The organism is Cryobacterium sp. TMT1-66-1, from assembly GCF_004403435.1.
Classification (GTDB): domain Bacteria; phylum Actinomycetota; class Actinomycetes; order Actinomycetales; family Microbacteriaceae; genus Cryobacterium; species Cryobacterium flavum.
In genome coordinates this window covers 1-113,590 of record NZ_SOGP01000016.1, presented here as the reverse complement: position 1 = coordinate 113,590, position 113,590 = coordinate 1, and the positions used below count along the sequence as shown (strand labels likewise).

105 protein-coding genes and 8 pseudogenes are annotated in these 113,590 nt (G+C 64.2%); 55 read left to right on the top strand and 58 right to left on the bottom strand.

All coding sequences use genetic code 11. From position 1 onward, the window contains the following. Positions 1-90: 90 nt before the first annotated feature. Positions 91-1,539: pseudogene (locus tag E3T29_RS11565) on the bottom strand (IS3 family transposase). Between the two features lie 800 nt (positions 1,540-2,339). After that, positions 2,340-2,744 carry a heavy metal-responsive transcriptional regulator gene (locus E3T29_RS11555; protein ID WP_134345546.1) on the bottom strand — a complete coding sequence of 135 codons (405 nt, stop codon included), beginning with the start codon at positions 2,742-2,744 and terminating at the stop codon, positions 2,340-2,342. 54 nt (positions 2,745-2,798) lie between these two features. Here E3T29_RS11555 and E3T29_RS11550 point away from each other — a divergent pair, with 54 nt between their 5' ends. Next, positions 2,799-3,098, top strand: coding sequence for a thioredoxin family protein (locus tag E3T29_RS11550; RefSeq protein WP_134345545.1), 300 nt, complete (start codon positions 2,799-2,801; stop codon positions 3,096-3,098). Beyond that, on the top strand, positions 3,095-4,456 hold the full coding sequence (locus E3T29_RS11545; RefSeq protein WP_241987780.1) for an NAD(P)/FAD-dependent oxidoreductase: 1,362 nt from the start codon (positions 3,095-3,097) through the stop codon (positions 4,454-4,456). The genes E3T29_RS11550 and E3T29_RS11545 overlap by 4 nt, the downstream gene beginning before the upstream one ends. 120 nt (positions 4,457-4,576) lie before the next feature. On the opposite strand, the gene E3T29_RS11540 is transcribed toward E3T29_RS11545, so the two are convergent. From E3T29_RS11540 to E3T29_RS11530, 3 genes are read right to left on the bottom strand one after another with little or no spacing between them, the layout of a single operon-like run. Beyond that, positions 4,577-5,788, bottom strand: coding sequence for an MFS transporter (locus E3T29_RS11540; protein WP_134345544.1), 1,212 nt, complete (start codon positions 5,786-5,788; stop codon positions 4,577-4,579). After that, a complete protein-coding gene (locus E3T29_RS11535; RefSeq protein WP_134345543.1) occupies positions 5,788-6,417 on the bottom strand; it encodes a phosphatase PAP2 family protein in 630 nt (209 codons plus the stop codon). The genes E3T29_RS11540 and E3T29_RS11535 overlap by 1 nt, the downstream gene beginning before the upstream one ends. Further along, positions 6,414-7,007 carry a Chromate resistance protein ChrB gene (locus E3T29_RS11530; protein WP_198417753.1) on the bottom strand — a complete coding sequence of 198 codons (594 nt, stop codon included), beginning with the start codon at positions 7,005-7,007 and terminating at the stop codon, positions 6,414-6,416. Before E3T29_RS11530 ends, E3T29_RS11535 begins: the two co-directional genes overlap by 4 nt. 38 nt (positions 7,008-7,045) lie before the next feature. Between E3T29_RS11530 and E3T29_RS11525 the strand changes: the two genes are divergently transcribed. Continuing rightward, positions 7,046-7,483, top strand: coding sequence for a DUF2127 domain-containing protein (locus tag E3T29_RS11525; protein ID WP_166789956.1), 438 nt, complete (start codon positions 7,046-7,048; stop codon positions 7,481-7,483). On the opposite strand, the gene E3T29_RS11520 is transcribed toward E3T29_RS11525, so the two are convergent. Next, positions 7,417-8,814 carry a glycosyltransferase gene (locus E3T29_RS11520; protein ID WP_166792389.1) on the bottom strand — a complete coding sequence of 466 codons (1,398 nt, stop codon included), beginning with the start codon at positions 8,812-8,814 and terminating at the stop codon, positions 7,417-7,419. The genes E3T29_RS11525 and E3T29_RS11520 overlap by 67 nt on opposite strands. A 127-nt stretch (positions 8,815-8,941) precedes the next feature. Between E3T29_RS11520 and E3T29_RS11515 the strand changes: the two genes are divergently transcribed. The 5 genes from E3T29_RS11515 to E3T29_RS20280 all read left to right on the top strand — a co-directional run bounded on the left by E3T29_RS11515 (position 8,942) and on the right by E3T29_RS20280 (position 13,681). Continuing rightward, complete coding sequence (locus E3T29_RS11515; protein ID WP_241987779.1) at positions 8,942-9,679, top strand: response regulator transcription factor; 738 nt, start codon at positions 8,942-8,944, stop codon at positions 9,677-9,679. 62 nt (positions 9,680-9,741) lie between these two features. After that, positions 9,742-9,909, top strand: coding sequence for a hypothetical protein (locus E3T29_RS19675; protein ID WP_166789954.1), 168 nt, complete (start codon positions 9,742-9,744; stop codon positions 9,907-9,909). Next, positions 9,906-11,087 (top strand): cell wall metabolism sensor histidine kinase WalK, encoded by a 1,182-nt coding sequence (locus E3T29_RS11510; RefSeq protein ID WP_134345540.1) that lies wholly within the window; start codon positions 9,906-9,908, stop codon positions 11,085-11,087. Before E3T29_RS19675 ends, E3T29_RS11510 begins: the two co-directional genes overlap by 4 nt. A gap of 85 nt (positions 11,088-11,172) precedes the next feature. After that, positions 11,173-12,378, top strand: a complete 1,206-nt coding sequence (locus E3T29_RS20285; RefSeq protein WP_241987778.1) for a hypothetical protein — start codon at positions 11,173-11,175, stop codon at positions 12,376-12,378. 76 nt (positions 12,379-12,454) lie between these two features. Further along, positions 12,455-13,681 (top strand): HAD-IC family P-type ATPase, encoded by a 1,227-nt coding sequence (locus E3T29_RS20280; protein WP_241987777.1) that lies wholly within the window; start codon positions 12,455-12,457, stop codon positions 13,679-13,681. Positions 13,682-14,809: 1,128 nt separating this feature from the next. Here the strand turns inward: E3T29_RS20280 and E3T29_RS11500 are convergent. Then, complete coding sequence (locus E3T29_RS11500) at positions 14,810-15,289, bottom strand: FAD-dependent oxidoreductase (protein ID WP_134345539.1); 480 nt, start codon at positions 15,287-15,289, stop codon at positions 14,810-14,812. Next, positions 15,286-16,203, bottom strand: a complete 918-nt coding sequence (locus tag E3T29_RS11495) for a trans-aconitate 2-methyltransferase (RefSeq protein ID WP_134345538.1) — start codon at positions 16,201-16,203, stop codon at positions 15,286-15,288. The genes E3T29_RS11500 and E3T29_RS11495 overlap by 4 nt, the downstream gene beginning before the upstream one ends. 42 nt (positions 16,204-16,245) lie before the next feature. Here E3T29_RS11495 and E3T29_RS11490 point away from each other — a divergent pair, with 42 nt between their 5' ends. Next, positions 16,246-16,566, top strand: a complete 321-nt coding sequence (locus E3T29_RS11490; protein WP_370449158.1) for a cupin domain-containing protein — start codon at positions 16,246-16,248, stop codon at positions 16,564-16,566. Positions 16,567-16,596: 30 nt separating this feature from the next. Here E3T29_RS11490 and E3T29_RS11485 read toward each other — a convergent pair whose 3' ends face one another. The 4 genes from E3T29_RS11485 to E3T29_RS11470 form a co-directional block, all read right to left on the bottom strand. Continuing rightward, positions 16,597-17,403, bottom strand: coding sequence for a thioesterase family protein (locus E3T29_RS11485; protein ID WP_134345537.1), 807 nt, complete (start codon positions 17,401-17,403; stop codon positions 16,597-16,599). A 110-nt stretch (positions 17,404-17,513) separates the two neighbouring features. Further along, positions 17,514-18,023 carry an ABC transporter substrate-binding protein gene (locus tag E3T29_RS11480; protein WP_134345536.1) on the bottom strand — a complete coding sequence of 170 codons (510 nt, stop codon included), beginning with the start codon at positions 18,021-18,023 and terminating at the stop codon, positions 17,514-17,516. 30 nt (positions 18,024-18,053) lie between these two features. After that, positions 18,054-18,797, bottom strand: a complete 744-nt coding sequence (locus tag E3T29_RS11475; protein WP_134345535.1) for a DUF429 domain-containing protein — start codon at positions 18,795-18,797, stop codon at positions 18,054-18,056. Positions 18,798-18,861: 64 nt separating this feature from the next. Then, positions 18,862-19,080: a hypothetical protein gene (locus tag E3T29_RS11470; protein WP_134345534.1), complete on the bottom strand. Its 219-nt coding sequence runs from the start codon at positions 19,078-19,080 to the stop codon at positions 18,862-18,864. 122 nt (positions 19,081-19,202) lie between these two features. On the opposite strand from E3T29_RS11470, the gene E3T29_RS11465 reads away from it, so the two are divergent. After that, the gene (locus E3T29_RS11465) at positions 19,203-19,973 is read left to right on the top strand and encodes a hypothetical protein (RefSeq protein WP_134345533.1); all 771 of its coding nucleotides are present in this window, start codon (positions 19,203-19,205) and stop codon (positions 19,971-19,973) included. Between the two features lie 340 nt (positions 19,974-20,313). Beyond that, positions 20,314-20,658, top strand: coding sequence for an HPF/RaiA family ribosome-associated protein (locus tag E3T29_RS11460; protein ID WP_134345532.1), 345 nt, complete (start codon positions 20,314-20,316; stop codon positions 20,656-20,658). A gap of 132 nt (positions 20,659-20,790) precedes the next feature. Here the strand turns inward: E3T29_RS11460 and E3T29_RS11455 are convergent. From E3T29_RS11455 to E3T29_RS11440, 4 genes and pseudogenes are all read right to left on the bottom strand, one after another. Then, positions 20,791-21,324: pseudogene (locus E3T29_RS11455) on the bottom strand (Dyp-type peroxidase); the annotation flags it as partial. Positions 21,325-21,338: 14 nt separating this feature from the next. Further along, on the bottom strand, positions 21,339-21,854 hold the full coding sequence (locus tag E3T29_RS11450; protein WP_134345530.1) for a copper chaperone PCu(A)C: 516 nt from the start codon (positions 21,852-21,854) through the stop codon (positions 21,339-21,341). Then, entirely contained in the window at positions 21,851-22,486 is a 636-nt protein-coding gene (locus E3T29_RS11445) for a copper resistance CopC family protein (protein ID WP_166789953.1), read from the bottom strand. The genes E3T29_RS11450 and E3T29_RS11445 overlap by 4 nt, the downstream gene beginning before the upstream one ends. A 153-nt stretch (positions 22,487-22,639) precedes the next feature. Continuing rightward, the gene (locus E3T29_RS11440) at positions 22,640-23,239 is read right to left on the bottom strand and encodes a hypothetical protein (protein WP_134345528.1); all 600 of its coding nucleotides are present in this window, start codon (positions 23,237-23,239) and stop codon (positions 22,640-22,642) included. A 194-nt stretch (positions 23,240-23,433) separates the two neighbouring features. Here E3T29_RS11440 and E3T29_RS11435 point away from each other — a divergent pair, with 194 nt between their 5' ends. The 3 genes from E3T29_RS11435 (at position 23,434) to E3T29_RS11425 (ending at position 27,089) form a co-directional block, all read left to right on the top strand. Beyond that, positions 23,434-25,791: a trehalase-like domain-containing protein gene (locus E3T29_RS11435; protein ID WP_134345527.1), complete on the top strand. Its 2,358-nt coding sequence runs from the start codon at positions 23,434-23,436 to the stop codon at positions 25,789-25,791. 90 nt (positions 25,792-25,881) lie between these two features. After that, positions 25,882-26,559: a TetR/AcrR family transcriptional regulator gene (locus E3T29_RS11430; protein ID WP_134345526.1), complete on the top strand. Its 678-nt coding sequence runs from the start codon at positions 25,882-25,884 to the stop codon at positions 26,557-26,559. Between the two features lie 11 nt (positions 26,560-26,570). Then, positions 26,571-27,089, top strand: coding sequence for a CarD family transcriptional regulator (locus E3T29_RS11425; RefSeq protein ID WP_092107039.1), 519 nt, complete (start codon positions 26,571-26,573; stop codon positions 27,087-27,089). A 98-nt stretch (positions 27,090-27,187) separates the two neighbouring features. Here the strand turns inward: E3T29_RS11425 and E3T29_RS11420 are convergent, their stop codons facing one another. Further along, positions 27,188-28,465: a hypothetical protein gene (locus tag E3T29_RS11420; protein WP_134345525.1), complete on the bottom strand. Its 1,278-nt coding sequence runs from the start codon at positions 28,463-28,465 to the stop codon at positions 27,188-27,190. 418 nt (positions 28,466-28,883) lie between these two features. On the opposite strand from E3T29_RS11420, the gene E3T29_RS11415 reads away from it, so the two are divergent. Next, on the top strand, positions 28,884-35,330 hold the full coding sequence (locus tag E3T29_RS11415) for an Ig-like domain-containing protein (protein WP_134345524.1): 6,447 nt from the start codon (positions 28,884-28,886) through the stop codon (positions 35,328-35,330). Positions 35,331-35,379: 49 nt separating this feature from the next. Here E3T29_RS11415 and E3T29_RS11410 read toward each other — a convergent pair whose 3' ends face one another. The 8 genes and pseudogenes from E3T29_RS11410 to E3T29_RS11375 form a co-directional block, all read right to left on the bottom strand. Then, positions 35,380-36,438: a YihY/virulence factor BrkB family protein gene (locus E3T29_RS11410; protein ID WP_134345656.1), complete on the bottom strand. Its 1,059-nt coding sequence runs from the start codon at positions 36,436-36,438 to the stop codon at positions 35,380-35,382. 180 nt (positions 36,439-36,618) lie between these two features. Continuing rightward, positions 36,619-36,765, bottom strand: a pseudogene (locus E3T29_RS11405) (DUF3618 domain-containing protein); the annotation flags it as partial. Beyond that, the gene (locus E3T29_RS11400) at positions 36,762-37,178 is read right to left on the bottom strand and encodes a phage holin family protein (RefSeq protein WP_134345522.1); all 417 of its coding nucleotides are present in this window, start codon (positions 37,176-37,178) and stop codon (positions 36,762-36,764) included. The pseudogene E3T29_RS11405 and the gene E3T29_RS11400, both read right to left, overlap by 4 nt. Positions 37,179-37,504: 326 nt before the next feature. Next, on the bottom strand, positions 37,505-37,678 hold the full coding sequence (locus E3T29_RS11395) for a CsbD family protein (protein ID WP_134345655.1): 174 nt from the start codon (positions 37,676-37,678) through the stop codon (positions 37,505-37,507). Positions 37,679-38,358: 680 nt separating this feature from the next. After that, a complete protein-coding gene (locus E3T29_RS11390; protein ID WP_134345521.1) occupies positions 38,359-38,943 on the bottom strand; it encodes a DUF6286 domain-containing protein in 585 nt (194 codons plus the stop codon). Then, entirely contained in the window at positions 38,940-39,377 is a 438-nt protein-coding gene (locus E3T29_RS11385; RefSeq protein WP_134345520.1) for a hypothetical protein, read from the bottom strand. The genes E3T29_RS11390 and E3T29_RS11385 overlap by 4 nt, the downstream gene beginning before the upstream one ends. Positions 39,378-39,379: 2 nt before the next feature. After that, on the bottom strand, positions 39,380-39,574 hold the full coding sequence (locus E3T29_RS11380) for a DUF2273 domain-containing protein (protein WP_241987776.1): 195 nt from the start codon (positions 39,572-39,574) through the stop codon (positions 39,380-39,382). After that, positions 39,571-40,050: an Asp23/Gls24 family envelope stress response protein gene (locus E3T29_RS11375; protein ID WP_134345519.1), complete on the bottom strand. Its 480-nt coding sequence runs from the start codon at positions 40,048-40,050 to the stop codon at positions 39,571-39,573. Before E3T29_RS11375 ends, E3T29_RS11380 begins: the two co-directional genes overlap by 4 nt. A gap of 122 nt (positions 40,051-40,172) precedes the next feature. On the opposite strand from E3T29_RS11375, the gene E3T29_RS11370 reads away from it, so the two are divergent. Genes E3T29_RS11370 through E3T29_RS11355 form a run of 4 tightly spaced genes read left to right on the top strand, consistent with a single transcriptional unit; the run spans position 40,173 to position 42,343 of the window. Then, positions 40,173-40,748, top strand: a complete 576-nt coding sequence (locus E3T29_RS11370) for an RNA polymerase sigma factor (RefSeq protein WP_134345518.1) — start codon at positions 40,173-40,175, stop codon at positions 40,746-40,748. After that, positions 40,745-41,392, top strand: coding sequence for an Asp23/Gls24 family envelope stress response protein (locus E3T29_RS11365; RefSeq protein WP_134345517.1), 648 nt, complete (start codon positions 40,745-40,747; stop codon positions 41,390-41,392). The genes E3T29_RS11370 and E3T29_RS11365 overlap by 4 nt, the downstream gene beginning before the upstream one ends. Next, positions 41,392-41,721, top strand: coding sequence for a hypothetical protein (locus E3T29_RS11360; protein WP_134345516.1), 330 nt, complete (start codon positions 41,392-41,394; stop codon positions 41,719-41,721). The genes E3T29_RS11365 and E3T29_RS11360 overlap by 1 nt, the downstream gene beginning before the upstream one ends. A gap of 40 nt (positions 41,722-41,761) precedes the next feature. Further along, the gene (locus E3T29_RS11355; RefSeq protein ID WP_134345515.1) at positions 41,762-42,343 is read left to right on the top strand and encodes a hypothetical protein; all 582 of its coding nucleotides are present in this window, start codon (positions 41,762-41,764) and stop codon (positions 42,341-42,343) included. 1 nt (position 42,344) lies between these two features. Here the strand turns inward: E3T29_RS11355 and E3T29_RS11350 are convergent, their stop codons facing one another. Then, positions 42,345-42,830 carry an Lrp/AsnC family transcriptional regulator gene (locus E3T29_RS11350; protein WP_134345514.1) on the bottom strand — a complete coding sequence of 162 codons (486 nt, stop codon included), beginning with the start codon at positions 42,828-42,830 and terminating at the stop codon, positions 42,345-42,347. A 148-nt stretch (positions 42,831-42,978) separates the two neighbouring features. On the opposite strand from E3T29_RS11350, the gene ald reads away from it, so the two are divergent. After that, a complete protein-coding gene (ald, locus tag E3T29_RS11345) occupies positions 42,979-44,094 on the top strand; it encodes an alanine dehydrogenase (protein WP_092341688.1) in 1,116 nt (371 codons plus the stop codon). Positions 44,095-44,203: 109 nt separating this feature from the next. Here the strand turns inward: ald and E3T29_RS11340 are convergent, their stop codons facing one another. Next, positions 44,204-44,644, bottom strand: a complete 441-nt coding sequence (locus E3T29_RS11340; RefSeq protein ID WP_092341687.1) for a MarR family winged helix-turn-helix transcriptional regulator — start codon at positions 44,642-44,644, stop codon at positions 44,204-44,206. 58 nt (positions 44,645-44,702) lie between these two features. Here E3T29_RS11340 and E3T29_RS11335 point away from each other — a divergent pair, with 58 nt between their 5' ends. The 4 genes from E3T29_RS11335 (at position 44,703) to E3T29_RS11325 (ending at position 48,006) form a co-directional block, all read left to right on the top strand. Beyond that, complete coding sequence (locus E3T29_RS11335; RefSeq protein WP_134345513.1) at positions 44,703-44,945, top strand: hypothetical protein; 243 nt, start codon at positions 44,703-44,705, stop codon at positions 44,943-44,945. 65 nt (positions 44,946-45,010) lie between these two features. After that, positions 45,011-45,553 carry a hypothetical protein gene (locus tag E3T29_RS20275; protein ID WP_241987775.1) on the top strand — a complete coding sequence of 181 codons (543 nt, stop codon included), beginning with the start codon at positions 45,011-45,013 and terminating at the stop codon, positions 45,551-45,553. Between the two features lie 127 nt (positions 45,554-45,680). Next, positions 45,681-46,673 (top strand): aldehyde dehydrogenase family protein, encoded by a 993-nt coding sequence (locus E3T29_RS20270; RefSeq protein ID WP_241987774.1) that lies wholly within the window; start codon positions 45,681-45,683, stop codon positions 46,671-46,673. A 46-nt stretch (positions 46,674-46,719) separates the two neighbouring features. After that, positions 46,720-48,006, top strand: coding sequence for an ATP-binding protein (locus E3T29_RS11325; RefSeq protein ID WP_134345512.1), 1,287 nt, complete (start codon positions 46,720-46,722; stop codon positions 48,004-48,006). An 83-nt stretch (positions 48,007-48,089) separates the two neighbouring features. Here the strand turns inward: E3T29_RS11325 and E3T29_RS11320 are convergent, their stop codons facing one another. Continuing rightward, positions 48,090-48,554 (bottom strand): hypothetical protein, encoded by a 465-nt coding sequence (locus E3T29_RS11320; RefSeq protein ID WP_134345511.1) that lies wholly within the window; start codon positions 48,552-48,554, stop codon positions 48,090-48,092. A gap of 281 nt (positions 48,555-48,835) precedes the next feature. Here E3T29_RS11320 and E3T29_RS11315 point away from each other — a divergent pair, with 281 nt between their 5' ends. The 3 genes from E3T29_RS11315 to E3T29_RS11305 are packed head-to-tail and all read left to right on the top strand — an operon-like array spanning position 48,836 to position 51,261. Further along, positions 48,836-49,942, top strand: coding sequence for an ATP-binding cassette domain-containing protein (locus tag E3T29_RS11315; RefSeq protein ID WP_134345510.1), 1,107 nt, complete (start codon positions 48,836-48,838; stop codon positions 49,940-49,942). Beyond that, positions 49,939-50,838 carry an ABC transporter permease gene (locus tag E3T29_RS11310; protein WP_370449155.1) on the top strand — a complete coding sequence of 300 codons (900 nt, stop codon included), beginning with the start codon at positions 49,939-49,941 and terminating at the stop codon, positions 50,836-50,838. The genes E3T29_RS11315 and E3T29_RS11310 overlap by 4 nt, the downstream gene beginning before the upstream one ends. A gap of 30 nt (positions 50,839-50,868) precedes the next feature. Further along, positions 50,869-51,261: a VOC family protein gene (locus E3T29_RS11305; RefSeq protein WP_134345509.1), complete on the top strand. Its 393-nt coding sequence runs from the start codon at positions 50,869-50,871 to the stop codon at positions 51,259-51,261. Positions 51,262-51,266: 5 nt separating this feature from the next. On the opposite strand, the gene E3T29_RS11300 is transcribed toward E3T29_RS11305, so the two are convergent. Continuing rightward, positions 51,267-52,106: a LysR family substrate-binding domain-containing protein gene (locus tag E3T29_RS11300; protein WP_166792388.1), complete on the bottom strand. Its 840-nt coding sequence runs from the start codon at positions 52,104-52,106 to the stop codon at positions 51,267-51,269. An 82-nt stretch (positions 52,107-52,188) separates the two neighbouring features. On the opposite strand from E3T29_RS11300, the gene E3T29_RS11295 reads away from it, so the two are divergent. Then, a complete protein-coding gene (locus E3T29_RS11295) occupies positions 52,189-52,629 on the top strand; it encodes a DUF5997 family protein (protein WP_134345507.1) in 441 nt (146 codons plus the stop codon). 46 nt (positions 52,630-52,675) lie between these two features. Here E3T29_RS11295 and E3T29_RS11290 read toward each other — a convergent pair whose 3' ends face one another. Further along, the gene (locus E3T29_RS11290) at positions 52,676-53,350 is read right to left on the bottom strand and encodes an alpha/beta hydrolase (protein WP_134345506.1); all 675 of its coding nucleotides are present in this window, start codon (positions 53,348-53,350) and stop codon (positions 52,676-52,678) included. 117 nt (positions 53,351-53,467) lie between these two features. Here E3T29_RS11290 and E3T29_RS11285 point away from each other — a divergent pair, with 117 nt between their 5' ends. Further along, positions 53,468-54,052 carry an NUDIX hydrolase family protein gene (locus E3T29_RS11285; RefSeq protein ID WP_134345505.1) on the top strand — a complete coding sequence of 195 codons (585 nt, stop codon included), beginning with the start codon at positions 53,468-53,470 and terminating at the stop codon, positions 54,050-54,052. Positions 54,053-54,088: 36 nt separating this feature from the next. Here the strand turns inward: E3T29_RS11285 and E3T29_RS11280 are convergent, their stop codons facing one another. From E3T29_RS11280 to E3T29_RS11260, 5 genes are all read right to left on the bottom strand, one after another. Next, the gene (locus tag E3T29_RS11280) at positions 54,089-55,078 is read right to left on the bottom strand and encodes a nucleoside hydrolase (protein WP_134345504.1); all 990 of its coding nucleotides are present in this window, start codon (positions 55,076-55,078) and stop codon (positions 54,089-54,091) included. Positions 55,079-55,178: 100 nt separating this feature from the next. After that, positions 55,179-55,670 carry a GNAT family N-acetyltransferase gene (locus E3T29_RS11275; RefSeq protein ID WP_134345503.1) on the bottom strand — a complete coding sequence of 164 codons (492 nt, stop codon included), beginning with the start codon at positions 55,668-55,670 and terminating at the stop codon, positions 55,179-55,181. 106 nt (positions 55,671-55,776) lie between these two features. Next, entirely contained in the window at positions 55,777-57,348 is a 1,572-nt protein-coding gene (locus tag E3T29_RS11270; RefSeq protein ID WP_174776420.1) for a DEAD/DEAH box helicase, read from the bottom strand. 420 nt (positions 57,349-57,768) lie between these two features. Then, a complete protein-coding gene (locus E3T29_RS11265; RefSeq protein ID WP_134345501.1) occupies positions 57,769-58,407 on the bottom strand; it encodes a DUF1684 domain-containing protein in 639 nt (212 codons plus the stop codon). A gap of 46 nt (positions 58,408-58,453) precedes the next feature. Continuing rightward, positions 58,454-59,014: a hypothetical protein gene (locus E3T29_RS11260; RefSeq protein ID WP_174776419.1), complete on the bottom strand. Its 561-nt coding sequence runs from the start codon at positions 59,012-59,014 to the stop codon at positions 58,454-58,456. A gap of 44 nt (positions 59,015-59,058) precedes the next feature. On the opposite strand from E3T29_RS11260, the gene E3T29_RS11255 reads away from it, so the two are divergent. Together E3T29_RS11255 and E3T29_RS11250 are read left to right on the top strand one after the other, a co-directional pair. Beyond that, positions 59,059-59,499, top strand: coding sequence for an EVE domain-containing protein (locus E3T29_RS11255; protein WP_134345500.1), 441 nt, complete (start codon positions 59,059-59,061; stop codon positions 59,497-59,499). A gap of 37 nt (positions 59,500-59,536) precedes the next feature. Continuing rightward, positions 59,537-60,796 carry a hypothetical protein gene (locus E3T29_RS11250; RefSeq protein WP_134345499.1) on the top strand — a complete coding sequence of 420 codons (1,260 nt, stop codon included), beginning with the start codon at positions 59,537-59,539 and terminating at the stop codon, positions 60,794-60,796. A 17-nt stretch (positions 60,797-60,813) separates the two neighbouring features. Here E3T29_RS11250 and E3T29_RS11245 read toward each other — a convergent pair whose 3' ends face one another. From E3T29_RS11245 to E3T29_RS20265, 3 genes are all read right to left on the bottom strand, one after another. Further along, the gene (locus tag E3T29_RS11245; protein WP_092341671.1) at positions 60,814-61,308 is read right to left on the bottom strand and encodes a SprT-like domain-containing protein; all 495 of its coding nucleotides are present in this window, start codon (positions 61,306-61,308) and stop codon (positions 60,814-60,816) included. Next, positions 61,308-62,471 (bottom strand): sorbosone dehydrogenase family protein, encoded by a 1,164-nt coding sequence (locus tag E3T29_RS11240; protein WP_134345498.1) that lies wholly within the window; start codon positions 62,469-62,471, stop codon positions 61,308-61,310. The genes E3T29_RS11245 and E3T29_RS11240 overlap by 1 nt, the downstream gene beginning before the upstream one ends. Before the next feature lie 191 nt (positions 62,472-62,662). After that, positions 62,663-62,875: a hypothetical protein gene (locus E3T29_RS20265; protein ID WP_233197172.1), complete on the bottom strand. Its 213-nt coding sequence runs from the start codon at positions 62,873-62,875 to the stop codon at positions 62,663-62,665. Here E3T29_RS20265 and E3T29_RS20260 point away from each other — a divergent pair. Continuing rightward, the gene (locus E3T29_RS20260; RefSeq protein WP_241987772.1) at positions 62,870-63,208 is read left to right on the top strand and encodes a hypothetical protein; all 339 of its coding nucleotides are present in this window, start codon (positions 62,870-62,872) and stop codon (positions 63,206-63,208) included. The genes E3T29_RS20265 and E3T29_RS20260 overlap by 6 nt on opposite strands. A 74-nt stretch (positions 63,209-63,282) precedes the next feature. Here the strand turns inward: E3T29_RS20260 and E3T29_RS11230 are convergent, their stop codons facing one another. Beyond that, positions 63,283-64,170 (bottom strand): spermidine synthase, encoded by an 888-nt coding sequence (locus tag E3T29_RS11230; protein ID WP_134345497.1) that lies wholly within the window; start codon positions 64,168-64,170, stop codon positions 63,283-63,285. A gap of 285 nt (positions 64,171-64,455) precedes the next feature. On the opposite strand from E3T29_RS11230, the gene rpoB reads away from it, so the two are divergent. The 12 genes from rpoB to pilO all read left to right on the top strand — a co-directional run bounded on the left by rpoB (position 64,456) and on the right by pilO (position 81,845). Beyond that, entirely contained in the window at positions 64,456-67,947 is a 3,492-nt protein-coding gene (rpoB, locus tag E3T29_RS11225) for a DNA-directed RNA polymerase subunit beta (protein WP_092341667.1), read from the top strand. A 55-nt stretch (positions 67,948-68,002) separates the two neighbouring features. Further along, positions 68,003-71,926 carry a DNA-directed RNA polymerase subunit beta' gene (locus E3T29_RS11220; protein WP_134345496.1) on the top strand — a complete coding sequence of 1,308 codons (3,924 nt, stop codon included), beginning with the start codon at positions 68,003-68,005 and terminating at the stop codon, positions 71,924-71,926. A gap of 281 nt (positions 71,927-72,207) precedes the next feature. Then, entirely contained in the window at positions 72,208-73,878 is a 1,671-nt protein-coding gene (locus E3T29_RS11215) for a GspE/PulE family protein (RefSeq protein WP_134345495.1), read from the top strand. Between the two features lie 18 nt (positions 73,879-73,896). Beyond that, the gene (locus E3T29_RS11210; RefSeq protein ID WP_134345494.1) at positions 73,897-75,129 is read left to right on the top strand and encodes a type IV pilus twitching motility protein PilT; all 1,233 of its coding nucleotides are present in this window, start codon (positions 73,897-73,899) and stop codon (positions 75,127-75,129) included. After that, positions 75,126-76,355, top strand: coding sequence for a type II secretion system F family protein (locus E3T29_RS11205; protein ID WP_161498961.1), 1,230 nt, complete (start codon positions 75,126-75,128; stop codon positions 76,353-76,355). The genes E3T29_RS11210 and E3T29_RS11205 overlap by 4 nt, the downstream gene beginning before the upstream one ends. 144 nt (positions 76,356-76,499) lie before the next feature. Continuing rightward, positions 76,500-76,928, top strand: a complete 429-nt coding sequence (locus E3T29_RS20555) for a type IV pilin protein (protein ID WP_304997029.1) — start codon at positions 76,500-76,502, stop codon at positions 76,926-76,928. A gap of 109 nt (positions 76,929-77,037) precedes the next feature. Then, positions 77,038-77,469: a type II secretion system protein gene (locus E3T29_RS11195; protein WP_134345493.1), complete on the top strand. Its 432-nt coding sequence runs from the start codon at positions 77,038-77,040 to the stop codon at positions 77,467-77,469. 20 nt (positions 77,470-77,489) lie between these two features. Continuing rightward, a complete protein-coding gene (locus tag E3T29_RS11190; protein ID WP_134345492.1) occupies positions 77,490-78,044 on the top strand; it encodes a hypothetical protein in 555 nt (184 codons plus the stop codon). Continuing rightward, on the top strand, positions 78,035-79,441 hold the full coding sequence (locus tag E3T29_RS11185) for a hypothetical protein (protein ID WP_134345491.1): 1,407 nt from the start codon (positions 78,035-78,037) through the stop codon (positions 79,439-79,441). The genes E3T29_RS11190 and E3T29_RS11185 overlap by 10 nt, the downstream gene beginning before the upstream one ends. A gap of 6 nt (positions 79,442-79,447) precedes the next feature. Further along, positions 79,448-80,536, top strand: coding sequence for a type IV pilus assembly protein PilM (pilM, locus tag E3T29_RS11180; protein ID WP_134345490.1), 1,089 nt, complete (start codon positions 79,448-79,450; stop codon positions 80,534-80,536). Next, entirely contained in the window at positions 80,533-81,201 is a 669-nt protein-coding gene (locus E3T29_RS11175) for a hypothetical protein (RefSeq protein WP_134345489.1), read from the top strand. Before pilM ends, E3T29_RS11175 begins: the two co-directional genes overlap by 4 nt. Continuing rightward, entirely contained in the window at positions 81,198-81,845 is a 648-nt protein-coding gene (gene pilO, locus E3T29_RS11170; RefSeq protein ID WP_134345488.1) for a type 4a pilus biogenesis protein PilO, read from the top strand. Before E3T29_RS11175 ends, pilO begins: the two co-directional genes overlap by 4 nt. On the opposite strand, the gene E3T29_RS11165 is transcribed toward pilO, so the two are convergent. From E3T29_RS11165 to istA, 10 genes and pseudogenes are all read right to left on the bottom strand, one after another. Then, the gene (locus tag E3T29_RS11165) at positions 81,821-82,231 is read right to left on the bottom strand and encodes a PAS domain-containing protein (RefSeq protein WP_134345487.1); all 411 of its coding nucleotides are present in this window, start codon (positions 82,229-82,231) and stop codon (positions 81,821-81,823) included. The genes pilO and E3T29_RS11165 overlap by 25 nt on opposite strands. A gap of 205 nt (positions 82,232-82,436) precedes the next feature. Continuing rightward, positions 82,437-82,874 (bottom strand): hypothetical protein, encoded by a 438-nt coding sequence (locus tag E3T29_RS11160; RefSeq protein ID WP_134345486.1) that lies wholly within the window; start codon positions 82,872-82,874, stop codon positions 82,437-82,439. Between the two features lie 116 nt (positions 82,875-82,990). Then, entirely contained in the window at positions 82,991-83,494 is a 504-nt protein-coding gene (locus tag E3T29_RS11155) for a hypothetical protein (RefSeq protein ID WP_134345485.1), read from the bottom strand. Positions 83,495-83,732: 238 nt separating this feature from the next. Then, a pseudogene (locus E3T29_RS11150) lies at positions 83,733-83,936 on the bottom strand (integrase core domain-containing protein); the annotation flags it as partial. A 7-nt stretch (positions 83,937-83,943) separates the two neighbouring features. Continuing rightward, positions 83,944-84,258, bottom strand: a complete 315-nt coding sequence (locus E3T29_RS20250) for a transposase (protein WP_241987771.1) — start codon at positions 84,256-84,258, stop codon at positions 83,944-83,946. 289 nt (positions 84,259-84,547) lie between these two features. Then, positions 84,548-84,793: pseudogene (locus E3T29_RS20725) on the bottom strand (transposase); the annotation flags it as partial. Then, entirely contained in the window at positions 84,699-84,986 is a 288-nt protein-coding gene (locus E3T29_RS20720; RefSeq protein ID WP_370449153.1) for a transposase, read from the bottom strand. The gene E3T29_RS20720 and the pseudogene E3T29_RS20725, both read right to left, overlap by 95 nt. Positions 84,987-85,607: 621 nt before the next feature. Beyond that, positions 85,608-85,926, bottom strand: a pseudogene (locus tag E3T29_RS11140) (transposase); the annotation flags it as partial. Positions 85,927-86,355: 429 nt separating this feature from the next. After that, positions 86,356-87,105, bottom strand: a complete 750-nt coding sequence (locus E3T29_RS11135; protein ID WP_134345483.1) for an ATP-binding protein — start codon at positions 87,103-87,105, stop codon at positions 86,356-86,358. After that, positions 87,102-88,658, bottom strand: a complete 1,557-nt coding sequence (gene istA / locus E3T29_RS11130) for an IS21 family transposase (RefSeq protein ID WP_134345482.1) — start codon at positions 88,656-88,658, stop codon at positions 87,102-87,104. Before istA ends, E3T29_RS11135 begins: the two co-directional genes overlap by 4 nt. Before the next feature lie 332 nt (positions 88,659-88,990). Between istA and msrA the strand changes: the two genes are divergently transcribed. Further along, complete coding sequence (msrA, locus tag E3T29_RS11125) at positions 88,991-89,509, top strand: peptide-methionine (S)-S-oxide reductase MsrA (protein WP_104129609.1); 519 nt, start codon at positions 88,991-88,993, stop codon at positions 89,507-89,509. 296 nt (positions 89,510-89,805) lie between these two features. Here msrA and E3T29_RS11120 read toward each other — a convergent pair whose 3' ends face one another. From E3T29_RS11120 to E3T29_RS11105, 4 genes are read right to left on the bottom strand one after another with little or no spacing between them, the layout of a single operon-like run. Continuing rightward, a complete protein-coding gene (locus tag E3T29_RS11120; protein ID WP_241987770.1) occupies positions 89,806-91,383 on the bottom strand; it encodes a gamma-glutamyltransferase family protein in 1,578 nt (525 codons plus the stop codon). Positions 91,384-91,429: 46 nt separating this feature from the next. After that, positions 91,430-92,239, bottom strand: a complete 810-nt coding sequence (locus tag E3T29_RS11115) for an amino acid ABC transporter ATP-binding protein (protein WP_304997028.1) — start codon at positions 92,237-92,239, stop codon at positions 91,430-91,432. Beyond that, the gene (locus E3T29_RS11110) at positions 92,226-93,029 is read right to left on the bottom strand and encodes an amino acid ABC transporter permease (RefSeq protein WP_134345481.1); all 804 of its coding nucleotides are present in this window, start codon (positions 93,027-93,029) and stop codon (positions 92,226-92,228) included. Before E3T29_RS11110 ends, E3T29_RS11115 begins: the two co-directional genes overlap by 14 nt. A 29-nt stretch (positions 93,030-93,058) precedes the next feature. Continuing rightward, on the bottom strand, positions 93,059-93,898 hold the full coding sequence (locus tag E3T29_RS11105) for an ABC transporter substrate-binding protein (RefSeq protein ID WP_134345480.1): 840 nt from the start codon (positions 93,896-93,898) through the stop codon (positions 93,059-93,061). A 104-nt stretch (positions 93,899-94,002) separates the two neighbouring features. On the opposite strand from E3T29_RS11105, the gene E3T29_RS11100 reads away from it, so the two are divergent. The 4 genes from E3T29_RS11100 to E3T29_RS11085 all read left to right on the top strand — a co-directional run bounded on the left by E3T29_RS11100 (position 94,003) and on the right by E3T29_RS11085 (position 96,728). Further along, a complete protein-coding gene (locus tag E3T29_RS11100; RefSeq protein WP_134345479.1) occupies positions 94,003-94,743 on the top strand; it encodes a FadR/GntR family transcriptional regulator in 741 nt (246 codons plus the stop codon). Between the two features lie 77 nt (positions 94,744-94,820). Then, complete coding sequence (locus E3T29_RS11095) at positions 94,821-95,585, top strand: sulfite exporter TauE/SafE family protein (RefSeq protein WP_134345478.1); 765 nt, start codon at positions 94,821-94,823, stop codon at positions 95,583-95,585. 362 nt (positions 95,586-95,947) lie between these two features. Then, on the top strand, positions 95,948-96,202 hold the full coding sequence (locus E3T29_RS20245; protein WP_198421029.1) for a hypothetical protein: 255 nt from the start codon (positions 95,948-95,950) through the stop codon (positions 96,200-96,202). 22 nt (positions 96,203-96,224) lie between these two features. Continuing rightward, on the top strand, positions 96,225-96,728 hold the full coding sequence (locus E3T29_RS11085) for an SRPBCC family protein (protein ID WP_134345477.1): 504 nt from the start codon (positions 96,225-96,227) through the stop codon (positions 96,726-96,728). A 308-nt stretch (positions 96,729-97,036) separates the two neighbouring features. On the opposite strand, the gene E3T29_RS11080 is transcribed toward E3T29_RS11085, so the two are convergent. The 5 genes and pseudogenes from E3T29_RS11080 to E3T29_RS11060 all read right to left on the bottom strand — a co-directional run. Next, entirely contained in the window at positions 97,037-97,471 is a 435-nt protein-coding gene (locus E3T29_RS11080) for a hypothetical protein (protein ID WP_134345476.1), read from the bottom strand. A 9-nt stretch (positions 97,472-97,480) separates the two neighbouring features. Then, positions 97,481-97,930 carry a hypothetical protein gene (locus tag E3T29_RS11075; protein ID WP_134345475.1) on the bottom strand — a complete coding sequence of 150 codons (450 nt, stop codon included), beginning with the start codon at positions 97,928-97,930 and terminating at the stop codon, positions 97,481-97,483. Between the two features lie 109 nt (positions 97,931-98,039). Beyond that, positions 98,040-98,243, bottom strand: a pseudogene (locus tag E3T29_RS11070) (integrase core domain-containing protein); the annotation flags it as partial. A 7-nt stretch (positions 98,244-98,250) separates the two neighbouring features. After that, positions 98,251-99,345 carry an IS110 family transposase gene (locus E3T29_RS11065; RefSeq protein WP_134345474.1) on the bottom strand — a complete coding sequence of 365 codons (1,095 nt, stop codon included), beginning with the start codon at positions 99,343-99,345 and terminating at the stop codon, positions 98,251-98,253. A gap of 250 nt (positions 99,346-99,595) precedes the next feature. Beyond that, positions 99,596-100,587: pseudogene (locus E3T29_RS11060) on the bottom strand (IS3 family transposase); the annotation flags it as partial. A gap of 241 nt (positions 100,588-100,828) precedes the next feature. Here E3T29_RS11060 and E3T29_RS11055 point away from each other — a divergent pair. The 6 genes from E3T29_RS11055 to E3T29_RS11030 all read left to right on the top strand — a co-directional run. Beyond that, a complete protein-coding gene (locus E3T29_RS11055; protein ID WP_241987768.1) occupies positions 100,829-101,992 on the top strand; it encodes a serine/threonine-protein kinase in 1,164 nt (387 codons plus the stop codon). Continuing rightward, the gene (locus E3T29_RS11050) at positions 101,992-107,982 is read left to right on the top strand and encodes an Ig-like domain-containing protein (protein WP_134345473.1); all 5,991 of its coding nucleotides are present in this window, start codon (positions 101,992-101,994) and stop codon (positions 107,980-107,982) included. The genes E3T29_RS11055 and E3T29_RS11050 overlap by 1 nt, the downstream gene beginning before the upstream one ends. Positions 107,983-108,010: 28 nt before the next feature. Next, positions 108,011-108,976, top strand: coding sequence for a MoxR family ATPase (locus E3T29_RS11045; RefSeq protein ID WP_134345472.1), 966 nt, complete (start codon positions 108,011-108,013; stop codon positions 108,974-108,976). Further along, positions 108,973-110,361, top strand: a complete 1,389-nt coding sequence (locus tag E3T29_RS11040; RefSeq protein WP_134345471.1) for a DUF58 domain-containing protein — start codon at positions 108,973-108,975, stop codon at positions 110,359-110,361. The genes E3T29_RS11045 and E3T29_RS11040 overlap by 4 nt, the downstream gene beginning before the upstream one ends. Then, positions 110,358-112,967, top strand: a complete 2,610-nt coding sequence (locus E3T29_RS11035; RefSeq protein ID WP_134345470.1) for a transglutaminase domain-containing protein — start codon at positions 110,358-110,360, stop codon at positions 112,965-112,967. The genes E3T29_RS11040 and E3T29_RS11035 overlap by 4 nt, the downstream gene beginning before the upstream one ends. Then, positions 112,968-113,590 (top strand): DUF5684 domain-containing protein (locus E3T29_RS11030; protein ID WP_241987767.1); only part of this gene is annotated, 623 nt, incomplete at its 3' end.

Below are 113,590 nucleotides of genomic sequence, written 5' to 3'. Positions count from 1 at the left end.
CCGAACCAACCGTCGTCGTGGAACGCGTGCTTCGTCGAGCGCGGTGCCAACGCGATCCCGGAAGATGTCAACCTTTATGAGTCAGTTTCTTTAGCCGGTCATTGCGTTCGTTTCTTCCTTCTTTGGTTCGTTGATCCAGGTCGTCGTCGGGAACGTTGGTGGCTGCGGGTGCTGCCGCACAAAGCGTTCAGGATGCTCGGCATAGGCCGTTGTGAGGACGCGGGCGCGGGCGTGCTGGATAGCGGGTGCGCGGCCGTGGTGAACGTTGAACGGGGTATGCATACCAATGCCCGAATTACGATGTTCGCCGTTGTACCAGTCGTAGAATTCGGTGCAGAATGAGCGTGCCTCGGCGAGGCTATAGAACCGGTCGGGGAACTCGGGCTGGTACTTCAAAATCTTGAAATGCGACTCCGAAAATGGATTGTCGTTACTCGTATGTGGGCGGGAGTGCGACTTGGTCACGCCCAGGTCGGCGAGCAGGAACGCGACGGGTTTCGACGCCATCGAGGACCCGTTGTCGGAGTGGATTGTCAGCTGGTCTCGACGAATTTTTTGCTTCTCGATGGTGTCGAACAGGAGCGGCTCGGCGAGTTGGTGAGATTCCCGGGTCGCGACCATCCAGCCGACGACGTACCACGAGTAAATGTCGATGATCGTATACAGATGGAAGTACGACCATTTGGCCGGCCCCTTGAGCCTGGATATATCCCACGACCAGGTCGTGTTGGGTCCGGTGGCGATGAGTTCGGGCGTGACGCGTGTCGGGTGCTCGGCCTGAGCGCGACGTTCCCCGGTCTCGCCGTGAGCGCGGAGGAGGCGATACATCGTCGCCACCGAGCACAGGTAGGTGCCCTCGTCGAGGAGGATCGCTTGGATCTCCGCCGGCGCTTTGTCCACGAACCGGCTCGACCGCAGGACCTCCAGAACGACGTTGCGCTCCGGCTCGGTCAGCGCCCGAGGCTGCTTCATCGGCTCCGGCCGGGGCCGCGGGGATGAGGGCTGCCGCGGTGCGCGGGGGTGCTGCCGGTAGTGCGTAGCCCGGGATCGTCGCACGGCTCGGCATGCGTGCCTGGTGCCGACGAGCGGGACGAGTTTGGTGATGGTGGCGTCGATTACTTCTCGGTTTTCGTCGCGCTGCTGTTGGTCGAGAGTTGATCCAACAGAGCCGAGAGTTTTCCCTGGATCGCGATCACCTGTCTCGCCGTATCCAACTCACCCGACAGTCGGAGATTCTGCTTTCAGCAGCCGGGCCGCGTCCTTCTCCGCGATACTGGCAGGTGGCGCTCCTGCCGGCCGTGTCAGCGCGACCAGCACTCCTTTATCTCGCTGGTCACGCCACGAGCTGACCAAGGAGGTATACAGCTTTTCTCGTCGGAGCAGCGCACCGCGGCCCTGCCGATCGAGGCGGTCATACTCGGTCAGAATGTCGCGTTTGTACTTGGCTGTGTACGTCCGCCGCCGTGCACGCTCGGGAACTTGGGGATCGGGAACATCTTCCATCCCTACAGCCTGCCCGCTCGAGCTGGGTCCTGTCATTAAAGCGTTCGTCAAGGGAACTCCTTCCCGCCTTCTACGACACTATTCGGGACGATCCCGGTGCCTCAAACAAGGTTGACAGAGAGGGAACCGCGCAGCGGGAACACGGAATGCCAAGGCCAGATTATTGTCGCGATTGAATCGACCTATCCCCAGTAGAGCGTGTGGGCGGTCCCGTCCTAAGCTCATAATGATTTGTTTCGTCGGTCGGGTGATCATGAATCCTGCAGAGAAACTGCATTCTCACCGGGTCAGCGTTCCTTCCGGCGCCGTTCTCTCAAACAGGAATGGACTAGTCATGCATCCTTGGCTCTACTATTTTTTCGCCAGACTTGCGGTGACGTTTATCGTCGCATATCAAGGCTTCAAGTACTTGAAGGATCATCCGCGGCAGCTCGGAACTCCCCTCGGGGCACCCCGAGTGGCTTTGTGCATCGCCGGCGTACTCATGCTTGCGAACTTCATTTTGATCCTGGTTCTGATCTTTACTACGCCGTAGGTTCCGCTCTTGGCGGTGCTGCAGACGGAATGAGCATGTGTGCTGCGCCAGCGCTTGCCAGCCACCGCTGGGTCGCTAATTGAGTAGCGAACTAGCGAACTAGCGAACTCCTCCGTCGGTCCCTGCGAGCGCGAGGGTCCCATAGGGGGTTCGGCTAACGGGCGCTCAACCCATGCTCGACACGTGTCATTTATACGTTCGATTACGTGACAATGCGATCGTACGCTCAGGCTATAAATGTGAGTTGCATCGTTATTTGGCGGTGAATACGGATCGATTAGTGGCGGGAAGGTGTTGCGCGCTACTGATGAGCTTGGGCGATTACGTGGCAGACGCTGCCAGCTTCGCAGTCTCCTGGATCAAGAGATTCGCTCGTTTCGATGAGGTGGTGCAACTCTGATTCAAGAAGTGCAAGCTCCTGCTGGCGGCGGTGCACATCCGCCAGTTTCGCCGAGAGAAGGTCTAAGACGTGCCCGCACGGCAACTCGCCTGCTTCTCTAACCGTGATGATGCTGCCAATTTCGGACAAGGTCAGACCAGCCGTCTGGGCAGACCGAATGAACTGCAGGCGCGAGAGGGCCGCGTCGTTGTACCGCCGATAACCGTTCCCCGCACGTTCGGCGGGATCCAACAGGCCGCGCCGCTCATAGAACCGTATGGTCTGTGCGGTTGCGCCGCTCGCGATGGCCAGGTCTCTAATCTGCATAGTCCCATTCCACCACTTGACCTTGCACCATGGTGCAACGTTTACGGTAAGGGCATGGATATTACCTTGCAGTACTTCGATGGGTGCCCGAACTGGAAAATTGCCGCTGAGCGGCTGGATCTGATCGCAGTCGAACACCCGGGCACCGTCGTGACCCGGCGGTTGGTCGAGAATCTGGAAGACGCAGAGGCAATCCACTTTCGGGGATCTCCGAGCATTCTGGTGGGGGGAACAGACCTTTTTCCTGACCCGGCAGCACCGGTGGGGATGGCCTGCCGCATCTACACGACCCCGACAGGATTGGCCGGTGCCCCAACGCTGGAGCAACTGCGCGATGCGATCACCGCAGCATGAGCGACATGTTTGAGGAATACGACCTATTTGTGATCGGTGCCGGAATGGCCGGCACCACAGCAGCCAACAGGTGCGCTGCACGGGGATGGCGCGTGGGCATCGTTGATGCCCTGCCCTATGGCGGCACGTGTGCCCTGCGCGGGTGTGACCCGAAAAAGATTCTCCGACGTGGAGCGGAAATAATCGACGCCGCCCATCTGATGCAGGGCAAGGGCATCAACGAGAATGAGCTCACGCTGGACTGGGCGGCGCTGATGCGTCACAAGCGCGGCTTCACCGACGGTGTGCCCCAGAGCATGGAAGACGAACTTCTCCGCAACGGTGTGAGCACTTTTCACGGTGCCGCTCACTTCACCGGGCCCCATCACCTCGAGATCAACGGCGTGCAGCACCAGGCGACGCGGTTTCTCATCGCGACCGGTGCCCGCCCGCGCCCCCTCGAGTTCCCCGGACACGAGCACCTCATCGACAGCACTGACTTTCTCAACCTCAAGGAGCTTCCCGGCCGGATCGTATTTATCGGGGGCGGGTTTGTCTCCTTCGAGTTCGCCCACATCGCAGCCCGCGCTGGTGTGGACTGCGTGGTCGTCGATCACGGCACGCGCCCGTTACGCGCGTTCGACCCCGATCTCGTCGACCAGCTCGTGCAGCGCAGTGAGCAAACCGGCATCCGCGTGAATCGCAGCACCTCGGTCAGTGCAGTGGCGCGCACCGCCACGGGGCTTCAGGTGAGCGTGGAGCAGCACGGCGTCACGGCCGTCCTCGATACGGATCTGGTGGTGCACGGCGCTGGCCGGGTGCCCAACATCGACGGTTTAAATCTGGCGGCGGCAAACATTGCCTGGGGCCCGAAGGGGATCGATGTGTTTGGACACTTGCAAAGCCGCAGCAATCCGTCGGTCTTCGCCGCCGGCGACGCCGCCGACACTCCCGGTGAACGCCTCACGCCCGTCGCCGTTTTCGAGGGCAAGGTGGCAGCATCCAACATGCTCAAAGGCACCATGACCGTGCCGGACTATGCCGGCGTCCCCACGACAGTGTTCACGATCCCGGAGCTGAACCGCGTCGGCATGCTCGAGCACGAAGCCGTGCGTGATGGCCGTGATATCGCTGTGCGCTACAACGACACCAGCAGTTGGTACGCCAATTACCGAGTCGGCGAGACCGTCGCGGCGACGAAGGTCATCATTGATACAGCAACCGATCAGATCCTCGGCGCACATTTGCTCGGCCCCGGCTACTCGGAAGTGATCAACATCTTCGGCCTCGCAATCAAGCTGGGCCTAACCACCCGACAACTAAAATCGGCGACCGCGACCTATCCGTCCGTCGGTTCCGACCTTGGCTCCATGCTCTGACCCAGGTCTCCGCAGACGACCGTCCATGGAGCACCCACGCCCATCGATGCGTGTATGTGGTCTTTGGCGCTATTTGGCGGCGTTCTGAGGTCGCTAGCTGGCGCTGTCGCCGTTACTGACTTACACAGGTTGACGTCTTGCGTGGGTGGTGTTGGTGCGCAGGGTGATGCCGCTGAGGGTGGCAACTCCGACCGTGAGGATAGCGAGCAGACCTAGCCCCGCACCCAGGGTTATGGTGCTCGCTACCGCGCCGACGAGGAGGGGGCCTCCGGCGTCGCCGACTTCGCGACCGAGTTCGGCGTTGCCCATCGTGCGTCCCATCCGCTCGGCTGGTGTGGTGGCGGCTAGGTGTGCGAATGCTAGCGGGGTAGCCACACCGATCCCCGTGCCGATGGTTAGTGCGGCGAGGTAGAGGGTGGCCGGCGTGGGGATAACAGCGAGTGCACCGATTCCAATAGCGATCAGCAGGAGGCCGGCCGTGGTACCTGTTCGTGTGCTGATGCGGCCGTTGTCGCGGAGCCGGCCCACGGAAGGCTGAGTGAGCGTGGAGGCGATGGCGAGCACGGTCACCGCAGCCATACTGCCAAATAGCCCGAGGTGGAGCGTGGTTCCAAGCAGAGGGAGGAATCCGACCGCGACACCGAGAGCGCCGGTGCTGGCCGCGAGTACGAGTGTCGGGATGAGGAAGGACCGGTCGACGGTCTGCTTGACCAGATCCTTTAGCGTGTATCGGGGGCGGGGCAGGATGGGGAGGCGTGGGACAGCGACGATGACCCATATTGCGGTCGCGGCGGCGAGGATCGTCAGTGCGATGAACAGTGCGCGGAGGCCATCTAGCCCGATCAATGCGGCACCGATCAGGGGGCCCAGGGCATAGCCGAGACCTTTCCATGAGCCGTACTTGCCGAAGTATCGTCCCACGGCACCGGGGCCGGCTAGTCGGGCGACGGCGGCCGATGATGCCGGCGAGAATGCTGCTGCTGCCGCTCCTTGGCCGAGGCGAGCAATGCCCAGCAGAATTGGGGTGCCCGCGAAGATTCCGAAGAACGACGCGGCGGCGAAAGCGATCAGGCCGCCGACGATCACGGGTTTGGCGCCGATCCGGTCGCTGAGGGAGCCGAAGACGGGCTTCAGGACCACTTCGGCCAGATCGTAGACGGCCAGGAGAATCCCGAAGGTGAGGATGCTCAGTCCGATGTCGCCGGTTTCGACGCCGAGCGCGGCGGCGATTCCGTGCGCGCCGAACGCGGTCGTGAAACCAGCCAGGTATAAGGGAGCAACGACCCCGCGGGTCGGCGATGGGCCGACAGTGGTGGGTGTACCGCCGGTCATCAGCGCGTTTCCGGCGCCGAGGGCCGTGTTGCAGGACGGCCGCGTGGCTGCGGCGTTGGCGGGATCGGACCGATGCGATCCAAAAATGGTATCCAGTTCAGTATGCGCATCCCGTATTGGGTCCACAATCCGGTGTAGATGCAGATAGCGGCGGGCGCAACGAGGAAGGATCCGAGAACGTCGCTGGGGTAGTGCACGCCCAGATAGAGGCGAGAGCCTGCGACGAGGAGCGCGAAGCCGAGCCCGATGATCGCCGCCGGAGTAGCCCCGCGAGTACCGCGGGCAATGAAATAGATCGCAATAGCGAACGTGACGGCGAACGCGTTCACCGGCGAGCGACGCACGATTAGGAGGAAAGCGAACAGCACGAGCAGGATGAGGATGATCCCCGGCGGGGACAACACTGCGTTGATCGTCAAGGCGATCGTATTTCCAACAGCGAGGTGATCCCGGCTCAGCAGCTCGTTGATGCGAAATTCTGCTCCGGACAGGCGGGGATTCAGTTTGACCGCGAAACCCAGGATCAGAGTGACCAGCACCAGGAGTAACGACAGGCTGATCCACCGTCGCAGCTGGGGCAGACGTGCTAGGCGAGCGCGGGGATCGGAGGAAGCCGGGAACGCGCTCATCGGGCAGTTCCGGTTTTCGCAGATTCGGGGGGCGTGTCGATTGCCGGGGTGCTCCCGCGCATGACTTGATACACCCGTTCGGCGTACCCGTCGAGCACGCTCTCGCAGGTTCGAAGGTGCTCTTCGGCGGACGTGGCCTCGGGCAGTGCGAGGACATCGCGCTTCTTCAAGTCGCGAAACCAGCGCCTCAGCCGGTCGAGGCTCTGTTCTTCCTCTTCCAGCTCTCCGAAGGTGAATTTTGCCTTGGCGATCTCGCGTGCGATCTCGGCGTCAAACTTCCCGCAATCGGCCACGAATTCGGTCCACTCGTCAACCCGGGCGGCGGCGAAGGCATCACGGATCAGGTTGGTGGAGGCGTCGTCCCGCGGAGAAGCGTCGATCACGGCGAAGGTGCCGGCCCCTTTGCGGGCCAACTCACCCGCCCGATCCAGTGCGGGTTGAAAGGTGGGTCCGGCCGGGAGCGCCCAGGTGCCCGGCGATACAGGCACCGCGCCGGCTTTTCGCAGTTCCCGCCAGACAGCGACCCGGTGCCGGGAAGGCTCCGATGGCAACTGAATAAGTATCAACACCCAACTAATATTCTTCGTCACAAAAGCTACTGTAACAAGAGTTACTTGAAGGGATGATTGTGAACACACCAGAGACAGCGCTAACCCTGCTTGATCGAACATTTTTCATCAGCCTCATCCTCAAAGGCTTAGATGGTGTCCTCGAACTCATCGGGGGCATCCTGCCGCTGGTCATCTCTCCCGCTCAGATCGGCGCCATTGCGCGCTTTCTGACCCAACACGAAATCGCCGAAGATCCACACGACCTGATCGCGAACTCATTGATAGATCTGACGAGCAGCCTCAACCTGTCAGCAGCATTATTCGGTGCGATCTACCTCCTCTTGCACGGCTTAGTGAAGGTGGTCCTGGTCTGGGCTGTTCTTCGCGATCAGCTCTGGGCTTACCCGTGGATGATCGCTTTCTTGCTGATCTTTATCGTCTATCAGGGTTACCAAATTGCCGGGTCATTCTCCTGGGGCTTGACCTTGTTGACCGCGTTCGACTCACCAGCGTGACGGTGACCGAACACGAATGGTTCCTCGATGACGGTGATGGTGTTGTGGGCGAGGATTCCGAGGAGAATTTTGAACCCGCGGGGTCTGAGCGAATCGAGGTCGACAGCGCACCGTCTGATGGCGAAGAATCCGGTCATCGGATCGGTGCAATTACGAAGCCTCGTCGGGAACATAGCTCGAACGAGCACGGTCGCCGAAGCGGACACCAGATGTCGCAGCCGCCCACTCAGCCCCTCAGACGATCCGCCGTTGACGTGACGAGATGCGACCACGATGTCCGGATCCTGGTCAATGCCCGAGCTCAGAAGCACCGGGATCACTTCCGGTGGATGCTGCAAGTCGCCGTCCATCACGATGCACCAGTCGCTGGTGGACTCCGCCAGACCGACAAGAACTGCTCCGGACGGCCCGCCAACGGGTTGATCACGGCGGATGAGGCGGACAGGAATCTCTGCCTCGGCAGCAACTTGCCCAATGACAGTAGGCGTGTCATCGTTCGAGTCATCGACGAAAACGATTTCCGCCACCCGTCCACGTAACGCGGTCTGGATACGTTGGACGAGTTCGCGCACATTCGGGGCATGAGCCAGAAATGCTATTTGACCTCGTTGCGAGTAACCGATTGCAAGGATCGGGATAGCAAGGGTCACGGCGAGGGCGGCGGCCCCTAACCAATACTTCTGGTGGTGGCGATATGACCGCGCCGTGTCGAGGAAGACTCCGTGCACGAATAGAAGCAGTCCGAGATACAGGAATAGATAGATTCCGATGGTGACAGCCACCGCGTAACCGAGCCACGCCAGCCTCCGTGACACTGTCGAGCTGAACTTGTTCCGCAGGAGCATCAGGAATAGGACCGTGATCCAGACCGCGATCGCGGTTGAGAATGCGTAAGAGCGGGCATCCGCTCCCATGTAGCTGGTCCGCGGGAGCACAGCGCAGATCCGGGCGGCGGCAATGCCCACATTTCGGGTGAACAACATCCGTCCCAGGACAAACGTCCCGGCCACGACGAAGCCCACGGCGATCGCACTGGGCAGCCGTACCGAAAGCTCGGACGGGCCAAACGCCTGAATCCAAAAGTGCAGGAAGAGGTAGTAGAAGCCGTGCACGGCGTCGACGTTTTTCAGCATTCCGAACAGGGACGGCAGCGTGCGCTCAGCCGACATCACGCTCGCCGCTTCGTCCCCCCAGAAGGACGGGATCCACGAGCCCGCAAACGAGGCCAGGAACCCGAAGAGTCCCAGGCCGATCGGCAGACGCCACCGAGCACCCCGTCGGGTCGAGACTGGCTCGACTGCAGCGGGCATCCGAGTGAGCGTGACTGTCATAGATCCATCCTTAGCGGCGGAGATAACGCCGAGCCGGTAGATCACGGGAAATTGGTTGAAACTCTGTACAGGAAAGGCGTACTTTGAGTCGCCGGGCGGCTCCGAGAAGTGCCCATGACCTAGTTTTATGAAGCAGGACGCCATGATCCGTTTGCCCCGCGCGCGTACGTTAGGAAAAGAATCACTCGTGAAATCGATCCTCATCGTCGAAGATGATGCCCAGATGGGGCTCGCGCTCGAGCGCGGTATGCACGCCGAAGGGTACGAGACGGTGCTCGTGGACAACGGTGTGGACGCGCTCATAAATCTGGCGAACGGCCAATTTGCCGTAGCCGTTGTCGACGTGATGCTCCCGTACATGTCGGGGTTTGAAATCTGCCGACGTGTCCGACAGACGGGCAGCACGATGCCGGTGCTTCTGCTCACCGCCCGTGATGCTGTCGACGATCGGGTGACCGGGTTGGATGCCGGCGCGGACGACCATCTCACGAAACCGTTCAGCTTCGCCGAGCTGTCCGCGAGGATCAGAGCGCTCATCCGGCGAGACCCGGCCGAGCAGTGGATCAAGGTCACAGCTGGCGACGTGACACTGGACTCCCAGTCGCGAAAAGGGCAGGTTGGGGAAGAGTCCCTTGCGCTCAGCCCTAATGAGTTCACGTTGCTGCGGGGATTGATCACGCAACTCGGTGAGCCCATGACGCGGCAGGAGATCCTCGAATCCGTCTGGGGGACCGCGACGCACATCGACGCCAACATCGTCGAGCAATACGTCAGCACGCTCCGCAAGAAGCTGGCGGCACGAGATAGCAACGTTGCAATTGTCACGGTTCGCGGTGTCGGCTACCTGGCGAAGGTCAACGAGTGAATTGGTTGAGGCGGCTGTCAATCCGATGGAAAATAACCATTGGAAGTGTTCTGGTTGCCGCTGTGCTACTGACCGCCGCGACCTTTGCCTTTCGGCTGCAGATGGAACAGGTGCAAATTGCTGCCGATAAGAAGCTGCTGTACGACGCGAGTACTCCCTACCTGACCGCATCACAACCCATCCAGATCAAATCGACCCACCGGCTGGAGAGCAACACGTTGCGGTCGTGAATCCAGCACGAACCGTTAAGGTCAGCAACATTCCCGACAAATTATTCGGCCGGCTGACGGGGCTGACGAGGCTGGGCGACGGATCACACTTCATCACCCAGTCACACTCGAACTACCTCGTCATCGTTCGAACGGTCACAACCCCGACCGGGGATTGGCACGTCGTGGCAACGCGAGATCAGCGATTGACGGCGCTCGTTGTCGAGAATGTGACGAGAGTTCTGATCCTCGGCGCCGTTGTGCTCCTCATAGGATTCGGACTGGCTTCCTGGCTATTGACCACTGCGGCGCTTCGGCCGGTTGCGCGAATGCGCCAGCGCGCCGAGACTCTCCGTGCCAGTGGATCATCTGAACCGTTGCCCGTGGGTCCGGCGCGGGACGAATTGGCCGCCCTGGCCCTCACTCTGAACGACTTCATCGCGAGCGTTCGGGAGACGTCTGCGCGAGAAAAGCAGATGGTTTCCGATGCTAGTCATGAACTGCGAACACCGATCGCTCTGCTCAAAATCCAGCTCGAGCTCGCCCATTTAAGTGACGGCAACGCGAGTGCCCTCAGCAGGGACCTACAATTGGCCGAAAGTTCTGTCGATCGTCTCTCCCGTTTGGCGACGAACCTCCTCACGCTGTCCACGCTCGAAGCGGGTCACGAAACCCAGTTCACGCCCGGGAAGTCACTCGTGGTGGAATTCGTCGCAGCGTCGGACAGGGCACGGCTCCTCGCGCTGGATAAAGCCATCACGGTCGAATTTGACGTCGATGAGGCAATAGACAACTTGTCCTTTCCAATTTCCGCCACGCACTTTGCCCAGGTAATCGACAACCTGATCAGCAACGCGCTCCGGGCAGCTCCGGAATCAGGAGAAATACGAGCACGGCTGCAGCAGGACCAGAACGGGCTTCGCCTATCCGTTGAGGACACCGGCCCTGGGATGGCCGAAGAGTTCATCAGCATCGCCTTCGACCGATTCACCCGCCCGGACGCGCAACGGGGCGGCACCGGTGGGAGCGGCCTGGGCCTCTCCATCGTTTCGGCGATCGTTTCACGGGCGAACGGCACGGTTCACCTTGAGAATCAGCCACAAGGCGGCTTCACGGTCACAGTGACAATCCCATACTTGGCTATCCTCTTAGAAAGTTCACTGCGACGGCACGCAAAGTCATTCTGTGAGCGCTTTTAATCTCACATTCAGCATCATTCTGGTTCCATAATTCACTGAGCCTGCTCGATAGTTCCAGCCGCTTGATTGGAGGTGTGCAGAACGGATGACAGAACGAACGGCAGCCCGGGAGCGGACGTTGCAAGCGGCGCGGCAGGCGCTTCCCGTCCTCGACGCGAAGCGCCTGCCCGACGTCGGTCTGAGTGAGAACGAGGTGAGGCTTCGGGTTGAGGCGGGCTTGGACAACCGGGTGGCTGCGGATTCAAGCCGGAGCCTGTGGCACATTCTGCGCGGCAATCTCTTCACCTTGTTCAACGCGATCGTGGGCGGATGCTTCATCCTCCTGCTCGCACTAGGGCAGTGGCAGGACTCACTTTTTGGACTTGCGGTCATTGCCAATGTGCTCATCGGTGTCGTTCAGGAATACCGTGCAAAACGCACACTCGACAAGCTCACCTTCCTCCACGCACCGCACGCACGCGTGTTGAGAGAGGGACGCGTGGCGGAGATTGCTGTTGCGGACGTTGTGTTGGACGATGTCTTGGTGTTGCGCGCCGGAGATCAAGTTTCCGCCGACGCCACTATTTTGCAAGCAGACGCCCTCGAAATTGATCAATCCCTGTTGACGGGGGAAGCGGACCCGGTCGCGCTGACTGTGCAGGGGGACGTGCTGTCCGGTTCGGCTGTGGTGGCGGGGTACGGCCGTGCCAGAGTCGTGCGCGTCGGCGCGGACTCCTTTGCCAATCAGCTGACGAGGGAGGCGAAGCAGTTTTCCTTGGTTAACATGGAGCTGCGCAATGGGCTAAATCGCATAATTCGGTGGGTCAGTTGGGCTCTCGTTCCGCTCACCGCGTTGGTCGTCAATGGTCAGATGAAGGCGCTGGGAGGGTGGACTCAGGCGATCGAGACCGGCACCTGGCGACAGGGCGTGGTCAGCGCCACGGCCAGCACAATCAGTATGATTCCCCAGGGCCTGGTACTGATTACGAGCGTCACCTTTGCGCTGGCGGCCGTGAAACTGGCACGCAGCCAAGTCCTAGTCCAGGAGCTACCGGCCGTGGAGGGTCTTGCACGGGTCGACGTGGTCTGCCTGGATAAGACGGGCACGCTCACCGAAGGGGCCATAGTCTTCGACGCCGTACTGGAAATTCAGGTCTCATCAGTTCCCCGGTGGCGTCAGGTTTTCGGGTGGTTCGGCGCGGACGTCAGCGCTAACGCCACAGCCCGTGCCTTGACCGTTGAGTTCGACGATGCGGGGGGGGGGGGGGNGGGGGGGGGGGGGGCTACGACCCCTGACCGTAGTGCCCTTTAACTCGAGGCGAAAGTGGGGATCCGTCGCATTCGACGCCGAGGACGCCGCGGGAACATGGGTACTCGGAGCTCCGGAAATGATTCTGAACACCTCTGTTCCCGACGCCGTCGCGGTCTTGCGCACCGCGGCGGGACTCGCCGGTGAGGGCATGCGGACGCTGGTACTGGCCCACACCCTCCATCCGATGAACGTGTCCGAGGCTGCACAGGAACGGCTACCTGATGGCTTACGCGCGGTCGCAATCGTCACATTTCGGGAAAAGGTGCGTCCCGATGCTGCGCAGACTCTGAGCTACTTCCAAGAACAGGGGGTCGGCCTTCGAGTGATCTCTGGCGACAATCCGCTTACGGTAGCGGCTGTCGCCCGCGCAGTCGGCCTGCAATTCGAGGGCGATGGCTACGATGCCCGGACATTGCCCGAGGACTTGGCATCGATGGGGGAAGTGCTCGAACAACACCACGTGTTCGGCAGAGTCACTCCGACCCAGAAAAGAGACATGGTCATCGCCTTGCAACGACGCGGGCATGTCGTGGCGATGACGGGCGACGGAGTGAACGATGCCCTCGCGCTCAAACAAGCGGACATCGGAATTGCTATGGGATCCGGAGCTGACGCCACGAAAGCGGTGTCGCGGCTGGTGCTGCTCGATGGCGCGTTCTCCCACCTGCCCAAAGTGGTGGCCGAAGGACGACGGGTGATCGCAAACGTGGAGCTGGTCTCTAAACTCTTCCTGACGAAAACCGCGTACGCCATACTGCTCGCCTTGGCCTTCGGCCTACTCCTCTGGGAATTCCCCTTCTTGCCCCGCCAACTGTCCGCCGCCGATGGGCTGACGATTGGCATCCCCGCGTTCTTCCTGGCGCTTCTGCCCAACCAGCGCAGGTACGTCCCAGGATTCCTGCGACGATCGTTGGCATTTTCCATTCCCGCTGGAGTCGTCATCAGCGTGGTGATTTTGGGCGTGGACGCATACTCGCGTATCACCGTCGGCAATACGCAGGACGCCGCCCAAACAGCATCCTTCATCGCTGTATCCCTGGCGGGCCTATGGGTGTTGGCCGCACTGATTCGACCATTAAACCGATGGCGAGCACTGATCCTCGCGAGCATGTACCTCGGATTGCTCGCCTGTCTCACAGTGCCCATCATTCGCGATTTCTTCGACCTCGAGCTTCCAACCGGTGACCTCCTAGCCGTAGCCATTGGCGTAGCAATCCCAGGGTGTTTAGGAATCGAAATCATCCAACGAATCCGTCAAAGACGCAATCAGGACTCGCCCGGAGACTCGGTCCCGAAACATTGAGCACGGGGTAAACCCGGGCCGTCAAGAATAATCACCCTCCCACACCGCTCAGGAGTAGGAGCTCAGAAGTGAGGGAAAATGACTGTGAAAGTCGTTTCCCGCGAATTCGTTTCGCTACCGCACTGCGTAGCGCGAATCGGCAGGCCATGAACCCCAGCCGTCAGCGAGTCTTCTGGCAGCCTGAGATTTGACGCTTGGGTGCTCTCTGCGTCGCGCGCGTGCTGGAGAAGGTGCAGGTCGACGTCGGCACTGTGGCGAGCGCGTCAACGTAGGCGGTCACCTCGTTGTGTTTGGCCAACATCAATTGCGCAGAGGCGATATCCGCCGTAAGGACTGGCTGAAGTGCTGCTGGAGTGCCGGAGACAGCACTCGATAGCGGCGGGGCGCCGTGGTGGATACTGACTGTGGCCCTGGTCGCGGTAATCGCAACGCTCTCTAAGAAGAGATATGTTCTTGCTCTGATCACGCTCGTCATGCTCCGAGGAAGGGGGCGACCTAGGCTCTGTTCGATCGACAGAACGACTCGTGGGAGCGATCTCACGCGTCATGCGATCGTTCCCGCTGAAATAACCCTAACGTTAATGTTTGGTCGGGGAGGGGGCGCGGTTTTTGACGTGATGCACCGCACGGTGAGAGCGATCGATTTGATAGTGGAGGAGGATCAGAGTCGCGCGCCTTGATTGAACGGCCGTAAGTGCACATGGCGGCGCGTGCTGGGAAATCCCTGCGCTCGGGCGTTCAAAAGGCGCGTGCCCACATTCTGCCCACACTTCAAAAAATTCGAGGTGATTCACGAGACGTTAGGGTGACCCGAAACCGTTGATTTCACGGGCATCTTCACCGTGCGTGAGGCTATGACTGGGCGGGACTTTGGGTTCAAATCCCACCGGTACCGCCACGAAAAACCCCCTACATCCCAGTGTTTCACTGGGGAGTAGGGGGTTTCGTTTTTCTCAGATGGCGATTTTGGCAACACGGTGCCCGACGAGCGGCTCAACTGGGCCCGCGAGATGAGGGCGCCCGGATTCGGTGGCCGCGACGCCCGTTCGTTAGTTGCCATGATGGTCGTGGGGCGACGCTGAGATCCCGTGCCGCCGATCGCCGAGCACCGTCTCGACGTTCCGGGCGTCACTTGCGACCGAGAAGGGTTCGCGCTCCGCCCGCACGGCCTGCGCGAGGCCGACGACGGCGAGGTCGCCGTGTACCGCGGCGCCCACCATGGCCCCAGGCCTCGGTGACGCCGGGGACGGCCGGCAGATCGTCGACGAGTCCGGTAGCCAGGATCACGCGACGCGCGCGAACCTGAACCGCTCCGCCGTTTGCCTCGACGGTGAAATCGTCCAGTGTTCCGGACGCGCCGGTCGCAACTCCGGACACGATGCGGGCGCCATAGGCCTCGGCCTCGGCGCGCCCGCGGGCGAGCAACTCCAGGGGGGAGACGCCTTCCTGACCGAGTACATTGTGGGCGCCATCGGCTGGGGCGTTGCGCGGTTGTCCGGTATCTACGACGATGACGCTGCGTCGCGAGAGACCGAGTGCGACCGCGGCCACGAGGCCAGCCGGGCCGCCTCCGACCACAACGACATCGGCCTGGAGCGTGTCGGTCACCGGCTGTCTCCCGGCGCGCCGGTGTCGTGCTGGTTTGACCCCGTTGTAATCGGTCGGACGGCGATCCAGCTGAAGCGCCCTGACGTCATCACGACCTCTGACGTTCCTGCCACGAGGGCGGTGATCGCGTCGTCGAGGGCCGTGAGATCGTCAGCGGAAAGGTCTTCGGTTAGACGAGCCAGGCTCATAGTGAGCTGCAAGGCCAGGTAGCGAGCGCCGTCGGTGGTGCGGGCGGATGCCGTGAATGTGTACGCATGACGCTCGACCGGGGCGAACCCGGCCTCGGCCAGGGCGATCGTCCAGTCGGCGGTAACGGGGTAGCCGTGAGCGGCGAGCGCCCCGACGATGCGCTCGCCGAGGCCGGCTCGGCCGGTACCGAGGTCGGCGGGGTCGTACGTCGTCACACCGGCTACCTCCGTGACGACGAGCACGCCGCCGAGTCGCAGGGCCTCAAACGTCTGGCTCAGAACGCGGGCGGGGTCGGTCACATGGTGCAGTGACAGCGCAGCCCACGCAAGGTCGGCCTCGTGGGGCAGCACGGCGGGCCAGTCGCCGTCGAGGTCGACCACGTGCGTTTCAATGCGGTCGTCGACGTCTGCGGTCGCCGCTGCTGCGGCTAGCCGGTCCAGCATCGACGGCGAGGCATCGAGGCTGTGAATTTGCGCGTTTTGAAACTGCGCCGCCAGCGTCAGCGCCAGGGTGCCGGTTCCTGTTCCGGCGCCGAGGTCGACGACGGTTCGGGGAGCGGTTCCGAGCGCACCGGCAGCGGCGTTGAGCGCCGCAGCCAGGACCGGGGCTCCGAGCACGCCGTCGAGGTTTTGGAACTCAGCGAGGTTGCTGTCATCTCCCAGCGCGGGACCGTGGCCGGGCCGATCGTGGTGCGAGTGGTTCGCGGGAGTCTGGGTCGGTGTCATGCCTACTACGCTAGGCCGTTCATCCGCCCGGAGCCGGAGACGATGGCCGGATCGACCCTGTGGATCCTGTCGCGCGAGCGCGACCGCCGCGGCGTCACGATCGCCAAGATGCGCATCACGCCCAACCGTATGATCAGCGAGACGAAGGTGCACCCAGGCTACGAATGGTTCACGGTGCTGAGCGGCACGGTGCAGCTACGGCTCGGCGAGCGGACCATCCTCGTGCGCGAGGGCCAGGCAGCCGAGTTTTCCACGATGACCCCGCACACCATCGAGGCGTACGAGGGACCCGTGGAAATACTGACGATCTTCGACCACGACGGGGAGCGGGCCCACCTGCCCGGCCACCGGCATCCTGGCTGAGCCTGCGGTCACAGGTCTGTAACGGGCGGGTCAGCGCAGTGGTCGCACGGTCAGGATCTGCTCGGCGCGGCCCACCGGCCCGGACTCATCGTGGAGCACGCTGCTGGTGATGCCGTGGCCGGCCGGCCCGAAGGTGACGGTGGTCTCCAGCCCCACCCATTTGCCGGTCGGCTGCCGGTGAAAGTGGATGGTGAGGTCGAGGTTGGGGTACGCCCAGTCCAGCGGCGACTGGCGAACGGCGATTCCGTTGGCGGTGTCCACCAGGGTGATGAACGAGGCATGCGGGCTTATTGCCTCGCCCGCGACGAGTGCGATGTCGGTGCGAAGCCACGCGCTCGTTTCTCCGGGTAGGGGAGGTGCGACGGCCTTCGTCTCCAGGGAGGCGACGTACCCTCCCGGCCAGGTGTCGGTCATCGACCACGGGGTCGCCGTGTCGGGTGCGGGTAGGGAGACCGATCCGCCACCAGCGACGGCGGCGGTGTCGGCGGTCGCGATGAACCAGGCGCGAGCGAGCACGGCCGGTCGGCCGGCGATGATGACGGTCGCCTCGATGAGCTCGATGGTGCGGCCGGGACGGATCGTCTCGACCCGGACCTCACAGTCCTGGGCGGCAAGGAAGCCCAGAATGTCGAAGCTGATACGCCCGAGCTCCTTGCCGTTGGCGCCACCCGCCTCGGCTGCTCGGTGCAGGTCGATGGCGTGCACGATCAGGCCGCCGAGAGGGCTGAAGTGGATCTCGTCGGCCTGCCAGGCGCCGCCGGCATGCTCGGTCGGCCGGTAGCGGCCGGGCGCGATCGGCTCGAAATAGGCATTCGCTCGAGGGGGTGCTTCGGGCATACGGCTTCTCCTTTGTCAGACGCGGGCGTTGCCATCCACCATAGGTGTGTTTTTGAGCGCGGCGATTCAGCCCGGGGTGCCCGATCAGGCTGGACGGCCCGGGGAATCGACTAGGAGTTCTGCGCGAACGTGGCGTCCACGTAGTCGGCTTCGGGAATCGGGTCGGTGGAGACGATCGCCCCGCGTTCCATCCACATGCGTTCCATCGCGGCGAGCTGCTTCGGCAGCGGCGCAAGGTCGGGCAGCCTGCGGTACAGCGGTACCGCGGCCACCTGCTCGGCGGTCTGGCCGGTCGCGGCACCAATAATGGCAAGGTTCTCGTCGGTGTACCGGTCGTCGCCCTGCAGGTCCTGTGCGCCACGGGTCAGTGCGGTGAAGAACTTCTGCGCGAGTTCAGATCCTGCGAAGTCTCCGCCGTAGATGACCCCGGTACCGGATGTCCCGGTGGGCGCGGTCCACAGGCTCATCGCGGTTCCGTCTTCAACGGGCATGTTCCAGAACGGTGCCGATGCGAATGCGGCGTCGATGCTGCCGTTGGCCAGCGCGGTGGGCATGTCCGGGTTGCCGAGGGTGACCAGTTCCACATCGGTGATCGAGAGTCCGGCTTCTTCGAGCGCCATCGGCGTAGCGGCCACCGATTTCGGGCGCGGTCATCTTGCGGATGGCAATAACTCGGCGAGAGGGCCGTTCGGCAGCACGATCCAGCCCTCGCGACGAGCGCGGCCGAGCGTGGACGGCACCGGCGGTTCATAGCGACCCAGCGCGGCGCTGCGGGCGGCGAGGGCCGCGATCACGGCGTCGAAGGCATCCGCTGAGGTGATCATGTGTGGGGCGTGCGGGCCGAGATCGAGCCAGGGTGCGGCATCCTGAATCTCGGCCAGGAGGTGCGAGCGCCTGGCGGCGTCGGTGCGGTACCCCGTCGTCGAGAACCCCCACAGGCGAAGCGATGCGCCCGGGTAGATTTCTGCGACAACTCCGGAACCGGCCCGGTCGACGGGAATACCGGCCGCCGAGATTCGGGAAAGCAGGCCGGCGCAGCGCATAGCGGTGAGTCCGAGCCGGTCGGTGGAAACACTGAGCGGCCAGCGGCCGGTGATCTTTCGCACCTCCCGGTCGGTTTCGCGGTAGGCCAGGGTACGTCGCCAGGCCATTCCGCCGTCGACTCCGGGCAGGTCGCCGCTGGAATGCCCGACCACGAACTGCACGAACTCGTCGGGCCAGCCGAACGCACAATCGATGCCGAGCTTGTCAACGGTGCCCGCCGTGCGCACGATGATCTCGTCTGATACGCCGAGGTGCAGTTCAGACAAGAACGCCCTGGCGTCGGTCCAGTCGATGACAGCAAGCGCGGTGCCTTTGGGCTCGGCGGCGAGGTCCACTCCGGCGGTGCGCATGGGCTCAGTTTAGGTGGCCCTGATCGCCCGACTCAAGCGGATGCGCAACCGCTCCGGCTTGGCATCAGGTGGGCTCTTCCTCGTTGGCGACCGTCTCGATCCAGTCGACGTCGTCGTCCGACAGATAGACGCCGGATTGTTCACTCTCACTATCGGTGGCGACCTCGCCGCCGGCCCTCGTGATTTCGGCCACGAGGGCCGGCGGCACGGCGTCGCCGTTGTTCTGCATCAGCCACTCCCGCGTTGACGGACTCAGCTTGGGCCACCACAGCTCGATATCCATAGGCCGCAGTCTGCCACGCCGACCGCTGCTGCGCGAGAGCTTGCGGGCATCCGCTTATGCGCGTTGGACCGGCACGCTCTTCCGGCACGTCGAGGGCGGCTGGTGGTCGATAAACTCGAACCATGTCAGACCAGCACTTCGAGCAGGATGAAACCCTGCGCCTGCCGACCGTTCAGTTTCGCGTTGTTCTCGATCTGGGCCCCCGACTCGCCGCAGCGATCACTCTGCCGCCGGAACTGGCCCACCCGGATCTGTTCGCCGACCGCGACGACGAGGGCGGAGCGCTCAACCTGTCGATCGACTACGACAGCGGCCAACTGCACGTGCTGCTCGACGAAGCCGGCCCGAGCTTTCACTTTCACGGCACGATCGACCCGATGGAGAGTCCGTGGCCGGCCGACCAGACCCAGATTCTGCTGGAATGGGCGCTCATTCTGGTGCAGGAGGTCGATGCTCTCGACGAGCTGCTCGATTCGATCTACGAGGCCGCCGAGTGGTTTGAGCAGGGGTTCACCCTCTACGTTCCCGAGACCGAACCGACCCAGCTCGAGCTGATCGAGGTTGGCATCATCGGCGAGCTGCTGACCTTGCCCTGGCTCGGCTCCGGGCGCGTCGACCACGAGCACATCGACGGTGACAACCATCCGATCGCCCTGCTCTGGAATGTGAACAACGACGACCCCGACGTTCCGATCGCTCGCGCCTGGCTCGACCCGCTCACCGGCGAACCGCGCACCGCGGCTGAGCCCGGGGTGGACTGGAATGCCGTCGCCATGAGTGAAAGCGAAGTGCTGCAGTGGCTGGTGGGGATCTACACGAACCACCACGTGGCGCCGACGCCGGAGGCACAGATCATGCGCGCGGCGCTCGAGCGTATTGGTGGCATCAGCTGAGCCGGCCCGGGCGTCCGCTGTATCGAGCAGGAACTGCGCGGTCTGACGTCGGTGAGGCTGATGTGCTTAGCCAAGGATTCTCCAAGGGTGTCGTGGGCAACTGACACCGGAGCCGGGAAAGGCTGTTCGACGGGGTCAGCGCAGGGACTGCGGCGCGAAACCGACGAGAATCTTCACTGGTTTAAACCTCACACTGGGAACAAAATCACTTCCAGTCTCGCAGGCCGGCCGTGGGGTCGCAATTCGCCGGGAGCGGATGCCGTGGGTGCCGAACGGGCTCGCAATGGGCACGCATCCGCAAGCGGTAGCCTGAAGTTGTCAGCAATTAAGAGGAGTGATTATGCAGGTCATCGTGAACACCGACAGCAACGTCAACGGCACCGAGCGGGTTGCCGGAGCGCTGGAAACCATCGTCGAAGAGTCCCTCGCGCGCTACGGCGAACGCCTCACCCGGGTTGAGGTTCACCTCTCCGATGGCAGCGCCGGCCGCAGCAGCACCGACGACATCAAGTGCACCCTCGAAGCTCGCCCGGCCGGCGGAACCCCGGTCGTCGTCACCGAGAACGCCAACGCCGTGGAGGAAGCCCTCACCGGCGCCCTGCACAAGATGAAGAGCTTGCTCGAGACCCACTTCGGCAAGCTGGACGCCCGCAAGGGCAACCTCCCGATGGGCGAAACCGTCTAACTGCCCACGCGGCCGATGCCGGTGGCCAGCACCGCGGCATCCGCTCTCGTGGCACGTGTTTGAGACGGTGGCCCCGGTTCAAACCAGGGCGAACCTCCTAAACACGTGCCACGAGCCGGTTCAACCGCAGGGTCAGAACAGGGTGTCGCCGACATAACCGCCAGCGGCGCAGCCCGGCGGAATGGCGAAGACGGCCGAGCCGATCGGTGTGATCCACACGTTCAGCAGGTCGAGGGCGTCGATGCGGCGCTGAATAGGCACGAACTGGGCGTCGATATCCGCTTGAAAAGAGACGAAGAGCAGGCCGGAGTTCGACACGCTGCCGCCCGTAGGCGCGTCGTCGTAGTTGTAGCCCCGGCGCAGGATGCGTTCGTCGGGGTTCTCGCTGCGGGCCCGCCGCAGGTGCGAGAACTCCGGGATCACCGGAAAACCGATGGCGGTCTTCGCGGCAAAATCCGGGGCATCCGTTTCGTTGGTGCCGGTCAGCGGCGCGCCGTTGCTGAGAGTGCGACCAACGGATGCCTCCCGCCCGGACCGATCGAGCTTGTCCCACTTGTCGAGACCCATCGCGATGCGCCGCAGCACGAAGCCGGTGCCGCCAAGCATCCAGCCGGGGTTGCTGGCACCTCCCACAAGGAGGTGACGCCGGCTGAGGCGACGACCAGGCTGATCGACCAACATTATTTGTCGTAGCTCTCGTTTGCGCCCGAGTAGTCCTTGGCCGGGACGGTGAACTCTACCGTCGACCCGTCGGACAGGGTGAGGGTGAAGGTGTTCTCGGCGCCCGCGACGATCGGCTCGGTGAGGCCCATGAGCATGAGGTGGTTGGCGCCGGGCGCGAGCTCGTAGGTGCCGTTCGCCGGAACGACGAACCCGCCCTCTTTCTGCTGCATCACCATGGCACCGGAGTCGTCGGCGACGGTCTCGTGCAGCTCGATCATGGTCGCGGCCGTTGATTCGGCCGAGACCACGTTGATGTCGGTGTCGCTGGCATTCGCGAGTGTGCCGAACGCGGCGCTCATTCCGGTCTCGGCGCTCTTGACCCAGGGGTCGGTGATGGTGAGGCTCGCGGCCGCGGTTGCCGTGCTGGTCGCCGCGGTGTCGGGGGATGCGGTGTCGGTGGTGGCGGCGCAACCGGTCAGGGCGAGCAGGCCCAGGGCGGGAACGATGAGAAGGCGGGGTGTGGTGGAGGTCATGAGTGTGTCGTTTCTGTAGTGGGGGGATTTGTGCGTTGACGAGCGGATGCTGCACGGCGCGTCAGCGCCACAACCCCGAGAAAGAGGCCGAGGCCGACGAGGGCACCGATGAGCGCGGTGACGCCGATCGGGAGCCCGCCGCCGGTGCTGGCGGCCGTGTTGGTGGTGACCACGGTCGAATCGGTCGGGGTGGTGATAACGGGAGCGGCGGCGTCCGTTGTCGGTGTGGCCACCGCGCTGGCGTCGCCGACACTAAAGTCGAAGGTGCCGGAGATGGGGTGCCCGTCGGCCGAGACCACCCGCCAGCGCACCTGGTAGGCGCCGTCGGGCAGGGCGGGGTCAACGGCCAGGGTGGCCGTCGGCCCGTCGAGGGCGGGTTCGCCGGTGCCCCAGTCGGTGCCCGCTGAATCAACGACGAGCATGATCGCGCCGAGCTGCATGATGTCGTCGGTGAACCGCATCGACACGGTGGCCGGTGCCAGGCCGACGTGTTCGGTGTCGGACGGCACGGTGGACGCCACCGAATCGTGCGCGCTCGCGGCCGGTGCGACGCCGCCGATCGTGAACGCTGCGGCGAGCGCGAGGATACCGAGACCGGCGAGGAGCCGGTTTCGGGCAGGGAAAGAGAGCATGCGGTGCCTCCGAGGAGTTCGCGAGAAGGATGGGTGCGTCATGGCACGTGTTTGGGCTCGGGGCACTGGTTCAAACCAGTGCCGGCTTCTCAAACGAGTGCCGCGAGCGGATGCGACCGCTAACGTGCCGCGAGCGAGGCGCGGCGCGAGGGCTTAGAAGCCGGCGAGCGCGCGCGGCGGCCCGCGGTGTCGCAGCGGCGACAGCAACACGGCCAGGTCGACTGGTTCGATCACGCGGTGCAGCGCGGCGCGCAGTCGAGCCACGCGAAGCGGAACGAGCACCAGCCCGAGCGCAATGACCACGGTCACGAGCGCGGTGCGCGCCAGCTCGACCAGCGTCCAGAAGGTGCGCTCGCCGCGGCGCAGTGCCACGATCGTCACGATCGCTGCCAGGGCGTGGGCAATCCACATCCACCCCATCGCAGGCGAGATCGGCGAAGCGGATGCCGCCCCCACGATCACGGTCGCCGACCCGTGGTGCCCGGCCATCGTCATGGAGCCGGCCGTTCCGCCGAGCCCGAACAATAGGTGGAACAGCACCTGGCTGAACCCCACAGACACACTGAGCTTCACCAGGGAGAGTTCCTTGCCCGCCAGAGCGACGCTGACCATGCCCGCAAAGGCGAGAGCGATCGAGACGCTGACCGGCGCGGGCGCCTGGCCGCCAGCGGCCACGTGCGAGAGGGCGGCGACGAGCACGGCCACGACGGCCGTCAGCCAGCCGCGAGCGAACCGCGCCCACCTCGTTGCCATGTCACCCACCCGGCGAAAAGTTGCCAACCAAAAGTGCGGTCGTGGCTTCAGGCTAGTGGGTCGCGGGGCCGCCCGATTCTGACAACAGCCCGCCGGACGGTGCGTCAGCCGCCGAGCAGCCTATGGCAAATGGTAACGTCGCCTAGGTCCAGCAACCGGTTTGACGGCCGACGCCCTTCTGCAAGGAACCTCTAATGCCCCAACGATTGAATCTTTCCAAGAACCTTCCACGCACGCTGACGGGGCTGTCGGCTGAGATACTGCAGGATCTGCAACAGCTCGCGCGCACCCCCTCTCTCCTCGTGGCCTGCAACTACGGTGGCACCCTCTCGCACCACGTTGCGTCGAATGTGCCGTCTGTGCTGCTGGAAGAATCCGCGACGGCTTTGCGCGCCCTCGCGGCCCTGCCCAACACCCACACCGCCGTCATGTCCGGCCGCCCATTACGCGACCTCGCCGCCGATTCCCGACTGCCCCGCGAGGTGCACCTGGTGGGGTCGAACGGCGCCGAGTTTGACTCGGAATTCTTCGACGCCCCCGAGCCCTCCGATGAGTCGCAGGATTCCGGCGTCGCCCTCGACCGGCTCCGCATCCGTCTCGGCGTCAGCGCGGCCTTCTTCGCCGGCGACGCGGCGAGCGACGAAATGGCCATGAATACCCTGCACGGCCCCGACCTCGGCATTCGCATCGGTGACGACGCATCCGTTGCCGCGCACCGCATCAGCGGCCCCGAAAAGCTCGCCCAGATTCTGGCCCTGCTGTTCGAGCTACGCAAGGACTGGCTGTTCGGCCAGCATGTCGTGGCCATCGAACGCCACTCCATGCTCGGCGACGGCACCTCGACCGCCCTCGTGACGCCGGAAGCGCGCATCTGCTGGATGACGCATCCGCTGCCCGATTCCGGCTCGCTGTTCGCGAGCATCCTCGGCAGCGAAGAGGCCGGACACTTCTCGATCGAGCCGGTCAAGAAGAGCCGCGTGCTCGGCCAGCGCTACGTCGACAACACCATGGTCGTCGAAACCCGCTGGGCCGACGTCACCGTCACCGACTACATCGAGCCGTCACCGCTCGGCATCACCAACCTCGTGCGCAAGCTCACCGGCACCGGGCTCGCCCGCATCGTCTTCGCACCGCGCCCCGACTACGCCGTCGCCTACTTCAACATGCACGCCGCCGACGGTGTGGTGACCATCACCGGAACCCCCGACCCGATCGTGCTGACGGCCGCGGGCGTCGACTTCACCGTCACCAGCGACGGCCGCAATGAAACAGCCACCGCCGTCGTCGACCTTTCGCAGGGTGCCATCATGCTCAACCTGCGCTGCGGCGATACCGAGCCCTACACAGCGGATGCCGCCGGCGAGGCCGCCCGGCGCGGTGCGGTCATGAATGACTCGCGTTCCTGGGTGAACACCCTGTCGTTGCCGAGCGTGAAGCCCTCTCTCGTCGGCCGCTCGGCCCTCGTGCTGCGGGCCCTCTGCTACGAACCGACCGGCGCCGTGCTCGCCGCCTCGACGACGTCGCTGCCCGAAGGAATCGGCGGCACCCGCAACTGGGACTACCGCTACTGCTGGCTGCGTGACGGCTCGATGACCGTGAAAGCGCTCGTCGACCTGGGATCGACCGACGAAGCCGACGGGTTCTTGCGCTGGCTGGCCGGGGTCGTGGCGGACAGTCCCGGCGCGCAGTGGCTGCATCCGCTCTATTCGGTCACGGGCTCATCGCTGTCGACCGAAGCCAGTCTCGAATCGCTGCCCGGCTATGCCGGATCGCGCCCGGTACGCATCGGAAACGCCGCCGACAATCAGGTGCAGATTGACGTGTTCGGACCGGTAGCCGAGCTCATCGACACGCTGAGCGCCCGGCAGGGAACGCTCTCGGACTTTCAGTGGCACCTGCTGACCGAGATGGTCGACGCCGTCACGAGTCGCTGGCAGGAACCCGACCATGGCATCTGGGAGGCGCGGCGCTCGCCGCGACACCACACCTACACGAAGACGATGTGCTGGGTGACCGTTGACCGGGCCATCCGCACCGCCGAGCGGCACGGCAGGGACGTCGGGGCCGGCTGGGTGGAACTCGCCGCCACGATTCGTGACGAAGTGCTGCGCGAAGGCTGGAGTGAGGAAGCCCAGTCGTACACAGTGGCCTACGACAGCCCCGACCTGGACGCCGCCGTGCTGCACATCGGCCTGTCCGGCCTGCTCGACGTGACCGACGAGCGTTTTCAGCTCACCGTGAGCGCGGTCGAGCGCGAGCTGCGCGTGGGGCCGACGGTGTTCCGCTACCGCTACGACGACGGCCTGCCCGGCCTCGAGGGCGGCTTTCACATCTGCACGACCTGGCTGATCGAGGCCTACGTGCTCACCGGGCGCATCGACGAGGCCGAAGTGCTGTTCAACCAGCTGATCGCCCTGGCCGGCCCCACCGGTCTGCTCTCCGAAGAGTTCGACCCGGCCACCGAAACCCACCTCGGCAACCACCCGCAGGCTTACTCGCACCTCGGCTTCATCCGCTGCGCGCAGCTGCTCGACGAGTACCGCGGGCGCTGAAATTCTCGGCTGACTCGGGGTTTTCCGCGAGTCAGCCGTGAAAACGTTGCCCGTCTCGGACACTTGTCCGAAAAGTGTTAGTATGATCAAATGACTTCGTTGACTGCGCCCGCCCCGCAAGCGGCAGTCCAGCCAAAGGTGCAGCCAATTCTGCAGCCAGACGAGTCGAAACACGACCCGCGCGCTGAGCGCACCCGGCAACTCATTCTCACGGCGATCCGCACGCTGATCGCCCAGCCGGCGGCATCCGTTTCGGTGGCCGAGATCGTGCGCCTGGCCGGGATCAGCCGCAGCTCCTTCTATGCGCACTTCAACAGCCTCGACGTGCTCGCCGCCGAACTGCTGCGGGCGCAGTTCGCCGACATCGGCTCGGCCGGGCTCGATCTGCCGCGGCCGCGCACCGGCGAGAACGCCTCACGCCTCGGCTATGCCCGACTCGTCGCCCATATGGTCGAGAACTTTCCCCTGTACGCGAGCGTGCTCGAACTACCGTTGACGCGCAGCGCGCACGACCAGATCATCGAGGCCTACGCCACCCGCATGCTCGAGTCGGTGCTCGTCTTCGACGACGCCGTCAACGCCGAACTGGTCACGACCTATGTCGCCGGCGGAGCGCTCACCCTGATCGGCGCCTGGATGCGCGGTCACCTCGACGTCTCCGACGACGAACTCGTCGACCAGCTCGTGGCCCTGCTGCCCGGCTGGCTGCTCGAACCCGAAACCTCAAGCGCAACGCCCGTTCGCGTTGCATCACCCACACAACACTGAAGGCGCATTCTATGAAGATTGAAATCGGCGAAACCCTGGTCTACCCGCACCACGGAGCGGTCACCATCACGGCCCTCGCGACCCGCACCATCAAGGGCGTCGAGAAGCAGTTCATGACCCTCAACGTGCACACCAGCGCGCTGACCATTCAGCTGCCGGTCGACAACGTCGAGCTCGTCGGCGTGCGCGACGTCATCGACGCCGCCGGCGTAAGCGCCGTCTATGAAATTCTGCAGAACGCCTTCACCGAGGAGCCGGGCAACTGGTCACGCCGCTACAAGGCCAACCAGGAGAAGATGGCCAGCGGCAGCGTCTACCGGGTCAGCGAGGTCGTACGCGACCTGTGGCGTCGCGACCAGGACAAGGGTGTCTCCGCCGGCGAAAAGCGGATGCTCGAAAAGGCCCGCCAGATCCTCGTCTCCGAACTCGCTCTGGCCCAGGGCCTGACCGACCAGGAAGCCGGCGACCTGCTGCTCATCGAGATTCAGAACTACGTCGTCAGCGACGAGCCCGTCGAGGTCGCCGTTTAGCCTGCCTTTCGCATCCGCTTGACCGCGCCCGATCCTGGTGGGCGCTACGGTAACGGTCGTAGCGCGCACCCTAATCGGGCGCGGTCGTGCGCCAAGCGCTAGACCAGTGCGGCGCAGAGCAGCAATGCCGGCCAGGAAGCAACGAGCACGGCGGCCAGGTAGACCAGGTTGCGCCGTGTGAGGGTGATGCTGTCGATGCCGTACCGCGCACTAAGCAGCATCGTCAATCCGGTGACTGGGCCGACCGCGGTCGACACTCCCCAGCCGATGCACGCGGCCAGCACGAACAACGTGGGGTCGGGCGACAGCGGCTGCACGAGCGCCGCGACGATCGCGACCGACACCACCGGGTGCACCCCGACCATCGCGCACAGAATCATCGCGAGCATCATGGCCCAGGCCACGGGTACGGTGAACTCCGTCACCGGCAGCTGCAGGTCGAACAGGGGAAACAGCATCCGCAGGCCGACGGCGAGTACCCCGGCGGAGGCGAACAGCGTGACCTCACCGCGCAGCTGCGGCAGGTCGTGCCGGGCGTGGCGCGCCAGCGCGCGCAGGGCGCCACGACCGTTCATGATCAGCAAGCCGATCAGGGTGACGCCGAGGCCGGCGAGCAGCACGATCCGCGGCACCGGAACCGTGGGAACCAGCTGGTGCGCCAGCACCACCAGGGCCACGAGGGCGAGCGGTACGCGAATGAGCTCCCAGCTGAGCGTATAGCCGGTGTACGCGGGCAGTTCGCGGCCCCAGAGGTGGAAGATGTCCCAGACGCTCAGGCCGATGGTGACGAGCGCGAGCCCCAGCCCCACCAGCATCAGCACCAGTGAATTCGCGCCGGGAACGAGCGTGGTCGCTGCCGCGGCGGCCGCCCAGAACGGCGACCAGTACGCGGCGGTCGAGTAGGCCCGGGAGATCAGTGCCGCATCGGCGAGCCGCAGGCTGGAGCGACCGCGCAGGTGGTCGCCGACAAGGCCGACCGCACCGATGTTGATGATCGCGCCGAGCGCGTGCGTGGCCAGTGCGGTGCGCACGACGGCGAGTCGGCCGTGCAGCCGGGTGCGGGTGATCGGCGAGGTCGGTGTGACCAGTCGCAGAAACGACACCGCGGCGAGCATGCCGATCAGGTCCTGGTTGACCAGGAACAGGTCGCGGCCCACGATCTGTCCGCCCAGAACCAGACCGACCACAACGGATGCGATCCCCACACCGATCAGCACCCCCGCAATGATGCGCTGGGTGCGGTTGACCAGCGTCAGTCCCACCGCCGCGGCAGCGATGGTGAACCCGCCGGCGACGAGTGTCGCATCGGGCAGCGCCACCGAGAGCCCCACGGTCAGGATGATGCCGGAAAGGAGCAGCGCGTAGAGCAGTCGCACTCGTGCCCCCTGAATCGTTGACAGTGTCCGCGGTCGGACACTCTCTCTTATCCAACCAGTCCGAGGACACTTTCACGGCGCGCGGGAGCTGCGCCGCTGCGCGGGAGGCGCACGTTAGTTGGCATGAAGGTCGTGAGACCTCGTGGTGACGAATTGGGCCCGTTTCGCTTGGCAGTGCAAAATCCCGCGTATTCGCGCAGCCCCAGCGCAGCGGGCCGGCGACAGTATCTTAATATACAACCCATAATGGGGGTATATCATGCGGTACGAAGGCTCGATACTGTATAAACCAGCGATACTTTTTTGTCCGTGGCTCGTCGCGCGCACAGTTGGATCGACGCATTCTCTGCATCGGCATCCGTCGTCACAGAGCTCCACAGCAGGCCCGACCAGGCTGAGCACCTCGGATAGGTTACACATGAGCGCGCCCGTATTCCCCGCAATTCGCACGCGTGCAGCCCGCAGCCTCGCACCGACCGTACTGGCCAGGTCCGCCGTGCTGGCGTTACTGGCAATCGTCGCGGCACCGCTACTGGCCATGGTCGGTGTGCTGCTATTCGGACTGGCCGCCGGTGCGAGCCTGGCCACGACCCCCACCGGCGCCCTCGTGCAGGCCGTCGGCATCAACGTCATCCTCTACGGTTCCGCGGGGCTGGCGGTGCTGATCGGGGTGCTCGCCATCGCCCTGCTGCACTCCGGAGCCCACACCGGCCAGAACCGGCCACTCCGACGCGCCTTCGGCGGAGCATTCGCGACACTGCCACGCCTGCTCGGAGCGCTCGCGCTGCTCGTCGTCAACGTTCTCATCACGCTGCTCGCCTGGGCGCCGATCACCGCGGCGGCGCTCGTGCTGGCCGTCGTTCTCCACGTGCGCTATCGACGCAGCACACCTGGGGCGGTCGGCGAGCAGGCCCGCACCTCGCCCGGTGTGCGGCGTGCCCTGGTCTGGGCGATTCCCTTCCTCCCGCTGCTGGTAGCCCTGACCGCCATCGTCGCCTTGTTCCCGGCCAGCCTCGCTCGGCCGCGTTCGGTTCGGGTGCTCCTTCGCTCGGCGATCGACCGGGTGCGCCGGCAGAAGCGTTCACTGCTTCTCCTGGTCCTGGTCGTCGCCCCGGTGTCGGCCGCGCTCACCTGGTCCGGCACCACGGTCGCCACCATCGTGCAGGCGGGCGCGACCGAGGCCACGTCGGCAGGATTCATAGCGGGTACCCTCCTGCTCGCCCTTACCCTGGCCATCCTGCTGATCTGTACCGGTGCCGCCATTGCCGTGCTGAGTCCGCCCAGCCCCACCGACCGAACGGATGCCGCAGCCAGCGCCGCGCGCGTCGGCCTGCGTTCCCGCTACGCCGACTTCCTGCGCCGGGCCACGCCGGCCATGCGGCGCACCGCAATGGTCACGGTGCTGGCGCTGTGCTCGACTCTCGTGGCGACGCCCGCGTTCGCCGTGCAGGGCGGCACGGTCACGGAGATGGCCGTCTACGAGATGAACCCTGGTCAGGAGCGAATCGGCAACGACCTGACCTTCAACATCGTCATGACGTCAAACGGCGCTCCGGTCAGCGTCACCGGCAGCATCGAGGTCTACAGCGGATCCACCCTGCTGACCACGGTCGACACCGCCACCGACAATCTGACCTGGGTGGTCGTACCTACGGACGGTTTCGCAGTCGGCACCGTGCCGCTCCGCTTCAGCTACCTGCCGACCGGCTCATTCGAGCCGTCCGAAGATTCGCTCACGGTCGACCTCGGCAAGGCACTGACGAGCCTGTACATCTCGGCCACGCCGTCGTGGAACGAGACGATCACGTGGGGAGAAGGCCACTCGATCGTAGCCACCGTGACCGGTGAAGTGGACGGCCCACGTACCCTGATCGTGCGGGATGGGGTCTATCTCGACAGCCCGATCGCGGCATCCGCTGATTTCACCATCACGAACGGCACCGCTACAGTCACCCTGGACCTGACCCGGAAACTCGGCTTTGGCGCGCACACCTATCGGGCCCAAGTGCTCGGTACCGACACGAGCGCGGCGGCCGCCACCGACGAGTACACGATCAACATCGATCGCGCTCCCACGACGGTGACCCTGACCACCACGTTCGCCACGGTGGGCAGTCCCGTCACCCTGACCGCTGCGGCCAGCTCGTCCGCCGCGAACGCGGGGGTCGTTGCCGGGCAGCTGAAGTTCTATGTCAACGGCAACGAGTTGGGCACTGTCACGGTCGACTCCACCGGTCAGGCGAGCATCCGCTACACCCCGACGACGGTAGCCGACTTCGTCGTTAGAGCCGATTATTCGCAGGTTGCCGCGCCGTATACCCATCTCTGGTCATCGAGCGGCAACGTCACAGCCGAGGTAACCCGTGCCAACGCACCGTGGCCGACGTCGCACTGGTCTGGCGATCTCTCGCTCGAAGACACCTGGTTGGAAATCAGCTACGCGGCCGCGGCCGGGCTGCCCGCGCCGTCGGGCTGGGTGCAGATCGTCGATTCCCGCTACGTGCCGGTGGGGCGTGGCTATCTGGTCGACGGCACCCTCAGAATGAAGATTGCCGCCGTCAGTGGTCAGATTTATTATCACGCGCAGTATGAGGGTGACGCGCTCTACCTGGCCCGACAGACCTTCCTGCCCGACCTGGTCGTGGCCGCGCATGTTCCGGCCCTCGCGGTGATCCTGCCGACTGAACCGCGAATTGGAACCACACTCTCGGTGGGCGTAGCGCTGTCCGACGTGCCGTTCGACCTGGTCGAAAGCGTCACCGTGTACGACTACTTCGGTGGCCGCGCATCTCTCGGCACGATCGCGCTGAATGGCGCTGGCATGGGATCGCTGGACTGGTCCACCTTGTTGGCGGGAGAGCATCCGCTCGTCGTCGAGGTCACCTACACGAATGCGAGCGGTCTGGCGCCGACAGTCTCCGACGCGCTGACGGCCACAGTACTGCCCGCCGAAGTGCCCGACCTGCGCATCACCACTGACACTCTTACTGGCTCGTTGCGCGCCGGGGCGCCCGTGAACCTTATCGTCACTGCGCACACCCTCGCCTCGGGAACGCCGGGACTGGCCGCGGGCACCGAAGCAGTTATCGTGGATGCCGCTGGCCGCGGTCTCGGAACGGTCACGCTGGTTGCGGGTACCGATGGGCTCGTCGGCTCGCTCACAGTATCGACGCTGCGCGGCGGACTCGCCCAGTTGCATGCCCGGGCGGTCTATGGCCCGCTCGACCAGACGGTGAACGGCCCAGTCTTCGACCTGACCCTGGCTGCTCCAACCACCTACCTCTCGGTCAGTGCCGCGCCGGTCACGGCCGGCAGCCTGGCCGCAGTGACCGTGACGGCTGCGGTTCCGTTCGGCCTGCCCGGCGAATCGACCCGGGTTGCTGCCACAGTTTCGGTCGGCGATGTCGACTACCCGGTTCACCTGTGGCGTTCCAACGGCACGGATGCCTTCACCGGCACGGTCGACGTGCCCACGACCTCGGCCGGCTGGCTGGCCGTCACCGCGACGATGGCCGGTGACGGCGTCGACACCGGGCCGGCGACCGTCTCGACGACGCTCTACGTGGACAAACGCGCGACCCAGATCTACCTCATGCCGATTCACAACGCCGTTGTCAGCGCATCGCTCACCGTGACGCCCGTCATGGGCAGCGTGGCGAGCAGCGTCCTGAACGCCGGAACGGTCAGCGTGACGCTGTCGCCGTCCGGCGCAATCTGCGTTGCTGCACCCAACGCACCGTGCACCTTCCCGGCCTGGGCCGTGCGCGCGGGGGAGAACTTCGCCGTCGCGCAGTACTCCGGCGACGACCAGCACCTTCCCGCGGAATCCTCCAACGTCAGCTTTGAGGCTGCCGCGCGGTACAGCATCCTGACGACTACCTACGACCCGCTACCTGACCACTGGATTGAAGGTGAACCGGTCACCGTGAGCTGGGCCGTGACGACTTCGGGCGCGCCCGCCTCGGGCCTCGTGGAGGCGACGATCGGTGCCAACCGATGCACTGGCCCGGCACTGGCCGGAAGCTGCGTCATTGTCGTGCCGGATCGCTTCTGGGGAACGACGGATACCGATCAGCCCTATTCGACGGTATTTGCGCCCTTCGACGATGCCCCGGCACAGCGACAGGACAGCAGCGTCATCACCCGGGCCTGCGTCACAGCGGTCGCTTCGCACGCCTCCCTCGACCTGAGCGAGGCGACGGCGTGCCGGCGCGGGTCGATTCAGGGCATTCTGACCGGCAGCATCGTCACGATCACAGCGGATGCCCCGGCCCGCAATTTCGTGCACACCGGCTGGTGGTTCGAGGGCGCACGGTGGGCTCGCGGAAGCCACAGCGACTCCACGATTTCGGTGCGTCTGCAGGGCGCGATGCGGGCGTGGCCGCTGACTCAGTACTACCCGCAATGCTTCACCCTGACCCTGAACCCCAATACCACCACGGCCTACGACCCGGGCCGCCTCGTCTCGTTCACCGAACCCAACTGCGCCAGCCCCGACGGCGCCACCGAGACCGAACTCCGCGAGAAAGAAGCCGGTGCGCCGCGCTACGCCGCCGGCACGGTAGTGGAGCTCTACGCGATCCACAACAGCGAAAACCGGGGAGCAACCAGTTGGGAGCGACCGGCACTCGACCTGTTGTCCTTCGACGGGGCGGAGCGGGAGGTCGCGAATCCGGCGTTCGCCCACGTCGTCATGGACCAGGACCGCACCGTGACGGCGAAATTCAAGGTGCGTGACTGTATTCCTATCTCGATGGTCAGCGGTAAGGGTGGCTCGATCGTCGTGCAGTCGTCGAGCAGACCTGACAGCACCGCGCACTTCGCACCGTATTCTGGTGCCTGCACGGATGCATCCGGTGCAGCCGGGTACGTACCGGGCACGCAGCTCACCCTCAAGGCCGTCGCCGACACCGATATGGGTGTTGTCGCGTTCTCCGAGGCCGACAATCACTGCTCGTGGGAGGCATCCGGTGCCTGCGCCGAGTTTGATCCCACCTTCGCCGTGCGTGCGGTCGGAAGTATTCCAAAGAATGCGGTCTCACGGCTGCAGGTAGTGACGGTTCTGGCGGCGGCTCGATACGGAGCGATCTTCAGCGAAGTTCGGTGTGTAGCGGTCACCACGACGACCTCCTCACCGATCGGAATGTCGTATTCCAGGGGGAACCCGAGCGAAGTCGTCGACTCGACGAGTCTGATTCTCACGCCCGGGTCCGGGGATGGGCAGCATGACTGTGGCGGAAACAGATCGACGTCGTCACAATCGACGCTGGGCGCGTACTCCCTGACGACGCACCGGGATTGGTTAGTCGCGACGGGGTCTCTCGAGGTCAGCACGAAATATGCAGCGATTTCGTTCGAAAAAGGATACAACGAAGACGCGACGACGGTGTGGAGTACCAGCACCGATTCGGGGGTACTGCGGGCTGGCACAGCGGGTACCGGTTCTGGGCCGCTCCTTGACCTGACCGCGGTGGGTTCCGAACTCACTATCGCCGCCAACTGGTACTCCGGCTCGTGTCGAGTGCCCGTGCAGCTTCCTCAGGGCGGGTCCGTACGCCTGGCGAGCGACTCGTTGGAGCCATCCTGCCCCGTCGGCAAGTGGACCAACGACCAATCCGGCGTGATCACTGCGGATCCCGCGCTCAATGCACCAGGCCTCGTTCCGTTCTTCTCGGTGGAAACCTACGAGGGGCAGGGTTATGACCTGGAACCGGCGCCGGACGGCCGTTCGTATTCTCGCGGGTACCTCTACGTTCCGGACATGAACCTGATGCGACACTTCTCGCCCAGGTTGGAGTATTGCGCTCCGTTGAATCTGGACGTGCGGGTGCAGAACGACGTCGGGAAGGGAAGCACGATGCCGGCGTCGGGCGTGCACGCATACATCGCTGACAACGGCGGATGCCCGCCCGATTGGGCCCGTCCGGGTCGAACGGTCGGGATCGGCCTCACCAACTCGGGGAACTACGCCTACTCGCTGGTCAACGGAACGGCTTCCACCGGGGCATCCGTGTCGCTGAACGCCCAGGGTGACATCACAGCCCGGGTCGGTCTGCCTCTGCAGCTGCGCTCGATCTGCTACTCGGTGGCGGTGGCGGACAGCGTGTCATTTACGACGCCGGGAAATTGCCCGGGTGGTGCCAGCAACCGCTTCCTGCGCGGTTCGGTGGTTCAGATCGAGCTCGAACTTCAGCAGGGGTCGGAATTTCGCGGCTGGAGAGACGTGGCGCAGAGCAGAGGAACGACCGCATGGGTGATCGTCTCCGAAGATCGCGCACCGTGGGCTGATATTCATCGCCCCAGTGACCTCGAAATTGTGGGAAACGTCGCGAGTAACTTGGCGCAGCGCGCGCTGAGCGCCATCGTGTCCGTTGCGACAGGTGTGCTCCTGGCAGAAATGTATGTCGTACAGGGGGTGGCGCTTGCCATGCAGGGGGTGTCCACGGCCTTGCACGCGATGGGAGTGGAGGGCAGGGTGCTGGACGGCTTTGACGAGGGTGTCGCTATTATCACCAGTCAGATCGAGATGGTGAGCATGCTGTCGAGCTGCATGCAATCGTGGTCGAGTGGTGACGGGATTGCTGAACTTCCGATCGACGACGGATTCCTGGCCGATGGAGCGGATATGGCGACCGGCGAGATCACCGATCAGATTTCTGAACGATTGGAGAATGCCCTCAAGAACAGTGGGCGCAGCGGGGCAGCTTCCATGATGGGTGCGATCGGTCAGGGGCAGGACATGGCGAATATTTTCGGTTCCAACCTGAACATGTTGGGCCGCGGCGCTGCGGTCGGCTGGAACAGCATCGCCGACGATGTCGGCGGCTGCATGGTCAACGGTATGGAGACCGCCGGCTGGATGTGAGGGTCGGGGTCAGGGCCCCGACCAAAAAAGAGGGGTGGCCACGCACCGCTTACTCTTGCGGGTCGGCGTTCGCTTTGCGGATGCGCCGGCCGTCGGCGACCGTCTGCATCTTCTTCAGGGCGGCCTTCTGGCTCTTCTTCGTGCCGCGCGGCGGAAGCTGAATATTCTGCTCGGCGGCAATGCCGGCCTGCAGCTGGCGCCCGCGTTCGAGTTCGGCGTCGAATTCCGCCCCGAACAGCAGGGCGAGGTTGGTCAGCCAGAGCCAGAGCAGAAAGATCACGATGCCGGCCAGCGAACCGTAGGTCTTGGCGTAGTTCGAGAACGTCGTGACGTAGAACCCGAACCCCAGCGAGGCAACGACGATAGCCACCAGGGCCACGAGCGCGCCGAGCGACAGCCAGCGAAACTTCGGCTGCCGCACGTTCGGCGTGAAATAGTATAGCACCGCGATCAGCAACACGACGGCCGCCGCGAGCACCGGCCACTTGGCAATGGACCAGACCACCTGCACGGTCTGGTCGAGGCCGAGGGCCGCGCCCACGGCATCCGTTATGGGTCCCGAAATGGCCAGGATCAGCACGACGACGAGCAGCAGGGCGATGCCGATCACGGTCACGAGCAGCTGGGTGGGCTTGAGCTTCAAGAATGACCGACCCTCTTCGATCTCGTAGATGCGGTTCATAGCCCGGCTGAAAGCACCCACATAACCGGATGCCGACCAGATCGCGACCGCGATTCCCGCCACCAGCGCGAACCCGGCCGACGGCGACGTGCTGAACTGTTCGATCGGCCCGCGAATGACATCGAGGGCATCGCCGGGAGCGACCGAGGCGAGAATGGTCAGCAGGGTATCGGCCGACTGCTTGCCCTGCCCGAAAACCCCGAGCAGCGAAACCAGGGCGATCAGCGCCGGAAAGAGCGACAGCACGGCGTAGTAGGTGAGCGACGCCGCGATATCGGTGCACTGATCGGTGCCGAATTCACCCAGCGTGCGTTTGACGACGTACTTCCACGACGTCTTCGTGACGTCGGTCGGCGAGTCGGGCTTGCGGTCATCATCGGGGGCCGGGGCGTCGGCAAGGTCCTGGCTCTGGCCTTCGTCCACCATGAAAATCTCCTGCTCGGGTCGAGTGAGGCCGGGGGTCGCGATCCCGGCGCTGAAAATGTACTGCGTTCTCACTGATCTGGCGCTGGGTTGGCTGCCAGAAAGTGTCGATGCCTATAACGGATGCTGCGGCTCGGGCGAGCCGCAGCATCCGTTTGATGACTCAGTACCGTCAATACAGAAGGCGGACTTCACTTTGTCGGTCTGGCGCTGAATGATTTTGGACGGTGTCACTTTGTCGGCGAGGGCGTCGACATCGCCGCCGAGCTCGCGCCGGGTGCGCTCAATATCAGACCGGATCTGATCGGGGGTTCGGTCGGTGTCGGTCATCGGTTTTCCTCATTTCGTTTCAGTGTGCCGGGAATTTTCTTAAGGGAATCAACGGTGCGCGGCGCACCCTTGACGGCTTTCAATTCCTTGCGGCCGATCAGGAACAGTACGAGCCCGATGATCGCCCAGAGGCCGGCCACGAGAAGCCCGGACCAGCCGTTACCGACCAGGTAGCCAAGAGCCCACCAGAGTGCGATCGACAGGAATAGAACGGCCATGATGGCGGCGTAGCCGGCTCCACCCAGCATTCCGGCACCTTTACCGGTCCGGGTGGCCGTTTGGCGAAGCTCGGCCTTGGCCAGTTCGAGTTCCTGACGCATGAGCGTAGAGAGATAACGTGTGACTTCTCCCAGCAGATCGCCCAGCGACGTTTCCGCCGCTTTTTGCTCTGACGGACTATGCAGGTCGGTCATCGTTCCCGAACCGCCAGATCGGGGTTGTCACCGAGGAGACCCGGCTGGCCATCTGGGTCAGTTCGTCGCTGATCGAGCGCAGGCCTTCAGCAACTCTGGCCTGCTGTTCGCCAGCCTGCTCCGTAAGTTGGCTGCGGGCATCCGTCAGCAGGTCCTTCGCCTGGTCTCGGCGGCGACTTTTCCGACTTCATCCTTCGTGACGTCGGCGACTTCACTGGCTGCGTGCGCGGCGGTGTCGCCCACGTTCGCGGCCTGATCGGCGGCGACGTTCGCGGTGTGCGAAGCGGCGTCCTTCGCGGGTGAAGACGTATCCGCACCGGATAGGGCTAGTCCTTGAAGACGTCCTTGACGTCTTCACCAACCTTCTTAGCGCTCGCGGCAGTCTGGTCAGCACGGCCTTCGGCGACCTTGGAGTCGTCGTTGGTGGCCTTGCCGACGGCCTCGGTGGCCTTGCCCTTGAGGTCCTGCGCGGCGTTCTTGATCTTGTCGGCTGCACTCATGGTGTTCTCTCTTTCGTGTGGTGTTTCCGGGGAACGTTCGGTGCGGGGCGCGCCGAACGCGAGTTGGGGGATCGCCGATCGGCGGATGCGGGTGCTGCGGCTGGTGCGCACCCGAAAGCCTCCGCTGATCTGCAGCAGGGCGGGGATGCGCAGCCCGAGCAGCTCGTCGAGGGCGTTAAGGGACTGTTCGACGATGCGCACGACGTCGGTCGGGGACGTGCCGCGGCGACAGGTCACCGAGACCTTGAGCACTGCCTCTCCCACCACCTGGTAGGTCGAGACGCGCGTTGACAGAAATTCGGGGTGCTCACCGAGCGCTTGTTGCAGTGACTGCTCGGCGACGGCGGAATCGACCTGGGTGGCGCCCCAATCGGTCGTCTGCTCGCTGACCAACCGGCCGGAGTGGCCGCCGCCCTGCCGCAGTATGAAACGAAGCAGCAGGCCCACGACCGCCAGCAGCAGAGCGAGGGCGACGATCCAGAGCCAGCTGTGCGTGCTTGTACCCAGCGGCCTGGCCTGGAGCCAGCCGGCGACGTTCGCACGGGTGGCGTCGGAAATGGCGCGCCAGGCATCCTGCACAGCGGTCTGGGACGCGAGCAGACCGAGCAGGCCGGCCACGGCGAGCAGCAGCAGGCCGGTCAGGAGTAGAAGGCTGCGGTTGAGCGCTCGATTGGTGTTGTTCACGCTCCGACCTTTGCGTCGACGGCCACCACGACCCGCGTCTGTAACGCCGGGCGCAACTGCAGCCCGTCGAGCTGATCGCGCACCGCCGTGAGTACAGTGTCGTGGTGCACGGCCTGGCCCGAGGCGGGCACCAGGTGCACCGTGGCGAGGCGGCGCGAGATACTCACCCGGGTGTTGTCCGGATCGATCCCGCCCGTGCGAGCGGCGCGCCCCGCGAGAGCGGATGCGATGACCTCGTCATCGACGATGGTCACCGCCCGCTCGGAAACCATCACGTGCCGGGACCTGCGTCCGGGCGAGAGTGCCAGGACCAGCAAGACGAGGCCGACCAGCGCGCAGCCGACGGCGGTTCCGATGAGCAGTGACAGGGGTGCGCTCGACGCGGACGCCACGCCGTCGGCCAGATCGGCCGGCGCCGTCAGCAGCGCTGGCTGATCTGTCAGCCGCAGCACGATCTCCGTGCCTAGCCATGCGCACAGCAGAATGACCACGATCGCCGCTGAGATGGCTGCGGCAGCCCGCGGCGAGTGCAGTTCGCGACGACGGATGCGCCCGTAGGTAGCCGATGTCGACGCACTCATCGCACGCGCCGTTCCCGAGCGACATCCACCCCGGTCACACGCACGGTAACCCGACCGATGTCGGCACCGGTGAGCTCGCCGACGCGGCGTCGAATGTCGGTCTGTGATTGCGCGGATCGAGCCAGGATGGTTCCCCCGGTGCGAGTGATGAGGGCCGCTTCGCTCGTGACACGCTGCAGGGAAACCACGCGGATTGAGGTGCTGACCGTGAGCGCGAGCATCCCATGGTCGTCGCCGAGTTCGACGCCGACCTGATTGGGCGCCACGCCGAGCGACTCCGCAGTAACCATGGACACGATCTGGCGCAACGCCCGCGGCACAATGCGGGTTCGACCACGGCTTGTGGCCGCCGGCAGTGCGGCATTCGTTGGTTCCATGGGAGTGTCACTGGGGATACCTTCGCCGAGAAACCAGCCCGCGGAGTCTGTCGTCACGCTCACGACGATGAGCGCTTTCCCTGAAAGGCTCCGATCAGTGAGCTCACGTCGAGACGGCCGTCAACCACGCGGCCCACGAGGGCGCCGACCAGCATGGCCAGGCCCACGAACAGAAATGCCCAAAAGCCCAGAATCACCCAGGTCAGCGCGAGAACCGCACCGACCAGCATTCCTGTTCGGGTTGCACTGGTCACCGCAGTGCGGCTTTGCTCGGCTCAGCGTCGGCGGCGTCGTCGCTGGGCAGGTGAATATCGACGATCGTCACGTTGACCTCGGTAACTTCGAGTCCGACCAGGTCTTCAATGGCCCGAATGACACTCGAGCGAATGTCGTTGGCCACCTGCTGAAGCTGCACGGGGTACTCGGCGACGATCGTCACGTCTACGGCGACTTGCGTTTCGCCCACCTCCACCGAGATGCCCTGGCTCACGTCGGTGTTGTTCATCGCCTCACGAATTGCGCCGAGGGCTCGGGCCGCACCGCGACCGAGGGCGTGTACGCCGGTGACCTCGCGCGCGGCGATTCCAGCGACCTTGGCCACGACTCCATCATTGATCACGGTCTTTCCCGTGCCGGTGAGTGGCTCACCGGCTAGAGCTGTGCCGGTCGGCGCACTGCTGCGGGGAGACGTGCTGGCGGAGGCGTTGCCGTTGCTGTCGATGAGGTCCATGATGTTGCTCCTTCATATCGGGCCGTCGGAACAGGCCGAAAGCGGATTATTACCTGTAGGACGAAACTTGTGACATATTCGTCACGCGAAGATGAGAAATATTTAGCCTCAGAGGAGGGACAATGCCCGGCTCTCTGCGTGAGCGGGTCGCGTCGCCGCTCGATACCGCGGCCGACCGCATGCTCGCCGACCGTGCCGCCGACGGCGACCTGCGCGCCTTCGAGGTGCTGGTGCGGCGGTACGGCCCGCTCATGCGGGTCTATGCGACGCGGGTGCTCGGCTCCAACGACGAGACCGATGACGTGGTGCAGGAGGCGTTCATCACGGCCTGGCAGCAACTCGGCACGCTCGAGGACGGCAGCGCGGTGAAGAGCTGGCTGATGCGCATCGTTAGCCGCAAGAGCATCGATCGGGTGCGCGCGCGCCGTCAGCACGTCAACATCGACGACGCGGACGTCCCGGCGCCCGACGAGCACGCCCCGCACGTTCTCGCCGAGACCGAATCGCAGACCGAGGCTCTCGCCCGGGTGCTGGCCACCCTCCCCGAAGACCAGCGCCGCTGCTGGACCCTGCGGGAACTCGCCGAGTACAGCTACGGTGATATCGCGGCCGAGTTGGGCCTGCCGCTCTCGACCGTGCGCGGATTGCTGGCCCGTGCCCGAAAAACCCTGCTTCGCGAGATGGAGGAATGGCGATGACCGAACTGACGCCGGCAAACAGGCGCTTCCTCGCATTCGACCTCGATGATACCGAGCGGGAACAGGCCGGGCTCAACGGCCACACCATCGAGCAGCTCAGCGACTACCTGGATCGCGACCGAACGCCAGCCGACCCGAGTATCGACGATTCGCCGGAGTGTGAGATTGCCCTGCGTGGTCTCGAACGCTTGCGCCGGGCCCAACGGCTACTGCTCAAGCTAGACCTCGAACGTGAATCGCGGCGGGACGACAGCTGGGTGTCGGCCATTCTCGACAACATCACCCTGGAAGCTCACGCCGGCCGGGATATTCCGCTGACCCATCCTGTCCCGACCGCGCGGCTGGTCGTGACGGAAGGCGCCGTGCGCGGCATTCTGCGGGAGTCCGGCGACCGTATGCAGAACGTGTTCGTAGGCCGGTGTGTGCTGGTCGGCGACGTCAACGTACCCGGCACGCCGATCGTCATCGAGGTCGATGTGACCGTATTCCCGGGGGAGAAAATTCCGCTGCTCGCCGATCAACTGCGCCATGCGATGTACGCCGCGCTCGGCAAATACACGGAACTTGTCGTAGCGGCCATCGACATCACGGTGAGTGACCTGCAGGCCCTGCCCGATGCATCCGCCCAAGAAAAGGAGCACTGATGACCACGGTTATTCCGTTCACCGACCAGCTTGACGCGCTGGTACGCCAGGTTCCCGGGGTCGACGCGCTGTACCCGGCTCGGTCGATCGTGGCCACAGTACTCACCACCGCCCTCGATGCGGTGGCACACCACGCGCCCGCAGCGCCGCTGGTGCACACGGTTGCGCAGTCCGATGGCGTGCGGGTCACGGCGAAGATCGGCATTGGGGCCGCCGAGTCCTCGGCTGATGTCAGTGGGCGGGTACACGACGCCATCGCCGAGCACCTGCGGAAGGTGGGCAACCCGACGGTCGCGCAGATCGCCGTAATCGTGGCCCGGATCGGTTGAGCGTCTAGCCGATCGGGGTCAGCCGTGCTAGCTTGCCCCGATGAAGCAGAGAGAGATGTTCCTTCAAGCGGATGCCGCGCTGCGCTGCGTCGTAGACCAGATAACTCCCGCGCAGCTCGACCAGCCGGCACCAGCCGAGTGGTCACGCAAGTCGAATCCGACGCTGCGCGACATTCTCGCCTCGCACGCCGAGGACGAAGCCTGGCTGCCCGCGGTGCTGGAAGGCCGCACGATCGAGGAAGTCGGCGACACCTATAAGGGCGACCTGCTCCGTGACGATCCGATCGGCAATTACGACCGCCTCAACGAATCGACGACGAAAGTGGTCAACGGCGACCTCGACCCCGACAAGGTCGTACACCTGAGCTACGGCGACTATCCCCTCGCCGAAGCGCTGCAGCACACCGCCCTCTACCGGGCATTCCAGGCCTGGAGCATTGCCAGGCACATCGGTCTCGACTACTCGCTGCCCGACGCGCTGGTCGAAAACCTCTGGGAGCAGATCGCGCCCGACATCGAAATGTGGCGCGGTTTCGGCGTGTTTCCGCCCGAGGTGGCGGTGCCGGAGGGCTCGAATCGCGAGGTGCAGTTGCTCGGCAAGGTCGGCTACTGGCGCGCCTGAACTACTCCGGCGCGACGCCGTTGTAGAAGTGCTCGAACACCATGCTCGTGCGGGTGGAGGCGACTGCGGGGTTGGCGGAGAGGTTCTCCAGCACGAAATCGCGCACATCGTCGGTGTCCCGGGCCGACAGGTGAATGATGAAGTCCTCGGAGCCGCCGAGAAAAAACAGCTGCACCACGCGCGGCATCACCCGGATCGAATCCCGAAACGCGGGAATGTGGGTGCGGGCGCCCGCGCGAATGCTCACACTGATCAGCGCCTGCAGGCCGAGACCGATCGACTTCGGGTCGACCATGGCCGTGAAGCCGGTGACGATTCCGCGGCTGACCAGGGAACGCACCCGGGACACACAGGTGGACTCGGCGATGCCGGCGGCGCTGGCGAGCCGGCTGTTGGTGGTGCGGGAATCGGCCTGCAGTTCCGCGACCAGAATGCGGTCGATTTCGTCGAGGGTCTCGGTGACCCGAATCCTCTTCGTTTCTGCCATCGCACATCTCCAACTAGCCGCATATTTCGTGGAATATTCTTGAAGTCTGGCAGATTCTACGGATTTTACCTAGCGGAAACGAATCAATAGCAGTCTTACCTCTATCAAAGCCGAGTCGTTCGGCAGAAGTAACCGAGACGGAGCACTTATGTTGGTCGGCATTCCCACTGAGATCAAGAACAACGAGAACCGCGTTGCGATCACCCCGGCCGGCGTCAACGAGCTCACCCGTCGCGGCCACGACGTCATCATCGAGAAGGGCGCCGGACTGGGGTCGAGCATCACCGATGATGCTTTTCGCCTCGCCGGGGCATCCATTGTCGACACCGCCGCCGAAGTGTGGGCCGCGGCCGAACTGCTCCTAAAGGTCAAGGAGCCCATTGCCAGCGAATACCCGCTGATGCGTCAGGGCCAGGTGCTGTTCACCTATCTGCACCTCGCGGCATCCGCTGAGTGCACCGACGCGCTGATCAAGTCGGGCACGACCGCGATCGCGTACGAGACCGTGCAGTTGCCCGACCGCAGCCTGCCGCTGCTCTCGCCGATGAGCGAGGTCGCCGGCCGCCTGTCCGTGCAGGTCGGTGCGTACCACCTGCTGAGCGCCAACGGCGGCAGCGGAATCCTGCTCGGCGGCGTTCCCGGAACCCCCAAGGCCAAGGTCGTCGTGATCGGCGGCGGTGTCGCGGGCGAGCACGCCGCGGCCAACGCCCTCGGCATGGGCGCCGACGTGACCATCATCGACCTGTCGCTGGCCCGCCTGCGCCAACTCGAGGCCCGCTTCAACGGCGAGATCCAGACGCGCGCGTCGACCCAGTATGAGATCGCCGAGCAGGTGCGCGAGGCCGACCTCGTGATCGGGTCCGTGCTCATTCCGGGCGCGCAGGCACCCAAGCTCGTCACCGACGCCATGGTCGCATCGATGAAGCCGGGCTCCGTGCTCGTGGACATCGCGATCGACCAGGGCGGCTGCTTCGAGGGCTCGCACGCCACGACCCACGACAACCCCACCTTTGCCGTGCACGACAGCGTCTACTACTGCGTCGCCAATATGCCCGGTGCCGTGCCAGCCACGTCGACCCGCGCGCTGACCAACGCGACCCTGCCCTACGTCGTCGCCCTGGCCCAGAAGGGCTGGAAGAAGGCCATCGCCGAAGACGCTGCCCTGGCCAAGGGCCTCAACGTGCACAACGGACGCATCACCAACGCGCACGTCGCCTCGGCCTTCCACGCCGAGCTGCTGACCGTCGCCGACGCCATCGCCTGACCCGCGTCGTCTGACGCGCCTCACCCCCCGGGCCGGCATCCATCAGCGGATGCCGGCCCGTATCGTCCATGCGTCCTGAGGGCCTATTCAGGAAATTAGCCCGAACGTGTCAGGACGTAGCGGCCATCACTCGGTGCAGCGCGTCGCGCAGGGTCGCCAGGTCGTCGAGGGGAATATTGAGCGCCTCGACGACCCGCGGCGGAATCGATTCGGCCACCGAACGCAGGTCGACACCACGCTCGGTCAGAGTGATATCGAGCGTGCGTTCGTCGGCCACGCGACGCTGGCGGCGCACGTAGCCCGACGCTTCCAGGCGTTTGAGCAGCGGGGAGAGGGTGGCCGGCTCAAGGCACAGCGTCTGGCCGAGGCCCTTGAGCGTGCGCGGGCTCTGGTCCCAGAGGGCGAGCATCACCAGATATTGCGGATGTGTGAGTCCCAGCGGCTCCAGTATGGGACGATACAGCGCAATGACGTTGCGCGAGGCGATCGCGAGCGCGAAGCAGACCTGGTTGTCGAGAGCGAGGGGGTTCTCAAGCGTTGACGATGTCATGGGGGCGTTCCGTTCCGGCTGGTTGTTCTTCCTGCATTTAGTTAGTACACTAACAGTTATGACACACGGTAAGGATTCCCACCCGCGCATCAAGGGACCTGGCGGACTCACGGCTTGGCTCAACGGTCGGCTGTTTCCCATTCTCGGGCCGCCGCCGGTCGGTCCGAGCGGGTCCGATCTGCTGCCGGCAGCGCCCGCGCCCGTGCGCGGCTGCCCGGTCTGCGCCCAGCCGATGGACCAGCACGACATCGACCGCACCGGTGAACGCACGCAGCTGCACTGCCCGGTCGCCCTGCACTAGCCCCGCCGTACGGAGCCTCTCTCGGCAGTTTGCCCACTAGGCTGGGCCGCAATCACGGGAGACCAATGACGGCAGATCAGGCTGCGCTCGACCTTGCCATTACCGAGCTGACCGACGGAAGCCAGCGGTGGGCGGCGACCACCCTCGAGGCGCGCGCCGAGCTGCTGGAGCACACCGGGGCATCCGTTGCGGCGGAGGCCGAGCCCTGGGGGGCTGCGGCCGCCCGGGCCAAGGGCCTCGAGCCCTCGTCGCCGCTCATCGGCGAGGAATGGCTGACCGGACCCTGCGGCGTGCTCACCTCCCTGACTGCGCTGGGCCGCACGCTCCGCACGCTCGCCACCGGGCGGAGCCCCCTCGCCGGCCAGCGTTCGGGCGGGCGCCCGACGGCCGGGTCACCGTTGCCGTGCTTCCGCACAACGCCTGGGACGGGCGGCTGCTGCACGGCTTCACGGCCCGGGCGTGGCTTCGACCGGGCGTCTCGGCGGCGCAGGCCCGTGCCCAGGCCGGGCTGGGCCAGCTCACACCGACAGCGCGCAATGGCGTCGGCCTCGTGCTCGGCGCCGGCAATATATCCTCGATCGCACCCCTCGACGTGCTCTACGAGCTGATCGCGCACAATCGGGTCTCGATTCTCAAACTCAATTCCACCTTCGACGGTCTGCTTGCCGTCTATCGCGCGGCGCTCGCCCCGCTCATCGACGCGGGACTGCTGCGCCCGTCACCAGCGGCGCCGACGTGGGCGCCTACCTCGCCCGTCACCCCGGCATCAGCCATGTGCACATCACCGGCAGCGCGGCCACAGACGATGCGATTGTGTTCGGCGGCTCAAGAACTCCCGGCCTGGGTAAACCGATCAGCAGTGAGCTCGGCGGAGTCTCGCCGATCATCGTGCTGCCCGGCCGCTGGAGCGCCAGGGACCTGCGCTACCAGGCCGAGCACGTGGCCACCATGCGGCTGCACAACGGTGGCTACAACTGCATCGCTGGCCAGGTGCTCGTGCTCAGCTCGGTCTGGCCGCAGAAGACCGCATTCCTCGACGCGGTCGCCGCCGCTCTGGCGGCCTCGCCGGCTCGACCGGCCTGGTATCCCGGCATCGACGAGCGGATGCGCGCGGCCGGTGCCGCGTATCCCGCCGCGAGGTCGATTCCCGGCGGGCGACTGCTCGTGGCGGCATCCGCTTCGAGCGAAGCTATGCTCACTACGGAATACTTCGCGCCGGTGCTGGGCGTCGTCGAACTTGCTGCCTCCGGCCAGTCCTTTCTTGACTTGGCGGTGGAGACCGTCAACCGCGACTTCCTGGGAACGCTCGGAGCCAATATTCTCGGGGCGCCATCCACCATCCGACAGCTTGGGCCGGGGTTCGAGCAGGCCGTGGCGCGCCTGCGCTACGGAACGATTGCGATCAACGCGTGGACCGGCGTGGGCTTTCTGTCGGCCGCCGCGCCGTGGGGAGCGTTTCCGGGGCACACTCTCGGCGACGTGCAGAGCGGCATTGGCGTGGTGCACAACGCGCTGCTGCTCGACGAGGTGGAGCGCACCGTCGTGCGTGGGCCGTTTCGGCCGTTTCCACGCTCGGTGGTGCATGGTGAGTGGGCTCTGCTGCCGAAGCCGCCGTGGTTCGTGTCGGCTCGCAGTGGCACTTTGACCGCCCGCCTGCTGACCGAATTCGCCGCGCGCCCGTCGGTGCGCAGGCTGTCCGGCATTCTCGCTGCCGCGTTTCGAGCCTGAGTGGGTGCAATAGATTGGCAGCACACCCAACAATGCGAGGTTCACGATGACTGGCTGGCGACTGCGCGATTTTCACTCCGACGACCTGGACGGCATTCTGCGCCTGTGGGAAGAACTCAAGGCGTCCGACACGGAGCCGGTCTACGGTCTCTCCGAGGTACTCGCCTCCTGCGAGAAGGACCACGCCGTCGTGGCGGTGCACGGCGATGAGGTCGTCGGTGCCGCCGTCGGCCGGGCCGCCCATGCGCAGGGCTGGATCGTTTTTCTTGCCACCGCCGAGAACTGGCAGAGCCAGGGCATCGGCACGGCCATGCTCGCCGCGCTGGAAGCCCGGATGGCCCCGCACGGCATGACCAAGCTCTCGGCGCTCATGCCCGAATCCGAGACCAAGGTGGATGCCTTTCTCAACCGCGGATTCGAAGTGAAGAAGAACCTGCGCTACTTCGAACGGCACATTCCGGTGCAGCGCGAGGAGCTCAAGCTGCTCGGCGAGCTGGGCGGCCGGGTGCTGCCGCGCGACCTCTGGCAGAAGGTCGGCGGCATGGCGCACGAGAAGGAACTGCTCGAGCGCCGGTTGGTCATGCCCCTGGCCAAGCCCGAACTCGCCGAGCAATACGGGGTCTCACCGCCCAAAGCCGTCGTTCTGTTCGGCCCTCCCGGCACCGGAAAGACCACCTTCGCCAAGGCGATCGCCTCCCGCCTGGAGTGGTCGTTCATCGAAGTCTTTCCGTCGCGACTCGCTGCCGACCCGCAGGGGCTCGCGGGAGCACTGCGCGAAACCTTTCTCAAAATCTCCGAGCTCGAACACGCGGTCGTGTTCATCGACGAGGTCGAAGAGATCGCCGCCCAACGCTCCGGCGAACCGCCGTCGGCCATGCAGGGCGTCACCAACGAGCTGCTCAAGATCATTCCGGCCTTCCGCGAACAGCCCGGACGCCTGCTGGTCTGTGCGACCAACTTCATTCGCGCGCTCGACTCCGCCTTCCTCCGGCATGGCCGCTTCGACTATGTCGTGCCGATCGGCCTGCCGGATGTCGCCGCTCGCCAGGCCATCTGGGAGCGGTACATTCCGGATGCGGTGTCCGGCGAGGTCGACCTCGCCGTTCTGGTCGAGAAAAGCGACGGGTTCTCGCCCGCCGACGTCGAGTACGCCGCCCATCGGGCCTCCCAGCACGCGCTCGAGAACGCGCTCTACCGTTCCGGCGACGGGCCCGTCATCAACGGCCCGAGCACCGACGACTATGCCCTGGCGATCTCCGAAACCCGCCGCACCGTGTCCGACGATGTTGCCGCCGAGTTCCTCGAGGACATCGAGCGCCTAGCCCGGCTGTAGCCGGGCGTGCCCGGGCCCACCTCACGAACGCGGGCCCAGTTTTCAGGCTGGAACCGCGTCACCGTGACGGTGAGCCCGAATGGTCAGCGCGCCTTGCGGTGGTAGACCAGCGCGGCCACGAGCGACTGCCAGATGGCGAAGAACTCGACGGCGAGTGACAACAGGCCAAGCGGTTCCAACCAGTTTCCAATGTCGCCCGTCGCCATCGGCATGCCGACCGTGCGATTGATGACAAAGCCGACGATGACGGCCGCGGACAGCGCAGCGGCGGCGAGGAAGTCGATTCTCGATCCCACGATGAGAACCCGTTCGATCAACACGGCTGCGGCAATGATGATTCCGACGTAGGCGAAGGCGAGGTAGGGAGTTTCGGCGAATTTGCTCGGAAGGTCGAGAATGTGAATCGCCCCGATGACGGCGAGCGACAGCGCAACGGTGATCCGGCGCGTGAGCAGGTGCTGGTCGATCAGGCGCGCGGTCGTGCCGTCGGGATGAGCAGCTGCGGGCTGCATCCGGTCGTCAGTGGATCGCGTGGTGGTCGTAGTCATAAATACCTCTCCATGGGGTGTCTCCCCGCATGAACACTGACAGGCGTGTGGCCTGCCCGGGCGATTCATCGGCAGTGCATAGAAGACTCCGTGGTCGCTGCCAGAAACGGGCCTCCTTCCTGAGATCTTCACAGGAACAGCGGGTGGCGCGGCCGCAAAACACTGCATCGCCGAACCTCTTATGGGGAAGTGGGTTCGAGATTCGCCCGGGGACGGGGCCCGGTCCAAGATTGGGCGGGCGGGCGGGCGGGCGGTTGTCGATGTCGGAGGGGATTACTAGCATGGCATCGAAGCTGATTGCACCCCCGATACGGCAAGGATTCCACGTGATCATAGAAGCCCGCGGCCTGACCAAGACCTACCAATCCAAGAGTGGGCCGGTGCACGCGCTCGCCGGACTCGACTTGCAGGTTCCGCGCGGTACGGTCAAAGCCCTCCTCGGACCGAACGGCGCCGGAAAGACCACCGTCGTGAAGATGCTCACGACACTGATTCGACCGGATGCCGGCACCGCCGTCATCGACGGAATCGACGTCGTGCGCCACCCCAAATCAGTACGCCGCATCATCGGGGTCTCCGGCCAGTACGCCGCCGTCGACGAGAACCTCACCGGATTCGAGAACCTCGAGATGGTCGGTCGGCTGTACCACCTGGGCGGGGCGGCTGCCCGCAAACGGGCGCAGGAGCTCATCGACCTGTTCGAGCTCACCGCCGCGGGCAACCGGCCGGTCAAGGGCTTCTCGGGCGGTATGCGCCGCCGCATCGACCTGGCCGGCGCGCTCGTGATCAATCCCAAGGTGCTCTTTCTCGACGAGCCGACCACCGGGCTCGACCCGCGCAGCCGCATCGCCCTGTGGGACATCATCAAGCGCCTGGTCGCCGACGGAACGACGGTGCTGCTCACCACTCAATACCTCGAAGAGGCCGACCAGCTCGCCGATGACATCGTGGTCATCGATGACGGCCGAGTGATCGCCGAGGGCACCTCGGACCAGCTCAAAGCGCAAATTGGCGGACACCGTGTGGTCGTCGCCCTCGTCGATGCCGCCGATGGCGCGGTTGCCCGGGAAATTCTCGCCCGGTACGGTTCGGGCGAACCGACGATCTCCACCGACGGACGCGGAGTCGAAGTAGCCGTCACCAACGGGCCCACCGCGCTGCAAAGCATGCTCGCCGACCTGCGCGGCGCTGAGGTCGACCTGCACGATGCGGGTATGCGCCGCCCCACGCTCGACGACGTGTTCCTCAGACTCACCGGCCACAAAGCCGATCTCACAGCGAGCGATGACGACTCGGACGGGCCGAAACTCTCGAAACGGGCGCAGGCCAAACGGGACCAGTCGCGCGGGGCGAACGCCGACACGGCAGACCTGGAGGAAGTGAAATGAGCGCCAGGCACGCTTCGGTTCCGGTAGAGCCGCCGATGGCGACCGGCCTCGCCCCGGGTGAATCCCGCGTGGCCACCCTGCCGCCGCTACCGACGTGGAATCCGCTGTCGCTCTGGTACTCCGACGGCTGGACCGTCACCAAGCGCAACCTGATCAAGATCAAGCGGTCGCCCGACATGCTGGTCTTCGCCGTTATCCAACCGATCATGTTCGTGCTGCTGTTCAGTCAGGTCTATGGCGGCGCCATCGCCGTGGCGGGCAGCGACTATACGCAATTCCTGATGGCGGGCATCTTTGCCCAGACCGTCGTGTTCGGTGCCACGTTCTCGGGAGCTGCCATGGCGCTCGACCTGAAAGAGGGCATCATCGACCGGTTTCGGAGCCTGCCGATGAACGCATCCGCTGTGCTGATCGGTCGAACCAACGGCGACCTCGTGCTCAACACCATCTCCATGGTGATCATGATGGCAACCGGACTGGCCGTCGGCTGGCGGGTGAACACCTCGCCGCTGGAGGTTCTGGCCGGAGTGGGCCTGCTGCTTCTGTTCGGCTACGCCTTCAGCTGGGTGATGGCGCTGCTCGGCATGAGCGTGAAGAGCCCCGAAGTCATCAACAATGCGTCATTTCTCATTCTGTTTCCCCTGACCTTCGTCTCAAATGCGTTCGTGCCGAGTGAAACCCTGCCGACACCTCTGCGCCTCTTCGCCGAGTGGAACCCGGTGTCCTCACTCGTGCAGGCGGTGCGCCAGCTCTTCGGCAACCTCGGCACGGCACCGGTGCCTGATATCTGGACCATGCAGAACCCGATTCTCACCGTTCTTATCGGCATCACCGTGATGTTGCTCGTGTTCGTGCCACTATGCATTCGTAAGTTCGCCTCGATCAGCTCCCGCTGACCGACCTTTCATCGACAAAGGAGTCACCTCATGACCGAACACGCCGTCGGTATCGTCGCCGGATTCAGTGGTTTCGCGGTCTCCGACCTCGACGCCGCGCACACCTTCTATGCCGAAACCCTCGGCCTCGAAGTCTCCGTCGGGGAGATGGGCATGCTGCGCATAGCCCTGCCAGGCGGAGCCACCGTCATCGTCTACCCCAAGCCGGACTTCGTGCCGGCGACCTATACGATCCTGAATTTCGCGGTGACCGATCTTGATGCCACGGTCGACGAACTCACCGAACGCGGCGTAGATTTTCTGCGCTACGACGGCTTTGAGCAGAATGACAAGGGAATTACCGTCGGCGGCGGACAAGGGCCGGACATCGCCTGGTTCACCGACCCGTCCGGCAACATTCTGTCGGTGCTGAAAAACCCCTAGTTCTTCTAGTGCCCGCGGCCCTTGCCCTTGTTGGGATTCTTGGTCGGGCGGGTGCGGCCGGGTGAGCTCTCGGTTCTTTTGCGCACGGCCGGCTTGGCCTTGGCTGCCGCAACCCGAATGGCTTTGGCCGCGGCCTTGGCTTTGTCTGTCTTCTTGGGTTTGCGCGGCGGTTTTCCCGGGCGGCCATCGCTATGCACCGGTGCCTCTTCGGTGTCAGCGGATGCGGCGGCGGCACCGGCATCCGTTCGCGAGCTCTGCCTGGAGCGCCCGCGCACGATGCCGATGAACTCTTCGATGTCGTCGCTGGTCTCGCGGGTGATCCAGGCCAGGGCGATCTGGGTGTCGGCGACCCCTGTCACCGGGCGGGAGACCACGTCTTTGCGACCGTACAGTCGGGCGACCCCGTGCGGAACGATGATGATGCCGACGCCGGCGGCAACCTGCTCCATCGTCTCGTCGAGATCACGCATGGGCGGCAGGGCGCGGCGGGTGCCCTCCCGAATCTCGTCGGCGATATCGCGCCATTCAGGCACGTCGTCCGGGTTCTGAAGCAGGTGTTCACCCGCCAGGTCGGCCAGCAGCACGGTCTCGGCCTGCAGGGTTTCGTGGTCCTTCGACGCGACAACGACCGGAATCTCGTTGTACAGGTTGATGACGCTGAGGTTGGTGTCGTCGATCGGAAGGCGTACCAGACTGACGTCGGCCCGGCCGTCGTGCAGCACCGCGATCTGCTCCGCGGGCTCCGTGCGAAACGCGGACAGGGGAACGTCGGGGCGGCGGTCATTCCAGATGCGGGTCCATTTGGTGGGGGTGACACCGGCGACGAAGGCGATGGAAAAGCTCACCGGCATCCTTTCTCGTAGTAGTTGAGGGCAGCAGAGGTCGATTTGCCCAAACGAGGGCCCTCTCAGGCTATACGCTTGAACAATGAGTTCCGAGAAGAAGCCCCAGACCATGAAGCCCGCCACGGCGGCCCAGAAACTCGGGATTTTACCGGGCGCGGCACCGGCCGAGTTCCAGACCGAATTCGTCAGTCGCACCGAGCTGGCCGACCTCATGGCTAACCCGCCGGAATGGCTCACCGTGCTGCGCGCCAACGGCCCGCACCCACGCCAGGTCGTCGCCGCCAAGCTCGGCGTCTCGATCTCCGGCTTGGCCCGCAGTGAGATCACCGACCCACTGACCACCGCTGAGATCGCCGCCCTGCTGCAGCAGCCGCCGGCCTGGCTCGTGCTGGAACGTTCCACCCAGGCCGGCGTGCGCGCCGACCAGATCGCCGTGAAAGACCGCGACGCCCAGCGCGCCGCTAAGAAGGCGCACGTCGAGCGTCAGGCTTCGCAGGAGCAGGCCAAGCGCGACCGCTCCTGACCCGCTGAAAGCGGATGCCGGTGACCGGCATCCGCTTTTCGTGTGTTTAGGCGGTCGGCTCGGCCGCGACTGAGGCGTACTGGGTGCGCAGAAAATTCACCACGTCGCCGAGTTCGGCCTGCGAGATCGAGTGGGGAAGTCCCTCGTAGATGCGCTCGGTGAGGGTGCTGTGGTCGGGCAACCAGGCCTGGGTGCGTTCGATCGCGCTGGGCGGAATCACGCCGTCGGCGGTACCGCGCCCCCAGAACACCGGAAGCGGCTGTTCGGCCAGCTCGGCGTCGCTAAATTGGGGGCCGGTCGCGATGAATCCAGAGAGGTTCACCGCGAAACTGAACCGGTCGGGCGCGGCACGCAGCAGTTCGAGCGCCATCGCTCCGCCCTGGGAGAATCCGAGCAGACCGATCGATGGCGGTTGTTGCGGCAGGGCGTCGAGCCAGTCGAGCACGGCGTTGACCGCGGCGGTGACGGTGGCCGGGTCTGGGCTGCCCGGTTCGCTGATCGGAAACCAGGCCCAGCCGTCGGTGACCGGGAGCGGCGCCGGCAGCGGCGCGCGCAGGGCGGCAATCACCGGTTCGAGCGGCAGGTGCGGGGCCAGCGAGAACAGGTCGCCCTCGTGCGAGCCGTAGCCGTGCATGATGATCAACAACGGGCGGTCAGCCTGGTCGGCGCCGGTCGCCGACCAGAGTACTGCCGAGTTGTCGATGGGGGTGCTGGTGGTCATGGGTCCTCCCGGGTTCGCGGCGCCGTGTCCTTCCATACTTCCATTGCCGCGCCCGTTCTCCACATCGCGTAACGGCTCGAGTGCGCAGCCGGGGCCAGCGTAGGACAGAATGGCACTATGAGCGTGCGAACCCCTGACCCAGACCCGGACTGGACGCCGAAGCCCCCCGTGGGAGCTCCGAATACGAATCCGGGCTGGCTGAAGGACGTCGAGCTCGCCGAGATTCGTCGTCGGCTCCCAATCCTCTACATCGAGGCCGTGCCCGTGCGGGTCGATGGCCTCGGTCAGGTCGTTGAGGTCGGCGTTTTGTTGCGCGCTCGTCCTACCGGCGAGATGACGCGCACCCTGGTCTCCGGCCGTGTGCTCTACGGCGAGACCCTGCGCGACGCGCTGTTCCGCCACCTCGAAAAAGACCTCGGTCCGATGGCCTTTCCGCAGCTGCCGGCCAGCCCTGTGCCGTTCACGGTCGCCGAATACTTTCCGATGCCGGGCATCACCGCCTACACGGATGACCGCCAGCACGCCGTCTCGCTGGCCTACGTCGTTCCCGTCACCGGCACCTGCGACCCCCGCCAGGACGCGCTCGAAATCACCTGGATGACGCCGGCCGAGGCCGCCTCGCCGGGGGTCTCCGCCGAGATGGAAGGCGGTCGCGGCACCCTGCTGCGCGCGGCCCTGGCCTCCGTGGGTCAGCTGTACTGACCCGCTCAGCGGATGCCGCGCGCGGCATCCGCTTGATTACTGCTCCAGCGCCGATCCGAGGCCGAGCGTGTCGAGGAACAAGCGCACGTAGCGGTCGACGTCGACGTCGAGGGCTACCTCGGCGGCCTCCCACTCGGTCGCCAGCCCGTGCACGATGTCTTCTCCCGGGTGGATGCGCTTGTCGACCAGCGTCTGTCCGCGCCCGTAGCCGGCGAGCTGCACCCGCAGCGGCAACATCTCGATGGTGAGGGCGCAGGGATCGACGAGGGCACAGAGGGCTCCGGCGTCACCGATGAGGCCCGTGTATTCGGCGTTACGGCCCGACCCGAGCGCGATCCGGTTGCCGAGTAGTCGACCGACGACCTGGGCGAGATTGGAGTCGCTCTGCACCAGGGCATCAGCGACATGCTCCGGGATCGACACCTGATTGAACACATCGAGACCGTACATGAACGTGGGCACGCCGGAGTCGAGCACGATGGCCGCGGCTTCCGGGTCGTGCCAGACGTTGAATTCGGCGACGGCGGTGGCGTTGCCGACCGTGGTGGATCCGCCCATGAACACGATGCGCTCGATGTTGTTCACGACGTCGGGGTACTGCCGCAACAGCAGTGCGAGGTTGGTCTGCGGCGCCAGCCCAACCAGGGTGACCGGGTGTGGGCTGGCCTGGATCAGTCTGTGCATGAGCTCGATCGAACTGATCGTCTCCGGCTGGCGGTCGGTCGGCGGAAGCTGCAGCGTGCCGAGGCCGCTTTCGCCGTGGACGTGCGCGGCCGATCGGGCTGGTTCGAGCAAGGGGCGGCGGGCTCCGGCAGCGACCGGAATGTATGGGGCCTCCGCGACGTCGAGAATACGCAGGGTGTTTTCGACGACGCGCTCGAGGGAGGCGTTGCCAGCCACGCAGCTGATGCCGAGCACGTTGATGCCCGGGTGCGCGAGGGCAAACAGAATGGCCAGGGCGTCGTCGACCCCGGTATCAACATCGAGGATGACAGGGATCGCCTCGGGGGCTGCGGAAGGACTCATCCGCTCACCCTATTGCTTTGAATATGCCCAAAACCTCCGTTGGGGGCTTTGGGGCTGCATTCGAGCGCTGTAGGGCGAACTTTGCACTTGTGAGCGGGACCTAGCGAACCAGACGCACCTCGTGCAGCTTTTCGCCGAGCACCTCTTCGTTGCGCTCGAGACCGTCCGCTACGTAGCCGTTTCGGGCGTAGAAGGCGTGCGCCCGAGGGTTGTCTGCAGCTACCCACAATGAAGACGGACCGGGGTCCACGACGGAATCGAAGAGCTGCTGGCCTACGCCTGACCCGTGATTCGCCTCGAGCAGATAGAGGAAGAACAACTCGTTTGGAGTGGGATGGTCCCCGTCGCGCGTCGGTCCGCTGCCGGCGAAGCCCACGATTTCGCCATCCACTAGCACGACATTCTGGCGGTACTGCACGCCCTGGGTTGTGAAGCGGCCCCAGAGGGCCGCGAGGCGCTGGGGCCGCAGCTGTGACAGGGCGGCCTGGCTGAGCAGGTGATCGTACGTTTCATGCCAGCAGGCGGCGTGTACGCGGCCCAGGTTTTCGGCATCCGCTTCGCTGACGGGTCGAACGACAACTGTGGTGTTCATGTCTCGACACTAACCGTGTTTGCGGGTGCCCCGTGACGCGGGGCACGCAAAACGGGCCGGCCCCGAAAGGACCGACCCGTTCTAGCAAGCGGATGCTGCGGGCTGGTTAGCCCTGCGAGCGGCGGGGAGCCGAACGGCCGGCTCCACCCGAGCCGGGTCCGCGAACGAGTCCGCCGACCTGGAGGCTGCCGACGCGGGCTCCGCCGGAGCGGCCAGCGGCCGAACCGGAGCGGGGCGCGCTGGTGGCAGCGCCGGCCGGACGACCGGTGCGCTCACGACGAGCTCCACCGGCGGGAGCCGAGTCGCGGCTGCGGCCGCCGTCGTTGCGGTCAGTGCGAGCGCCGTCGCGACCTCCGCCGGAGCGGCTGGCGCCGGCATCGCGACCGCCTTCTGAACGGCCACCCTGCGAGCGACCGCCTTCTGCGCGACCGCCCTGTGAACGGCCACCCTGCGAGCGACCGCCCTGTGAACGGCCACCCTGCGACTGGCGCTGTTGCTGCGGCGCTTCGACTCGGGGCGCCGGCTTGACGTAGGCGGCGACATCGCCGACGAGGGCGTCGACGGCGGGGGAGGCGGCATCGACGCGCTGCGGGGTCACCTTGATGGCGGCCTTGCGCAGAAGCGCGTCAGTGTCGCGCTTTTGCTCCGGCAGTACGACGGTGACGACGTCACCGGCGCTGCCGGCCCGGGCGGTACGGCCCGAACGGTGCAGGTACGCCTTGTGCTCGGCCGGCGGGTCAACGTGAATCACGAGTTCGATGTCGTCGACGTGCACGCCGCGAGCGGCGACATCCGTGGCGACGAGAACCTTGACCGTGCCGGCACTGAAGGCGGCGAGGTTACGGTCACGAGCAACCTGCGAGAGGTTTCCGTGCAGGTCGACGGAGGGGATGCCAGCGTCGGTGAGGCTCTTGGCGAGCTTCTTGGCCTGGTGCTTGGTGCGCATGAAGAGGATGCGACGGCCGGAGCCGCTCGCGAGCTTCTGCACGAGCTCCTTCTTCGCGTCAACGCCGGAGACCTCGAACACGTGGTGGGTCATGGCCGAGACGTGGCTGTTGGCCTCGTCGACCGAGTGCATCACCGGGTCGTGCAGAAAGCGCTTTACGATCTTGTCCACGCCGTTGTCTAACGTGGCGGAGAACAGCATGCGCTGGCCGTTGCCGGGGGTCTTGTCGAGGATGCGGGTGACGACCGGCAGAAAGCCGAGGTCGGCCATATGGTCGGCCTCGTCGAGCACGGTGATCTCGACGGAATCGAGGTTCACGAAACCCTGCTTCATGAGGTCTTCGAGGCGGCCGGGGCAGGCGACGACGATGTCGACGCCGGCCTTGAGCGCGGTGACCTGACGGCCCTGCGAGACGCCGCCGAAGATGGTGGTGGTGTTGAGGCCGTAGGCCTCGGCGAGCGGGGTGATGGCGTTGGTGATCTGCGTGGCGAGCTCGCGGGTCGGCGCGAGAATCAGGCCGAGCGGGCGACCGGGGCGACGCTTGCCGCCGGCGAGGTTGCCACCGAGGCGAGAGACCATCGGGATGGAGAAGGCCAGGGTCTTGCCCGAGCCGGTCTTGCCGCGGCCGAGTACGTCGCGGCCGTTCAAAGTGTCAGGAAGGGTGTCGACCTGAATGGGGAAAGCGGTGTCGATTCCCTGTGAAGAGAGAACCTTGACCAGGGGAGCCGGCACGCCGAGCGTACTGAAAGTTGTAGATAAAGCTGTAGACAAAGTGGTGCCTTTCGGGGCATCAGTCTCCTCGCCCGTTTGTTTACCGCGCAGCGATAATCGAACCAGGAGGATTCACATGGCGAAGGTGCCGAAGGGCACATCCGTTCGCCGTAAGAATGTTTCATTCGAAAAATCAGGTCAGCCTGGTGGGCCGCCGGATAGAGAAGAGGGCGTTCTACGACGCAGCGAGCGCAACTACGCACTCGCAAGTACTCCCACTCTAGCGGATGCTGTCAAATCGGCTCCGTGCCCACCCGTTTTTACCCTCGTATCCGGGGTGCTGGACCGAACCGCGGAGATTTTCGAAAATTCGCACAATATCGCACCCGGAGGCGCGCGAATCGGTGAATTCTCCGCAGTTATGAGCGGGCACCCGGATAGCTAGGAGTGGTCGCCGTGGTAGAGCTCGCCGACGGGCACCGGGGTGTCGATGATGTTGCCGGCCTGCGGCAACGGGCAGGCCCACATCGGGTCGTACGCGCAGGAGGGATTGTAGGCGAAGTTGAAATCGAGAATGAGGGTGTCGTCGCCAACACCCGGGCCGAGATCAGCGCCCTTGATGGTGTCGAGCAGGTAGCGCCCGCCGCCGTAGGTTCCGTCGTTTTTGCCGGCCAGGGCGTCTTTCAGCGGCAGGAAAAGTCCGCCGCCGTAGCTGGCGAGCCGCCACACGTCGAGCGAGCCGAGGTACGGCAGCCGCACGGTTCCGACCAGATCGAACGGCACGGTGCCGTCGGTTCCGGTCTCCACCTGCATGCGATACGGCTGCTCGGCGCGGTGAACCTCGACCTCGAACCGCCAGTCCGGGTCGTAGGCGGCAATCGGAAGCCCGGTGAATGCCGAGCGGTCATCCGGCAGTAGCGGCGACGACGGATGCCCGGCGAACAGTTCGTCGCGCCCGGAACGCCACAGATCGTGCCCGCTCTTCGGGCTGCTCGCGCTCAGTTGCCGCACCCCGGCATACAGTCCGGTTACGCGACGGCGCCAGTCGGCGATCTGCAAGGCTCCGAGGGAAGAACTCATACGGGCTACGCTACCGCCGCCGGGCGCAGCGCACAGCAGGCATCCGCTAGTCGCGGGCGGTTTCGGCGGTGCCGTTGGAGTCCGCTGACTGCGCCGGCGGCACGAAGTTCGGGTCGTCGATGCCGACGTCGTGCTGCCAGGTGGGGGCGAGGCGCTTGAGCCGCAGCAGGCGCCACTGCCAGAACGCCCAGAAGGTGGGCCAGAGCGCGAGCGTGGCAGGCCGCCCGCGAAAGATGAGCTGGTCGCGGTAGAGCGTTTTTCCGGTGCCGGCCGGGTCGGGCGCGATGGCCATGCGGTGGTCCCACAGCGTGACCGCGCTGAGCGCACCGGATACCCCGCGGCCGGTGTCGCGCAGAATGCGCACTCCGTCGGGTCGGTGCGTGGAGTCAGCGAGTCGAATGACCTGGGTGCCCATCGGCACGAGACCGAGCGCGGTGAACACGGCGGGGTGTTCGCCGGGCTCCCAGCGGGTGGGAAAACCGTCGGCTTCGAGGGACTCGACCGCCATGAACGGGCTGCTCACCTCCCGAAACACGGCGGGGCTGTGAATGGCGTGCCAGGCGGCATCCGGTGTGCAGTCGAGGATCTCTTTCAGCAGTACGCGCATGGTTCTAGTTTGGTCTGACGACGGCATGCAGTACAACTAGACAGGTGGCAATTCGGTTCTGGCTGGGCGTTGTGCATCGCGAGCATGTGCTGCGCGGTGTTGATTTGGGAATTGCCCGCGCCAACCGTGGTGCCGGCGACATGATCGCGCAGATGGGCGAGGCTGACGGTATCGTCTACTACTCGCCGAAGACCGCGATCGAGGGCGAACCGCTCAAGGAATTCACCGCGATCGGTCGCATAGCGGATGCCTACGCGTACCAGGTCGGCGACCCCGGTAACGAATTTCGTCCGTGGCGACGCCGGGCGGACTACGACCTGGATGCCTGGCCCACCAGCATCCGCCCGTTGTTGCCCGTGTTGCAACTGACCCGAGACAACCTCAACTGGGGTTTTCAGCTGCGAGCCGGCGTGCTGGAGATCTCGCGGCACGACTTCGAGACGATTCGGCAGCAGATGCGCCGGCCCTCCGCCGACGACCGGTAGGGCGTTTGGTCAGTAATCCCTTATTAGACTCAAGCCCATGAATGGCGATCTCTGGTGGGTACCCTCGGTCATCGTTATCGGCCTCGTTGTGGCCGGGGTCTGGGCGCTGGTCGGCGCCTCGCGGCGGCGCACTCGGGCCAGGCTCGGGCAGGTGAGAGCAGTGGCCACCGAGCTGGAACGCAACGCGTCGAGCAGCCTGGTGCGCGCCGACGACGTGGTGCAGGACGCCACCGACGAACTCAGCTTCGCGATCGCGCAGTTCGGGGAATCGGCAACGCGGGAGTTCGCCACCGCGCTCGCGACCTCGAGGCGACAGCTCAGCGATGCCTTCGCGCTGCAGCAGAAACTCGATGACGCGGTGCCGGACAGCGCTCTCGAGCGCACCCGCTGGAACCACCAGATCGTGCAGCTCGCCGACGAAGCGACCGGTCGGCTGACCAACCAGGCCCGCGATTTCACGGCCAAACGTGGTGTGGAGCGCAATGCGCCGCAGCAGATCGACGAATTGCGCCGCCGACAGGGCCGGGTGTCCGACCGCGTTGCGGGCGGAGCGAGCACCCTCACGAGGCTCGGCCTCAGCTATTCGGCCGCCGCGCTCGCGCCGATCAGCGGCAACGTCGACCGGGCCCGCACGGCTCTGGACGCTGCGCGGGCGAGCGCCGATGCGGCGGCGGCGCGCCTGGCAGCTACTGAGCCGGTCGGCGAGCAGCTGCAGGCAGCCGAGCACGCCCTGTTCCAGGCGACGCAGCTGCTCGACGCGATCGAAACCGGCGAAGACCAGCTCCACCGCGGCTTCGCAAACCTGCAGAAGGCGCTGGATGCTGCCGGTACGGAACTCGCCGAAGCCCGTGCCCTGCGCGATTGCCACGAAGAGTCCGACACGAGCGCGTCGCTTAACCAGGTCATCGCCGACGCCGCCTCCGTGCACGCGTCTCTCCGCGAGCCCGGGCGGCCGAGCGACCCGGCCGCGGATCTGGTGACCCTCGAGGCCGCGATGAACGGGCTGGACAGCATCCGCTCGGAGGCGCGCAACCGCCAGCTGCGCCTCGACAACGCGCGCACCGCCCTGGCCGGGGCGCTGCTCACCGCGCGCAGCCAGATCACCGTCACTCGCGACTTCGTGGCCGCGCACCGCGGACGGGTGCAAGCTGCAGCCCGCACGCGCCTGGCCGAGGCCGAGCGGCAGCTGGCGCTCGCCGTGGCCGAAAGTGACCCGGTGACCGCGCTCGACACCGCGCGCCGGGCGATGACCCTCGCAACGGATGCCGACGCCCTCGCCCGCTACGACACGCACTAAACCCGGCCGGTGACGCACTAGGGCCCAGCGGATGCCGCGGCCCGGCGCCGGATCGCCGGTGTGATCTCCCGCCTGAGCCAGGTGATGGCGTGCGCCTGGTCGAACCGGCGGGCGCAGAGCCCGCAGGCCAGGGGCCGGGTGGGCTGCCGGTACCGAAAGTGGGTGTGCCCGGCGGGGCAGGTGCCCACCCACGGCGCGAGCTCATTGGCGATTTCACCGTCGTGGGTGCGCTTGCCGTCGTAGCCGAGGTCGTGTGCCATCTTCTTCCACCGCGGGCCGTGTCCGGCGCGCGGGCCGGCCAGGGCATGCGCGAGCTCGTGCAGCAGAATTTGGTAGACGTCGTCGTCGACGTAGCGCGAGGCGAGGTAGCGCGACACGGTGATGTGCTTCTTGCTGAAATTGCAGAGGCCCGCCCGCTTCTTCGCGTTGTCGAAGCCGAAAGTCCAGCTGGGGTCGAGGTGCAGCACGATGAGTGCGTCAGCCCAGCGGCGCACCTGAGCGAGGTCGGCCATTAAGGACCAACCTGAACTTGGCGCAACTCGACTTGGTAGAGCCGGTCGTCACCGGCCGCCGGCGAGCCCCGGCCATCCGTGTTATTACTCACAAACCACAGTGTGCCAGCAGGCCCGGGCACCACGTCGCGCAATCGACCGAAACTGTGCACAAACCACTCGGTGGGGGTGTCTGTGGAGGACTCCGTCGTGATTGGGATGCTCCACAGCCGTTCTCCGCGCAGGCTCGCCATGAAGACGGTGTCGTTCACGATGGTGATGCCGCTCGGGCTGGCCTGGTCGGTCGACCACTGCTGCTCCGGGTCGATGTACGCCGAGTTGCCGGCCTGGCCTTCGACCAGCGGCCAGCCGTAATTGCCACCGGGAACGATACGGTTGAGCTCGTCCCAGGTGTTCTGGCCGAACTCGCTCGCCCAGAGCTGTCCGCGCGAATCCCACGCCAAACCCTGCGGATTCCGATGCCCGAACGAGTACACCAGCGTGCCGAACGGGTTGTCGTCGGGTACCTGCCCGGTCGCGGTCATGCGCAGGATCTTGCCACCGAGGGCATCAAGGTTTTGGGCGTTGACGGTGTCTCCCGCGTCGCCAGCGGTCGCATAGAGCAGGCCGTCCGGGCCGAACGCGATGCGCCCTCCGTTGTGGTTGCCGGCCCGGGGGATACCGCTCAGAATGACGGTGGGCGCCCCCAGGGTGTGGCGGCCGGGGGAGCCGGCCAGCGGCATCCGCTCGATGCGGTTGTCGTTGGCCGTGGAGAAATAGGCGTACACCCAGCCGTCTCCGCCGGGGGCTGCTTCGTCGGCCAGAAAGGCCAGGCCGAGCAGGCCGCCTTCACCGTTCGGCTGCGCGGCCGACACTTTTCCCGCCTCACGCAGGCTGCCGTCGGTCAGCAGCTCCCGCACCCGGGTCGTGTCGCGTTCGCTGATCAGCGTGGCGCCGTCTGGCAGCCGCAAAATCGACCAGGGCGCCTCGAGTTCCGAGGCGATGACGACCGGTTCGCCGAGCGGATGCACCGGCGCGAGCGGGCCGGCGTCCGTCGCGGTCGGTGCGGGCCCGGCTGGTGTCGAGGTCGACGGAGTAGCGCTCGGCGCGTCCGCGCTGCAGGCGGCCAGCACGAGAACCAGCAGGGTTGCAGATGCGACGGCCGCCGCTCGCCCAAAAGTCACTGTTCACCTCGCCTTCGTGGTGAACACAGCATGCCGTAGAACTCGCTCGGGGGCCACTGTCTCCGGCCGACGGGCAGCACAACTCCTGCAATTTCTGGCTGAGCGCATCGGGTGCCGCGTATTTTCGGACCTGTATCGAGCGCCCGCTGCGAATTGCAGGAGTTTTGCGCGGCAGCCAAAGTGGAAGGTGTTCAGGCCGCGGACCCGCGGGCCGCAATGTGCGATTCAACGACGGCCACGGCGAGCAGCGAGCTGTCCAGTTCGTCGGCGTCGGCGCCGTCTTTCTCCCGAAGAAACACGGCCGCGGTGAAGTCAGCCAACGCGCCCTCGAGGTTGCCCTGGTCGAAGTACACTTTGCCGCGGTGCTGCCGGGCATAGGCGGCGAGGCGGGTCCACTCGTGCACCTCGGAGTCGAGGATGCAGTGCGTCAGCTCGCTCGCGGCCTCATCGAGCTTGCCCTGAAATTGCAAAACCTGCGCACGACGGATGCGACTGGCCACCGCCTGCTCCCGGTTGCCGGTAAAGCGGGACTGCCGCAGCGCCTCATTCGCGATCTCCCAGGCCTCATCGAGCCGCCCGACCAGCCGCAGCAGGGCGACCTTTTCGTTGAGGGCGGCCAGGCTGCGCAGATTGCCGAGTTCGACGAGTCGCTCGCCAGCGGCCAGCAGGTCGACTTTTTCGCGCAGGGTGATGGGATCGTAACCGATGATGAAGCTCAGGGTGTGTTCCTGTATTGACGAGGGCGGCCGCGGCCGCAGGGGAAAGAACGGGTGTGCCCAGAGTACCGCCGCCGGTGAGAATCGGGCGCAGGCTAGTGCCCGATTTGGAAGACCGTGCGGCCGGGCAGCGGCGACTGCGTCGAGGTCTCATCGGTCGCCACGAGCGAACCGGCCATGAACGCCTTCAGCTCGGCGCCCTCGATCACCTTCGCCGGGTGCGGCCCGTTAGCGAGCAGCCGCGGAATCCAGTTGAGGTCGATCGGCGTGTGCGCCGCCACGAACACGATGTTGCCAAAACGGCGACCCTTGAGCACCTGGGTCTCGGCGAATCCGATCACGTGCGGGAACACCGCGGAGAGGGTGGCGGCCTGGCCACGCGCGAACGCGAGGCCAGGGCCATCCGCTACGTTGACTGCGAGCACGCCGCGCGGCGACAGCAGCGGGGCGGCGAGCGCGAAGAACTCACGGCTGGTCACGTGCTTCGGGGTGCGCGCGCCCGAGAAGATGTCGACCACGACGAGGTCGACCGCGCCGTTCAGCCCGGCCGGCAGCTTGCCGAGCACCTCGCGGGCGTCGCCGTGGCGCACCCGCAGCTGGGCGCGCTTGTCCCAAGGAAGCACCTCGCGCACGAGATCGATCAAATCGCTCTCGATCTCCACCACCTGCTGGCGCGAGCCCGGTCGGGTCGCCTCGACATAGCGGGGCAGGGTGAGGGCGCCGGCTCCGAGGTGCACGGCGGTGATCGGCTCGTGCGGTTCCCCGAGCAGATCGATGACATGCCCGATGCGCTGGATGTACTCGAAGAAGAGCTCGTCGGGGTGGTCGATGTTCACGTGCGACTGCGGAGTGCCGTCGACCACGAGTTGAAAGCTGCCGGGGGTGAACCGGTCCGGTTCGATCACCGCCGTGTGTCCGCTCAACTTCAATACGACAGAGGGATGCCCGTCCGTCGCCACTTCGCCCTTGCGCCCAGTACTCATCCCCCCAGTCTGCGCCCTCCGTGTGTGCGGTACCGGCAACATCCGCTTTCGAGGGAAGGGGAAGGGTGGGTTATACCTGAGAATCTGCTCGATCGCAACAATGAGGTGGACACATCAGTCAGGAAGGCATATAGTTGATCCTTGCGCTCCCAGACAAACTATGCCTTCATATTGCGGTCGGCTTTGCGTGTTCAAGCCACCTTGAGGCACACCTCTTTCGAGGGTCTGCGGAGTCATCACCAATAACAGTAACTAGACCTGACGGGGTCCACGGAGGTTATTTCCTTGGCTGCTGCGCGCAACGCAACCACCAACTCACCCAAGAACGGCCGCTCCCACGAGCGTCTGTCGTTCGCAAAGATCAGCGACCACTTGAACGTTCCGGATCTGCTCGCTTTGCAGACCGAGAGCTTCGACTGGCTCGTCGGCAACGATATCTGGAAGGCTCGCGTCGCCGAGGCCCAGAAGGCCGGACGCCAGGACCTGCCGAATCGCACCGGGCTCGATGAGATCTTCGAGGAGATCTCTCCCATCGAGGACCTCGGCGAAACGATGCAGCTGTCCTTCACCAACCCGGAGCTCGAGCCGGAGAAGTACACCATTGACGAGTGCAAGGAAAAGGGTAAGACCTATTCAGCACCCCTCTATGTGAACGCCGAGTTCATGAACCACCTCACCGGTGAGATCAAGACTCAGACCGTGTTCATGGGTGACTTCCCGTTGATGACCCCCAAGGGCACCTTCGTGATCAACGGCACCGAGCGTGTCGTCGTGTCGCAGCTGGTGCGCTCCCCGGGCGTGTACTTCAACCGCGAGCAGGAGAAGACGTCTGACAAGGACATCTACTCCGCCCGTGTCATCCCGAGCCGTGGTGCCTGGCTTGAATTCGAGATCGACAAGCGCGACCAGGTTGGCGTGCGCATCGACCGCAAGCGCAAGCAGTCCGTGACCGTGTTCCTGAAGGCCCTTGGCCTCACCAGCGAGCAGATCCTTGAGGAGTTCAAGGGCTACGCGTCCATCGAGCTCACCCTCGAGAAGGACAACATCCTTACCAAGGAAGAAGCCCTCAAGGACATCTACCGCAAGCTTCGTCCCGGCGAGCAGGTTGCCGCCGAGGCTGCGCGTGCGCTCCTTGACAACTTCTTCTTCAACTCCAAGCGCTACGACCTGGCCAAGGTTGGTCGTTACAAGATCAACCGCAAGCTCGGCCTCGAAGCGCCGCTGAGTGACTCCGTACTGACGCTGGCGGACATTCTGGCCACCATCAAGTACCTCGTCGCCCTGCACGACAACCAGACCACCCTTCCGGGTCTGCGCGACGGCAAGATGACCGACATCAACATCGACATCGACGATATCGACCATTTCGGTAACCGCCGTATCCGTGCCGTTGGCGAGCTCATCCAGAACCAGGTTCGCACCGGACTGTCCCGCATGGAGCGCGTCGTTCGCGAGCGCATGACCACGCAGGACATCGAAGCGATCACCCCGCAGACCCTGATCAACGTGCGCCCCGTCGTCGCCGCGATCAAGGAGTTCTTCGGTACGTCGCAGCTGTCGCAGTTCATGGACCAGAACAACCCGCTCGCAGGCCTCACGCACAAGCGTCGCCTGTCCGCGCTGGGCCCGGGTGGTTTGTCCCGTGACCGCGCCGGCGTCGAGGTGCGAGACGTTCACCCCTCGCACTACGGCCGCATGTGCCCCATTGAGACCCCTGAGGGCCCGAACATCGGCCTGATCGGTTCGCTCGCCTCGTTCGCGCAGATCAATGCGTTCGGTTTCATCGAGACGCCGTACCGTCGTGTGCAGGGCAACAAGGTCACCGAGACGATCGACTACCTCACCGCGAGTGAGGAAGACGACTTCATCGTCGCCCAGGCCAACGCGCCGCTCACCAAGGACTCGCACTTCGCCGAGGCCCGCGTGCTAGCTCGTAAGAAGGGTGGCGAGGTCGACCTCGTTCCCGCTGAAGACATCGGCTACATGGATGTCTCGCCGCGCCAGATGGTGTCGGTCGCGACCAGCCTCATCCCGTTCCTCGAGCACGACGATGCAAACCGCGCGCTCATGGGTGCCAACATGCAGCGTCAGGCGGTGCCGCTGCTTCTCAGCGACAGCCCGCTCGTCGGAACCGGCATGGAGGTCTACACGGCCATCGATGCCGGTGACGTGCTCACCGCGCTGAAGCCCGGTGTGGTCTCCGAGGTGTCGGCTGACGTTGTTACCATCCAGCTCGACGAGGGCGGCACGCAGGACTACTACCTGCGCAAGTTCTCGCGCTCCAACCAGGGCACGAGCTTCAACCACCGCGTGATCGTCAACGCCGGTGAGCGCATCGAAGCCGGCGAGGTCATCGCCGACGGACCCGCCACCGACCAGGGCGAACTCGCCCTCGGAAAGAACCTGCTCGTGGCATTCATGCCGTGGGAAGGTTACAACTTTGAGGACGCGATCATCCTGAGCCAGAACCTGGTGAAAGACGACACCCTCTCCTCGATTCACATCGAAGAGTACGAAGTGGATGCCCGCGACACCAAGTTGGGTAAGGAAGAGATCACCCGCGACCTTCCCAACGTGTCTCCGGACTTCCTCGCCGACCTCGACGAGCGTGGCATCATTCGCATCGGAGCCGAGGTTCGCCCCGGCGACATCCTCGTCGGCAAGGTCACGCCCAAGGGCGAGACCGAGCTTTCCGCCGAGGAGCGCCTGCTGCGCGCCATCTTCAACGAGAAGAGCCGCGAAGTTCGCGACACCTCGCTCAAGGTTCCCCACGGTGAGCGCGGCACCATCATCGGTGTCAAGGTGTTCGACTCGCAGGACGGCGACGACGAGCTCGGCTCGGGCGTCAACCAGCGCGTGGTCGTGTTCATCGCCCAGAAGCGCAAGATCACCGAGGGTGACAAGCTCGCCGGCCGTCACGGCAACAAGGGTGTCATCTCCCGCATTCTGCCGATCGAGGACATGCCGTTCCTCGCCGACGGAACCCCGGTTGACATCATCCTCAACCCGCTCGGTATCCCCGGTCGTATGAACTTCGGTCAGGTGCTGGAAACCCACCTCGGCTGGATTGCGAAGCAGGGCTGGAACGTCGAGGGCAAGCCGAAATGGGCTGCTCGTCTTCCGGAGCACGCCTTCAGCGCCGCCCCCGGCACGAAGGTCGCCACCCCGGTATTCGACGGCGCGCTCGAGATCGAGATCGAGGGTCTTCTGGACTCCACGACCCTGACCCGCGACGGCGAACGCCTCATCGGTTCCTCGGGCAAGACCCAGCTCTTCGACGGCCGCTCCGGCGAGCCGTTCCCGATGCCGGTGTCCGTTGGATACATGTACATCCTGAAGCTCCACCACCTCGTCGACGACAAGATCCACGCACGTTCGACGGGTCCGTACTCCATGATCACGCAGCAGCCGCTGGGTGGTAAGGCGCAGTTCGGTGGACAGCGTTTCGGTGAGATGGAGGTGTGGGCGCTCGAAGCATACGGAGCCGCTTACGCCCTGCAGGAACTCCTGACCATCAAGAGCGACGATATCCTCGGCCGCGTCAAGGTGTACGAAGCCATCGTCAAGGGTGAGAACATCCAGGAACCCGGCATTCCCGAGAGCTTCAAGGTTCTTATCAAGGAAATGCAGTCGCTCTGCCTGAACGTCGAAGTACTTTCGGCCGATGGCACCGCAGTCAGCCTGCGCGACACGGATGACGAGGTGTTCCGTGCTGCGGAAGAACTCGGCATCAACATTTCCACCCGGTTTGAGTCGTCGTCCATCGACGACATCTGAGCTTGTTAAGGCAGGGCCCGCCCCGCAATCTTCGAAAACTTTCCAAGGAGAGAAATTGCTCGACGTAACAACATTTGACGAGCTTCGTATTGGCCTGGCTACCGCAGACGACATCCGTCGTTGGTCGCACGGTGAGGTCAAGAAGCCCGAAACCATCAACTACCGCACGCTCAAGCCGGAAAAAGACGGCCTGTTCGGCGAGCAGATCTTCGGACCCTCACGGGACTGGGAATGCTCTTGTGGCAAGTACAAGCGTGTTCGCTTCAAAGGCATCGTCTGCGAGCGTTGCGGTGTAGAGGTCACGAAGTCGTCGGTGCGCCGTGAGCGCATGGGCCACATCGAGCTCGCTGCTCCGGTCACGCACATCTGGTACTTCAAGGGTGTGCCCTCGCGTCTCGGCTACCTGCTGGACATGGCTCCGAAGGACCTCGAAAAGGTCATCTACTTCGCTGCGTACATGGTCATCACGGTGGACGAAGACGGTCGCCACCAGGACATGCCTGGCCTCGAGAACGAGCTTCGCCTCGAACTCAAGACCATCGAGTCCAGCCGCGACTCGCGCATCGCCGATCGCCTGCAGCGCCTTGAAACCGACCTCGCAGCACTGGAGGCCGAAGGCGCCAAGAGCGACCAGAAGAAGCGCACGAAGGACGCCGCCGAGAAGGAAATGGGCCAGGTTCGCAAGTCCCTGGACGAGCAGATCGCGCACCTCGAGCGCGTGTGGGAGGACTTCCGCACCCTCAAGGTCGGCGACCTGAAGCCGGAAGACTCCGTCTTCCACGAGCTCCAGGACCGTTTCGGAATGTACTTCGAGGCCTACATGGGCGCCGAAGCCATCAAGAAGCGCCTTGAGGCTTTCGACCTGGTCACCGAGAGCGAAAACCTGCACCTGCAGATCGCTGAGGGCAAGGGTCAGAAGAAGATCCGTGCCATCAAGCGTCTGCGCGTGGTCAACGCCTTCATCATGACCGGCAACTCGCCGGCCGGAATGGTGCTCGACGTCGTACCCGTGCTCCCGCCGGAACTGCGCCCGATGGTGCAGCTCGACGGTGGGCGTTTCGCCACCAGCGACCTCAACGACCTCTACCGTCGTGTGATCAACCGCAACAACCGCCTGCGTCGTCTGCTTGACCTCGGTGCTCCCGAGATCATCGTGAACAACGAGAAGCGGATGCTGCAGGAGGCCGTCGACGCACTGTTCGACAACGGTCGTCGTGGTCGCCCGGTCACCGGTACCGGTAACCGTGCCCTCAAGTCCCTGAGCGACATGCTCAAGGGAAAGCAGGGTCGTTTCCGTCAGAACCTGCTCGGCAAGCGCGTGGACTACTCTGGCCGTTCGGTCATCGTGGTCGGCCCGCAGCTCAAGCTGCACCAGTGTGGTCTGCCCAAGCAGATGGCACTCGAGCTGTTCAAGCCGTTCGTGATCAAGCGTCTGATCGACCTGAGCCACGCTCAGAACATCAAGGCTGCCAAGCGGATGGTCGAACGCTCACGTCCGCAGGTCTGGGACGTGCTCGAGGAAATCATCCGCGAGCGCCCGGTCATGCTCAACCGTGCACCCACCCTGCACCGCCTCGGCATCCAGGCCTTCGAACCTCAGCTCGTTGAAGGTAAGGCAATCCAGCTGCACCCGCTCGTCTGCGCGGCGTTCAACGCCGACTTCGACGGTGACCAGATGGCCGTCCACCTTCCGCTCTCGGTTGAGGCCCAGGCCGAGGCACGCATCCTGATGCTCGCCTCGAACAACATCCTCAAGCCGTCTGACGGCCGCCCGGTGACCCTGCCCACCCAGGACATGATCATCGGTCTGCACCACCTCACCACGATGAAGGAAGGTGTGGTCGGAGAAGGCCGCGCATTCTCCACCGTGTCCGAGGCCATTCTCGCGTTCGACCAGAAGTCGCTCGACCTGAATGCCAGGGTGCGCATCCGCTTGACCGACAAGTACTTCACCGAGGGCACGCAGCCCGAAGGCGTCGAACTTGTGGGCGGCCAGGCTGTCGGAACCGTTCTCGTCACCACGAGCCTCGGTCGAGCCATCTTCAACGAGGCGCTTCCGGCCGACTACCCGTACTTCGAAGACGTTGCCAACAAGGTCACCATGTCGACCATCGTCAACGACCTCGCGGAGCGGTACGTCAAGGTGGAGGTTGCTGCAACCCTCGACCGGATCAAGGATGCCGGTTTCTACTGGGCAACCCGTTCCGGTGTAACCGTTGCGCTCAGCGACATTCTGACCCCGCCGAACAAGCCGCAGATCGTTGCCGGCTACGAGAAGCAGGCCGCCAAGGTTCAGGCACAGTTCGAGAAGGGTCTCACGACCGACCTCGAGCGTCGCCAGGAGCTCATCCAGATCTGGACTCGCGCCACGGAAGACGTTGCCGCAGCGATGCAGGCGAACTTCCCGGCCGACAACACGATCAACCGCATGGTCACCTCGGGTGCTCGTGGTAACTGGCTGCAGGTGCGTAACATCGCCGGCATGCGAGGCCTCGTGAACAATCCGAAGGGTGAGATCATCCCTCGCCCGATCATCTCGAGCTACCGCGAAGGCCTGTCCGTTGCCGAGTACTTCATTGCTACTCACGGTGCTCGTAAGGGTCTGGCCGACACTGCTCTGCGTACCGCTGACTCGGGGTACCTCACCCGTCGTCTGGTGGACGTCTCGCAGGATGTCATCATCCGCGAAGACGACTGTGGAACGACGAAGGGCCTTGAACTGCCCATCGCCGGAACCGACGCCACGACCGGTGCGCTCCTGCGGGGCGAAGACGGCGGCCTCTTGGTCGACTTCAACGTCGAGAACGCGGTCTACGCCCGCAGCCTGGCCGCAGCCGCGGTCAACGCTGCCGGTGAGGTCATCGCCGACGCCGGAGACGACGTCGGAGACGTGCTCATCGCGAAGCTCATTATCGGTGGTGTCGAAACCATCAAGGTGCGTTCGGTGCTGACCTGTGAGTCGGCTGTCGGTGTGTGTGCGGTCTGCTACGGCCGGTCGCTCGCTACCGGCCAGCTCGTCGACATCGGTGAGGCCGTCGGTATCATTGCCGCACAGTCCATCGGTGAGCCCGGCACCCAGCTGACCATGCGTACCTTCCACACGGGTGGGTCGGCATCCGCTGACGACATCACCCAGGGTCTGCCGCGTGTTCAGGAGCTGTTCGAGGCGCGTACCCCCAAGGGTGCATCGCCCATCGTCGACTCTGCCGGACGCATCACGATCGAGGATTCGGACAAGGGCCGCAAGGTCATCCTGACCCCCGACAGTGGCGACGAAGCTATCGCCTACCCGGTGCTCAAGCGTTCAACCCTCCTCGTTGAGGATGGCCAGCACGTTGAGCTGGGGCAGCAGATCATCATCGGCGCCGTCGACCCGAAGGAAGTTCTTCGCGTCAAGGGTGTTCGCGCGGTGCAGAAGCACCTCGTCTCCGGTGTGCAGGAGGTCTACCGTTCGCAGGGTGTACCGATTCACGACAAGCACATCGAGGTCATCGTTCGTCAGATGCTTCGCAAGGTGACCGTCGTCGAACACGGTGACACCGGACTGCTTCCGGGCGAGCTCGTTGACCGGTTGAAGTACAACGACCTCAACCGCACCGCGCTCACCGAGGGCAAGAAGACGGCATCCGCTCGCCAGGAAGTCATGGGTATCACCAAGGCATCGCTGGCGACCGAGTCCTGGCTGTCGGCTGCTTCCTTCCAGGAGACCACCCGGGTTCTGACCCAGGCGGCCATGGAAGGCAAGAGCGACCCGCTGATGGGCCTCAAGGAGAACGTCATCATCGGTAAGTTGATCCCCGCTGGCACCGGCCTTCCCCGCTACCGCGACGTCACCGTCGAGGCCACGGAAGAAGCCAAGGCTGAGCGTTACCCGAACCGCATCTTCACCGAAGATGCAACGTTCAATGAGGGTGACCTGAGCTTCGTCGACTTCGACAGCTTCTCGTCGGACGACCTGGCGCCGGGTACGTATAACTAACCCGCAGTTCTAAACGGATGGCCCCTGCTTCGGCAGGGGCCATCCGTCGTTTAAGCACTCGAGCGCGGTGCCGGGCAGCGGATGCCGCGTGCTGGCTTCGCGCGCCCGCCCCGCCGCCCGGGCCCACCGTAGGGAACCGGGTCCATGATCTATCCCGGTCCTACTTTCCGGGCCCGGGCCCGGAAAGTAGCCGGAGGGCGAAGGGAGGAGGACGGGAAACGGGGTGAAGAGACGTATACTCGGGTTCTACTGTAATTGTGCCCAGTTTGGGGGAGGCGTGTGTGGCAACCCTGACTGAGATTCTCATTCTGCACGGTCTGCTTCCGATCGAAGCTCTCGACACCCTGTTGGCGGGGGATCCGGCCGATGAGGGCGCCGTTCGGCGGCTTGTCGACAGCGGAATTATCACCGAACTGCAGTTCGCGAAGGCACGAGCCGCCCAGGCTAATCTTCCCTTTGTCGAACTGCTCGAGTATGCGGTCGAGGCGAGTGCCCTCGCCCTCGTGTCGCCGCTGGTCTGTCGACGACACGAAGTGCTGCCAATCGGAATTGAGGGCGGCCGGCTCGTGCTCGCAATGGTGGATCCCGGTAACGTGTTCGCGCTTGACGATGTCGGTGAGGCCTCTCGCATGCGAGTGTCTGCGGTGGTCGCCGAGCGCAGCGATCTGCTCGCGGCGATCGCTCGGTTCCATCGCGCCGACGACGAACTCAGCAACCTCACGACCACGCTTGAAGAAGAACACGACTCGATCCTGTCGACGCCTGATCCGAGCGATGAAGCCAGCGACGATGCTGCACCCATCGTGCGCTTCGTGAACCTGCTCGTGAGTCAGGCCATCCAGGACAAGGCCAGCGACATCCATATAGAGCCCGGGGAGGTCAGCCTGAGGGTGCGGTATCGCATCGACGGAGTGCTGCACGAGATGCCGAGCGCACCGAAGAGCATTCAGAACGGCGTCATCAGCCGCCTGAAAATCATGGCCGACATCGACATCGCGGAGCGTCGCAAACCGCAGGACGGCCGTATGTCGGTCAGTCACGGCGGCCGCAAGATTGACCTGCGCGTGGCGACCCTGCCGACCGTGTGGGGCGAGAAGGTCGTGATGCGAATCCTCGACAATTCGACCACGAGCATGGACCTGCGCGACCTGTCACTGCTCGACCACAACTACGACGCCTTCAAGACGGCCTACTCCAAGCCTTACGGCATGATCCTCGTGACCGGGCCGACCGGGTCGGGCAAATCGACGACCCTGTACACCACCCTCTATTCGGTGGCCCGACCGGAGATCAACGTGATCACGGTCGAAGATCCGGTGGAATACCGCATGGTCGGCATCAACCAGGTGCAGGTGAACCCGAAGGCGGGCCTCACCTTCGCGAGCGCACTCCGCAGCATTCTGCGTTGCGACCCCGACGTTGTTCTGCTCGGCGAGATTCGCGACCACGAAACCGCGCAGATTGCCATCGAGGCGGCACTCACCGGGCACCTTGTGCTCTCCACCCTGCACACCAACAACGCACCGAGCGCCATCACCCGCCTCACCGAAATGGGCATCGAACCCTTCCTCGTGGGGAGCGCGCTGGACTGCGTCGTCGCCCAGCGCCTGGCTCGACGCTTGTGCGACCGCTGCAAGATGCCTGACGGGCGCGACCGGGACGAGCTCGCACACCTGCGGTTTCCACTTGAGCCGGATCATCCGCTGCCCCTCATTTTTCAACCAAACGGATGCGCCAGCTGCTCCAATACCGGCTATCGCGGGCGTCTTGCCGTTCATGAGGTGATGACGGTAACCGAGGAGATCGAACGTCTGTGCGTCGCGCGTGCGTCCAGCGCCCTGATCAGCCACACGGCTCATGAGCAAGGCATGATCAGCCTCCGCGACGACGGCTGGGCCAAGGTCGGGCTCGGCCTCACCTCGGTGGACGAAATTCTTCGAGTGGTCGCGTAGGCCGAAAGGACAGTCACGATGAGTCAGGAAATTTACGAGATTCCGGTCACTCCGCCCGGCGTCGCCGCGGAGAGTTGGCCGCTCGACGATCCGAACCTCGACGTCGGGCCTGACCCGGCGCTCGTCGCGGCCCTGCGCGACGTCGTGCTGCAGGGTGCCTCGGACCTGCACGTCACGGCGGGAGCGCCGCCCTGCATCCGCATCGACGGCGGACTGCGGGCTATCGACGGGGCCGCCGTGTGGAAGCGCGACAAGGTTGCCACGGCGCTGTTCAGTCTGCTCACCCCCGAGCAGCGGCACCTGTTCGAGGACGAACTCGAGCTCGACTTCGCCTATACGACCACCGGAGCGAGGTTCCGGGTGAACTACTTTCAACAGCGCGGAAGTGTGGGCGGTGCCTTTCGCCTGATCCCGGGGGAAATCAAACAGCTGGGCGAGCTCGGTGTGCCGGATGCGGTCGCCCAGTTTGCACAGTTGGCCCGCGGCCTTGTGCTCGTCACCGGCCCTACCGGCTCGGGCAAATCCACGACCCTGGCAGCGCTCATCGACCTGGTCAATCGCACACGGGCCGACCACATCGTCACCGTCGAAGATCCAATCGAGTTTCTGCACCAGCACCACAAATCCTTGATCAATCAGCGTGAGGTCGGAAACGACACCCACAGTTTCGCGGCGGCGCTCAAGCACGTGTTGCGGCAGGACCCCGACGTGATTCTCATCGGTGAACTGCGCGACCTGGAAACCGTGTCGGTGGCCCTCACTGCGGCAGAGACCGGACACCTCGTTTTCGCAACTCTGCACACCCAGGATGCTGCCCAGACCATCGACCGCATCATCGACGTTTTCCCGCCCTACCAGCAGGGGCAGGTGCGCGCCCAACTCGCCGCCACCCTACAGGGCGTGGTCTGCCAGACCTTGGTGAAAAAGGTCGGTGGTGGCCGGGTCGTCGCTACGGAGATCCTCATCGTTACGCCGGCCGTCGCCAATCTCATTCGCGAGGGCAAGACGTACCAGATCGCCTCGGCCATGCAGGCGGGGAAAGCGCTGGGAATGCACACCATGGACCAGCACCTCGCCGAACTCGTCAACGCCGGTTTGATCACTCGCAAGGCCGCCGAGGACAAAGCTCAGGACCAGGACAGCCTCGCCCAGCTCATTCGCAAGACGGATGTCAGCGATCTCGCGGCCGGCCCATCGGGGTTTGACGGCATCGATTTCGGTGATTCGTACTCCACCAGGGAACCGCAATGACCACCGGCGGGGTCTTCGCCTACAAGGGTCGCACCGCAGTGGGAAAGATCGTCACGGGTCGGCTGGACGCCGCGTCTGAGAACGCGGCGATGGTGCGGATGCGCGGTATGGGGCTGGCGCCGATCTCGGTGACCGAGGTCACCGTCGGGACCGGGCTGAAGCGGGAGGTGCGGATCCCCGGTCTCAGCAAGGGCGTCGGGCTGAAAGACCTCGCGATCATGAGTCGCCAGATGGCGACCATGACCAGTGCCGGGTTGTCCCTGCTGCGCACCCTGAACATCCTCGCGGAGCAGACCGAGAACGCTCAGCTCGCGCGCATCCTGGCAACGATTCGATCCGAAGTGGAGACCGGGGCCGCGCTCTCCGAGGCGATGATCAAGCACACGGCAGTATTTCCACCCATCATGGTCAACCTGGTTCGCGCGGGGGAGACCGGCGGATTTCTCGAAAATTCACTCAACTCGGTGGCCGGAAATTTCGAGTCTGAGGTGAAATTGCGCGACACCATCAAGTCTGCTCTCGCGTACCCGGTGGTTGTGTTGATCATGGCGGTGCTGGCGGTGATCGGCATGTTGATCTTCATCGTGCCGGTTTTCGAGAAGATGTTCGCGGGGCTCGGTGGGGAGCTGCCGCTGCCCACTCAGATTCTCGTGGTGCTGTCGAAGATGATGGTCTGGCTGGGGCCGCTGCTGCTCGTGCTTGGTGCTGGGTTCGCGTACTGGTGGCGCGCCAACAAGAATTCCGAGGCGGTGCGCCGGCGGGTTGATCCGTTCAAGCTGCGACTTCCGGTGTTCGGACCGTTGCTCACGAAACTCGCCATTGCGCGTTTCAGCCGAAACTTCTCGACCATGATCGCTGCTGGCGTGCCCATCCTGCAGTCGCTCGCCATCGTCGGTGAGACCAGCGGGAACTGGGTGATTGAATCAGCGCTGCGCAAGGTAGCCGAATCGGTGCGCCAGGGCGGGTCGATCGCCGGGCCACTGGCGCAGGAGCCGATCTTTCCACCCATGGTCGTGCAGATGATCGCCGTCGGCGAAGACGCCGGCGCCCTCGAGCAGATGCTCGCCAAGGTTGCTGACTTCTACGACCAAGAGGTGCAGGCCACCACCGAGCAGCTCACGGCACTCATCGAGCCGCTCATGATCGCGTTCATCGGAGTGGTGATCGGCGGAATGATCGTCGCCCTGTATCTGCCCATGTTCAGCATCTTTGAATATGTAAAATAGCCGGTCAGAGAATGCTAAAACGAGTTTTCAAGTTACCCCCAATTAAGGGGTAGAAAACCGTAAGATCAAACCAAGTGAGATTTTGGCATTTCCCACTTACCCAATATCCCACAGTAATGCCACGGCAATAAGGAAACCACGCTCATGATCCGACCCATGATCCACCGCACCCTGCACGCACTCTCCCGCACCCGCACGGCAATTCGAGAACGGCAGCAGGGCTTCACCCTCATTGAGCTGCTCGTGGTCGTTCTCATTATCGGCGTGCTTGCCGCCGTGGCAATTCCGATCTTCCTCAACCAGCAGGAGGGCGCAAAGGACAGCGCTGTCAAGGCCCAGATCACCCAGGCGAAGACCGCTGTAGTGGCCGAGATCGTCACAAACGGTTTCCCCGCAAATCTTGCTGCCGCGAGCGCCTACACACCGAGTAATGACGTCACCGTCGTGCTGACCGGCTCCGCGACAGCGTTCTGCATCTCGGGCCAGTTCGATGGCTCGGCCCGCATCTTCGTCATCGACGATAACGGTGCTGCTCTGCAGGGGACCTGCGTCTCGAACGTCGCGACCCCGTAGCCGGTGCCGGGTGGGGTGTCACACGTGGCTCCCCGCCTGCCTCCGTCTGGTGGACCCACCGATCCATATATTTTCAGTGCACTGTTTCGATCGACCGAAGGGGGCGAGCATGCCCGATTCGCCGCGCCGCTCGCATTCGTGCAACGAGGGCGGATTCGGGGTGGTCGAAATTGTCGTGGCCATGTTCCTCATCGGGCTCTTGGCCGTTGCGTTTCTGCCGATTCTCGTGCAGAGTGCGCGCGTCTCCGACACGAACGTGACCATCGCCGAGGCGACTCAGGTCGTTGCCCAGCAACTGCAGCGGGTCGGGGCTGCCGGGTCGAGCTGCTCAGCGGTCAAGGCCGTCACCGCGAGTGTCCCGGCAGCAGTGGAAACGAAACGTGGTGCCCTGCAACCGCACTTGAGGCTCAACCTGCCGCCTTCCGACGTGTGCGCCGAACCGTACCTACGCGTCGTGCAGATGAGGGTGTGGGCATCGTCCGTCGGGTCGAACGACGAGTTGGCCGCTGCGGAAACCCTCATTCTGTTGGATGCGCCGTGACCGACAGTGGGCAATCCCCTGTGACGGACGCAGAATCGGGATTCACCCTGATCGAACTTCTCGTTTATATGAGTTTTGCTGTCGTTGTGCTCGTGATCATCGGCGGCATGCTGATCAGCTCGGTGGGAATCGAACGGGACGTGCGCAGCACGACCGAAGCGACCGACCTCGGACAGCTGATCAGCCGCTCGGTGCAGGTCGGGGTGCGTAACGCCTCGCAGGTCTCTCTGCAGAACAGTGATGGTGCTCAACTTCTCGTCGTTCGAACGGCGGGCCGCGGTGCAACGGTGGTGTGGTCGTGTCAAGCGTGGTTCTATACGTCGGATTCTGGCGGTTCTTTGTACACAAAGCGCACAACTCCAGCAAGTCACATCGCTGCGCCGGTTTCGGCCGACCTGGACAGCTGGATCAAGCTCGGCGTCGGTGTGAGCACAACCGGTGCCGCTGTCTTCGGCGGGGTCAACGATCGCATCACCGTTGACCTGAACCTGGCTGCGGGCGCGCAGGATGATGTAGTCGTCAACACGACGGTCACGCCGCGCACACTTGCGACGGTGGGTGCCCCGTGCCTGTAAATCAGAACGGCGCGAGCGTCGAGCGAGGCAGTGCGCTCATGGCCGTCATCGGCGTTATGGGGGTAATGATCGTTATCACCCTGACCCTGACCACGGCCACGCTCTACTCGCTTGATTTCACCCGCAGCACTCGTGCCTCCGTGCAATCGGTTGCCGCCGCCGAAAGCGGTGTCAGCGCGGCCGAACTCAGTTTGACCCAGGGCACCTGCCAGCCCAGCTACTCGCGATCCTCGCCGCAATTCACAGCCGACGTGGCGTATTCCCTGAGCTCGACCGACGACGTATGGGTGGCGGGCTGCCCCGCCGCCGGCGTCCAGGCTGTGCGTTTGCGCGTTGAGTCAACCGGAAGCTCGTTGACCGGGTCAGCGTCGGATCGAGCTCGGGTCGAGGCGATCTTCGAGTACGAGTCGGCAGTGCCCCCGGGCGTGCAGCCGAGTGGCGCGGCCATGTACCTCTATGGCGGTGTCGTGTTTATGAACAATGCCGACCTGCTCGTGGCCGAGTCGGGTCGGGCGGCCATCCAGGTAAAGAACGGAAACGTATCGTGCTCCAATAACACCGTGATCGAGGGTGATGTCGTCGTTTCGGCCGGCAACCTCAATATCAGCGGATGCTCCATCGAGGGCAACGCGTGGGCCACCGGCGCCGCGACACTCGGCGCCGTAACGGGCAACCTCACCGCGGCGAGCGTGAACCTGACAGCGGACCAACGAGCTAGCAGGATCGGCGGCGTCTATACGCGCTATACCGTCGGAACACCGATTCCCACAGTGCCGCCCTGGGTCGATCTCAACTACACACCGAGCGACTGGATCGACGCAAGCGGAGTGCCTTATAAGGTCGCGTCAATCGGTGCTGGCTGCACCATCGATGCGACGACCCTATCTGCGGCCGCGAACGGCGGCAAACCCGTCATTATCAACGCCCTGGCTGCGTGTGCCTCCGGTGTCACCGCAGCCGGCACGGTAAAGCTCAGCTCCGATGTCGTGATATTCGCCAATAAATTCACCTTCGTCAACAACGTGCATTTTCAGTCCTCGTCGACGTCTCGACACAAAGTCTGGTTCATCACGCCCGACCTGGTGGCCGACAATCTGCCCACCTGTGGTGCGTCGCAGGGGGACTTCTTGATGAAGAACAGTTTCACGGTAGCGTCCACACTCGACGCCATGACCTACACACCCTGCCGGTTCAACGCGATGAATACTTTCGAGTGGCGCGGCCAGCTCTACGCGAACGGGGCCAACGATTTCAAGAACAATACCCGGTTCGAATCTGCCCCGCTCGGCCTGCCGGGAATCGACCTCGACACGGGCACGGTGACCGTCGCCGGCTCGGCTGGCACTGTTCCGCGCCTGGGAAACATGACGTCAATGAGGGACCTGAGTGATGGATAGCACACCATGACGCGCCACGTCGTCGGCATCGATATCGGTCGTGCATCGTTGCGGGCGGTCGAACTGGCCGATGCCGGCCGGGAGCAGCCGACCATTATGCGCTTCCATGAGGCGGCGCTGCCCGACGGCGCCGTGGGACGCGGCGAGGTACTCGAGCCCAACACGGTCGCCTCACAGCTGAAACGGCTGTGGGCGGGCGGCAAATTCACCACCAAGAATGTTGTCATCGGTATGGGCAACCATCGGGTGGTTGCTCGAGACCTGACTGTTCCGGCGCAGTCGATTCGCAGCATCCGTGAGTCGTTGCCGTTTCAGGTGCAGAACCTGCTCTCCGTTCCGGTGTCGGAGGCCCTGCTCGACTTTTACCCGATCAAGGCCGTGCCCGGTGATGGCCAATCGGGGCCGCAGCTCAACGGACTCCTGATCGCCGCGGTCAAGGAAGTGGTTTTGCGTAACGTTCGGGCGGTGCAACTGGCCGGACTCAACCCGGTCGCGGTCGATTTGATTCCGTTTGCCCTCAGCCGCGCTATTCGTCGGGGTGGCCCCACCGACGATGTGGTGGCGCAGATCGACGTCGGAGCCGGGACAACGAGCATCGTGATCACTGCGGCCGGAGTGCCCCAGTTCGTGCGGCTCATTCCGGCCGGTGGTGACGACGTCACCCAGGCGCTCACCGCTCGGCTCGACCTGCCCGTCGAACAAGCCGATGCCCTCAAACGCGCCTCCAGCATCGGCTCAAGCGGGCCGTTCCCGGGTGGGTCAGCGGATGCCGCTGAGCTGGCCGATACCGCGGCGACCGCCGCGCTCGTCATTCACGAGGGCGTGAGCGAACTGCTCGCCAGCCTGCGCAACACCGTGAACTACTTCATCCACACCCGGAGCGACCTGCCCGTGACCCGTATCGTTCTGACCGGGGGCGGAGCACGGCTGGGCGGGTTCGCCGCGCAACTCGGCGAGCTCACTCGCCTTCCGGTCGTAGCGCCGAACCCAACCGGCGGTCTCACCGTGGGCCGTGGCCTCGACGCTCTGCGGCTGGCAAATTCCGGTGGGGACTATCTCGTCGCGCTCGGTCTCGCATTGGGACGCACTCCATGAGCGCCCAGAACGCCGATCACGACCCGATCATCGGCGGTGAGCCCCGGGTCGACCTGTTGCCGCCCGAAGTCACGGCGGAACAGAAGGGACGTCGGCTCCGGCGGGCGCTCGCCGTCGCGGTCGTCGCCGTGGTCATCGCGACGGGCTCCGGTATCGCGGCCGCCACCTGGGAAGCCGAACGCAGCCAGGCCAGCCTGGCTGTCGTACAGGCCCGCACGACCGAGCTGCTGGCCGCGCAGGGTGAATACATCGAGGTGCGGCGGGCGCAGGAGGAGGTCGACGCGACCCTCGCGGCTCGCCGTCTGGCGGCATCCGTTGATATTGACTGGACCGCATATCTGCAGCAGATCCGTGCCCGCCTGCCCGGTGACGTTGTGATTGGCGCGGTGACCCTCGACGCGGGTTCGCCCTGGGCTCCATATCTGCAAGCGACGGCGCCGCTGCAGCCGCACCGCGTAGCCGCCATCAACCTCACACTGACCAGTGCGACCCTGCCGAGCATTCCCGACTGGCTCGACGCGATGGCGACCCTGCCCGGGTACGCGGACAGCGCCCCGACCCGGGTGGCGCTGCTCGACTCCGGGGCGTACGAGGTCAGCCTTACCCTGCACGTCAACGGCGAGGCGTTCTCGAACCGATTCGCCGACCAGGAGGGTAACGGATGACGCCGACGAAGTGGTGGCTGGTGGGCGCGATGCTCGTCATCGTGCTCGTCATGCTGGCCGGGTACACGCTCGGCATCTCGCCCAAACTCGACGAGTTGAGCGAGGCCCGCACGACTCGCAGCGCGGCGCTGGCGCAGAATGAGGTGTATGACCTGCAGCTCGCGGCACTGCAACGTCAATTCGACGGCCTCGAAACGGTGCAGGACGAACTCGCGGTGCTGCGGGAGGCGATCCCGGGCGGTGCGGCGCTGCCCACTCTGATCGGCCAGCTGGATGGCATCGCCGGTCGAACATCCGTCACCCTGACCGAATTCTCCTCGGCCGACGCGATGCCGTATCTGCCGGTCGTCGCGCTGCCCGACACCGCTTCCGGCGTCGATCCCACGACGGCAGCGGATGCTTCGGCCGCGCCGTCCGCCGCGTCGAGTCCACTGGTCACGGCGGAGAACTTCGTCGCCGTGCCGATCACGATCGCCGTCACCGGAAATTTCGACGCCGTGCTGGAATTTCTTGACGGCCTGCAAAACGGCCAGCGCCTGATGACCGTGACGTCGTTCAGCACGAGCGCAGCCAGCGCCGAGGCTCCCGACCGGGTGACCGGCCAGATCGCGGGGATCGTCTACGTTCTGCTGAATGGTGAATGAGACGTTCGTTCGGTCAGCGGTGCGAAACCAAGGTGGGCTGCACCGTTGGCGCGGGCACCCTCCAGCAGCCGGGCTGCGACCTCGACCAGTACGGCGTCGCCGGCCAGGTGGCCGACCAGAACGCCGTTGTCATAGGTCGGCGCTGAATGTACCTGCACCCAGTTCACCTGGCCGTTCGGTGTGCGAAACCGCAGACTGGTCTGGTACGCCGTGCCGTCGGCCGCGTGCACGGCCCATTCGCTGCCCACCCGCTCGGTGTCATCGGGGTGCATGGCAGCGGCCCATCCGGAGCCCTGGGACTGCTCGGGGGTGAGTCCGCTAAGCGCCAGCCACTGGTCGTTCGCGGTGAGCAGGCCTCCGGTCGAATCCAGCTGCACGATCCCCACCGGGACTGTCTCTTAAACGGTGTTTCCGGCCTGACGCGCTGGACCTGGGTCTGGCGGGAAAGGTGCCGTGATGGCGAGCGGGACGCTGATGGCGGCGATTCTCCCGCCGAACCTCAGAAGTGGGGCGGCACCTTGCTGCGTCAATACTCCATGCCGGGCTTGAGACCGTCCTCCAGTTCGAAACAGGGCGAGAAGGAGTCGATTTTCAGAGTCTTCCCAGAGTCCCGACCCCCGCGCTGTAGGAGTCTCCCTGTGTCGCGATCATGTCTACCCGGAGTGTGCCGCCGCGAACGGCTTTTCGTTCCACGGTCACCCCGGGCTTTTGCTCCCACGCGGATGCGATCGCGTCGATGAGCTCCTCGCCATTCACCTCACCGATCAAAGTGAGGGTCGTGAGGCCGGGCCAGGTATATCCGCCCGCCGAACATCCCATGAGGTGTGCCGTCGTGAACTGAGACTGATCGCCCACATTTTGCGCTGGGACAAGGGCCGCAGCCTCGTCCTCCATCGCCATCGCGATGCCCTTAGCTGTCTGCAGATCCATCATCGCCTCACTTTCCGGGTCCGTCGACGTACACGACGCCAACACTGCTGTCAGCGCGACAATCCCGACGATGGCCGCCCATTTTCCTGTGGGATTCATCCGTAAATCAGCTCCTCAAGATCTACAAGGACCAGTCGATTGTTCACATCCGGAGAGGCCTAGGTTGTTGCTGTCAATCGGAAAGCCCTGCCTCATGGAGGACCCGGACGACTCAATCAATACTGCATGCCAGGCTTCGTGCCGCCCTCCAGCTCGAAACACGGCGAGAAGGAGGTGATTTGAAGTTCGGTGCCGGGAGCCCAAATCGACGCACTATAAAAGTCTCCCTGAACGCCCGTCATGTCTACCCTCGGTGCGCCCTGCCTGGTCTTGCGTCGCTCCACGACCACTCCGTCCTTCTGCTCCCACGCGGAGGCAATAACATCGATCATCGCCTCCGCATCGACATCACCGACCAGAGTGACAGTCGTTCGACCAGGCCAAGCCAACGTGTCATTCGCGCAGCCCAACAAATAGGTCATCTGCAACTGAGACTGGTCGCCCACATTCTCGGAAGGAACGAGTGCAGCGGTCTCGTCCTCTAATGCCATCGCGATGCCCTTCGCTGTCTGGAGATCCATGGTCGTCTCGCTTCCCTGATTTGTCGGCGCACATGAAGTCAGTACGGCTATAAGAATGAGCAATCCAGTAATTGCCGTCGTCTTGCCCTGGCGATTCATCCGTAAATCAGCTCCTGTAGGTCCACAAGAACCTCTTGATTATTCAAATCGTCGGTGGCGACGAGGTTGTGATTGTCCAACGGTACGCTCGGGTTCAATATCAACGCCCCTTCCCCATCCATTGAGATGAAGGGCTTCGGGCCTTGGTAGAAAGGCCCGGCATCGAAGGCGCCGTTGGAGCGCGGGTTGTTCCCTGACCTGCCGCGGGTATTTCGGACAGCGGAATTAGTGGATTTTTCTACGCTGCCAGTGCTGGCTGTTGATAACCATAGTGGACTTCATTGGGCCGGCGATATCCGAGTGCGGAGTGCCGGCGGCGGCTGTTGTAAGACCCTTCGATATATCGGATGACGTCGCTGCGAGCTTGTGATTTCGTGGCATAGGTAGTGCGATAGACGCGCTCGTTCTTGAGCATTGAGAAGAAACTTTCGGCCATGCTGTTGATGCCCCTATGTTGTCAATTCGTGCTGCGCCGGGTTTTTGTGCTGGTCGGGGATGGTTTTCAGGATGGTGAAGATTTCGCGTGCGAGGTATCGTTTGAGGCAGCGGATGACGTCTCGCTTGCTTTTCCCTTGTTCGGTGCGGTGCTGTAGGTAGTTTTGGGTGGTTTCATCCCATCGAAGTCTCGTCAGCACGATTCGATACAGGGCTGCGTTGGTTTGGCGGTTCCCACCGCGATTGAGGCGCCGCTTCGTCGTTTTCCCTGACGAGAACTCGACCGGGCTGACGCCGCAGAGCGCTGCGAATGCGGCTTCGTTCTTCATTCTTCATTCTTTCGGGATTGTCGCCGACGGCGATGAGTAGCGCAGCGGCGCTGTCGTAGCCGACACCGGGGCGGTCTAGGAGCTCGGGCGCGCAGGCTGTCACCGTTCGTGTCATGGCCGTTTCCAGGCGGCTGAGCTGCTGAGTGAGGTGGTGGATGCGGGTGGCAAGTTCACTCATGAGCATTCGTTCGACGGTGCTGGGCAGTAGCAGTGCGCAGGCTCGGCTGAGGGCTTTGGTGCTGAGTCCACGGAGCTGATCGCGCAGTGCTGGCTCCGCTCCGACAACGAGGCCTGTGAGCTGGTTGATCGCAGTCGTTCGTGCCTTCACTGCTGACGATTTCACCAACCGCATGTGGCGTAGTTCTTCGGCGGCACCGATACCTGTTTTCGGCGTGGCCAAGGACCGGCCGGCGAGGACTGCCCGGGCCGCGGCTTCAGCGTCAACGGCATCTGTTTTTCCGGCTTTGCGCCGCAGTGCTCGGTCTGGTTGATTCACCTCGAACACTGTCACGTTTTGGGTTTGGAGGTATTTCATCAGCGCGAAAACCGTACGAGCCGGTGCATTCGATACCGGCCGCGTTCACGTCCCCGAACCGGTGGGCCCACTCCAAAGTCGCTGCATAGCCATCGCGTGTCGTCGGGAAGCTGTGGGTCGCTAGAAGAACTCCCGTGATCGTCAGGATCGCCGCGACGTGGACATCCTTGTGTGTGTCTACGCCAAGGATCACCCCTTCGCCGTGGAGCGCTGGTCACGACTTTCGGGGGTGCTTCAGAACAGATGACCTCATGGCTGCCTTTCGTGGGGGTTGACGAGCAATTCCACGAGAGAAAGTCAGTCAGGACTGTGACGATCCACGCAGGCAGCGAACGCCCACGGAAAGGCCCCTATTGGGACATGGCTGGGCCAGGTGAAATTCAGGCACCAGACCCGGTCGCGGCCGACAGATCAACGCAAGGACACGCCGGCGATGAGGCCGGCTGTCAATCCCAACACGGGTCAAGCCGCGACCTGGCCTGATGGGTTGATCGTCTCACAATCCCAGCAAATACCGGTCAATCCCATCGAGCGTGTGATGCCATTCTCGGCAGCGAACGCGGTGATCTGAGCGGAGGCATATTGGGGTTGGGAGTGGTAATGGACCCAGATCGTACGATAAGGCCGACGAACCCAATGGCGGCCCGGGATTCTGGAAGGGCTGTACTAAAAAAGTTGACATACATGGCTTACCGGTATTGATTCTCGGCACGAGTTATCGACCCTAATTTAGCGCCGTGTCGCTGGGCATGCTTCTCCCGCCTGCAACCCAACAACCCTTAGCGCACGTTTCGTTCCGGTGCTACTCAGACCCCGGCACCAGGCGCGGGATGAAGCTCCCGCCACGGTCCCCGGGGAATGTCCAAATCGAGTGCACCGACCTCAGCGTCGCCCACTTTGGGCGTGGAACCATTACGAGAATTCGGATAGAACCGGGCTTCTGGGTCGCCCTTCTCGTAGCGGAGGTGCTCGGTCAGCTCGATCTGCAACCCGCGTTCGAGGGCCGCTTCGATCAGGCCGGGCACGAACCCGTCCTCGCCCGTGAGCTGGATTTGGCCGGCATCGATCTTCGAGAACAGCGAATCCAACGCGCCGCTCTCGCGGAGGTCATCGATCGCCTTCGCCGTCTGCAGCTGAGACGGGGACCGCGGTGCCTTGCGCAACTCGTTTCGATTCGTCATGACCATGAGTATCACTCCTTCGAGCAGTCGATCCGCAACGCCTTACACAGGCCATCTGACACCCTCGCCTTGGTTCGAGCAGGTCTTCCGGACCCTCTCAACTCGGGCCCAGTTCACGGGCTCAGTGCACCCATCCAATCACTGCGACAGGCTCCGCTGTCGGCCCCATTCGAGTCTTCATCGTCACATCATCCAGTGTCGTCATGACGGCACCCTCCCCGCCGAACTCACGCTCAGTGTGTCTGGTGAGTATTTGAGGCTTTGAGCACCACCCAATCGTGCGGTTCAGCACCACCGATCGTGCGGTTCAGCACCACCGATCGTGCGGGAGAGCGCCAGTGGTGGTGTGGTTGGGAGCCACTGGCGCCCGCCCGTCCTGGATTAGGCGTTGACCAGGGCGGTGTGTTCCCTCATGTTGTAGGTGCCGGTCTCGACCCAGACCGTGTTGTGGATGATCCGGTCCATGATCGCGTCCGCGTGAACGCCGGAGCCGAGGCGCTGGTGCCAGTCTTTCTGCGAGTACTGCGTGCAGAACACCGTTGACGTTTCTCCGTAGCGGCGCTCCATCAACTCCAGCAACATGCCGCGCATTGATTCCGTCGGCCGGTCCAGCAACCACTCGTCAACAACGAGCAACGTGAATGCGGCGTATTTGCGGAGGAACTTGCCGGACCCGCCGGGGCTGTCTTGCGCGGCGACCCAGGCTTCTTCGAGGTCGGGCATGCGGACGTAGTGGGCGCGGATGCGATGCTCGCAGGCGCGTTTGGCGATCGCGCAGCCCAGATACGACTTCCCCGACCCGGTGAATCCTTGGAAGACGACGTTCTGCTGCCGGGTCACGAAGGAGCAGGTGCCGAGCTGGGTTAGTAGCTCCCGGTTGAGGCTGCGTTCGTCGAGCAGGTCGATGCGGCGCAGGTCAGCGTTTGGGTAACGCAGCCCCGCCCGCCGGATCAAACCCTCCACTTTGGAGTGCGTGAAGGTGGAATAGGCATCATCCACGACCAGCCGCACTCGCTCTTCAAACGGCATGTCGATGCTGAGTGTCTCGTCCTGACTGTCGATCGCTTCGAGGAGCTCGCCGGCGTTCATTTCGCGCAACTTGCGTTTGGTCTCCCCGTCCAGCCGGCTCATCGGGTGCCGCCGGCGTAGTAGGCGCTGCCGCGGACATAGCCGCCGCCATCCGCCTCGGATTCATCGGGGACGTTCCCCGTTTTGTCTTGCCCGGTGTCGAGAATCGGCCGCAGGTGCGCATACCGCGGAGAGCGGATCGGCCCCCGCAACGCCAGCTCGCAGGCCGCCTCAACCCGGGTCGGAGAGAACCGGCGCGACAGACGCAGCACCGCCAAGGCCGGATCGTAGCCGGCCTCCTCGATCGAGGCGGCTTCGAAGATCTTGCCGATCACCGTCACTGTGGCCGGGCCCATCCGGGCTGCCCAGTCGTCGATCCGGACCCGGTCCCAGGCCTGCCAGCTCCGCCCCTCGGGCAGGTCAGCATCGTTGGTCTGATACCGATTCGCCGTGCTGGCCGGCAAAAGCAGGTGGCTGGTCAGGCGCTCATCAGCCCGATAGACCTCCAACATCGTGTCCGTCACGCGAAGGTCAACGAGGGCACCGATGTGACCGATGGGGACCGAGTAGAAGTTCTTCGCCCAGACCACGTGAGCATTCTTGCCCACCTTGCGTTTGTAGGACCACGTGCTGATCTCGAACGAGGCCGCCGGCAGCGGTTGCATCAACGGCTTCTCCTCCGCGATGAACACGCTCAGCCGAGACCCGTCCCGTTTCTGGAACGGCTGCCGGTTATAGGCATCGATCTGCTCAGCGACCCGGACCCGCAACTGAGGCAGGGACGTGAACTGCTCGTGCCTGAGGCCAGCGATCACCCAGGTCGCCACGTGGGAGACCGTGTTCTCGACACTGGCTTTGTCTTTTGGTGCCCGGACACGGCCCGGCAGCACCGCGGCTGAGTAGTGCGCTGCGATCTCGCGGTAGGCGTCGTTGAGAACGACCTCGCCCTCACGCGGGTGGGAGATCACCCCGGTCTTCAAGTTGTCCGGCACCAGGCGTGGCACGCTGCCGCCAAAGAAAGCGAACATCGCCGTGTGGGCGCGCAGCCACGACTCCTGTCGCATATCCAACGTGGCTTCCACGAACGCATACCGGCTAAACGGCAGACAAGCGACGAACAAATACACCTTCGAGATTTCGCCCGTGGTCGGATCCAGCAGCTGCATCGTGGGTCCCGACCAGTCGACCTCGATGCTGCGGCCGGCCTTGTGGCCAACACGGGACGACGCGCCAGTCACGGCGGCGTAGTCGCCATAGAGCCGGCAGAACCGGTCGTAACTCATCACGGCCTGCCCGGCACGCGACGACGCGTCGACATACTCCTGGTGCAAAAGCTTCAACGTCACTCCCACCCGAGCCAGCTCGGTGTGCACCCGGGGCCAGTCCGGCTGCGCAAAGACACTCTCCCGGACCCCGCGGCCAGGAAACAACGCCGCATAGACCTCCGCCTCGGGCATCTCCTCGACATCGTTCCAACCGAGACCCAGCCGGTCCGCCGCATCAAGGACCGCCTGAATGCTGTGCCGGGACATCCCGTGAGTAGACTCAATCGCTCGTCGCGACAAGCTTTGATTACGTAGCTGCAACACCAGCTTCGCTTTGATCTTCCGTACCATTACCAGTACTCCTTCCACCACGTGGCCATCACATGGTGGAAGGAGCCTTTCAGGTGGTGCTCAACCACGCCGGTAGTGGTGCTGAACAGCGCGCATCAGCAATCTGAACAGTGGCGCTCACCCGCAACGCAGGTGGAGCCCACAGAAGCCAATATTCAGTCTGGCACGAAACACCATTTAAAAGACAGACCCTTCGTCAGCAACGGCTCCTGTCGACACAGTGGGTGCAGGGAACATTTGGCAGTGGAGGCCTGTTCTACGTGACGTGGCTCGCTCCGACCGCAAGCAATTTGCGGTTCGAGCAGCCCAATGACTACGAAGGAGTCCGCACGATGACCACAACGACAGAAACAGCGATCTTGGCCGGCGGATGCTTTTGGGGAGCGCAGCAGTTGTTGCGTAAGCGCCCAGGAGTGATCTCGAGCCGAGTCGGATATTCCGGCGGCGAGGTGGCGAACCCGACCTACCGTCACCACAATGGCCATGCGGAATCGGTCGAGATCGTGTTCGATCCCGACCAGATCGCCTACCGTGACGTGCTGGAGTTCTTCTTCCAAATCCATGACCCGTCGACGAAGAACCGTCAGGGCAACGACGTCGGCAACAGCTACCGATCGGCGATCTTCTACACGAATGACGAACAGAAGCGCGTCGCGGAAGACACGATCGCCGATGTCGACGCCTCCGGCCTCTGGCCCGGCAAAGTTGTCACCGAGGTGACCCCGGCTGGCGACTTTTGGGAGGCCGAGGAGGAGCACCAGGACTACCTCGAGAAGCTCCCAAACGGCTACACCTGCCACTATGTGCGTCCCGGATGGAAGCTCCCGAAGCGTGAGCAGCTCGCGTCCTAGCTTTCTCTGTGGTTTTGCCCGGATCGCACCGGGCAAAGATTTACGCCACGGCACCAGCGTCGTGCGCAGGGCCGCGGGCAAACCCACAGCCCTGGCCGCTTCGGTTAGCAAGACGTCCCTTGCGCCGAAACCAGGACCACCAGTGGCATACCCCGGACAGCGCGACCCTCACTAAACCACGCCCGAACTCTGGGAACAGAACCAAAACGAAATGGCGCACCGCGCCGCCAGCGCCGGCCAGACCGTCGCGTACCTCGCCGGAGGTGGTGATTGGTTCTCCCCGGGGAATCAAAGGATTAAGCTCTTGGGACGACGAAGGCGGAACCGTCAGACCGTGGATCGCTTGCGGCAGTGAAAATTCCATCCGGCTGGGCCGCGACGATCTGCAGATGGCCCATCCAATCCGTCAGGGGAGGAATTTCGTGGACGGCGAACCCAGTCTTCAAGATGGCTTCTTTAGCTTCGGGCGCCGTGTCGGTTTCTACGTAGACGGTCTCAGGACCGTCCGTTGGAACGTGCGGACCTACGATCCAACGAGCACTGGAGACCGTATCCTCGGGGGTGGCTCCAGCCAGTAGCCGCAGGATTGCCTGAGTATGGATCTGCGGTTGGCCCTTGCCGCCCATCGTCGCATTGGCCCAGCGAAGGTGCTCGCCCTGTGTGACCAACACCGGCATCAAAGTGTGACTGGGGCGTTTCCCGGGCGCCAAGATGTTTGGAGAGTCTGCGTCCAAGGAAAAGGACATGCCACGGTTCTGCATGAGGATTCCCGTTGTCGGTTCCAAGATGCCCGAGCCGAAACTGAAGTAAATGCTCTGGATGAGAGATACGGCGAGTCCGTCGGAGTCTGCGGCGGCGATTCCGACGGTGTCGCCGGTAGGGATCTGAATATTGCCTGTTCCTTCTCCCCCTAAGGAGGCTCCCTGAAGTAGCTGGTCCAGGTCAAGGGCTGTGAAGCGCGGATCTGCCAGGAGTTCCTCGCGGAACCGGTTCCCGTCGAAGAAGAGCCTGCCCAGCGAATCAGCGTCGCGCCCCAGGGGATCTTGAATACCGAGTTCATCGAGCATCTTCAGGACCCTGAGGAGGATGAATCCTTGGGTATTGGGCGGACTGGTGTGGACCCGGTGTCCCCGGTATTCCAGGCTGATCGGTTCGCAGACCTCAGCTTGATAGTCAGCGAAATCATCAAACGTCAACGCTGATCCCAAACGTGAGAGTCCGTCTACCAGGGTTCGGCCGATTTCGCCACGGTAGAACTCGTCCGGCCCGCCCTTTGCCAGTGTGCTGAGTGTCCGTGCCAGGGCGGGTTGCTGCAGGAGAGCGCCCTCACCAAGTGGCTGTCCGTCGCTGAGAAAAATGGAATTCATTCCCGGATCCCGCGCGATGAGATCACGTCCGTTGATCAGGGCCTCAGCCAGGGAATGGGAAACGGGTACACCCTCGGCCGCGTACTGAATTGAGAGGTTGAATTGTTCGGCCCATGGCAATTCCGCGCCGAGCCTGCTGATTTCTTTCCATCCGGATATGGTTCCCGGAACCGTGATGGTATCGACGCCGCGTTGTGGCAACTGGCCGCCGTGTCTCTTCCGCAGCTCGGTGATGTCGACGTTTTGCGCCGCGACACCAGTCGCGTTCACACAATGGACCCGGCCCTCCGGAGTGCGTACGAGAGCGACTAGGTCACCACCAAGTGCGGTGTTATGGGGGTACACGACGGCCAAAGCCGCTGCGGCCGCCAAAGCGGCGTCAATAGCGTTTCCTCCGGCCGCATACGCGGCTTCACCGGCTGCAGTCGCGAGGGAGTGAGATGTTGCGATGGCACCGGATCTGGCGGTCACCGAGGATTCCGAAGTAGGAGTTGAAATCATGGTCATTGAGATAGCCTTTTCTATGTGGCGAATCACGTTCCTGCGATAGCTCCTAGAGAATTTTCGACAGGAATTCGACGGTTCGCGGATGGTTCGGGGTCTGGAAGACCTGTGTTGGATGGCCTTCTTCAATGATTCGCCCGTCGTCCATGATTACTACTCGATCCGCGACCTCCCGGGTGAATCCCATTTCGTGCGAAACCACGACCATCGTCATGTTGTCCGCGGCGAGTTTTTTCATGACGTCCAGGACCTCGCCGATCATTTCGGGATCGAGAGCGCTGGTCGGTTCATCAAAGAGCATGACGGTCGGATCCATGGCCAGTGCCCGAGCTATGGCGACTCGCTGCTGCTGGCCGCCGGAGAGATTGCGCGGTTTCGCCAGTGCCTTGTTGAGCAGACCGACCCGTTCCAGCAGTCGCTCGGCGGTCGTGACGGCCTCCTTTTTTGACTTTCCCAGCACATTCATGGGTGCGTGGCAAATATTGTCGAGCACGCTCATATGGGGGAAAAGGTTGAAGTGCTGGAAAACGAAGCCGATGTCCTGGCGTTTTCTGGCGATTCCCTTCGCCGTATCCCTCTTCTGCGTCCCGCGATGGCCGCCTCGGTACCCCACCATTTCACCGTTCACGAGGATGCAGCCCGAGTCAATTTCCTCGAGGTGGTTGATGGTGCGAAGCAGGGTGGTCTTTCCAGCACCGGAGGGCCCGACCAGAACGACCACCTCACCCTGGGCAACCGTCAAGTTGATGTTCTTGAGAACCTGGACTCCGCCCAAGACCCGACATATATTTTGAATTTGTACCATCGGTGTCCGCACGTCAGCTATCAAGTTCTGGGTCGTGTCGTTAATGGTTGCCATCTGGACTCCTAACCAATTCTTTGATTGAACGTCGATCGATGAATCTTTGCATCATCGATTTCGCCCTGATGATTCCGATTTGGTCATTCAGCTTGATCTCGATGGCGCGCTGGATGAATGTCCAAATTGTGGTGAGGGCAAGGTAATAGACGGCCGCGACCAGGAAAATCTCAAACGTCTTAAACGTCGTCGAACTGATGCCTTGTGCGACGAGGAACATCTCGCTGACGCCGATGATGCTCAGTATCGAAGTCGTCTTCATCAGTCCGTTGAAAATATTGCCGAGTGGTGGAACCATTGTTCGCAGTGCCTGCGGGATGACGATTTGCCGCATGCCGCGAGCTGGAGTCAATCCCAGCGCTTCCGCCGCCTCAAGTTGACCGCGGTCGACGGCCTCAATTCCCGAGCGGACAATTTCGGAGATATAAGCACCCTCGTGAATCGTCAGGGTAATGATGGCTGCCTGGATGACCCCTTGGAACACGAACCCGAAAATAAAGATGTCTTGAAAACGATAAACACCGATCGCAGCCAATCCGCTGTAGATGAGGACCAGCTGTACCAACAGCGGTGTACCGCGGATGAGCCAGATATAGACGCCAGCGAAGCCGCGGAACAAGGCGATTTTTGATCTGCCCATGAGGGCGATACCGACGCCGACGACCAGTGCCAGGGCCATGGCTGCAACCGATATATAAATTGTTCGCCATAAGCCATCGAGAAATGCGTCGGTAGGCGTGAGCAGGTGGCGCCAAAAAAACGCCCAATCAAAAATGAGGCCGGTATCCATTAATCCTCCGAAATAGGTGATCGTGAGATTCAGTCGAGGGCGAGGGAATCAACGTTCCAGTCTGCGAGGATTGCGTCGTAAGTACCCTCCTGTCGAACTTCGTCCAGGGCGGTGATCAATGCATTTTGGAGCTCGGTGCTGCCCTTATTCACTGCGGCTCCAACCGTGATCTTGCCGTAGGGCTCACCTGCGATTTCGAAAGCGTCCGGATCCTTCGTCTGGTAGTAGAGGACGAGGGCGCTGGTGTCGCTGTACGCATCTAGCTGTCCCGCAGTCACCTGCTGAAGGCCGATGGTTTGATTGTCGAGGGACATCAATGTGAGCTCGCCCAAACCTTTGCTCGCGCAGTCCGCGGCCTGCTCTTCGCTCTTGAACGCAGCGGTGGTTCCGACCTTGACGCCGATTTTCATTCCGCACAGGGAGTCGTCCATGCCCGTGATCTGGTTGGGATTGCCGACCTTGACGGCCACGGCCTGTCCGGAGAGCATGTAGGGAACGAAATCGACAACCTTTTCGCGTTCGGGCTTGATATAGAGAGAAGCCATGATCACGTCGCACTGTTGCGCCTGAAGCGTGGGGATGATTGCGGCGAACTTGGTTTCCCGGAAGGTGGGTGCCAGGCCCATCTTTGCCGCGAGCACGCGGGCGAGGTCGACCTCCGCTCCCGTTTCGACATGGTTCTCGTCATAGAAATTATTCGGCGGGCTCTCGAAAGGAGTGCAGAAGGTCAGAGCGCCCTCGGTTATCGTGCGGGGAGCTTCAATCGTCGTGCTGCTGGCGTCTACTTCTGCGTTGACAGTGCTGTCGCACGCCGTTAGCGCTAGGCCGGCGACAACGAGAATTGGAACAATCTTGGTTAAAGCTTTCATAGGTTCTCCTGAGATTGCAAATGTCTTGGTAGGACCAAGCTAGGCGCGAGAATCCTGTAATGTCAATACCGCACACCCGTTGGTCGGACCAGAGAGCGTAAAAGATGAATCAAAGTTGGAGTGGACGACTCTCAACCCCGGATGGACTGGTTGTTCGCATCGAACGCCTGATCCTGTCCCGCGAATTGGCGTCGGGCTCAAAACTCCCCCCTGAACGCGAGTTGGCAGCAATTCTCGGTGTATCTCGCTCGTCTCTGCGAGACGCCTTGCGTGCTTTGGAGGTTCGGCGTATGGTCCGCCGACAGCCCGGTATCGGCACCATCATTACGGACCCGGGAGCCACCCCGCACGGTAATGTTCTCGCTTCCGGCCTCGATATTGCGCCGTCCGGCTTGGACGACATCATGGACGTCCGCGCGTGCATCGAGCCGCCCATCGCGTCGAGGGCCGCCACTCGGGCATCGATAACGGATATCGCCAATTTGCATGGGCTGATTTCGGAGATGACGCTGGAGTTGACGCCCGGCGAGTATGGCGCGCTCGATCGAGTTTTCCACCGATCGATCGCCCTGGCCGCCCAAAACCCCTTGTTGCTACGCCTGTTGGATCGGGTGAATGAAATTATTGAGCCAAGCCGTGGTAATGCCCTTCTTACCATCGCGCGACAACGGTCATCGATCGCCGAACACCAACAGATCGTCAAGGCGATCGCAGCTCGTGACTCCGAAGGCGCTTATCAGGCCGCCGCAGTGCATGTCGAGTCGGTTCTCGCCCACATCGCGAAGCAACAAGCGACCCGGTCAAATACAAGCTCTCCTTCTCTTTGGGGTGTGCCTGACGCCTGATTTGTGAAGTTGGGCAAAGCTATCCGTGGCGAAGCCAGCATGAGTCGATCCCGCAGGATCGAAGGAACGAGAACTGAATGAGTATTCTTGACGGAACGATCATTTTGGTGGCCGGCATTGTGGCCGGCATCATCAACGTCGTAGCGGGTGCTGGCACCTTGATTACGTTTCCCACCCTGCTTGCGCTCGGAATCCCACCACTCACCGCCAACGTGTCAAACACTGTGGGTCTCGTGCCCGCCGCAATCACCGGTACGTATGGATATCGTCGAGAGCTCAGCGGGCAGTGGCGCAGCGTTGGCGTGATGGCCGTATTTTCTGCGATCGGCGGATTGGTCGGCGGGATGCTCCTGCTCGTACTTCCGGCGGCCACGTTTTCCATGGTGGTCCCGTATTTGCTGTTACTCGCCGCTCTACTTTCCGCAATTCAACCTCGGGTCGCCCGATTCGTGAGGCGCAAGTCCACAGGGATCGTCGCGGATACCCGCCCGGTGACGTTCGGGCTCGTCCTCGGCATTCTGGGCACCGGGGTATATGGCGGATATTTTGGCGCCGCGCAGGGTGTGGTGCTGCTGGCGCTCTTGGGCATTCTCTGGTCGACTGACATGCATAAGGCGAACGGTGCCAAGAACGTGCTTGCGGGTATTGCCAACGTGGTATCCGCCGTGATCTTCATCTCAAGCGGAACGGTGGATTGGAAGATTGCGATTCTGGTCGGTGTCGGCTCCGCCACGGGCGGATGGCTCGGTGCACGAATCGGCAGGAGTCTACCGGCGAACGTTCTCCGAACAATTCTCGTCGTGGTCGCCGTAAGCGCGGCAACCGTCCTGTTCATTACCTAGCATCTTCTCTGTTGTCGTGAATTCGGGAATGTTACGCACACTTCCCTCCCGAGTACGAAACTGGCCACACCTCCGGACTCCGACTCCTGCGAGCTAGCCGCCCGCGCGCGAGCGGAGCACGGCCGCGAAGCGATGGCGCCGCTGTACGCCGCCTTCGGGACCCACATCTTCGCCCCCCCGACCCGGACAACCATCGGACCGAGGTCGACCTGCGTGAGCTCCGCGGAACGCGTGAGTTCGCGGAGCCGATCCTCGCCGACGCGGGCCTACCGCTCGAGCTGGCGGAAGCTCTCGACGACGAATCATGGGACATCGAGATCCAGCAGGAGACAGACGAGGCACTCTCCCTGACGGGAAAAGACGTGGGCACGCCCATCATCCACTTCGAGCCACCCACCGGTGTGGCCTTCTTCGGACCGGTGATCAGCCGGCTACCACACGAGGACTCGGCAGCCGAATTGTGGGACCACGTAGTCGCTCTGGCCCGCTTCCCAGGTTTTGCCGAGCTCAAGCGCAGCCTGCGCGAACGGCCACAGCTGGCCGCGTTCGGAGTCGACGCGGACACGGTCGGAAAGCAGGAGGACTGGCACGGCGGCAGCCGACGGCAGAAGAAATGACCCCTTCCGCTAGGGTAAATGCATGAATGAGACGAGCACCGTCAGCCACCAGGAGTCCATCCTCATCGAGGCGTCGGCCGCGTTTCTCTACGACCTACTCTCCGACATCACCCGCACCGGCCAGTGGAGCCCGGTCTGTACGTCATGCTGGTGGGACGACGAAGCCGAGGCCGGTCGGGTCGGTGCCTGGTTCACTGGACACAACGAGCTCCCACACCGGACCTGGGAAACCCGGTCTGAGGTGGTGACAGCAGAGCACGGTCGCGAATTCGCCTGGGTGGTCGGCGGCAGCTTCGCCCGCTGGGGCTTCAGCTTCACCGCCGCGAAGACCGGAACGATGCTCACCGAGTCGTGGGAGTTCCTACCGGACGGGATCGCCATGTTCAAGGAGAAGTACGGCGAAGACGCCCACGCTCAAATCACCGACCGCACCCAGCAAGCCCTCGACGGCATCCCAAAAACCCTCGCCGCGATCAAGCGGATCGCCGAGGTCTCCATCGACGCAGGGGAGCAGACCCAGTCATAACCGGGCCGCTCGGGGAGGGGCTTCTCCGAAACGGTGTTTCCAGCATTTCCACGGTCCGCAGGTATCGCGCGCGGCGCGTGGACACCTGAGACGGTCTATTTCTGCGCTAGTCGCTGCCGCGTAGCTTCAGAATCCGTCTCGGTAACTTCCTTCCACCTGGCGTGACATGCAGCGCGCTAGGACTGCCGTGCGAACGATCCTTATCGGACGCCCCGGGCCCCACGCCCTTAGCGTCGGATATTCGACGAATTCACAAGTCACCCCAAGTTGCCCTAATGCGAGAGTGGGAATCAGGCAGGGCTTAGGAACTAGGTAAGAAGGAGCCGTTCAACTCGCAAAAGCATGTCTTCGACGTGAACTCGGGAGAGGGAGGCACGATACTCTTTGGCTCGCTCGTCTTCGGCTGGTTGATCATCGGCAAGCCAGCCCTTGAAATAGCGTCGAGTTCCGCCCAGCGCCCAGCGTGCGGGCAAATCACCTGAACGTGGCCCATCCCCTGGGTCATCGGTAACCGTGGAACTCCCATCATGGTTCTCTACGACGAGCTTCCACTTCCACGTTCCCGCTTCGATCCAAACCAACTGTGAGGTGTTGCTCGTCGGGTGAAAGACGACTGCCTCCTTCGGAAATCCCGCCACGGTTCCAGCGTTCGGAAACGCTTCGATAGTCGGGTTGAAATCCGGGAGCAACTGATAGATCGCTGTTGCCAGCGACTTGTAACGTCCGCGATCACCGAAGGCCATAGCGAGAGCTTAGCGAAACCGAGTCGTATCTGAGCCCATTGCGTCGCCCAAAGCGAGTCCGAGCATCAGACCTCGGGCTTTGCTCTCCCACGTTGCTGGGGCAGCATGGAGCTTGACGAGTCCGCTTCGTCCACGCTCCCCCAGGCCTGTAGCCGAGTCCACCTGCGTCGTGACGGGGTCAGGCGTGGCCGCGATGAGTTTCTCTCCATCGGGTCCTTCCATCCCCCGGTAGTGGAATTCCCAGAAGCCGTTGATCTGCGCCTCGATGGTGCACACGTATACGGCGTAGAGGCTGAACTGGTGAGGCTGACTCAATGGCGTTTTCGAGACCATTCCTGTCAATTTCTTGCCCGAGAGGATAGTCGGAAGGTCACCGGACTTGAGTCCGTCTCGCGGACCACCGAAATAAGAGCAGTAGAGAGTCGGGTCCTGATTCTTCGCTGAAGGGTACGTCGTCATTGTGTGCTCCTTTGCTCAGTCCGGTCTTTTCGCTTGTCCGTCACAGTATCTAGGCAGCCACCGACTGGGCTGCTGCGGGGATTTCGGACAGCGGAATTAGTGGTTTCTTCTACGCTGCCAGGGCTGGTTGTTGATAACCATAGTGGACTTCGTTGGGGCGTCGGTAGCCGAGCGCTGAGTGCCGGCGTCGGCTGTTGTAGAACCCCTCGATATAGCGGATGATGTCGCTGCGGGCTTGGGTTTTGGTCGCGTAAATGGTCCGGTAGACGCGCTCGTTTTTGAGCATCGAGAAGAACGATTCAGCCATGCTGTTGATGCCCCTATGGTGTCAAATCGGCCCGTGTTAGATGTTTGGGCTGGTCACGGATAGTTTTGATGATGGTGAATATTTCGCGGGCGATGTAGCATTTCAGGCAGCGGATGACATCTCGTTTGCTTTTGCCTTTCTCGGTACGGTTTTTCAGGTATTCCTGGGTGCGTGGGTCCCATCGAAGTCGGGTGAGCACGATGCGATAGAGGGCGGCGTTGGCTTGTCGGTTGCCGCCCCGGTTGAGTCGACGTTTCGTTGTTTGCCCGGATGAGAACTCGACCGGGCTCACCCCGCACAGAGCCGCGAAGGATGCCTCGTTCGTCATCCGTTCGGGGTTGTCACCGACAGCGATGATCAGCGCTGCAGCACTGTCGTAGCCGATACCGGATCGTTGGAGGAGTTCTGGCACGCAGGCCGTGACTGTCTGCGTCATGACTGTTTTCAGACGGGTGAGTTCGTCGGTGAGGGAGCTGATCCGGTGGGCAAGTTCCGCCATCAGCATCCGCTCGACACTGGTGGGCAGCATGACCGCACAAGCCCGGGTGAGAGCCTTCGTGGTCAGCCCTCGTAGCTCGTCTCGCAGACCGGGTTCAGCGCCGACGACGAGTCCTTTGAGTTGGTTGATCGCGGTCGTGCGTGCTTTCACCGCTGAGGACTTCACTAACCGCATCTGGCGAAGGTTCTCGCTTCCTCCGATACCGTCCTTCGGGGTCGATAACGAGCGACCCGCGAGCACTGCTCGTCCGGCAGCTTCGGCATCGACTGCGTCTGTTTTCCCCGCTTTTCGCCGTAACGCACGATCGGGTTGGTTGACCTCGAAGACCAGCACATGTTGTGTGTGGAGGTATTTCATCAACGCTGAACCGTATGAGCCGGTGCACTCGATTCCCGCCGCGCTCACCTCACCGAAACGGTAAGCCCACAACAAGAGAGCCTGATAGCCGGCACTGGTGGTTGCGAAACTGTGGGTTGCCAGAAGCACCCCAGCCATCGTGAGGACGGCTCCGACGTGAACATCTTTATGCGTATCGACGCCGAGGATTACTCCTTCGCCGTGGAATACCCCATGAGGTTTGCGAGGGCGCTTTAAAACGGGGGCGGGCATTGAGTTGGCCTTTCATTCGCTGTTCTATCGAAGGCGGTTCCGCGAAGAAAGTCAGTCAGGACTGTGACGATACACACGGGCAGGGAACACCCGGGCAAGGCCCCTATTGGGACATGGCTTAGCAGGCGGAACCCTGCTCCAGACTGGGCCGAGGTCGACAGATCAACACAAGGACACGCCACGGTTGAGCGGCGGTCAATCCCAACACGGGTCAAGCCGCGACCAAGCCTGATGAGCTGATCGTGTCACAGTCCCAGCACACGCCGGTGCGGCCCATGGGGGAGCGCATCCCCAGGCCGGTCACGAGAGCCCGAAAGTGAGCCGACGTGTAAACGCTGCCGCGGTCGGAGTGCCAGATCGCGTGAGGCTCGATCAGGGTCGTTGCAGCAGCGTTGCAGCAGCGTTGCGGAGGGCGTCGGCGACGAGCTCGGTGCGCATGTGATCGGCGATGGACCAGCCGACGACCTTCTTCGAATAGCAGTCGATGACGGTGGCCAGATAGATGAACCCCTGCCAAGTGTGGATGTAGGTAATATCGCCGACGAACTTCACTCCGGGACGGTCGGCGGTGAAGTCGCGCTTAACGAGGTCGGGCATGCTCGCGGCCGCCTTCGCATCGGCTTCGGTCGTGATGCGGAAGGGCCGTGGTTGGCAGGCCACGAGGCCGATCTGGCGCATGAGTTGCCGCACCAGCTCGGGCGAGCACTCGGTCTGCTCCGCGGCGAGATCGGCGTGGATTCGGCGGTACCCGTACGTGCCGTCGGACTCCTCGAAGAAGTGTTGAATCCGGGCGAGCAGGGCCTCTCGGCGAGCCGCGGTCGCGGACTGCGGACGGATCGCCCAGTGGTGAAACCCGGACGTGGAGACGGCCAGCCAGAGGCACATTTTCACCACCGAATTCTGGTTGGTGAGCTCAGATCTTTGGGAGTCGATGTACTCGTACTTGCTCACTACCGCTGCTCCCGCGCGAAGTAAGCGCTGGCTTTTTTGAAGAATCCGGTCTCCGCCCGCAGCTCGTGAACTTCCCGCTCGAGTTCCTTCAAACGGGCCCGCTCCGAGACCGTCAGGTCGGCTTCGGTGCCGCCGTTGACCTCACGATATTTGTTAAGCCAGTTCCGGAGCGTCTCCGGGACCGACGCCATATGCGGTGGCGACGTCCTTAATCGGCTTCGCGGTATTGATCACCTCGCGACACAGCTCGTCCTTGAACTCCTGGGTAAATTTTCTCCGCGATGCGGTCATGCTGATCTCTACTTTCAGTGATCCCTCATTTTAAGAGGGCCCACTGTCAGAGATATCCGCGGCAGCTCACTTGCCAAGACCGTCTATTCCCAGTGACGCGCACGACTACTTAGCTAGGCACCCCCATTTTGGGGGTGTACCATTTGCCCCAGTGTGTGGCGGGGTCGAGTGTCGCCGTTAAGATTGGATCTGAGACCAGCTGCGTCTTTGCGAGTGAAGACAAAGATGCAAGACAGAAACAATGCAGGTCGGGGGAGCGATGGGCAGGCGACTTCCTTCTGCTCCGCCCATTTTGTCGGGCTACACCTACGTGCGCCCCCTCGGCACCGGTGGATTTGCCGACGTTTTTCTGTTCGAACAGAACATGCCCCGCCGGTCCGTGGCGGTCAAAGTGCTGCTGCAGGACATCGTCGACGCCGACGTACTGCGTTCCTTCAATGCCGAAGCGGACGTCATGGCGCGCCTCAGCTCGCATCCGTCCATTCTCACCGTCTACAACGCGAGCATCTCGGCCGATGGCCGCCCCTACCTGGTTATGGAATTCTGCCCCGGCTCCTATTCGTCCCGGGAGCGTACCCAGCCGCTGCCCGTAGCCACCGTGCTCAATATCGCCGTGCGAATTGCCTGCGCCCTCGAGACAGCGCACCGTTCCAAGGTGCTGCACCGCGACATCAAACCGTCCAATATTCTCACCACGACCTTCGGCGGCCCGGTGCTCGGTGACTTCGGCATCGCCGCGTCGCTGGCCGGCGGTGCCCGCGACGAGCTGTTCGCCATGTCGCTGCCGTGGAGCGCTCCGGAGATCGTCGACGAACGCACCACCGGTACGATCGCCACCGAGGTCTGGTCGTTCGGTGCCACGATGTATTCGCTTCTGGCCGAACGGGCGCCGTTCGAACTGCCAGCCGGTTCCAATGGGTCGCGGGTACAGCTGAAACAGCGCATTGGCCGCGCCAAATACACCAGCATCGGGCGAGCGGATGTTCCCGCCTCCTTTGAAAGCGCCCTCGCCCGCATGATGAGTCGCGACCCGGCAGCCCGCCAGGGGAGCATGCTCGAGTGTGCCTACGACCTGCAGCGGGTGGAACGCGACCTCGGCCTGCCCCTCACCGCGCTGGAGGTCGCCGACGAGGCCTGGGCATCCGCTGGTGCGCCGGTGGATTTTGATAACCACGAATCGCGTGGCGCTATCATCTCGAATGTCTCTATTCCCACCCTGCGCCCCGGCCCGCGGCGCAGTACCCGCCGCCCCGCCTCGCAGACCCGCGAGGGCACCCTGCCGGACTCGAGCGACACGGCTCGCACCCGATTCACCCCGCTCACACTGAGCCTGCTCCTGTCCAGCGCTGTCATCGTCGGGATCGGCGCCACCGTGGGCGTGCTCGTGATCACCGGGCTGCTCTGATGGCCGGCAAACGGACTCGCCGCCGCCTGCCCGTGCTGTCAACGGCTCGTCTCGGCGTCATCCGCATTGCCGCTGTGTGCGCGATCGGCGCGCTGTTGGCCACCGTGGCGATCGTCGTCGATGGTTTCGACGTGAAGCAGACGCCGGTGAACGCGAGTTCGATCTGGGCTTTGCAGAGCGGCGACGGCAACCGGTACGCCCGCGTCAACACCGACCTCGGCGAACTCGACACCGTGAAAACCGTGCCGGCGCCGAGCGAACTGGTGCAAACCGATTCCACCGTGCTGCTCTACGCGCAGAACAACGAGAAGGTCGTCGACGTGAGCCTCGCGGCACCGATCGACCTCGGTGACGACGCCAGCGACTACGACAGCACGCCGGCCGGCACCCGAACCATCGTGTCGTCGGGTTCCTGGGTCGGTTATCTCACGAGCGCCGGAACGGTCTTCGCCGGAACCGTGGGCGCCGCGGAAGCACCGCGCGCGGTCAATCCCTACGCCGACGACGAGGTAGCCGAGGGCGACACCCCGCGCGTCTACCGCTCCGACGCCATCGCGATCACACCGGACGGGGTGCTCTACAGCTACTCCAGCGAGGCCGCAAGCGTGCTGCGCTATTCCATCGTCGACGACAAGATTAGCAATAGTGACGACGTGACCGACGGCCCGGCCGAGCCCGGAAGCCAACTGAGCGTTGTCGGCGACAGCTGGGCGCTGCTCAGCGTGGTCGGCGACGAACTGTGGCTGGCCGGGCAGAACGCTCCGACCCCGACCAACCTCAGCGAACTGGCCGTGCTGCAACGCCCGAGCACCACCGCCGACGACGTGCTCGTCGCCGACCAGACCGGCCTGGTCTCCTTCGCGCTCGCCGACGGGGCCCGCACCGAACTGGTCGGCAACAATGAAACCGTGCTCGGCGCCCCCGCCGCGCCGACCCCTTTTAAAGGAGAACGCTACGCCGCCTGGCTGCCCGCCTCCGGGGTCGGCGGCACCCTGTTCAGCGAGAGCGACGGCGAATCCGCCCTCAGCTACGGCGCAGCAACTCCGACCGGCGACGCCGCCCCCGCCTTTCGCGCCAACGAATCGCTCATGATTCTCAATGACACCCGGAGCGGATGGGTGTGGACCGTTCCGGGCGGCGCCCTGGTCGCCAGTTCCCAGGACTGGACCCTCGCCGCCGCCGAAGAACCGCAGCGCCAGGACAACGTGGAGGAAGCTTCAGAGGTCGTTGAACCCAAAGCCCCCATTGCCGTGCCCGACGCCTTCGGTGTGCGCATCGACCAGCTGGTCACGCTGCCGGTACTGCTCAACGACCACGACGCCAACGACGACGTGCTGAGCGTCGTGCCCGCCTCGGTCACCGGCCTCGACCCCGATTTCGGCACCGTCACCGTCACCGATCAGAACCAGGCTCTCGCCGTGCAGGTGGCTCCCGGCGCTCGCGGCTCTGCAACGTTCAACTACGCCATCACCGACGGATCGCGCGCCGACGGCCTCGACTCCGCATCGACGACGGTCACCCTCACCGTGCACGGCGACGAGATCAATTCTGCCCCGGTCTGGTGCGGCACCGACGGCTGCCTGCAGGACTGGCCGAGCCCCGAGGTACAGCCCGGCGGCACCGTGACCATTCCGGTGCTGCCCGGCTGGGTCGATCCCGACGGCGATCCGATCTTCGTCGCATCCGCTCTGAACACCACCGCTATCGGCTCGGTCAGCGTGACGCCGGCCGGCGTGCTCGTCTACAAGCACCCGAACGCGGCCGAACAGGCCGCCCAGTCGGCCACGATTCTGGTGCGCGTCTCGGACATTCACGGCGCTTCGACCGAGAAGGTGCTCACGATCGTGGTCACGCCCACGCCACGGCTCACCGTTGAACCGTTCGCACTGCTCGCCGCGGTGAACGAGCGCCTCACGGTGAACCCCGCCGAGTACATTTCGGGCGCCGCCGGGCTGTACCGCATCACGTCGGCGACGACACCGTCGAGCACCGAGGGCGGGGCCGTGAGCATCACGGCGAACGGTACTGCCTTCGACTTTTCCGCGACCGTCGTCGGTAACTACACCGTCAGTCTCACCATCGCCGACGACGTGAGCGAGGTCGTCACGCTCGCGCGCATTTCGGTGGTGTCAGCGGATGCCCAGGCACTCACGACCTCCCCCGTGACCGTTTTCGTGCGGCCCAAGGCCGACACCAGCGTTGACGTCTTCACCGCCGTGTCCAATCCGGCCGGCCGGGTGCTGCTGCTCGGCGAGGCCATTCCCGAAACCGTCTTCGGGGCCTCGCTCAGCGTCGATGTCGTCGGGCAGAACATTTTGCGCGTACGCGGTTCCACCGCTGACGAACGACCGGGCAAGCTCGGCACCGTGCGTTACACGGTGTCGGACGGCACCGAAAACCCGCTGTACACCGTGCGCGGTGAGGCCACCGTCTACCTGCTTCCGGCATCCGTTCCGCAGACGCCGATCGCCATGAACGACAGCGTCTCGGTGCGCGTTGGCGCCCAGATCGACATCCCGGTGCTCGCCAACGATGTGGCCCCCGACGGCAACATCGTGATGCTCAACGCCGAATCGGTGCAGAACCGCAGTGACCGTGGCCTCGCTTTCGCGGCCGGCGCCGAGCTGCGCTACCTCGCCCCCGACGAACCGGGCAGCTACGAGGTGGCCTACAGCGTCTACACCGCCGGCTCGCCGGAACTCATCGACTCGGCCAAGGTCTCGGTCGAGGTGCTCGCCGACGGCGAGAACACGGCGCCCCAGCCGCACACCCTCTACGGTCGGGTGCTGTCGGGCGAGACCATCGAGATTCCCTTTGACAGTTTCGGTACCGACCCCGACGGTGACACCGTCGTGCTCGACCGGGTGCTCACCCAGCCGGCCCGCGGAACGGCCTCGCTCAACGCCACCGGCGACGCCGTCGTCTATTCCAGCCCCCGCGACTATCACGGCGCCATCGAATTTCAGTACCGCGTACGCGACACCGCCGGAACCACCGGCGTCGCCCTCGTGCGCATCGGCGTACTCGACCAGCGCTCCAATCCGAGCCCGATCACCTTCAGCGACTACGTCGAGGTGCAGGCCGGGCCCGACAACCAGGTCGTCGTTTTTCCCGCCGCCAACGACATCGAACCCGGCGGCGGCCGCCTCACCCTGAGCCAGGTCACCCCCGACGCCGCGGCTGGCACCGCTGAGTACGACGCGCTGGCTGGGCGCATCGACTCCGTCACCGACGCGCGCGTGGTGTTCACGGCCGGCGACGAGCCGGGCCTGCTCACCTTCGTCTACTCGGTGACCAACGCCAACGACGACGTCGGCCAGGGACTCATCGTGGTCAAGGTGGTGCGCACCTCGGTTCCCGATTACCCGGTCGTGATCGATACCACCCTGACCCTCGACGAACGAGACGGGTTTCCCAAGGGCATCGACGTGGTCACCGACAAGGTGTCCTGGAACTCCGGGGATGTCTCCGATCTCACCCTGACCCTGTGGGGAAACCACCCCGGCCTTGACGTGTCGGGCTGGAAGATCCGCGGCGACGTCCCCGACGAGGGACTACTCGCCCCGTTCGCCCTGACCGGCCCGAATTTTCAGGGCGCCCTGGTGACCACCTACGGGTTCCTGCGCATTCCGGCCAAGGATGCGATCATCATCGCGCTCAAGAAGGGGAACGTCGACCAAAACGTGCGGGAAGATGCCTCGGTCAGTTTTGATCTGACGAGCCTCGTGTCGATTCCCGCCGGGACCACGCTGGAACTGCAGCGCACGGGCATCCGTTCGTCGGGGGAGCGCGGCAAGGCGGCCTGCACCTTCGACTCCGGCACGACGGTCACCTACACGGCCGGTTCCGATGCGCCCTGGACCGACTCCTGCACGGTGCCGGCACGCATCGATGGACAGGAGGACTACACGCAGCTGGTAGTACCCATCGTGGTCGAGCCGCTCGACCCCCAGCCGGAACTGCGCCCGGCCGCGCTGACCGAGAGCCCGGGAGCCGACGCCGTTCGCTACGACCTCAGCCACATGGTCGAGTGGCAGGGCAAGGGCGACGTGCCGGCGCTGACCTTTGCGATCGAGTTCTCCTCCGATCAGTTCACCGTCACGCAGGACGGCTCGATTCTCACGATCTCTGTCGCCGACAACGCCGTGGCCGGCCGGGAGGCGGCGGTCACCGTGAGCCTGTCGAGCCACCGCGAGGCGATTCCGGCGGTGCTCGCGCTCAAGGTGGGCCCGGCACCGAGCGAACTGCCCAAGGGCGGCACCGTCGCGACGACCTGCACCCAGTCGTCGGGATCGAGCTGCTCGATTGCCGTCGTCGGCACCCCCGGCGAGGTCAACTTGTACCGCGGAACACCGCTTGAATTGGTCTCGGTCACCGCCCCGAGCACCTGCGTTGGGGTGTCGTTCTCGGTCGAGAATTCCAAGAATGTTCGAGCCAGCTGGTCGGGCGACACCGCCGGCGGTGTCTGCGAGGCGAGTTTTGTGGTGCGCGACGCGCAGGGCAAGCTCAGCGCCGGCACCCGCAATGGGTCGATCACGGTTGACCTGCAGGGCTACCCGAAAGCGCCGAACGCCGTGGCCCAAATCGCCTACGACGACCGGTCGGTGACTCTCTCGGTGAGCCCCGGCGGCGCTAACGCGGCCTACCCGGCCCTCGAAGGCTTCAACCTGTACCGCAACGGCGCTTCGGTGGCGAGGTGCGACACGTCGGGCGACTGCGGCAACATCACGACGTCGGCGAACGGTGACAAAGCTGACTACGAGGCCAAAGCCTTCAATGCGGTCGGGGAATCGCGCACCGTGGTGAGCGTGACGGCCTGGTCTTATGACACTCCGGGCATGGGCGAGCTCACGGCCGAGCCGGTCTTCGACGGTCGCACGACGACGGCGCAGGGCGTAGTGACCGTGAAGATCAAGAACGACGATCCGTCCACCAACCGGTACAGCGTCAACGGCACGGAAGAAACCGTTGCTGTTCCCGGTGTTGGAACGACGGAATTCACGCGCACGCTGCCCGTCGGCGAGCAGACCATCACCGTCACCCCGCTGAGTAAGTACGACCGGCCGGCCGGAAGCGGACCCACTGATCTGTCGGTCAAGCAAACGGTGATCGTGGCCGGAGCTCCCTCGATCACGGCTGGCACGCTGACCTCGGAGAACACCGCGATCACGGTTTCGGGTACCAATCCCGATAAGAACTACAGCGCCGAGACCGAACATATTCTGTATGTGGCATCCACCACACCGGACGCCGTCTGCACGTTCACCGTGGCGGGAATCACCTCGGCGGGAAATCTCACCTCGAAGGATTCCACCATCGGTGGCCTTACCAAGCACACCAGGTACTACGTGACGGTCTGCTATTCCAACGGATACGGCGAGGCGGTGGGCAGCGCGGGCTCCGTCACAACGTGGGTGAAGCCCTCCGCTCCGGGCGACGGCTCGTACACCTACGGTATGGCGACGCCGGCCAATGGAAAGTACCTGCTCACGACGCCTACCTCGTCGGCCACAGTGCCCAATGATTTCGTGGTCGACTTCGACGGATACGACGAGGTCGCCGGCTCGAGCGTCTTCGGCGCTAACCCGGGAATCACAGCGCGCTACTGCACCAGCAACGACGACACCCTGTGCAGCGACTGGTCGACGGTGACGGCAGCGGATTCCGACCGCGCCTGGCAGGTCGAATACGCCGTCACCGGCCTTACCACCGCGGGATGCCTGATTGGCCGCACACTGGAGGTCGCCGTCGATGCGACCGCTGCCGGTCTCGCGACGGCCGTCGTCACCCGTGCCGAGTTTGACGTGCCCAACCCGAATGGTGGCCGGATGTGGGAGTACCGCAACACCGCCGTCGTTCCGGGTGACGCGGAACAAACCAGGAACGTGACCTGGACCATCACATGGACGGCCGCGCAGACATCCGGCCTCGCCCCTGTCTCCGCTGTCACCCAGACAACCGCCACCGGCTGTTCTGCGCCCACCACCTAAATCTCGCCCCACTGAAAGAGCCACACACATGACAATCACCACGGAGCAGTCAGACTGGTTTTCCGCGACCTTCGCGATGATGGTCGACAATGTGGAGCAGGTCGTTCTCGGCAAGCGCCACGTGATCGAACTCGCTTTCACCGCGATGGTCAGCGAGGGCCACCTGCTGCTCGAGGACTACCCGGGTACCGGCAAGACCTCGCTCGCCCGCGCCATGTCGCAGACCGTGCAGGGAGTCTCCACGCGCATCCAGTTCACCCCGGACCTGCTGCCCGGCGACGTCACCGGCATCACCGTCTACGACCAGAAGACCGGCGAGTTCGAGTTTCACAGCGGACCGATCTTCGCCAACGTCGTGCTCGCCGACGAGATCAACCGCGCCAGCCCGAAGACCCAGTCCGCGCTGCTCGAAGCGATGGAAGAGGGCAACGTGACCATCGACGGCGTCACCCGCTCAACCGGTGTGCCGTTCCTCGTGATCGCCACCCAGAACCCGATCGAGCAGGCCGGCACCTACCGGCTGCCCGAAGCGCAGCTCGACCGGTTCATGATGAAGGCGTCGCTCGGCTACCCCGACCTCGCCTCGACCATTCGCATTCTCGAGGGCACCGCCGACGTGCGCCACGAACTCGCCCCGGTGATCACCCCGCAGGCGCTCGTGAGCATGAGCGACATCGCCCGCGGAGTGTTCGTGAACCCCCTGGTCTACGACTACATCGTTCGGTTGGTCGAGGCCACCCGGGATGCCCGCCAGGTGCGCATGGGCGTCAGCGTGCGTGGCGCACGCGCCCTCACCAAGGCCGCCAAAACCTGGGCCGTCGCCCACGGCCGCACCTTCGTGACCCCCGACGACGTCAAGGCCCTCGCCGACCAGGTGCTCGCGCACCGCATGGTGCTCGACCCGGAGGCCGAGTTCGACGGCGTCACGGCGAGCGCCGTCATCGGCCAGATTCTGCTCGACGTCGTACCGCCCAGTCGGAGTGACCTGGCGTGAGTTTCCACACCGAATCGCGGCGCTCCCAGACCTCAAATCTGGCGCGAACCAGCACCCAGACCAGGTCTGCAACGCACACCCGGTACAGCACCACGCGCACGAACCAGTCAACAGCGTTGACCCTCGTGGGCGCCGTCGTGCTCTGGATGCGGGTTTCGCGAATTGTGCGAAACGGTGCGCGGGTATCCGTCGAATGGGTGGGCGAAACGGTCACGCCGGCCGGCTGGGTCGTCGTCGCCACGGCGATCGTGCTGCTGCCGCTCGGCCTCGTTTTCGGCTGGACCGAACTGATCGTCACCGGCTGTGTGGCGGTCGCCCTCATTCTCATCTCCCTGCCCTTTCTGGCCGGCGGCCGCGCCTACAGCGTCGACTTCGTGCTGCCGGTCGACCGGGTGGTGGCCGGCTCCGAGGTTTTGGGTACCCTCACCGTCACCAACGTGTCCAAACGGCTCGAGCTGCCGGGTCGCGTCGACGTTCCCATTGGCAAAGGCCTGGCGGATGTCTACGTGCCGCTCCTCCGCAGCGGCCAGGTTCACGAAGAGCACGTTCGCGTGCCGGCCTACCGTCGCGGTGTGATTGACGTGGGCCCGGTCACGACCGTGCGCAGCGACCCGCTCGGTGTGCTCGGCCGTGAAGTGGCCTGGGCCGACGTCAACCGCCTGTTCGTGCATCCGGTGACCGTGTCGATTCCGAGCACGAGCGCCGGGTTCGTGCGCGACCTCGAGGGCAACCCCACGAGTGACATCGTCGACTCCGACATCTCCTTTCACGCCATTCGCGAGTACGCGCCGGGTGACGGGCAGCGGCACATTCACTGGAAATCCACCGCGAAGACCGGCAAGCTCATGGTGCGCCAGTTCGAAGAAAGCCGGCGCTCCCGCCTGGCCATCGTCTTGAGCCTCAACGATGCCGAATACGCGTCGGAGGACGAGTTCGAGATGGCGGTCAGCGCCGCCGGTTCGCTCGGCGTGCGCGCCATTCGCGACGGCCGCGATTTGGCCGTCGTAGCGAGCGAGGAAATCCCCGATATCGTGCGGAAGAGCATCCGTTCGGTACGCAGCCTGAGCGTCGTGTCGACGCGCACCCTGCTCGACGACCTCACCGCCATCGAAACCAGCTCGCACGCGATGCACGTCGAAGACGTCTGCGTGCTCGCCGCGCAGGTGGTGCCCGACATCTCCATCGCCTTCGTGATTTGCGGTTCGGCGATGACCGCTCGGCGTCTGCAGGCTCTCACCCTCAAATTTGCCGGCAACGTGCAGGTCGTCGCCGTATTCTGCAACCCCAACGAACAGCCGAGCTTTCGTGACCTGGCCGGCACCAGCGTCCTGACCATCGGTGTGCTCGACGACTTGCGATCCCTGCTGAGTCGACGAGCAGCATGAGCGCGCCCGAAGTTCAGCCCATGCGACCTGCGACCGGTGCCGTGCCGACCACCCGCCCGCGCCGTGGGCCGGTCCCACGCCGGCGTGCCCGGGTGATCAACGCCGTGTTCATCGTGGCGATGATGCTCGTTGCCGTGTGGGCGGCCTGGCCGATCTACCAGGACGTGAGCTACCTGATCATGGCGGCCGGAGCGATTCTCACCGGCCTGGCTCTGGCCTGGCTCGGCGCCCGTCGAGGCTGGAGCTGGTTCACCGTGCTGCTGACCGTGCTGGGCGCTTACCTGCTGCTCGGGGTACCGCTCGCGGTGCCGACCGCCCTCACGAGTGTGCCGAACGCCGTCGGCGGGCTGCTCGACCTGGTGACCGCGACGGTCTTCAGCTGGAAAGAACTCGTCACCATCCAACTGCCGGTCGGCTCCTATCAGTCGCTGCTCGCCCCCGCCTTTCTGCTGTTTCTCGGCGGCACCACCGTGGCACTCTCGCTGGCCTGGCGCGGCGGCCGGCTCATGGCCCTGGCCGTGCCGCTGATCTTTGCCGTGCAACTGTTCGGCCTCGTTTTCGGATCGAGTGCCGTGAGCGTTCCGCTGACTTTTTTTAGTGTGAGTTTGCCGGCACCACGCGAAAGCCTGATCGGCCTGGCCGCCCTGCTGCTGGCCTTCGGCTTTCTGGCCTGGCGCACCCACCTCGCCCGCAGCGAGGCACTCGACCTGGCTGCCCGCACCACCGGGGTGCGGCGCACTCCCGGCGGCCTCGGCGGTCGTCTGCGCCGGGCCATTCTCGCCGGCGGGGTGCTCGTTCTCGCCATCGGCGTCACCCTCGGCGGGCTGTCGGCCGTTGCCGCGACGCCGACCCGTGAGGTGCTCCGCAGCAGCATCGACCCGGCCGTTGAACTGCGCGAATACGTCAGCCCGCTCAGCCAGTACCGCAGCTATTTCAGCGCCGAGCAGTACGACGCCGAGCTGTTCACGGTATCCGGCCCGGCCATCGACGACGGCACCGACTCCCGCGTGCGCCTCGCCGTGCTCAGCTACTACGACGGAGAAGTCTTTCGGGTCGTCGACCCCGCCGCGGGCGAGAACGACCAGGCCACCGCCTTCGCCCGGGTGCCGCACGCGCGCGGGGCGAGCGCGGACAGCGTCACGACCCGGTTCGACATTGCCGGCTACAGCGGCGTCTGGATGCCGGGGGCCGGCGCGCTGTCGAGCATCCGCTTTGCCGGTGATCGCGCGGCTGACCTGAGCGACGGCTTTTTCTACAACGCGGGTACGGCATCCGGAATTCAACTCAAAGCCCTCGAGCGCGGCGACCGCTACACGATCGTCTCCGACTCGCAAGCGGATGCGACGGACCTCGCCTCTCTCGCCAGCCCGGCCGGTGACGCGATCGATGAAACGCTCATTCCGCAGAGCCTGGTCGACTGGGTCGACGCCCAGGCCGTCACACGCGATGGCACCGGCTTGGCCGAACTCGTCACCCGCCTGCGCGAGCGCGGCTACCTCAGTCACTCCCTGACCGTGCCGGCGGTGGACTCCTGGACCGCTGACCTCGGCGACTACCAGTTCTCGCCGAGCTTGTCCGGGCACTCGGTCGCCCGCATCGACGCTCTCTTCACCGCGCTGCTGGAGAAGCAGAACAGCACGACCGCCACCGAGAATTCCCAGCTTGTGGCAGCTATCGGCGACGACGAACAGTTCGCCGTCGCTACCGCACTGCTCGCTCGTCACCTCGGCTTTGAGTCCCGCGTGGTGCTCGGATTCACCCTGGGATCCGGCGCTGATTCGGGCGCACCCGGGGCGTGCCGGGGCGGAGTCTGCTCGGGCCAGAACCTCGCGGCCTGGGTCGAAGTGGCCAGCGGCGACGGCGGCTGGATCACCCTGGACGCGACCCCGCAGTTTCAGAACCCGCTGTCACCCATCGACGACACGACCCGCGACCCGCAATACAACACCGAGGTCATCGCCGAAGGTGCAACCGAGCAGCGCGCGCCCGAGGCGAACCCGACCAACGGTGAAGACCAGCCGGAGCAGGACACGGTCACCGGCACCGATCTGGCCTGGCTGTTCGCGATCCTGAAGGTCGGCGGCATCAGCCTGGCCGCGCTGCTCGCGATCAGCACCCCGTTCCTGGTCATTCTCGGTGCCAAATTCAAGCGTCGACGTGACCGGGCCCGCGCGGCCGACGTATCGGCCAGGTTCGCGGGCGGCTGGGACGAATACATCGACGCCGTCGTCGACCGCGGTTTCAGCGACCAGGGCAGCATGACCCGGGTCGAGACCGCCTCATACTACGAATCGGCGGGCGGTGCCCAGCTTGCGACCCTCGCCGACAGGGCTGTCTTCGGGCCGGTGTCACCTCAGGTCGACGAGAGCGACGCCTTCTGGGCGCTCGTCACGGCCGAACGCGCCGGCCTCGCTGCCAGTGGAACCCGGCGGCAACGCCTGCGCGCAGCCATCTCGCTGCGCTCCTTCTCTCGACTGGCGGATGCCCGCCACCTGTTCACTTTTCGCCGACGCTCAGCTCGATACGACGTCATCACCGTTCGCCCGAACCGGCGCGACACCAGCAGATTGGGGGAGCGGCCGCCGATCAGCGGCCGTGAAGCATAAATGGATGAATCATCTGGAGCGGCGATCGCCGTAGTTGTGGTGGCCGTGCTGCTCGGCCTCGGCCTGTATGTGTTCTCGTCGATCGCCCTCGGCAAGGTCTTTCTGAAACTCGGCGAGCAGGCTTGGAAGGCCTGGGTGCCGATCGTCAACACCATCACCCTGCTTGAGCTCGGTCGGTATTCGGCCCTGTGGGTGATTGGCATGTTCATTCCGGCCGCGAACCTGGTAGCCCTCGTCGTGTTCATCATGGCGGTCAACAACGTCAACCGACGTCTGGGGCACGGCGGCGGGTTCACCCTGCTCTACCTGATCTCCTTTCCCATCTGGGCCGGCGTGCTGGGGTTCGGAAAGTCGGTCGACACCGGCTGGATGCCGGGCATAGCCGCGACCGGATACGTACCGTTCGCCCCCGTGACTCTGCTGTCACTGGCGCCGGCACAGCCGGCCGTTCCCACGCCGGTCGGCCACAACGCTGCACCTTCGATGCCGCTGGCATCCATGCCGCCGGCGCCCCCTGCACCGGCGGCTCAGTTTGCCGGACCACCACTGCCACCCGCCCCGCCCGCAGCGTTTTTGGCGACCGCCCCGCCGGCCCCGCCGGCCCCGCCGGCCCCGCCGGCCCC

Excerpts from the sequence above, each read along its gene's own strand:
- ald (WP_092341688.1), top strand. The coding sequence starts at position 42,979 with ATGTTGGTCGGCATTCCCACTGAGATCAAGAACAACGAGAACCGCGTT.
- E3T29_RS11350 (WP_134345514.1), bottom strand. The coding sequence starts at position 42,830 with ATGGCAGAAACGAAGAGGATTCGGGTCACCGAGACCCTCGACGAAATC.
- E3T29_RS11175 (WP_134345489.1), top strand. The coding sequence starts at position 80,533 with ATGAGCGCCCAGAACGCCGATCACGACCCGATCATCGGCGGTGAGCCC.
- E3T29_RS11550 (WP_134345545.1), top strand. The coding sequence starts at position 2,799 with ATGGATATTACCTTGCAGTACTTCGATGGGTGCCCGAACTGGAAAATT.
- E3T29_RS11465 (WP_134345533.1), top strand. The coding sequence starts at position 19,203 with ATGTCAGACCAGCACTTCGAGCAGGATGAAACCCTGCGCCTGCCGACC.
- E3T29_RS20555 (WP_304997029.1), top strand. The coding sequence starts at position 76,500 with ATGATCCGACCCATGATCCACCGCACCCTGCACGCACTCTCCCGCACC.
- E3T29_RS11260 (WP_174776419.1), bottom strand. The coding sequence starts at position 59,014 with ATGCGCGTACTGCTGAAAGAGATCCTCGACTGCACACCGGATGCCGCC.
- E3T29_RS11520 (WP_166792389.1), bottom strand. The coding sequence starts at position 8,814 with ATGACAGTCACGCTCACTCGGATGCCCGCTGCAGTCGAGCCAGTCTCG.
- E3T29_RS11045 (WP_134345472.1), top strand. The coding sequence starts at position 108,011 with ATGACAATCACCACGGAGCAGTCAGACTGGTTTTCCGCGACCTTCGCG.
- E3T29_RS11535 (WP_134345543.1), bottom strand. The coding sequence starts at position 6,417 with ATGAGCGCGTTCCCGGCTTCCTCCGATCCCCGCGCTCGCCTAGCACGT.
- E3T29_RS11080 (WP_134345476.1), bottom strand. The coding sequence starts at position 97,471 with ATGGCCTTCGGTGATCGCGGACGTTACAAGTCGCTGGCAACAGCGATC.
- E3T29_RS11555 (WP_134345546.1), bottom strand. The coding sequence starts at position 2,744 with ATGCAGATTAGAGACCTGGCCATCGCGAGCGGCGCAACCGCACAGACC.
- E3T29_RS11135 (WP_134345483.1), bottom strand. The coding sequence starts at position 87,105 with ATGAGCCGGCTGGACGGGGAGACCAAACGCAAGTTGCGCGAAATGAAC.
- E3T29_RS20250 (WP_241987771.1), bottom strand. The coding sequence starts at position 84,258 with ATGAAGAACGAAGCCGCATTCGCAGCGCTCTGCGGCGTCAGCCCGGTC.
- E3T29_RS11085 (WP_134345477.1), top strand. The coding sequence starts at position 96,225 with ATGAATGAGACGAGCACCGTCAGCCACCAGGAGTCCATCCTCATCGAG.
- pilO (WP_134345488.1), top strand. The coding sequence starts at position 81,198 with ATGACGCCGACGAAGTGGTGGCTGGTGGGCGCGATGCTCGTCATCGTG.
- E3T29_RS11115 (WP_304997028.1), bottom strand. The coding sequence starts at position 92,239 with ATGGCAACCATTAACGACACGACCCAGAACTTGATAGCTGACGTGCGG.
- E3T29_RS11310 (WP_370449155.1), top strand. The coding sequence starts at position 49,939 with ATGAGCGCCAGGCACGCTTCGGTTCCGGTAGAGCCGCCGATGGCGACC.
- E3T29_RS11050 (WP_134345473.1), top strand. The coding sequence starts at position 101,992 with ATGGCCGGCAAACGGACTCGCCGCCGCCTGCCCGTGCTGTCAACGGCT.
- E3T29_RS11295 (WP_134345507.1), top strand. The coding sequence starts at position 52,189 with ATGAGTTCCGAGAAGAAGCCCCAGACCATGAAGCCCGCCACGGCGGCC.
- E3T29_RS11370 (WP_134345518.1), top strand. The coding sequence starts at position 40,173 with ATGCCCGGCTCTCTGCGTGAGCGGGTCGCGTCGCCGCTCGATACCGCG.
- E3T29_RS11490 (WP_370449158.1), top strand. The coding sequence starts at position 16,246 with ATGGCCGGATCGACCCTGTGGATCCTGTCGCGCGAGCGCGACCGCCGC.
- E3T29_RS11450 (WP_134345530.1), bottom strand. The coding sequence starts at position 21,854 with ATGACCTCCACCACACCCCGCCTTCTCATCGTTCCCGCCCTGGGCCTG.
- E3T29_RS11435 (WP_134345527.1), top strand. The coding sequence starts at position 23,434 with ATGCCCCAACGATTGAATCTTTCCAAGAACCTTCCACGCACGCTGACG.
- E3T29_RS11195 (WP_134345493.1), top strand. The coding sequence starts at position 77,038 with ATGCCCGATTCGCCGCGCCGCTCGCATTCGTGCAACGAGGGCGGATTC.
- E3T29_RS11485 (WP_134345537.1), bottom strand. The coding sequence starts at position 17,403 with ATGCCCGAAGCACCCCCTCGAGCGAATGCCTATTTCGAGCCGATCGCG.
- E3T29_RS11120 (WP_241987770.1), bottom strand. The coding sequence starts at position 91,383 with ATGACCATGATTTCAACTCCTACTTCGGAATCCTCGGTGACCGCCAGA.
- E3T29_RS11480 (WP_134345536.1), bottom strand. The coding sequence starts at position 18,023 with ATGGCGCTCGAAGAAGCCGGACTCTCGATCACCGATGTGGAACTGGTC.
- E3T29_RS11110 (WP_134345481.1), bottom strand. The coding sequence starts at position 93,029 with ATGGATACCGGCCTCATTTTTGATTGGGCGTTTTTTTGGCGCCACCTG.
- E3T29_RS11475 (WP_134345535.1), bottom strand. The coding sequence starts at position 18,797 with ATGCGCACCGCCGGAGTGGACCTCGCCGCCGAGCCCAAAGGCACCGCG.
- E3T29_RS11250 (WP_134345499.1), top strand. The coding sequence starts at position 59,537 with ATGAATGGCGATCTCTGGTGGGTACCCTCGGTCATCGTTATCGGCCTC.
- E3T29_RS11315 (WP_134345510.1), top strand. The coding sequence starts at position 48,836 with ATGGCATCGAAGCTGATTGCACCCCCGATACGGCAAGGATTCCACGTG.
- msrA (WP_104129609.1), top strand. The coding sequence starts at position 88,991 with ATGACCACAACGACAGAAACAGCGATCTTGGCCGGCGGATGCTTTTGG.
- E3T29_RS11290 (WP_134345506.1), bottom strand. The coding sequence starts at position 53,350 with ATGACCACCAGCACCCCCATCGACAACTCGGCAGTACTCTGGTCGGCG.
- E3T29_RS11415 (WP_134345524.1), top strand. The coding sequence starts at position 28,884 with ATGAGCGCGCCCGTATTCCCCGCAATTCGCACGCGTGCAGCCCGCAGC.
- E3T29_RS11395 (WP_134345655.1), bottom strand. The coding sequence starts at position 37,678 with ATGAGTGCAGCCGACAAGATCAAGAACGCCGCGCAGGACCTCAAGGGC.
- E3T29_RS11430 (WP_134345526.1), top strand. The coding sequence starts at position 25,882 with ATGACTTCGTTGACTGCGCCCGCCCCGCAAGCGGCAGTCCAGCCAAAG.
- E3T29_RS11275 (WP_134345503.1), bottom strand. The coding sequence starts at position 55,670 with ATGAACACCACAGTTGTCGTTCGACCCGTCAGCGAAGCGGATGCCGAA.
- E3T29_RS11285 (WP_134345505.1), top strand. The coding sequence starts at position 53,468 with ATGAGCGTGCGAACCCCTGACCCAGACCCGGACTGGACGCCGAAGCCC.
- E3T29_RS11400 (WP_134345522.1), bottom strand. The coding sequence starts at position 37,178 with ATGACCGACCTGCATAGTCCGTCAGAGCAAAAAGCGGCGGAAACGTCG.
- E3T29_RS11390 (WP_134345521.1), bottom strand. The coding sequence starts at position 38,943 with ATGAGTGCGTCGACATCGGCTACCTACGGGCGCATCCGTCGTCGCGAA.
- E3T29_RS11325 (WP_134345512.1), top strand. The coding sequence starts at position 46,720 with ATGACTGGCTGGCGACTGCGCGATTTTCACTCCGACGACCTGGACGGC.
- E3T29_RS11355 (WP_134345515.1), top strand. The coding sequence starts at position 41,762 with ATGAAGCAGAGAGAGATGTTCCTTCAAGCGGATGCCGCGCTGCGCTGC.
- E3T29_RS11515 (WP_241987779.1), top strand. The coding sequence starts at position 8,942 with ATGAAGCAGGACGCCATGATCCGTTTGCCCCGCGCGCGTACGTTAGGA.
- E3T29_RS11335 (WP_134345513.1), top strand. The coding sequence starts at position 44,703 with ATGACACACGGTAAGGATTCCCACCCGCGCATCAAGGGACCTGGCGGA.
- E3T29_RS11280 (WP_134345504.1), bottom strand. The coding sequence starts at position 55,078 with ATGAGTCCTTCCGCAGCCCCCGAGGCGATCCCTGTCATCCTCGATGTT.
- E3T29_RS11460 (WP_134345532.1), top strand. The coding sequence starts at position 20,314 with ATGCAGGTCATCGTGAACACCGACAGCAACGTCAACGGCACCGAGCGG.
- E3T29_RS11305 (WP_134345509.1), top strand. The coding sequence starts at position 50,869 with ATGACCGAACACGCCGTCGGTATCGTCGCCGGATTCAGTGGTTTCGCG.
- E3T29_RS11440 (WP_134345528.1), bottom strand. The coding sequence starts at position 23,239 with ATGGCAACGAGGTGGGCGCGGTTCGCTCGCGGCTGGCTGACGGCCGTC.
- E3T29_RS11155 (WP_134345485.1), bottom strand. The coding sequence starts at position 83,494 with ATGAATCGCCAGGGCAAGACGACGGCAATTACTGGATTGCTCATTCTT.
- istA (WP_134345482.1), bottom strand. The coding sequence starts at position 88,658 with ATGGTACGGAAGATCAAAGCGAAGCTGGTGTTGCAGCTACGTAATCAA.
- E3T29_RS11075 (WP_134345475.1), bottom strand. The coding sequence starts at position 97,930 with ATGACGACGTACCCTTCAGCGAAGAATCAGGACCCGACTCTCTACTGC.
- E3T29_RS11055 (WP_241987768.1), top strand. The coding sequence starts at position 100,829 with ATGCAGGTCGGGGGAGCGATGGGCAGGCGACTTCCTTCTGCTCCGCCC.
- E3T29_RS11470 (WP_134345534.1), bottom strand. The coding sequence starts at position 19,080 with ATGGATATCGAGCTGTGGTGGCCCAAGCTGAGTCCGTCAACGCGGGAG.
- E3T29_RS11340 (WP_092341687.1), bottom strand. The coding sequence starts at position 44,644 with ATGACATCGTCAACGCTTGAGAACCCCCTCGCTCTCGACAACCAGGTC.
- E3T29_RS11035 (WP_134345470.1), top strand. The coding sequence starts at position 110,358 with ATGAGCGCGCCCGAAGTTCAGCCCATGCGACCTGCGACCGGTGCCGTG.
- E3T29_RS11105 (WP_134345480.1), bottom strand. The coding sequence starts at position 93,898 with ATGAAAGCTTTAACCAAGATTGTTCCAATTCTCGTTGTCGCCGGCCTA.
- E3T29_RS11545 (WP_241987780.1), top strand. The coding sequence starts at position 3,095 with ATGAGCGACATGTTTGAGGAATACGACCTATTTGTGATCGGTGCCGGA.
- E3T29_RS11540 (WP_134345544.1), bottom strand. The coding sequence starts at position 5,788 with ATGACCGGCGGTACACCCACCACTGTCGGCCCATCGCCGACCCGCGGG.
- E3T29_RS20275 (WP_241987775.1), top strand. The coding sequence starts at position 45,011 with ATGACGGCAGATCAGGCTGCGCTCGACCTTGCCATTACCGAGCTGACC.
- E3T29_RS11425 (WP_092107039.1), top strand. The coding sequence starts at position 26,571 with ATGAAGATTGAAATCGGCGAAACCCTGGTCTACCCGCACCACGGAGCG.
- E3T29_RS11245 (WP_092341671.1), bottom strand. The coding sequence starts at position 61,308 with ATGGCCGACCTCGCTCAGGTGCGCCGCTGGGCTGACGCACTCATCGTG.
- E3T29_RS11210 (WP_134345494.1), top strand. The coding sequence starts at position 73,897 with ATGAGTCAGGAAATTTACGAGATTCCGGTCACTCCGCCCGGCGTCGCC.
- E3T29_RS11365 (WP_134345517.1), top strand. The coding sequence starts at position 40,745 with ATGACCGAACTGACGCCGGCAAACAGGCGCTTCCTCGCATTCGACCTC.
- E3T29_RS11100 (WP_134345479.1), top strand. The coding sequence starts at position 94,003 with ATGAATCAAAGTTGGAGTGGACGACTCTCAACCCCGGATGGACTGGTT.
- E3T29_RS11065 (WP_134345474.1), bottom strand. The coding sequence starts at position 99,345 with ATGCCCGCCCCCGTTTTAAAGCGCCCTCGCAAACCTCATGGGGTATTC.
- E3T29_RS11375 (WP_134345519.1), bottom strand. The coding sequence starts at position 40,050 with ATGGACCTCATCGACAGCAACGGCAACGCCTCCGCCAGCACGTCTCCC.
- E3T29_RS11320 (WP_134345511.1), bottom strand. The coding sequence starts at position 48,554 with ATGACTACGACCACCACGCGATCCACTGACGACCGGATGCAGCCCGCA.
- E3T29_RS11495 (WP_134345538.1), bottom strand. The coding sequence starts at position 16,203 with ATGACACCGACCCAGACTCCCGCGAACCACTCGCACCACGATCGGCCC.
- E3T29_RS11445 (WP_166789953.1), bottom strand. The coding sequence starts at position 22,486 with ATGCTCTCTTTCCCTGCCCGAAACCGGCTCCTCGCCGGTCTCGGTATC.
- E3T29_RS11410 (WP_134345656.1), bottom strand. The coding sequence starts at position 36,438 with ATGGTGGACGAAGGCCAGAGCCAGGACCTTGCCGACGCCCCGGCCCCC.
- pilM (WP_134345490.1), top strand. The coding sequence starts at position 79,448 with ATGACGCGCCACGTCGTCGGCATCGATATCGGTCGTGCATCGTTGCGG.
- E3T29_RS11230 (WP_134345497.1), bottom strand. The coding sequence starts at position 64,170 with ATGAGTACTGGGCGCAAGGGCGAAGTGGCGACGGACGGGCATCCCTCT.
- E3T29_RS11095 (WP_134345478.1), top strand. The coding sequence starts at position 94,821 with ATGAGTATTCTTGACGGAACGATCATTTTGGTGGCCGGCATTGTGGCC.
- E3T29_RS11360 (WP_134345516.1), top strand. The coding sequence starts at position 41,392 with ATGACCACGGTTATTCCGTTCACCGACCAGCTTGACGCGCTGGTACGC.
- E3T29_RS11160 (WP_134345486.1), bottom strand. The coding sequence starts at position 82,874 with ATGAATCCCACAGGAAAATGGGCGGCCATCGTCGGGATTGTCGCGCTG.
- E3T29_RS11205 (WP_161498961.1), top strand. The coding sequence starts at position 75,126 with ATGACCACCGGCGGGGTCTTCGCCTACAAGGGTCGCACCGCAGTGGGA.
- E3T29_RS11265 (WP_134345501.1), bottom strand. The coding sequence starts at position 58,407 with ATGAGTTCTTCCCTCGGAGCCTTGCAGATCGCCGACTGGCGCCGTCGC.
- E3T29_RS20280 (WP_241987777.1), top strand. The coding sequence starts at position 12,455 with ATGATTCTGAACACCTCTGTTCCCGACGCCGTCGCGGTCTTGCGCACC.